This is a genomic window from Mycobacterium sp. 012931, from assembly GCF_000419295.1.
Classification (GTDB): Bacteria; Actinomycetota; Actinomycetes; order Mycobacteriales; family Mycobacteriaceae; genus Mycobacterium; species Mycobacterium marinum.
This window is the reverse complement of sequence record NZ_AOPX01000001.1, coordinates 5,188,501-5,301,756: the sequence shown is the minus strand read 5'-3', so window position 1 is coordinate 5,301,756 and position 113,256 is coordinate 5,188,501. Positions and strand designations below refer to the sequence as shown.

General features: G+C 66.1%; 118 protein-coding genes and 5 pseudogenes (2 of these 123 cut by a window edge). 86 read left to right on the top strand and 37 right to left on the bottom strand.

The genetic code is table 11. The features are described 5' to 3' along the window. Together MMSP_RS23270 and MMSP_RS23265 are read right to left on the bottom strand one after the other, a co-directional pair. Window positions 1-499 carry the 5' portion of an RND family transporter gene (locus MMSP_RS23270; protein ID WP_020788581.1) on the bottom strand. It extends 2,390 nt beyond the left edge of the window, so only the first 499 of its 2,889 coding nucleotides appear in the window; the start codon lies at window positions 497-499; its stop codon lies off the left edge, out of view. Next, window positions 496-924, bottom strand: a complete 429-nt coding sequence (locus MMSP_RS23265; RefSeq protein WP_011739028.1) for an MmpS family protein — start codon at window positions 922-924, stop codon at window positions 496-498. The genes MMSP_RS23270 and MMSP_RS23265 overlap by 4 nt, the downstream gene beginning before the upstream one ends. Before the next feature lie 183 nt (window positions 925-1,107). Here MMSP_RS23265 and MMSP_RS23260 point away from each other — a divergent pair, with 183 nt between their 5' ends. After that, window positions 1,108-1,608, top strand: a complete 501-nt coding sequence (locus tag MMSP_RS23260) for a GbsR/MarR family transcriptional regulator (RefSeq protein WP_012392918.1) — start codon at window positions 1,108-1,110, stop codon at window positions 1,606-1,608. A gap of 49 nt (window positions 1,609-1,657) precedes the next feature. Here the strand turns inward: MMSP_RS23260 and MMSP_RS23255 are convergent, their stop codons facing one another. Then, window positions 1,658-2,134: a DUF3060 domain-containing protein gene (locus MMSP_RS23255; protein ID WP_012392919.1), complete on the bottom strand. Its 477-nt coding sequence runs from the start codon at window positions 2,132-2,134 to the stop codon at window positions 1,658-1,660. A gap of 49 nt (window positions 2,135-2,183) precedes the next feature. Further along, window positions 2,184-2,561 (bottom strand): DUF3060 domain-containing protein, encoded by a 378-nt coding sequence (locus MMSP_RS23250; protein WP_012392920.1) that lies wholly within the window; start codon window positions 2,559-2,561, stop codon window positions 2,184-2,186. Between the two features lie 263 nt (window positions 2,562-2,824). Here MMSP_RS23250 and MMSP_RS23245 point away from each other — a divergent pair, with 263 nt between their 5' ends. From MMSP_RS23245 to MMSP_RS23210, 8 genes are all read left to right on the top strand, one after another. Beyond that, entirely contained in the window at window positions 2,825-3,472 is a 648-nt protein-coding gene (locus MMSP_RS23245; protein WP_020788579.1) for a TetR/AcrR family transcriptional regulator, read from the top strand. Between the two features lie 375 nt (window positions 3,473-3,847). Then, complete coding sequence (rpsL, locus tag MMSP_RS23240; RefSeq protein ID WP_003879423.1) at window positions 3,848-4,222, top strand: 30S ribosomal protein S12; 375 nt, start codon at window positions 3,848-3,850, stop codon at window positions 4,220-4,222. Next, window positions 4,222-4,692 (top strand): 30S ribosomal protein S7, encoded by a 471-nt coding sequence (gene rpsG / locus MMSP_RS23235; RefSeq protein ID WP_012392921.1) that lies wholly within the window; start codon window positions 4,222-4,224, stop codon window positions 4,690-4,692. The genes rpsL and rpsG overlap by 1 nt, the downstream gene beginning before the upstream one ends. Before the next feature lie 80 nt (window positions 4,693-4,772). Continuing rightward, window positions 4,773-6,878 (top strand): elongation factor G, encoded by a 2,106-nt coding sequence (fusA, locus tag MMSP_RS23230; RefSeq protein ID WP_012392922.1) that lies wholly within the window; start codon window positions 4,773-4,775, stop codon window positions 6,876-6,878. A gap of 186 nt (window positions 6,879-7,064) precedes the next feature. Continuing rightward, window positions 7,065-8,255 (top strand): elongation factor Tu, encoded by a 1,191-nt coding sequence (gene tuf, locus MMSP_RS23225; RefSeq protein WP_011739036.1) that lies wholly within the window; start codon window positions 7,065-7,067, stop codon window positions 8,253-8,255. A gap of 249 nt (window positions 8,256-8,504) precedes the next feature. After that, on the top strand, window positions 8,505-9,314 hold the full coding sequence (locus MMSP_RS23220; protein WP_020788578.1) for an SHOCT domain-containing protein: 810 nt from the start codon (window positions 8,505-8,507) through the stop codon (window positions 9,312-9,314). A gap of 133 nt (window positions 9,315-9,447) precedes the next feature. Then, window positions 9,448-10,275, top strand: a complete 828-nt coding sequence (locus MMSP_RS23215) for a mycofactocin-coupled SDR family oxidoreductase (RefSeq protein WP_036427506.1) — start codon at window positions 9,448-9,450, stop codon at window positions 10,273-10,275. 9 nt (window positions 10,276-10,284) lie between these two features. Further along, a complete protein-coding gene (locus MMSP_RS23210; RefSeq protein ID WP_020788576.1) occupies window positions 10,285-11,523 on the top strand; it encodes an NAD(P)/FAD-dependent oxidoreductase in 1,239 nt (412 codons plus the stop codon). A 97-nt stretch (window positions 11,524-11,620) separates the two neighbouring features. Here the strand turns inward: MMSP_RS23210 and MMSP_RS23205 are convergent, their stop codons facing one another. The 3 genes from MMSP_RS23205 to MMSP_RS27680 are packed head-to-tail and all read right to left on the bottom strand — an operon-like array spanning window position 11,621 to window position 13,438. After that, window positions 11,621-12,682, bottom strand: a complete 1,062-nt coding sequence (locus MMSP_RS23205; RefSeq protein ID WP_020788575.1) for a DUF2332 domain-containing protein — start codon at window positions 12,680-12,682, stop codon at window positions 11,621-11,623. Then, window positions 12,682-13,275: a mycofactocin system transcriptional regulator gene (gene mftR / locus MMSP_RS23200; RefSeq protein ID WP_020788574.1), complete on the bottom strand. Its 594-nt coding sequence runs from the start codon at window positions 13,273-13,275 to the stop codon at window positions 12,682-12,684. The genes MMSP_RS23205 and mftR overlap by 1 nt, the downstream gene beginning before the upstream one ends. Next, on the bottom strand, window positions 13,265-13,438 hold the full coding sequence (locus tag MMSP_RS27680) for a hypothetical protein (RefSeq protein ID WP_200861957.1): 174 nt from the start codon (window positions 13,436-13,438) through the stop codon (window positions 13,265-13,267). The genes mftR and MMSP_RS27680 overlap by 11 nt, the downstream gene beginning before the upstream one ends. A 48-nt stretch (window positions 13,439-13,486) precedes the next feature. Here MMSP_RS27680 and mftA point away from each other — a divergent pair, with 48 nt between their 5' ends. From mftA to mftG, 7 genes are all read left to right on the top strand, one after another. Further along, entirely contained in the window at window positions 13,487-13,579 is a 93-nt protein-coding gene (gene mftA, locus MMSP_RS26445; RefSeq protein ID WP_071498352.1) for a mycofactocin precursor MftA, read from the top strand. Further along, complete coding sequence (mftB, locus tag MMSP_RS23190; RefSeq protein WP_011739042.1) at window positions 13,564-13,893, top strand: mycofactocin biosynthesis chaperone MftB; 330 nt, start codon at window positions 13,564-13,566, stop codon at window positions 13,891-13,893. Before mftA ends, mftB begins: the two co-directional genes overlap by 16 nt. Then, window positions 13,890-15,065: a mycofactocin radical SAM maturase gene (gene mftC, locus MMSP_RS23185; protein ID WP_020788572.1), complete on the top strand. Its 1,176-nt coding sequence runs from the start codon at window positions 13,890-13,892 to the stop codon at window positions 15,063-15,065. Before mftB ends, mftC begins: the two co-directional genes overlap by 4 nt. 2 nt (window positions 15,066-15,067) lie before the next feature. Further along, window positions 15,068-16,240: a pre-mycofactocin synthase MftD gene (mftD, locus tag MMSP_RS23180; RefSeq protein WP_012392929.1), complete on the top strand. Its 1,173-nt coding sequence runs from the start codon at window positions 15,068-15,070 to the stop codon at window positions 16,238-16,240. Window positions 16,241-16,394: 154 nt separating this feature from the next. Beyond that, a complete protein-coding gene (mftE, locus tag MMSP_RS23175; protein ID WP_015354674.1) occupies window positions 16,395-17,147 on the top strand; it encodes a mycofactocin biosynthesis peptidyl-dipeptidase MftE in 753 nt (250 codons plus the stop codon). After that, on the top strand, window positions 17,144-18,556 hold the full coding sequence (gene mftF / locus MMSP_RS23170; RefSeq protein ID WP_020788571.1) for a mycofactocin biosynthesis glycosyltransferase MftF: 1,413 nt from the start codon (window positions 17,144-17,146) through the stop codon (window positions 18,554-18,556). Before mftE ends, mftF begins: the two co-directional genes overlap by 4 nt. An 8-nt stretch (window positions 18,557-18,564) precedes the next feature. Then, window positions 18,565-20,001, top strand: a complete 1,437-nt coding sequence (gene mftG / locus MMSP_RS23165; RefSeq protein WP_020788570.1) for a mycofactocin system GMC family oxidoreductase MftG — start codon at window positions 18,565-18,567, stop codon at window positions 19,999-20,001. Here mftG and MMSP_RS23160 read toward each other — a convergent pair. Next, window positions 19,991-20,626: a TetR/AcrR family transcriptional regulator gene (locus tag MMSP_RS23160; RefSeq protein WP_020788569.1), complete on the bottom strand. Its 636-nt coding sequence runs from the start codon at window positions 20,624-20,626 to the stop codon at window positions 19,991-19,993. The two genes, mftG and MMSP_RS23160, sit on opposite strands and share 11 nt — an antisense overlap. Before the next feature lie 134 nt (window positions 20,627-20,760). After that, a pseudogene (locus MMSP_RS23155) lies at window positions 20,761-22,741 on the bottom strand (PPE family protein). Window positions 22,742-23,483: 742 nt separating this feature from the next. Here MMSP_RS23155 and MMSP_RS29060 point away from each other — a divergent pair. From MMSP_RS29060 to rplO, 28 genes and pseudogenes are all read left to right on the top strand, one after another. Beyond that, window positions 23,484-25,934 (top strand): annotated as a pseudogene (locus tag MMSP_RS29060) (PPE domain-containing protein). A 419-nt stretch (window positions 25,935-26,353) separates the two neighbouring features. Beyond that, complete coding sequence (locus tag MMSP_RS23140; protein ID WP_051153725.1) at window positions 26,354-27,685, top strand: lipase family protein; 1,332 nt, start codon at window positions 26,354-26,356, stop codon at window positions 27,683-27,685. Further along, window positions 27,672-27,938: a hypothetical protein gene (locus MMSP_RS23135; RefSeq protein ID WP_020788564.1), complete on the top strand. Its 267-nt coding sequence runs from the start codon at window positions 27,672-27,674 to the stop codon at window positions 27,936-27,938. The genes MMSP_RS23140 and MMSP_RS23135 overlap by 14 nt, the downstream gene beginning before the upstream one ends. A gap of 290 nt (window positions 27,939-28,228) precedes the next feature. Next, window positions 28,229-28,534 carry a 30S ribosomal protein S10 gene (gene rpsJ / locus MMSP_RS23130; protein WP_003403578.1) on the top strand — a complete coding sequence of 102 codons (306 nt, stop codon included), beginning with the start codon at window positions 28,229-28,231 and terminating at the stop codon, window positions 28,532-28,534. Between the two features lie 14 nt (window positions 28,535-28,548). Beyond that, window positions 28,549-29,202 (top strand): 50S ribosomal protein L3, encoded by a 654-nt coding sequence (gene rplC, locus MMSP_RS23125; protein ID WP_015354684.1) that lies wholly within the window; start codon window positions 28,549-28,551, stop codon window positions 29,200-29,202. After that, window positions 29,202-29,876, top strand: coding sequence for a 50S ribosomal protein L4 (gene rplD / locus MMSP_RS23120; protein ID WP_015354685.1), 675 nt, complete (start codon window positions 29,202-29,204; stop codon window positions 29,874-29,876). Before rplC ends, rplD begins: the two co-directional genes overlap by 1 nt. Then, window positions 29,876-30,178 (top strand): 50S ribosomal protein L23, encoded by a 303-nt coding sequence (rplW, locus tag MMSP_RS23115; protein ID WP_020788563.1) that lies wholly within the window; start codon window positions 29,876-29,878, stop codon window positions 30,176-30,178. The genes rplD and rplW overlap by 1 nt, the downstream gene beginning before the upstream one ends. Window positions 30,179-30,207: 29 nt before the next feature. Beyond that, window positions 30,208-31,050, top strand: coding sequence for a 50S ribosomal protein L2 (rplB, locus tag MMSP_RS23110; protein WP_012392941.1), 843 nt, complete (start codon window positions 30,208-30,210; stop codon window positions 31,048-31,050). Window positions 31,051-31,071: 21 nt separating this feature from the next. Next, window positions 31,072-31,353 carry a 30S ribosomal protein S19 gene (rpsS, locus tag MMSP_RS23105; protein ID WP_011739061.1) on the top strand — a complete coding sequence of 94 codons (282 nt, stop codon included), beginning with the start codon at window positions 31,072-31,074 and terminating at the stop codon, window positions 31,351-31,353. A gap of 28 nt (window positions 31,354-31,381) precedes the next feature. Further along, on the top strand, window positions 31,382-31,921 hold the full coding sequence (gene rplV, locus MMSP_RS23100; RefSeq protein WP_020788562.1) for a 50S ribosomal protein L22: 540 nt from the start codon (window positions 31,382-31,384) through the stop codon (window positions 31,919-31,921). Continuing rightward, window positions 31,921-32,748 carry a 30S ribosomal protein S3 gene (rpsC, locus tag MMSP_RS23095; protein ID WP_020788561.1) on the top strand — a complete coding sequence of 276 codons (828 nt, stop codon included), beginning with the start codon at window positions 31,921-31,923 and terminating at the stop codon, window positions 32,746-32,748. The genes rplV and rpsC overlap by 1 nt, the downstream gene beginning before the upstream one ends. Window positions 32,749-32,751: 3 nt before the next feature. Continuing rightward, window positions 32,752-33,168 (top strand): 50S ribosomal protein L16, encoded by a 417-nt coding sequence (gene rplP, locus MMSP_RS23090; RefSeq protein WP_011739064.1) that lies wholly within the window; start codon window positions 32,752-32,754, stop codon window positions 33,166-33,168. Beyond that, window positions 33,168-33,410 carry a 50S ribosomal protein L29 gene (rpmC, locus tag MMSP_RS23085; RefSeq protein WP_020788560.1) on the top strand — a complete coding sequence of 81 codons (243 nt, stop codon included), beginning with the start codon at window positions 33,168-33,170 and terminating at the stop codon, window positions 33,408-33,410. The genes rplP and rpmC overlap by 1 nt, the downstream gene beginning before the upstream one ends. Continuing rightward, window positions 33,407-33,769, top strand: coding sequence for a 30S ribosomal protein S17 (gene rpsQ / locus MMSP_RS23080; protein ID WP_369797336.1), 363 nt, complete (start codon window positions 33,407-33,409; stop codon window positions 33,767-33,769). The genes rpmC and rpsQ overlap by 4 nt, the downstream gene beginning before the upstream one ends. 143 nt (window positions 33,770-33,912) lie before the next feature. Further along, window positions 33,913-36,282, top strand: a complete 2,370-nt coding sequence (locus MMSP_RS23075; RefSeq protein ID WP_020788559.1) for a sulfatase-like hydrolase/transferase — start codon at window positions 33,913-33,915, stop codon at window positions 36,280-36,282. After that, the gene (locus MMSP_RS29055; protein ID WP_232022764.1) at window positions 36,263-36,940 is read left to right on the top strand and encodes a hypothetical protein; all 678 of its coding nucleotides are present in this window, start codon (window positions 36,263-36,265) and stop codon (window positions 36,938-36,940) included. Before MMSP_RS23075 ends, MMSP_RS29055 begins: the two co-directional genes overlap by 20 nt. Before the next feature lie 4 nt (window positions 36,941-36,944). Beyond that, window positions 36,945-37,826: a formylglycine-generating enzyme family protein gene (locus MMSP_RS23065; RefSeq protein WP_020788557.1), complete on the top strand. Its 882-nt coding sequence runs from the start codon at window positions 36,945-36,947 to the stop codon at window positions 37,824-37,826. A gap of 129 nt (window positions 37,827-37,955) precedes the next feature. After that, a complete protein-coding gene (locus MMSP_RS23060) occupies window positions 37,956-38,894 on the top strand; it encodes a DUF4436 domain-containing protein (RefSeq protein ID WP_020788556.1) in 939 nt (312 codons plus the stop codon). A gap of 250 nt (window positions 38,895-39,144) precedes the next feature. Next, the gene (gene rplN, locus MMSP_RS23055; RefSeq protein WP_020788555.1) at window positions 39,145-39,513 is read left to right on the top strand and encodes a 50S ribosomal protein L14; all 369 of its coding nucleotides are present in this window, start codon (window positions 39,145-39,147) and stop codon (window positions 39,511-39,513) included. After that, the gene (gene rplX, locus MMSP_RS23050) at window positions 39,514-39,837 is read left to right on the top strand and encodes a 50S ribosomal protein L24 (protein WP_011739070.1); all 324 of its coding nucleotides are present in this window, start codon (window positions 39,514-39,516) and stop codon (window positions 39,835-39,837) included. Next, window positions 39,834-40,406: a 50S ribosomal protein L5 gene (gene rplE / locus MMSP_RS23045; protein WP_012392949.1), complete on the top strand. Its 573-nt coding sequence runs from the start codon at window positions 39,834-39,836 to the stop codon at window positions 40,404-40,406. Before rplX ends, rplE begins: the two co-directional genes overlap by 4 nt. Window positions 40,407-40,410: 4 nt before the next feature. Then, the gene (locus tag MMSP_RS23040; protein ID WP_011739072.1) at window positions 40,411-40,596 is read left to right on the top strand and encodes a type Z 30S ribosomal protein S14; all 186 of its coding nucleotides are present in this window, start codon (window positions 40,411-40,413) and stop codon (window positions 40,594-40,596) included. Window positions 40,597-40,672: 76 nt separating this feature from the next. Further along, entirely contained in the window at window positions 40,673-41,071 is a 399-nt protein-coding gene (gene rpsH, locus MMSP_RS23035; protein WP_020788554.1) for a 30S ribosomal protein S8, read from the top strand. A gap of 10 nt (window positions 41,072-41,081) precedes the next feature. Continuing rightward, window positions 41,082-41,621, top strand: coding sequence for a 50S ribosomal protein L6 (gene rplF / locus MMSP_RS23030; protein ID WP_015354695.1), 540 nt, complete (start codon window positions 41,082-41,084; stop codon window positions 41,619-41,621). A 41-nt stretch (window positions 41,622-41,662) separates the two neighbouring features. Further along, on the top strand, window positions 41,663-42,031 hold the full coding sequence (gene rplR, locus MMSP_RS23025) for a 50S ribosomal protein L18 (RefSeq protein ID WP_020788552.1): 369 nt from the start codon (window positions 41,663-41,665) through the stop codon (window positions 42,029-42,031). Between the two features lie 37 nt (window positions 42,032-42,068). Beyond that, window positions 42,069-42,743, top strand: coding sequence for a 30S ribosomal protein S5 (gene rpsE, locus MMSP_RS23020; RefSeq protein ID WP_012392951.1), 675 nt, complete (start codon window positions 42,069-42,071; stop codon window positions 42,741-42,743). Continuing rightward, window positions 42,740-42,958 carry a 50S ribosomal protein L30 gene (gene rpmD / locus MMSP_RS23015; protein ID WP_011739077.1) on the top strand — a complete coding sequence of 73 codons (219 nt, stop codon included), beginning with the start codon at window positions 42,740-42,742 and terminating at the stop codon, window positions 42,956-42,958. Before rpsE ends, rpmD begins: the two co-directional genes overlap by 4 nt. Beyond that, complete coding sequence (gene rplO, locus MMSP_RS23010) at window positions 42,955-43,395, top strand: 50S ribosomal protein L15 (RefSeq protein WP_011739078.1); 441 nt, start codon at window positions 42,955-42,957, stop codon at window positions 43,393-43,395. The genes rpmD and rplO overlap by 4 nt, the downstream gene beginning before the upstream one ends. Before the next feature lie 122 nt (window positions 43,396-43,517). Here rplO and MMSP_RS23005 read toward each other — a convergent pair whose 3' ends face one another. After that, window positions 43,518-44,444 (bottom strand): LLM class flavin-dependent oxidoreductase, encoded by a 927-nt coding sequence (locus MMSP_RS23005; protein ID WP_012392953.1) that lies wholly within the window; start codon window positions 44,442-44,444, stop codon window positions 43,518-43,520. Between the two features lie 86 nt (window positions 44,445-44,530). On the opposite strand from MMSP_RS23005, the pseudogene sppA reads away from it, so the two are divergent. Then, window positions 44,531-46,332, top strand: a pseudogene (gene sppA, locus MMSP_RS23000) (signal peptide peptidase SppA). On the opposite strand, the gene MMSP_RS22995 reads toward sppA, so the two are convergent. The 3 genes from MMSP_RS22995 to MMSP_RS22985 are packed head-to-tail and all read right to left on the bottom strand — an operon-like array spanning window position 46,329 to window position 49,136. Beyond that, window positions 46,329-47,243, bottom strand: a complete 915-nt coding sequence (locus tag MMSP_RS22995) for a class I SAM-dependent methyltransferase (protein WP_020788549.1) — start codon at window positions 47,241-47,243, stop codon at window positions 46,329-46,331. The pseudogene sppA and the gene MMSP_RS22995 sit on opposite strands and share 4 nt — an antisense overlap. A gap of 19 nt (window positions 47,244-47,262) precedes the next feature. Beyond that, a complete protein-coding gene (locus MMSP_RS22990; protein WP_036426892.1) occupies window positions 47,263-48,165 on the bottom strand; it encodes a class I SAM-dependent methyltransferase in 903 nt (300 codons plus the stop codon). Continuing rightward, window positions 48,162-49,136 (bottom strand): class I SAM-dependent methyltransferase, encoded by a 975-nt coding sequence (locus tag MMSP_RS22985; protein WP_020788547.1) that lies wholly within the window; start codon window positions 49,134-49,136, stop codon window positions 48,162-48,164. Before MMSP_RS22985 ends, MMSP_RS22990 begins: the two co-directional genes overlap by 4 nt. A 228-nt stretch (window positions 49,137-49,364) precedes the next feature. Between MMSP_RS22985 and MMSP_RS22980 the strand changes: the two genes are divergently transcribed. After that, complete coding sequence (locus tag MMSP_RS22980; protein ID WP_020788546.1) at window positions 49,365-50,138, top strand: SDR family oxidoreductase; 774 nt, start codon at window positions 49,365-49,367, stop codon at window positions 50,136-50,138. After that, window positions 50,135-51,367, top strand: coding sequence for a zinc-binding dehydrogenase (locus MMSP_RS22975; protein ID WP_020788545.1), 1,233 nt, complete (start codon window positions 50,135-50,137; stop codon window positions 51,365-51,367). The genes MMSP_RS22980 and MMSP_RS22975 overlap by 4 nt, the downstream gene beginning before the upstream one ends. Before the next feature lie 8 nt (window positions 51,368-51,375). Here the strand turns inward: MMSP_RS22975 and MMSP_RS22970 are convergent, their stop codons facing one another. Then, a complete protein-coding gene (locus tag MMSP_RS22970; protein ID WP_012392958.1) occupies window positions 51,376-52,056 on the bottom strand; it encodes a class I SAM-dependent methyltransferase in 681 nt (226 codons plus the stop codon). 73 nt (window positions 52,057-52,129) lie between these two features. On the opposite strand from MMSP_RS22970, the gene MMSP_RS22965 reads away from it, so the two are divergent. Then, entirely contained in the window at window positions 52,130-52,990 is an 861-nt protein-coding gene (locus MMSP_RS22965) for a helix-turn-helix transcriptional regulator (RefSeq protein ID WP_020788544.1), read from the top strand. A 23-nt stretch (window positions 52,991-53,013) separates the two neighbouring features. Here MMSP_RS22965 and MMSP_RS22960 read toward each other — a convergent pair whose 3' ends face one another. Further along, entirely contained in the window at window positions 53,014-53,670 is a 657-nt protein-coding gene (locus tag MMSP_RS22960) for an L-fuculose-phosphate aldolase (protein WP_020788543.1), read from the bottom strand. Then, window positions 53,667-54,656, bottom strand: a complete 990-nt coding sequence (locus MMSP_RS22955; RefSeq protein ID WP_036426890.1) for an NAD(P)-dependent oxidoreductase — start codon at window positions 54,654-54,656, stop codon at window positions 53,667-53,669. Before MMSP_RS22955 ends, MMSP_RS22960 begins: the two co-directional genes overlap by 4 nt. Before the next feature lie 30 nt (window positions 54,657-54,686). On the opposite strand from MMSP_RS22955, the gene MMSP_RS22950 reads away from it, so the two are divergent. Both MMSP_RS22950 and MMSP_RS22945 read left to right on the top strand, forming a co-directional pair. Continuing rightward, a complete protein-coding gene (locus MMSP_RS22950; protein ID WP_020788541.1) occupies window positions 54,687-56,045 on the top strand; it encodes an FGGY-family carbohydrate kinase in 1,359 nt (452 codons plus the stop codon). Between the two features lie 147 nt (window positions 56,046-56,192). Continuing rightward, a complete protein-coding gene (locus MMSP_RS22945) occupies window positions 56,193-56,858 on the top strand; it encodes a GNAT family N-acetyltransferase (RefSeq protein ID WP_036427504.1) in 666 nt (221 codons plus the stop codon). Window positions 56,859-56,908: 50 nt separating this feature from the next. Here the strand turns inward: MMSP_RS22945 and MMSP_RS22940 are convergent, their stop codons facing one another. Together MMSP_RS22940 and MMSP_RS22935 are read right to left on the bottom strand one after the other, a co-directional pair. Further along, window positions 56,909-57,817 (bottom strand): SAM-dependent methyltransferase, encoded by a 909-nt coding sequence (locus MMSP_RS22940; RefSeq protein ID WP_020788539.1) that lies wholly within the window; start codon window positions 57,815-57,817, stop codon window positions 56,909-56,911. A 16-nt stretch (window positions 57,818-57,833) separates the two neighbouring features. After that, entirely contained in the window at window positions 57,834-58,784 is a 951-nt protein-coding gene (locus tag MMSP_RS22935) for an SAM-dependent methyltransferase (protein WP_020727397.1), read from the bottom strand. Between the two features lie 266 nt (window positions 58,785-59,050). Here MMSP_RS22935 and secY point away from each other — a divergent pair, with 266 nt between their 5' ends. The 7 genes from secY (at window position 59,051) to MMSP_RS22900 (ending at window position 64,288) form a co-directional block, all read left to right on the top strand. Continuing rightward, a complete protein-coding gene (gene secY / locus MMSP_RS22930; RefSeq protein ID WP_011739091.1) occupies window positions 59,051-60,376 on the top strand; it encodes a preprotein translocase subunit SecY in 1,326 nt (441 codons plus the stop codon). Next, window positions 60,373-60,918, top strand: coding sequence for an adenylate kinase (locus tag MMSP_RS22925; RefSeq protein WP_011739092.1), 546 nt, complete (start codon window positions 60,373-60,375; stop codon window positions 60,916-60,918). Before secY ends, MMSP_RS22925 begins: the two co-directional genes overlap by 4 nt. 2 nt (window positions 60,919-60,920) lie before the next feature. After that, window positions 60,921-61,721, top strand: a complete 801-nt coding sequence (gene map, locus MMSP_RS22920) for a type I methionyl aminopeptidase (protein ID WP_020788538.1) — start codon at window positions 60,921-60,923, stop codon at window positions 61,719-61,721. A gap of 52 nt (window positions 61,722-61,773) precedes the next feature. Beyond that, window positions 61,774-62,307: a sigma-70 family RNA polymerase sigma factor gene (locus MMSP_RS22915; RefSeq protein WP_012392967.1), complete on the top strand. Its 534-nt coding sequence runs from the start codon at window positions 61,774-61,776 to the stop codon at window positions 62,305-62,307. Window positions 62,308-62,385: 78 nt separating this feature from the next. Further along, complete coding sequence (locus tag MMSP_RS22910; protein ID WP_036426888.1) at window positions 62,386-63,132, top strand: anti-sigma factor; 747 nt, start codon at window positions 62,386-62,388, stop codon at window positions 63,130-63,132. Between the two features lie 86 nt (window positions 63,133-63,218). Further along, entirely contained in the window at window positions 63,219-63,719 is a 501-nt protein-coding gene (locus MMSP_RS22905) for a MarR family transcriptional regulator (protein ID WP_011739096.1), read from the top strand. A 23-nt stretch (window positions 63,720-63,742) separates the two neighbouring features. Then, on the top strand, window positions 63,743-64,288 hold the full coding sequence (locus tag MMSP_RS22900; RefSeq protein ID WP_020788536.1) for a TIGR03086 family metal-binding protein: 546 nt from the start codon (window positions 63,743-63,745) through the stop codon (window positions 64,286-64,288). 12 nt (window positions 64,289-64,300) lie between these two features. On the opposite strand, the gene mmsB is transcribed toward MMSP_RS22900, so the two are convergent. The 8 genes from mmsB to MMSP_RS22860 form a co-directional block, all read right to left on the bottom strand. Beyond that, window positions 64,301-65,185, bottom strand: a complete 885-nt coding sequence (mmsB, locus tag MMSP_RS22895) for a 3-hydroxyisobutyrate dehydrogenase (protein ID WP_012392970.1) — start codon at window positions 65,183-65,185, stop codon at window positions 64,301-64,303. Between the two features lie 12 nt (window positions 65,186-65,197). Beyond that, on the bottom strand, window positions 65,198-66,370 hold the full coding sequence (locus MMSP_RS22890; protein WP_012392971.1) for an acyl-CoA dehydrogenase family protein: 1,173 nt from the start codon (window positions 66,368-66,370) through the stop codon (window positions 65,198-65,200). A gap of 5 nt (window positions 66,371-66,375) precedes the next feature. Then, window positions 66,376-67,896 carry a CoA-acylating methylmalonate-semialdehyde dehydrogenase gene (locus tag MMSP_RS22885; RefSeq protein ID WP_020788535.1) on the bottom strand — a complete coding sequence of 507 codons (1,521 nt, stop codon included), beginning with the start codon at window positions 67,894-67,896 and terminating at the stop codon, window positions 66,376-66,378. Between the two features lie 179 nt (window positions 67,897-68,075). Beyond that, a complete protein-coding gene (locus MMSP_RS22880; RefSeq protein WP_020788534.1) occupies window positions 68,076-69,632 on the bottom strand; it encodes an MFS transporter in 1,557 nt (518 codons plus the stop codon). 163 nt (window positions 69,633-69,795) lie between these two features. Beyond that, a complete protein-coding gene (rfbC, locus tag MMSP_RS22875; protein WP_012392974.1) occupies window positions 69,796-70,401 on the bottom strand; it encodes a dTDP-4-dehydrorhamnose 3,5-epimerase in 606 nt (201 codons plus the stop codon). 1 nt (window position 70,402) lies between these two features. Then, window positions 70,403-71,398 (bottom strand): dTDP-glucose 4,6-dehydratase, encoded by a 996-nt coding sequence (gene rfbB / locus MMSP_RS22870; RefSeq protein ID WP_011739103.1) that lies wholly within the window; start codon window positions 71,396-71,398, stop codon window positions 70,403-70,405. 9 nt (window positions 71,399-71,407) lie between these two features. Then, on the bottom strand, window positions 71,408-72,268 hold the full coding sequence (locus MMSP_RS22865; RefSeq protein WP_015354709.1) for an LLM class F420-dependent oxidoreductase: 861 nt from the start codon (window positions 72,266-72,268) through the stop codon (window positions 71,408-71,410). Between the two features lie 26 nt (window positions 72,269-72,294). After that, complete coding sequence (locus MMSP_RS22860; RefSeq protein WP_020788533.1) at window positions 72,295-73,191, bottom strand: LLM class F420-dependent oxidoreductase; 897 nt, start codon at window positions 73,189-73,191, stop codon at window positions 72,295-72,297. Between the two features lie 247 nt (window positions 73,192-73,438). Between MMSP_RS22860 and infA the strand changes: the two genes are divergently transcribed. The 8 genes from infA (at window position 73,439) to truA (ending at window position 78,019) form a co-directional block, all read left to right on the top strand. Continuing rightward, window positions 73,439-73,660, top strand: coding sequence for a translation initiation factor IF-1 (infA, locus tag MMSP_RS22855; protein ID WP_003418601.1), 222 nt, complete (start codon window positions 73,439-73,441; stop codon window positions 73,658-73,660). Window positions 73,661-73,693: 33 nt separating this feature from the next. Next, the gene (gene rpmJ / locus MMSP_RS26435; RefSeq protein ID WP_003879483.1) at window positions 73,694-73,807 is read left to right on the top strand and encodes a 50S ribosomal protein L36; all 114 of its coding nucleotides are present in this window, start codon (window positions 73,694-73,696) and stop codon (window positions 73,805-73,807) included. 190 nt (window positions 73,808-73,997) lie between these two features. Then, window positions 73,998-74,372: a 30S ribosomal protein S13 gene (gene rpsM / locus MMSP_RS22850; protein ID WP_011739106.1), complete on the top strand. Its 375-nt coding sequence runs from the start codon at window positions 73,998-74,000 to the stop codon at window positions 74,370-74,372. Window positions 74,373-74,375: 3 nt separating this feature from the next. Continuing rightward, on the top strand, window positions 74,376-74,792 hold the full coding sequence (rpsK, locus tag MMSP_RS22845) for a 30S ribosomal protein S11 (RefSeq protein WP_020788532.1): 417 nt from the start codon (window positions 74,376-74,378) through the stop codon (window positions 74,790-74,792). An 18-nt stretch (window positions 74,793-74,810) separates the two neighbouring features. Further along, window positions 74,811-75,416: a 30S ribosomal protein S4 gene (rpsD, locus tag MMSP_RS22840; RefSeq protein WP_020788531.1), complete on the top strand. Its 606-nt coding sequence runs from the start codon at window positions 74,811-74,813 to the stop codon at window positions 75,414-75,416. Window positions 75,417-75,501: 85 nt separating this feature from the next. Beyond that, a complete protein-coding gene (locus MMSP_RS22835) occupies window positions 75,502-76,545 on the top strand; it encodes a DNA-directed RNA polymerase subunit alpha (protein ID WP_020788530.1) in 1,044 nt (347 codons plus the stop codon). Window positions 76,546-76,605: 60 nt separating this feature from the next. Then, window positions 76,606-77,175, top strand: a complete 570-nt coding sequence (gene rplQ, locus MMSP_RS22830; protein ID WP_011739110.1) for a 50S ribosomal protein L17 — start codon at window positions 76,606-76,608, stop codon at window positions 77,173-77,175. After that, the gene (gene truA / locus MMSP_RS22825; protein ID WP_369797364.1) at window positions 77,102-78,019 is read left to right on the top strand and encodes a tRNA pseudouridine(38-40) synthase TruA; all 918 of its coding nucleotides are present in this window, start codon (window positions 77,102-77,104) and stop codon (window positions 78,017-78,019) included. Before rplQ ends, truA begins: the two co-directional genes overlap by 74 nt. 15 nt (window positions 78,020-78,034) lie before the next feature. On the opposite strand, the gene MMSP_RS22820 is transcribed toward truA, so the two are convergent. From MMSP_RS22820 to MMSP_RS22795, 6 genes and pseudogenes are all read right to left on the bottom strand, one after another. Then, entirely contained in the window at window positions 78,035-79,510 is a 1,476-nt protein-coding gene (locus MMSP_RS22820; protein WP_020788528.1) for an amino acid permease, read from the bottom strand. Window positions 79,511-79,780: 270 nt separating this feature from the next. Then, window positions 79,781-80,923, bottom strand: a complete 1,143-nt coding sequence (locus MMSP_RS22815; protein ID WP_020788527.1) for a PPE family protein — start codon at window positions 80,921-80,923, stop codon at window positions 79,781-79,783. Window positions 80,924-80,988: 65 nt separating this feature from the next. Further along, window positions 80,989-82,143, bottom strand: coding sequence for a PPE family protein (locus tag MMSP_RS22810; protein ID WP_020788526.1), 1,155 nt, complete (start codon window positions 82,141-82,143; stop codon window positions 80,989-80,991). Between the two features lie 170 nt (window positions 82,144-82,313). Next, window positions 82,314-83,972, bottom strand: coding sequence for a cytosine permease (locus tag MMSP_RS22805; RefSeq protein ID WP_020788525.1), 1,659 nt, complete (start codon window positions 83,970-83,972; stop codon window positions 82,314-82,316). A gap of 259 nt (window positions 83,973-84,231) precedes the next feature. Then, window positions 84,232-84,927, bottom strand: a complete 696-nt coding sequence (locus MMSP_RS22800; RefSeq protein ID WP_036426885.1) for a cutinase family protein — start codon at window positions 84,925-84,927, stop codon at window positions 84,232-84,234. Window positions 84,928-84,958: 31 nt separating this feature from the next. Continuing rightward, window positions 84,959-85,763 (bottom strand): annotated as a pseudogene (locus MMSP_RS22795) (cutinase family protein). A gap of 112 nt (window positions 85,764-85,875) precedes the next feature. Between MMSP_RS22795 and eccB the strand changes: the two are divergent. Next, window positions 85,876-87,384 (top strand): type VII secretion protein EccB, encoded by a 1,509-nt coding sequence (gene eccB / locus MMSP_RS22790; RefSeq protein ID WP_036426883.1) that lies wholly within the window; start codon window positions 85,876-85,878, stop codon window positions 87,382-87,384. Here eccB and mycP4 read toward each other — a convergent pair. Both mycP4 and eccD read right to left on the bottom strand, forming a co-directional pair. Beyond that, entirely contained in the window at window positions 87,274-88,647 is a 1,374-nt protein-coding gene (gene mycP4 / locus MMSP_RS22785) for a type VII secretion system ESX-4 serine protease mycosin MycP4 (RefSeq protein ID WP_036426882.1), read from the bottom strand. The two genes, eccB and mycP4, sit on opposite strands and share 111 nt — an antisense overlap. After that, entirely contained in the window at window positions 88,644-90,026 is a 1,383-nt protein-coding gene (gene eccD / locus MMSP_RS22780; RefSeq protein WP_051153723.1) for a type VII secretion integral membrane protein EccD, read from the bottom strand. Before eccD ends, mycP4 begins: the two co-directional genes overlap by 4 nt. Window positions 90,027-90,140: 114 nt before the next feature. Between eccD and MMSP_RS22775 the strand changes: the two genes are divergently transcribed. From MMSP_RS22775 to MMSP_RS22735, 9 genes are all read left to right on the top strand, one after another. Continuing rightward, the gene (locus tag MMSP_RS22775; protein WP_020788520.1) at window positions 90,141-93,821 is read left to right on the top strand and encodes a type VII secretion protein EccC; all 3,681 of its coding nucleotides are present in this window, start codon (window positions 90,141-90,143) and stop codon (window positions 93,819-93,821) included. Then, the gene (locus MMSP_RS22770) at window positions 93,818-95,062 is read left to right on the top strand and encodes a type VII secretion-associated protein (protein WP_020788519.1); all 1,245 of its coding nucleotides are present in this window, start codon (window positions 93,818-93,820) and stop codon (window positions 95,060-95,062) included. The genes MMSP_RS22775 and MMSP_RS22770 overlap by 4 nt, the downstream gene beginning before the upstream one ends. 62 nt (window positions 95,063-95,124) lie before the next feature. Continuing rightward, window positions 95,125-95,478 (top strand): WXG100 family type VII secretion target, encoded by a 354-nt coding sequence (locus tag MMSP_RS22765; protein ID WP_012392991.1) that lies wholly within the window; start codon window positions 95,125-95,127, stop codon window positions 95,476-95,478. A 15-nt stretch (window positions 95,479-95,493) separates the two neighbouring features. Beyond that, entirely contained in the window at window positions 95,494-95,790 is a 297-nt protein-coding gene (locus tag MMSP_RS22760) for a WXG100 family type VII secretion target (protein WP_020788518.1), read from the top strand. A gap of 238 nt (window positions 95,791-96,028) precedes the next feature. Beyond that, window positions 96,029-96,472 (top strand): 50S ribosomal protein L13, encoded by a 444-nt coding sequence (rplM, locus tag MMSP_RS22755; RefSeq protein WP_012392993.1) that lies wholly within the window; start codon window positions 96,029-96,031, stop codon window positions 96,470-96,472. Continuing rightward, window positions 96,469-96,927 (top strand): 30S ribosomal protein S9, encoded by a 459-nt coding sequence (gene rpsI, locus MMSP_RS22750; protein WP_012392994.1) that lies wholly within the window; start codon window positions 96,469-96,471, stop codon window positions 96,925-96,927. The genes rplM and rpsI overlap by 4 nt, the downstream gene beginning before the upstream one ends. A 150-nt stretch (window positions 96,928-97,077) precedes the next feature. Continuing rightward, the gene (glmM, locus tag MMSP_RS22745; RefSeq protein WP_015354723.1) at window positions 97,078-98,415 is read left to right on the top strand and encodes a phosphoglucosamine mutase; all 1,338 of its coding nucleotides are present in this window, start codon (window positions 97,078-97,080) and stop codon (window positions 98,413-98,415) included. A gap of 104 nt (window positions 98,416-98,519) precedes the next feature. Further along, the gene (locus MMSP_RS22740; protein ID WP_011739126.1) at window positions 98,520-98,831 is read left to right on the top strand and encodes a type VII secretion target; all 312 of its coding nucleotides are present in this window, start codon (window positions 98,520-98,522) and stop codon (window positions 98,829-98,831) included. Window positions 98,832-98,833: 2 nt separating this feature from the next. Then, on the top strand, window positions 98,834-100,231 hold the full coding sequence (locus tag MMSP_RS22735) for a hypothetical protein (protein WP_020788517.1): 1,398 nt from the start codon (window positions 98,834-98,836) through the stop codon (window positions 100,229-100,231). Between the two features lie 26 nt (window positions 100,232-100,257). Here the strand turns inward: MMSP_RS22735 and MMSP_RS22730 are convergent, their stop codons facing one another. From MMSP_RS22730 to MMSP_RS22720, 3 genes are read right to left on the bottom strand one after another with little or no spacing between them, the layout of a single operon-like run. Then, complete coding sequence (locus MMSP_RS22730) at window positions 100,258-101,301, bottom strand: LLM class F420-dependent oxidoreductase (RefSeq protein ID WP_036427502.1); 1,044 nt, start codon at window positions 101,299-101,301, stop codon at window positions 100,258-100,260. A 15-nt stretch (window positions 101,302-101,316) separates the two neighbouring features. Further along, complete coding sequence (locus MMSP_RS22725) at window positions 101,317-102,156, bottom strand: dienelactone hydrolase family protein (RefSeq protein WP_012392999.1); 840 nt, start codon at window positions 102,154-102,156, stop codon at window positions 101,317-101,319. Between the two features lie 9 nt (window positions 102,157-102,165). Then, entirely contained in the window at window positions 102,166-102,636 is a 471-nt protein-coding gene (locus MMSP_RS22720) for a DUF2510 domain-containing protein (RefSeq protein ID WP_020788515.1), read from the bottom strand. A gap of 112 nt (window positions 102,637-102,748) precedes the next feature. On the opposite strand from MMSP_RS22720, the gene glmS reads away from it, so the two are divergent. The 11 genes and pseudogenes from glmS to tsaD all read left to right on the top strand — a co-directional run. Continuing rightward, complete coding sequence (gene glmS, locus MMSP_RS22715) at window positions 102,749-104,626, top strand: glutamine--fructose-6-phosphate transaminase (isomerizing) (protein ID WP_036426881.1); 1,878 nt, start codon at window positions 102,749-102,751, stop codon at window positions 104,624-104,626. Between the two features lie 64 nt (window positions 104,627-104,690). After that, window positions 104,691-105,532 (top strand): annotated as a pseudogene (locus MMSP_RS22710) (DUF4436 domain-containing protein). Window positions 105,533-105,594: 62 nt separating this feature from the next. After that, window positions 105,595-106,308 (top strand): rhomboid-like protein, encoded by a 714-nt coding sequence (locus MMSP_RS22705; protein WP_012393003.1) that lies wholly within the window; start codon window positions 105,595-105,597, stop codon window positions 106,306-106,308. A 30-nt stretch (window positions 106,309-106,338) separates the two neighbouring features. Next, a complete protein-coding gene (locus tag MMSP_RS22700) occupies window positions 106,339-107,760 on the top strand; it encodes a bifunctional ADP-dependent NAD(P)H-hydrate dehydratase/NAD(P)H-hydrate epimerase (RefSeq protein WP_036427501.1) in 1,422 nt (473 codons plus the stop codon). Window positions 107,761-107,796: 36 nt separating this feature from the next. Continuing rightward, complete coding sequence (locus tag MMSP_RS22695) at window positions 107,797-109,182, top strand: glutamate decarboxylase (protein WP_012393005.1); 1,386 nt, start codon at window positions 107,797-107,799, stop codon at window positions 109,180-109,182. An 86-nt stretch (window positions 109,183-109,268) separates the two neighbouring features. Then, window positions 109,269-110,435: an alanine racemase gene (gene alr, locus MMSP_RS22690; RefSeq protein ID WP_020727371.1), complete on the top strand. Its 1,167-nt coding sequence runs from the start codon at window positions 109,269-109,271 to the stop codon at window positions 110,433-110,435. After that, on the top strand, window positions 110,425-111,546 hold the full coding sequence (locus MMSP_RS22685; RefSeq protein ID WP_020788509.1) for an alpha/beta fold hydrolase: 1,122 nt from the start codon (window positions 110,425-110,427) through the stop codon (window positions 111,544-111,546). The genes alr and MMSP_RS22685 overlap by 11 nt, the downstream gene beginning before the upstream one ends. Next, the gene (gene tsaE / locus MMSP_RS22680; RefSeq protein WP_012393008.1) at window positions 111,539-112,009 is read left to right on the top strand and encodes a tRNA (adenosine(37)-N6)-threonylcarbamoyltransferase complex ATPase subunit type 1 TsaE; all 471 of its coding nucleotides are present in this window, start codon (window positions 111,539-111,541) and stop codon (window positions 112,007-112,009) included. The genes MMSP_RS22685 and tsaE overlap by 8 nt, the downstream gene beginning before the upstream one ends. Then, the gene (gene tsaB, locus MMSP_RS22675; protein ID WP_036427500.1) at window positions 112,006-112,632 is read left to right on the top strand and encodes a tRNA (adenosine(37)-N6)-threonylcarbamoyltransferase complex dimerization subunit type 1 TsaB; all 627 of its coding nucleotides are present in this window, start codon (window positions 112,006-112,008) and stop codon (window positions 112,630-112,632) included. The genes tsaE and tsaB overlap by 4 nt, the downstream gene beginning before the upstream one ends. Beyond that, on the top strand, window positions 112,629-113,105 hold the full coding sequence (rimI, locus tag MMSP_RS22670; RefSeq protein ID WP_011739138.1) for a ribosomal protein S18-alanine N-acetyltransferase: 477 nt from the start codon (window positions 112,629-112,631) through the stop codon (window positions 113,103-113,105). Before tsaB ends, rimI begins: the two co-directional genes overlap by 4 nt. Then, on the top strand, window positions 113,106-113,256 hold the 5' portion of the coding sequence (gene tsaD, locus MMSP_RS22665; protein ID WP_036426877.1) for a tRNA (adenosine(37)-N6)-threonylcarbamoyltransferase complex transferase subunit TsaD. Its footprint extends 881 nt past the window's final position; only the first 151 of its 1,032 coding nucleotides appear in the window; the start codon lies at window positions 113,106-113,108; its stop codon lies beyond the right edge, outside the window.

The following is a 113,256-nucleotide window of genomic DNA, read 5'->3' as shown; positions in this document are numbered from 1 at the left end:
CCACCGACTCGTTGGCCAGGGATTCGCCTTGGTTGCCGGCGAGCTTCACCTGCACATAGGCGGCCTTGCCGTCGCCGCTCTGTGCACCTGTCGCGGTCAGCGGATCGCCCCAGAAGTCCTGCACCGACTGGACGTGCTTGGTGTCGGCGCGAAGCTTGGTGATCATCTTGTCGTAGAACTTGTGGGCGGCGGCGCCGAGCGGCTCCTGGCCTTCCAACACGATCATCGCCGCGCTGTCGGAGTCGCCCTCGCGGAACACTTTGCCGATGTGTTTCATCGAGATCATCGACGGCGCGGCGTCGGGGCTCATCGACACCGCCTGCATCTGCCCGACTACTTCCAGTTGCGGCACAACGCTATTGAGGACGGCGATGAGCAACACCCAGCCAAGGATGAGCGGCACTGCGAAGGTGCGGATCATCCTCGGGATGAACGGTCGGGGCGGGTGTTCGGCCGGTGGGACCACGTCGGTCGGCGTGTCGGTCGTGGTCGCGGTCATGCGGACTTCACAAAGCAGTAGGTCAGGGCGTCCACGCCGGTTGCGGTCCTCTCGTCCTTCACCACGTCATCGACGATGATCCGGCAGCTGATCGAACTGCCATTGCCTTGGGCCAGGATGTTGGGGGCGGCCGACGGTGCCGTGGTCTGTAAGGTGAGCGACCACGGCAGCGAGGCGCCGTCGATGCGCTGCGGCTTCGCGTCCAGATCCAGGTAGTTGATGTTGGCGTAGCTACCGGAGCCCGAGATCTCGTACTTCACCACCTTGGGGTCGTACGGTTCGGGGTCGTTGGCGAAGACCTTCGGCGTCACCAAGATGCCATCGGCCCCAAAGAAGGTCCGGATTCGCTGGACCGTGAAACCGGCGATCGCGACCACAACCAGAATGAGCAGCGGTATCCACGCACGCTTGAGAATGCCAATCATCGTCTTCCCCGAGGAATCTTGCAGATGGGCTTGCCGACCCGAAGCGGTCCGCTTCGATCGCCTTGCCCGGTGGTGAAGCCTGGAGCGCTCATCGGTGGCTTCCCCTCCTGCGCATGAAGTTGTTGTAGACCTACCGGGCAGTCTAGATGAAATCTACTAAGGTTTCAGAGTACAGTGAAATTTGTGAGCGTCAACGAGGGTGTCGATCGTGCCGGCACCGAGGCTGACATTATGGAATTCGTCGAGCAGATGGGCGGATATTTCGAGTCCAGCGGTCTGACTCGGTTGGCGGGCCGATTGCTGGGCTGGCTATTGGTGTGTGATCCCGAGCGCCAATCCTCAGAGGAACTGGCGACTGCGTTGGCGGCCAGTAGTGGTGGGATCAGCACCACTGCCCGGATGCTGATCCAATTCGGGTTCATCGAGCGACTCGCGGTCGCCGGGGATCGGCGCACCTTTTATCGGTTGCGGCCCAACGCCTTCGCGGCAGGCGAGCGTGAGCGTCTGCGAACCATGGCCGACCTGCAGAACCTGGCGGACACCGGCCTCAAGGCACTGGGTGGTGCCCCGCCGGAGCGAAGCCGACGCCTGCATGAAATGCGGGACCTGTTGGCGTACATGGAGAAAGTCCTCGCCGGTGCCCTGGGGCGTTACGGCCAGTGCGGCGAAGAGGGGGACGCCTGAGCGCCAACTTCGGCCCTGCTCGGGCCGCTCGTCGCGCGGTGGGCCCGCGTCAGCCCTTCTCGATGTTGTTGCCCGACCCGATGTTGTCGACTTTGGGTTCGCCCGCCTTGTAGGTGATCGTGTTGTCGATGCCCAAGACGGTGAGTCGCTGATCGATCTTGTCGAAGGTGATCTTGTTGTTGGTCCCGCCGATGGTCACCGTCGCGCAGGTGCCGGTCACGGTCAGGTTGTTCTCCGAGCCGGCGACATTCAACGACTTGCCGTCGGCGCAGTCGAGGGTGGCCGTGGTCCCGATCGATCCGTAGTTGAGCATGTTGCCGATTTCGATCGACGCGGTCGTGGTCGGGCCGCCGGAGGTGGTCGGCGCCGCGGTTGGGCCGCTCGTCGGCGTGGCTGACCCGGAGGTGCTGGAGGGCCCGGGGGGACTGGCGGTCTCACTGCAGCCGGCCAGCCCGAGAACTGTTGGGACGGCGATCGCCGTCAGCGCGATCGCGGCCAGTCGGGGCATCGGTAGGTGGGCGCGCATGGGCTCCTCAATTCCTAGGCGGGGGAGGGGACGATTACTTGGTGTGGCCTCAGGGGCCTACTCGCTGAAGCCGGTTTACCATGCCCAGCTCACGGCCACGATCCCAGATGAACGGATCGCCGTTGTGGAAGAACACCGTTTCGTCCCAGCCGTAGGCGGTGATGTCGTTGACCACGGTGTCGGCCACGACCGTGTTGGACGAACCCATAACCGTGACCGCCCAACAGGTTCCCTTCGCGGTGATGATGTTCCCCGTGCCGTTGACGAACAACGTGGAGTCGTTGCAGTCCAGCGTGCGCACGATGCCTTCCCCCGTGACATGGGTGTCACCGTTTTTGGCATTCGCGACCGGCGGCGGGGCAGTTGACAGGACAGCCACGGCGAGCGCGCTGGTCGCCAGCGATCCGGCGGCGGTTGTCCATTTCACTGCGGGCCCCCTTCGTCGGGCGCGTCTTCGCACTTGATTGAGCCGTGTACTCAGCCTAGGTGTACCGGCCGGCACGGCGACAGCCCTTCAACGGATTTTGCACCGGCTTCAACCGGTGCGGCCTCGGCTTTGCCCGGGCGACCTCCGACACCGCCTCATCGGGCCCGGTCGTTGTGGGTCCGGTCAACTAGAGTCATTAGTTCAACTGCAGTTCGCCGCGCAGCGGCGGCGACCAGCTCCAGTGCAATTGAAGGGCGATAGTCATGGCAGCTTCGGCGGAAGGGCCGTCTGCGGCTGGGTGCCCGCGGGCCGCGAAATCTACGTCGCGCCCCGCCAAGCTGAGCCGCGATGCCATTGTCGACGGTGCCCTGACCTTCCTGGATCGAGAGGGCTGGGATTCGCTGACCATCAATGCGCTCGCGACTCAGTTGGGGACCAAGGGGCCATCGCTGTACAACCACGTGGTCAGCCTCGAGGACCTGCGTGGTGCGGTGCGGGTCCGGGTGATCGACGACATCATCATGATGCTGAACAGGGTCGGCGAGGGGCGTTCGCGCGATGACGCGGTGCTGGTCATGGCCGGTGCATATCGCAGCTATGCCCACCACCACCCCGGTCGGTACTCGGCATTCACCCGGATGCCTCCGGGCGGCGAAGACCCCGAGTACGCCGCCGCGACCAGGGCCGCCGCCGCGCCGGTGATCGCCGTGTTGTCCTCATATGGCCTCGAAGGCGAGCAGGCTTTCCACGCTGCGCTGGAGTTCTGGTCGGCACTGCACGGGTTCGTGCTGCTCGAAATGACCGGTTTGATGGAAGAGATCGACACCGACGCGGTCTTCTCCGACATGGTGCTGCGCCTGGCGGCGGGGATGGAAAAGCGCATCTCGCATACCGGCGCGGAATCGCTCTGACGTCGCCCGATGATCTTGGGTGCCGGCCCGCGGCTCGAGTGTCTCGCGGGTGGGGTGGGGCCGGGCCGAGGGCGCTTGATTGGCTGTTCTATGGTCAGTTCAGCCGCCGCTTTGACCTGCCTAACCGCAGGCGGGTATTGTGGTTGTTCGTGCCTGGCGGCCTACAGCGCCTGACGTGAGGGCGTGGATGCCGGGCCAATTCGCATGTCCATGTTTTTGGCGGCCAAGCGGATTGAGTTCGGGGCCATCGTATGCAACACACCCGGCCGCGGGGTGCAACTGCGGGGCATAACTGCAGTACAGGAACTTCAAAATAGCGCGGGCAGTGTTACGGGGCCCGCAGCAAACGTGAACAGCGAGAAAGAAAGCCGGTAGATGCCAACCATTCAGCAGCTGGTCCGCAAGGGTCGTCGGGACAAGATCGGCAAGGTCAAGACCGCGGCTCTGAAGGGCAGCCCGCAGCGCCGTGGCGTATGCACTCGCGTGTACACCACCACCCCGAAGAAGCCGAACTCGGCGCTTCGGAAGGTTGCCCGTGTGAAGCTGACGAGTCAGGTTGAGGTCACGGCCTACATCCCGGGCGAGGGCCACAACCTGCAGGAGCACTCGATGGTGCTCGTTCGTGGTGGCCGGGTGAAGGACCTTCCCGGTGTGCGTTACAAGATCATCCGCGGTTCGCTGGACACCCAGGGAGTCAAGAACCGCAAGCAGGCTCGCAGTCGCTACGGCGCCAAGAAGGAGAAGAGCTAATGCCGCGCAAAGGGCCCGCGCCCAAGCGTCCGCTGGTCAACGACCCCGTCTACGGGTCCCAGCTGGTCACGCAACTGGTGAACAAAGTCCTGTTGCAGGGGAAGAAATCGCTCGCTGAGCGCATTGTTTATGGTGCGCTCGAGCAGGCGCGCGACAAGACCGGCACCGATCCGGTCATCACCCTCAAGCGGGCTCTCGACAACGTCAAGCCCGCGCTGGAAGTTCGTAGCCGCCGCGTCGGTGGTGCGACCTACCAGGTGCCCGTCGAGGTGCGGCCGGACCGGTCGACCACGCTGGCGCTGCGCTGGCTGGTCGGCTACTCGCGGCAACGCCGGGAGAAGACCATGATCGAGCGCCTGGCGAACGAGATCCTGGATGCCAGCAATGGCCTGGGTGCCTCCGTCAAGCGGCGTGAGGACACGCACAAGATGGCCGAGGCGAACCGCGCCTTTGCGCACTACCGCTGGTAAGAGTCCTGGGGCGAGCTGTCGGAGCAAACCCGGCGGCAACTGATAGCTAACTAAGCAACCGAAAGAGTGGGAAGACTTCTGTGGCACAGAAGGACGTGCTGACCGACCTGACCAAGGTCCGCAACATCGGCATCATGGCGCACATCGACGCTGGCAAGACCACGACGACCGAGCGCATCCTCTACTACACCGGTATCAGCTACAAGATCGGTGAGGTGCACGACGGCGCCGCCACCATGGACTGGATGGAACAGGAGCAGGAACGCGGGATCACCATCACCTCCGCGGCCACCACCTGTTTCTGGAACGACAACCAGATCAACATCATCGACACCCCGGGCCACGTCGACTTCACCGTTGAGGTGGAGCGCAGCCTGCGTGTGCTCGATGGTGCCGTGGCCGTGTTCGACGGCAAGGAAGGTGTCGAGCCGCAGTCCGAGCAGGTGTGGCGCCAAGCCGACAAGTACGACGTCCCGCGCATCTGCTTCGTCAACAAGATGGACAAGATCGGCGCCGACTTCTACTTCTCCGTGCGCACCATGGAGGAGCGGCTGGGCGCCAACGTCATCCCGATCCAGCTGCCGGTCGGTTCCGAGGGCGACTTCGAAGGCGTCGTGGACCTGGTCGAGATGAAGGCCAAGGTGTGGAGCGCCGACGCCAAGCTCGGCGAGAAGTACGACGTCGTCGACATCCCCGCGGACTTGCAGGAGAAGGCCGACGAGTACCGCACCAAGCTGCTCGAGGCCGTCGCCGAAACCGACGAAGCGCTGCTGGAGAAGTACCTCGGCGGCGAAGAGCTCACCGAAGCCGAGATCAAGGGCGCGATCCGCAAGCTGACCATCACCTCGGAGGCCTATCCGGTGTTGTGTGGCAGCGCGTTCAAGAACAAGGGTGTGCAGCCGATGCTGGACGCCGTCATCGACTACCTGCCCTCCCCGCTGGACGTGCCGGCCGCCATCGGCCACGTGCCGGGCAAAGAGGACGAGGAGGTCGTGCGCAAGCCCTCGACCGACGAGCCATTCTCGGCGCTGGCATTCAAGGTCGCCACGCACCCCTTCTTCGGCAAGCTCACCTACGTCCGGGTGTACTCGGGCAAGGTTGACTCTGGCAGCCAGGTCATCAACTCCACCAAGGGCAAGAAGGAACGTCTGGGCAAGCTCTTCCAGATGCACTCCAACAAGGAGAACCCGGTGGAGACCGCGTCGGCGGGTCACATCTACGCGGTGATCGGCCTCAAAGACACCACCACCGGTGACACGCTGAGCGATCCGAACAACCAGATCGTGCTCGAGTCGATGACCTTCCCCGATCCCGTTATCGAGGTCGCGATCGAGCCCAAGACCAAGAGCGACCAGGAGAAGCTCAGTCTGTCGATCCAGAAGCTCGCCGAGGAGGACCCCACCTTCAAGGTGCACCTGGATCAAGAGACCGGCCAAACCGTCATCGGCGGTATGGGCGAGTTGCACCTGGACATCCTGGTGGACCGCATGCGCCGGGAATTCAAGGTCGAGGCCAACGTCGGCAAGCCGCAGGTCGCCTACAAGGAGACCATCAAGCGGCTGGTGGAAAAGGTCGAGTTCACCCACAAGAAGCAGACGGGTGGCTCCGGTCAGTTCGCCAAGGTGCTGATCAGTATCGAGCCGTTCACCGGCGAAGACGGTGCAACTTACGAATTCGAGAGCAAGGTCACCGGTGGTCGTATCCCGCGGGAGTACATTCCGTCGGTCGACGCCGGTGCGCAGGATGCGATGCAGTACGGCGTCCTGGCCGGCTACCCGCTGGTGAACCTGAAGGTCACCCTGCTTGACGGCGCCTTCCACGAGGTCGACTCCTCGGAAATGGCATTCAAGATCGCTGGTTCACAGGTGCTCAAGAAGGCCGCGGCAGCGGCGCACCCGGTGATCCTGGAACCGATCATGGCCGTCGAGGTCACCACGCCCGAGGACTACATGGGCGATGTGATCGGCGACCTGAACTCCCGCCGTGGTCAGATTCAGGCCATGGAGGAGCGGAGTGGTGCTCGCGTCGTCAAGGCGCACGTGCCGCTGTCGGAGATGTTCGGCTATGTCGGCGACCTGCGGTCCAAGACTCAAGGCCGTGCGAACTACTCCATGGTGTTCGACTCGTACGCCGAAGTTCCGGCGAACGTGTCGAAGGAGATCATCGCGAAGGCGACGGGCGAGTGAGCCACGAGCACGGAGCCCAGCAGTAGGTAAAGGCCGGCAAGCCGGGAGCCTGGCGGTATGAGTTGGGAACCCGAGCAAGGCACCAGGGTGGCAGGGAGTAACCTGGCTCGGTTACTCCGCGGCATAAGTGAAAACATCAACAACACACTGCTTTTTTAAGCACCAACAGTCCAGGAGGACACAGAAGTGGCGAAGGCGAAGTTCCAGCGGACCAAGCCCCACGTCAACATCGGGACCATCGGTCACGTTGACCACGGCAAGACCACGCTGACCGCGGCTATCACCAAGGTGTTGCACGACAAGTACCCGGAGCTGAACGAGTCGCGCGCGTTCGATCAGATCGACAACGCGCCCGAAGAGCGTCAGCGTGGTATCACCATCAACATCTCCCACGTGGAGTACCAGACGGAGAAGCGGCACTACGCCCACGTCGATGCTCCGGGTCACGCCGACTACATCAAGAACATGATCACCGGTGCGGCTCAGATGGACGGCGCGATTCTGGTGGTTGCGGCCACCGATGGTCCGATGCCGCAGACCCGTGAGCACGTGCTGCTCGCTCGCCAGGTGGGTGTGCCCTACATCCTGGTCGCGCTCAACAAGTCTGACGCGGTCGACGATGAGGAGCTGCTCGAGCTGGTCGAGATGGAGGTCCGCGAGTTGCTGGCCGCCCAGGAGTTCGACGAGGACGCACCGGTGGTGCGGGTATCGGCGCTCAAGGCGCTCGAGGGCGACCCGAAGTGGGTCGAGTCCGTCGAGCAGCTGATGGACGCGGTGGACGAGTCGATCCCGGACCCGGTCCGCGAGACCGACCGCCCGTTCCTGATGCCCGTCGAGGACGTCTTCACCATCACCGGCCGCGGCACCGTGGTTACCGGTCGTGTGGAGCGCGGCATCATCAACGTGAACGAGGAAGTCGAGATCGTCGGCATCCGTCCGACCAGCACCAAGACCACGGTCACCGGTGTGGAGATGTTCCGCAAGCTGCTGGACCAGGGCCAGGCCGGTGACAACGTCGGTCTGCTGCTGCGTGGTATCAAGCGTGAGGACGTCGAGCGCGGTCAGGTCGTCGTCAAGCCCGGCACCACCACACCGCACACCGAGTTCGAGGGCCAGGTCTACATCCTGTCCAAGGACGAGGGCGGTCGGCACACGCCGTTCTTCAACAACTACCGTCCGCAGTTCTACTTCCGCACCACCGACGTGACCGGTGTGGTGACGCTGCCGGAGGGCACCGAAATGGTGATGCCCGGTGACAACACCAACATCTCGGTGAAGCTGATCCAGCCCGTCGCCATGGACGACGGTCTGCGCTTCGCGATCCGTGAAGGTGGCCGCACCGTCGGCGCCGGCCGGGTCGTCAAGATCATCAAGTAGATCCAACCGGATCCAGCACCAGTCAAAACCAGGCCCGGATAGCCGAGATCGGCTATCCGGGCCTGGTGTTTGTCTGCCCGCCGCCGAATTGCCTGCACCAGAACCGGATCACCTTTGCCGCCGTGCAACGTGCGCGGTCGGCGGCCATCGATCGCGGCACCGGCGCCACCCGACGGTCGTGTTTGGTCTTCGCCCAGTTCAAAGGGCGCTAATCTGGCATCAATTTCCCGGCGACCCGAGGAGAACAAGATGCTGGCGCGCTACCTGAAGATGCAGTTGCTGGTGCTGCTTTGCGGCGGTCTGGTCGGGCCGATTTTCCTGATCGTCTACTTTGCCCTCGACGTGGGCAGCCTGTTGTCGTGGATGTTGTATGTGGGCCTGCTCATCACCGTGGCCGATGTGTTGATTGCGCTGGCGCTGACCAGTTTCGGCGCGAAATCGGCGGCCAAGTCCGCTGAGCTCGAGCAGAGCGGAGTGTTGGCGCTGGCCCAAATCACCGGCCTGACCGAGACCGGCACCCGGATCAACGACCGCCCCCTGGTGAAGGTCCACCTGCATATCTCGGGTCCTGGGATCGCGGCGTTCGACAGCGAAGACCGGGTCATCGCCAGCGTGACCCGCCTCGGCAACCTCACCGCGCGCAAACTCGTCGTGCTGGTCAACCCCGCCACTCGGGAATACCTGATCGACTGGGAGCGCAGTGCGCTGGTCAACGGCCTGGTCCCGGCACAGTTCACCGTCGCAGAAGACAACAGGACATACGACCTCAGCGGACAGGCCGGTCCGTTGATGGAGATTCTGCAGATCCTCAAGGCCAACGGGATTCCGCTAAACCGGATGGTGGACATCCGATCGAATCCGGTCCTGCGCCAACAGATCCAAGCGGTGGTGCGCCGTGCGGCCCAGCAGCAGATGCCCGCGGGTGCGGCCCAGCCGAGTGCGACCCCACAAGCCTCCATCGCCGAGCGCCTCCAAGAGCTGGAATCGCTGCATGCCAGTGGGGCGCTGAACGCGCAGGAGTACGCCAGCAGGCGTGCCCAGATCATCTCCGAGATCTGAGCCGAATCCTGGCGCCCCGCCAGGCGCGTCGGGCCGGTGGCGTGCCGGGCGCCACGACATGCCAGCGCCGGCGGGCGCGTTAGAACACGTTTCAGTTTCGCTGCTAGCCTGACATTCGGCGAGAGGGGTGTACGTGGCTGCACAGACTGGATCACTGGATGGACGGGTGGCCTTAGTCACCGGGGCCGCGCGCGCGCAGGGGCGATCGCATGCGGTGCGGTTGGCGCGCGAGGGTGCCGACATCATCGCCATGGACATCTGCGGACCGGTATCCGAGAGCATCACCTACGCACCGGCCACCGCGGCAGACCTCAGCGAGACGATCCGCGCGGTGGAGAGCGAAGGTCGCAAGGTACTAGCGCGCCAGGCGGATGTCCGCGACAGTGCGGCGTTGCAGCAACTGGTCGCCGATTGGGTCGAGGAATTCGGTCGGCTTGACGTGGTGGTAGCCAATGCCGGGGTGTTGGGCTGGGGCAGGCTCTGGGAACTCACCGATGAGCAGTGGGACACCGTGATCGGCGTCAACCTCAGCGGCACCTGGCGAACGCTGCGCGCGGCGGTGCCCGCGATGATCGAGGCTGGCAATGGCGGGTCGATCATCGTCGTCAGCTCGTCGGCAGGTTTGAAGGCCACACCGGGCAACGGTCACTATGCGGCGAGCAAGCACGGGCTCGTGGCGCTGACGAACACCCTGGCCATCGAACTCGGCGAGTACGACATCCGGGTCAACTCCATTCATCCGTACTCGGTCGAGACGCCGATGATCGAGCCGGACGTGATGATGCAGGTATTCGGCGAGCATCCCCGCTTCTTGCATAGCTTCCCGCCAATGCCATTGCAGTACAAAGGTTTAATGACCTCCGAGGAGGTCTCCGATGTCGTGGTCTGGCTGGCCGGCGACGGCTCTGGCACGCTGAGCGGGGCACAGATCCCCGTTGACAAGGGCGCCTTGAAGTACTGACACGCCATCGTGTATGAACACCACGTGACCAGTAGTGAAGGCGTGACCCAGGATCCCGGCGCCACGGCGGCCAACGGGATTGTGATCATCGGCGGCGGGCTGGCGGCCGCCCGCACCGCCGAGCAGCTGCGTCGGGCCGGCTATGAGGGTCAGCTCACGATCGTCAGCGACGAGGTGCACCTGCCCTATGACCGACCGCCGCTGTCCAAAGAGGTGCTGCGCAGTGAGGTCGACGACGTGTCGCTCAAGCCACGCGAGTGGTACGACGAGAAGGGCATCACCCTGCGGCTGGGCTCGGCGGCAACCGGCTTGGACACCGCCGCGCAAACCGTGACGCTGGCCGACGGGACGGTGCTCGGCTACGACGAGCTGGTTATCGCAACCGGATTGGTGCCCCGGCGCATTCCGGCCTTCCCCGAACTCGAGGGCATTCGGGTGCTGCGCTCGTTTGACGAATGTATGGCGCTGCGCAGCCACGCCTCGGCCGCCAAGCGCGCGGTCGTGATTGGTGCCGGTTTCATCGGGTGTGAGGTGGCGGCCAGTCTGCGTGGTCTCGGGGTGGAGGTGGTGCTGGTCGAACCACAGCCAACGCCGCTGGCGGCGGTGCTCGGCGAGCAGATCGGCGAGCTGGTGGCGCGGCTGCATCGTAGTGAGGGCGTCGATGTTCGCACCGGGGTTGGGGTGGCTGAGGTCCGCGGCGACGGCCATGTCGACACCGTGGTGCTGGCCGACGGCACGCAACTCGACGCCGATCTGGTGGTTGTCGGCATCGGTTCGCACCCGGCGACCGGGTGGCTCGACGGTAGCGGCATCGCGGTCGATAACGGCGTGGTTTGTGACGCCGCCGGACGTACCAGCGCGCCCAACGTGTGGGCGCTCGGTGATGTTGCATCCTGGCGGGATCAAATGGGACACCAAGTCCGCGTGGAACATTGGAGCAATGTAGCCGATCAGGCACGGGTAGTGGTGCCGGCGATGTTGGGGCGCGAAGTGTCCTCGAACGTGGTGGTGCCCTACTTCTGGAGTGACCAGTACGACGTCAAGATCCAATGCCTTGGTGAGCCGCATTCGACCGATGTGGTGCACCTGGTCGAGGACGACGGACGAAAGTTCCTTGCCTACTACGAGCGTGATGGTGTGCTCGTTGGCGTGGTCGGTGGCGGGGTGCCGGGCAAGGTCATGAAGGTACGTGCCAAAATCGCCGCCGCCGTGCCCATCTCCGAGATGCTGGACGAATCGCAGGGCTAGACATCCGCGCGGATACCGGCGCCTGGCGCCGGCCCGGGTGGCCCGCTTGTGCGGTGGCCGACGCTAACGAAATCTGGGCGATGGCGCGCCGAGAAAGCTACTGCCAGTTCACCGGTGGCCCGTGCGGATGGCATTGGCCTAGAACCCGGGCCTCGCCGGACGGCCAGCTGGCCAGACGTACCAGGAACTTGAGCCGACCGCCCTCGTCGCGTGCGGGCTCGAGGGTGAGGTGGGCGAAGGGTGAGCGGGGGCCGGCCTGTGCGCCCAGCTCCGCGACTCGGTCGCGGATCGCGGCACGCTCCTGGGCGGCCAGGTATTGCCAGGTGATCGAATGCCACAACACCGTCAGCGTTTCGTCTTGCAGCGTCAGCCCGGCGGCGCCGTCGGCGGCGGTCTTGCGTTCGAGCTGTGCCGGGACGTCCCGCGCGACGGCGATCGCGCCGCGCAGCCGCTTCATCCGGGCGTGCTGGTCGGGCCAGACATAGCTCAACACGGTCATTTCGCCGTCAGTGCCGCAGATATCGATGGGTGCGATGTCGTAGCCGTGACGTTGGACGATCTGTAGTGCCAGCGCGGGCGGCAACTCACCGCGCCAAGCATCTTCGATAATCACCGGGGAGTCGATCGGGCCCCACGTCATTCCGGCGTAGCGGTAGTGGTAGCGGTCAGCCCGCAGGTTCAGTCCGGCACTGGCCCCAATCTCGAAAAGTCTTACCGGAAAGTTGAATTCGTGGCGAATGTGCAGCAGGCCGCCGATCAGTGCCGCCGACCGGCCGACTTCGTTGGTCTGTGGGGGCTGGTCAAGAGCGCCGCGCAAGGCTTCGGTGTGGTTGGCCGCGACGAGTTCGATTTCGGGCCAGGCGCTCTTGGCGTCCCAGCTGCCGTCAGTGCTGGGATACCAGCGGCGCAACGTGGGTGCCCGGCCGTCGAGCACCATTCGGTGCAGGCCGCCGAGCAGCCGCAGCGGGGTGGCATACCGGGACGGGTCGTCCTCGTGGCCGGCCAGGATGGGGGCGAATACGCCGCCCGCTTCGACATCGGCGGCGACCAATTCAAACAACTCGCCATACATCGGCGATCCGGATCGGGCGCAGAACCGGCCCTGTGACCGCAGGGTGTGCAGCAGATGCTCGATACCCCCACTCTTTGCCTCCTGCATCAGTCCGGCTTCTCCAAGCCGGCGCCAACGACGTCGAAGGCATTCCCGAGCGCTTCCGGTAACGAGACGGATTCGTCGCTGAGCCAGTGTTCGTAGGCGCTCAACGCGACGCCGAGCATCGTCCAGGCAACCGTCTGGGGCACCAGGTCGGTGGGTTTGACACTGAGTCGTCGGGCCACGAAACCGGCGATCACCGCACGCCAGCCGGCATACATCGTCATCGAATACGCCTGCAGCTCAGCGGTTTGCAGAATGATGCGCATCCGCTGGCGATGCCGAATGGTCTCGGATTCGTCGTAGGTGTTGAACGCCAACAGCGCCTCCCGCAGCGCTTTGCCCAACCGAACGTGCCCGTCGATGCGCTCGAGCAGATCCTGCAGCTGGGCAAGGTGGGTGTCGAAGTCGCCCCAGGGGATCGCGTTCTTCGAGGCGTAGTAGCGGAACAGGGTGCGTCGGGCGATGCCGGCGGCTTGGGCAACGTCGTCGACGCTGACCTCGGCGAAGGTGCGGGCGGCGAACAAGTCGATGGCAACGTCGGCGATGTGGCGCTTGGTCGTCGAGGGGCGCCGACCGGCCCGCGACTCATGCGCCATCGGTTCCACCCTTCCATTTCGGCACTCGATGCCATATTCTGGCATCGCTGACGCTGACGCTGACGCTGACGCTGACGCTGACGCTGACGCTGACGCTGACGCTGACGCTGACGCTGACGCTGACGCTGACGCTGACGCTGACTGTGACTGTGACTAGCGCCACCGCTCATTGTCACCTCATTGTTAACGCCCATGACGAAAGGCAACTCACATGGACCGCGAAACTGAAGCCGAGACTGCCGAGCTGGTCACCGAGTCGCTGGTCGAAGAGGTGTCCATCGACGGCATGTGCGGGGTCTACTGACCGTGCCCGCGCCGGCGCAGGCGGCGGCCGGGGCCGGGGCTTTCGACCCTGATCGGGGCTGGCGGCTGCACGCGCAAGTGGCGGTGCGGCCGGAGCCGTTTGGAGCGCTGCTTTATCACTTCGGCACCCGCAAGCTGTCATTTCTGAAAAATCGCACCATCTTGGCGGTCGTTCGGTCACTGGCCGACCATCCCGATGTTCGCTCGGCCTGCCGCGCCGCGGGGGTTGATGACTCCGAACACGCTCCCTACTTGCACGCGTTGTCGGTTCTGGCCGGCTCTCACATGCTGGTTCCCCAGGAGGCTGATCAATGACGACCGCAGTACCGCGGCTGATCGAGCAGTTCGAGCATGGGCTCGACGCGCCGATTTGTCTGACGTGGGAACTGACCTACGCCTGCAATCTGGCCTGCGTGCATTGCCTTTCGTCCTCAGGCAAGAGGGATCCGGGTGAGTTGTCCACCCGGCAATGCCAGGACATCATCGACGAGTTGGAACGCATGCAGGTGTTCTACGTGAACATCGGTGGTGGCGAACCCACGGTGCGTCCGGACTTTTGGGAGCTGGTGGACTACGCCACCGCACACCACGTCGGAGTGAAGTTCTCTACCAACGGGGTTCGGATCAACCCGGAGGTCGCCGCGCGGCTAGCTGCCAGCGACTACGTCGATGTCCAGATCTCGCTCGACGGCGCGACCGCCGAAGTCAATGACGCCGTCCGGGGTGCCGGATCGTTCGCCATGGCGGTGCGCGCGCTCGAGAACCTGGCGGCCGCGGGTTTCGCCGACGCGAAGATCTCCGTGGTGGTGACCCGGCACAACGTCGGCCAACTCGATGATTTCGCCGCGCTGGCGGACCGCTACGGTGCCACGCTGCGGATCACCCGGCTACGGCCGTCGGGGCGCGGTGCGGACGTCTGGGAGGAATTGCACCCCACCGCGGCCCAGCAGGTCGCGCTCTACGACTGGTTGGTCGCCAAGGGCGAACGGGGACTGACCGGTGATTCGTTCTTTCACCTGGCGCCCCTGGGGTCCTCGGGCGCGCTGGCCGGTCTGAACATGTGTGGAGCCGGGCGGGTGGTGTGCCTGATCGATCCGGTGGGTGACGTATACGCCTGCCCGTTCGCCATCCACGACCGCTTCCTAGCTGGAAACGTCCTGACCGACGGCGGTTTTGACCAGGTCTGGAAGAACGCGCCGTTGTTCCGGCAGCTGCGGGAGCCGCAGTCGGCGGGCGCCTGCGGCAGTTGTGAGCACTACGACAGCTGCCGCGGCGGTTGCATGGCAGCCAAGTTCTTTACCGGTCTTCCGCTCGATGGGCCCGACCCCGAGTGCGTCCAGGGGTACGGTGCGCCGGCACTGGCGCAGGAGCGCCATGCGCCGCGTCCGCGGGTGGATCACTCGCGGGGCAGCCGAGTGAGCGCGCCGGTGCCCCTGACGCTGACGACGCGCCCGCCCGCGCGCCTGTGCAACGAAAGTCCCGTGTAGTCATGGCCGATGAGTGGTTTGAAACGGTCGCCATCGCCCAGCAGAGGGCGAAACGGCGTCTCCCGAAATCTGTTTACTCATCCCTGATTTCGGCCAGCGAAAAGGGAATAACGGTGGCCGACAATGTGGCGGCGTTTAGCGAACTCGGCTTCGCACCGCATGTCATCGGCGCAGCTGAAAAGCGCGATATGTCGACCACCGTTATGGGACAGGATATTTCGATGCCTGTTCTCATCTCGCCCACCGGCGTTCAAGCGGTGCATCCCGACGGTGAGGTGGCCGTTGCCCGCGCAGCGGCCGCACGTGGCACGGCGATGGGCCTGTCGTCGTTTGCCAGCAAGACGATCGAAGATGTCATCGCCGCCAACCCCAAAATCTTCTTTCAGATCTACTGGCTCGGCGGGCGCGACGCGATTGCCGAGCGTGTCGAGCGGGCCCGTCAGGCCGGAGCGGTGGGCCTGATCGTCACCACGGACTGGACGTTCTCCCACGGGCGTGACTGGGGCAGCCCCAAGATCCCCGAACAGATGAACCTGCGGACCATCCTGCGCCTGTCGCCGGAGGCGATTGTTCGCCCCAGGTGGCTGTGGAAGTTCGGTAAAACATTGCGGCCACCGGATCTGCGGGTGCCAAATCAGGGGCGGCGCGGCGAACCCGGTCCCGCGTTTTTCGCCGCGTACGGAGAATGGATGGGCACCCCGCCACCGACCTGGGATGACATTGCCTGGTTGCGTGAGCTATGGGGTGGACCTTTCATGCTCAAGGGGGTCATGCGGGTCGACGACGCCAAACGGGCTGTTGACGCTGGAGTTTCGGCGATTTCGGTGTCCAACCACGGTGGAAACAACCTCGATGGGACGCCGGCGTCGATTCGGGCCCTGCCCGCCGTGGCGGCAGCGGTCGGCGACCAGGTCGAGGTGCTGCTGGATGGCGGCATCCGGCGGGGGAGCGACGTGGTCAAGGCGGTTGCGCTGGGTGCCCGGGCGGTGCTGGTTGGCCGCGCCTACCTGTGGGGACTGGCCGCCAACGGTCAGGCCGGCGTCGAGAACGTCCTTGACATTCTGCGCGGCGGCATCGACTCGGCGCTGATGGGTCTGGGCCATAGTTCGATCCATGACCTGCGGTCAGACGACATTCTGATCCCCGCCGATTTCGTCCGGCGCCTGGGCGGGTAGGAATCCGGGCCTGCCTTACCACAAAGTTGAGCGGCCGTATCAAGAATCTGTGAGGTCGGGCGCCGCCGCCGGTCCGGCGAGTTGAGTTCGGGCCGGTCAGGCGTCGACCCGAAGAAAAAAATCCGTAGAAAAGGTAACAATCGGTGCACGCCAGGTGAATTCGTCCTACCATCGGCGAGTGCCCGTACTCGGCGAATTGGGGACTTCGACGTCGAGCCAGCTACCAAGCACCTCGCCGTCAATATTGATCCCGCTGGGGTCAACTGAACAGCACGGACCGCACCTGCCGTTGGATACCGACACCCGGATCGCGACCGCGGTCGGCCGGGCGGTTGCCACGCGCATGCACGGCCGCCTGACTCAGTGTCAACCCGGTTGGCTGTTGGCGCCCCCGATCGCATACGGTGCCAGCGGTGAGCATCAGAGTTTTGCCGGAACGATCTCGATCGGCGCCGAGGCTCTGAGGGTGCTGCTGCTCGAGTACGGGAGGTCGGCCGCCTGCTGGGCTGATCGGCTGGTTTTCGTCAACGGGCACGGTGGCAATGTCGAGGCCTTGCGTGGTGCGGTTCGGCAGCTGCGCGCCGAAGGTCGCGACGCCGGATGGTCTGCCTGTGGCTCGGCGGGCGGTGACGCTCATGCCGGCCATACTGAAACATCAGTGTTGCTGCATATTTCACCGGAGGTGGTGCTGACCGACCGGCTGAGTGCGGGGAACGCGGCGCCGCTGGCCGAATTGCTGCCGTCGTTGCGCCGCGGTGGCGTCGCGGCGGTCAGCCCGATAGGTGTGCTGGGCGATCCGACCACGGCGACCGCAGTAGAGGGAAGGCGAATCTTCGCAGAGATGGTCGATGATTGCGTGTCTCGAATTGCCCGGTGGACCCCCGGGCCCGACGGGATGCTGACATGACGCAACCCCGACTACCTGACGGGTTCGCGGTTCAGGTTGACCGTCGCGTGCGGGTGCTCGGCGGCGGGTCGGCCCTGCTCGGTGGGTCGCCGACCCGATTGCTACGTCTGGCGCCTGCCGCCCAGGACATGCTCTGTGACGGCCGTCTGAAGGTTCGCGACGACATCAGCGCTGAGCTGGCCCGCACGCTGTTGGACGCGACGGTAGCGCATCCCCGGCCGGCGAGCGGGCCATCGCATCGCGATGTCACTGTCGTGATACCGGTGCGAGACAATGCATCCGGCGTGCGCCGGCTGGTTGCCTCACTGCGTGGCCTGCGCGTGATCGTGGTGGATGACGGGTCGTCGAGCCCGGTCGAGCTGGAGGACTTCGCGGGGGCGCACTGCGATATCGAAGTGCTGCACCACCGGCGCAGCAAGGGGCCGGCCGCCGCTCGCAACACCGGGTTGGCAGCCTGCACGACCGAGTTCGTGGCATTTCTGGATTCCGACGTGGCGCCACGCCGCGGCTGGCTCGAGGCCCTGCTCGGGCACTTCTGCGATCCCACCGTGGCGTTGGTCGCGCCTCGCATTGTGGGCCTGGCGCCGAGTGAGAATCTGGTGGCCCGCTATGAGGCCGTGCGTTCATCGCTGGACCTTGGTCAGCGGGAAGCGCCGATATTGCCGCACAGCCCGGTGTCCTACGTTCCCAGCGCCGCGATCATCTGCCGTTGCTCCGCCATCCGTCAGGTCGGCGGGTTCGACGAAACCATGCACTCCGGTGAGGACGTCGATCTGTGCTGGCGCCTTATCGAGTCCGGTGCCCGGCTGCGCTACGAGCCGATTGCACTGGTTGGTCATGAGCATCGGACCCAATTGCGTGCCTGGATCGCGCGCAAGGCGTTCTACGGGGGGTCGGCGGCGCCGCTGTCGGTGCGCCACCCGGACAAGACCGCGCCGTTGGTGATTTCCGGCTGGGCCCTGACTGCCTGGGTGCTGATGTCGCTGGGTACCCGAGCAACGCAGCTGGCCTCGCTGATCATCGCGGTGTTGACGGGCCGGCGAATTGCCACGGCACTGCGTAGTGCCCAAACCTCATCGTGGGATGTGGTGGTGGTCGCGGCGCGCGGATTATGGTCGGCCGCACTGCAGTTGGCGTCGGCCATTTGCCGGCATTACTGGCCGGTGACATTGATCGCAGTCATTGTGTCCCGGCACTGTAGGCGGGTCGTGCTGGTGGCTGCGGTCATCGACGGTGTGGTCGACTGGCTGCGCCGCAGAGAGGACCCCGACGGCGACTCCGAACCGATTGGGTTGCTGACCTACCTACTGCTCAAGCGCATTGACGACCTCGCCTACGGGCTCGGCCTGTGGTACGGGGTGATGCGTGAACGCAACGCGGGCGCGCTCAAGCCGCAGATCCGACGGTAACGGCGGCCTTGACCGCGGCGCTGCGCCACAGTGATGTCCTGATCGTCGGCGCCGGAAGCGCCGGATCGGTCCTGGCCGCGCGTCTTTCCGCCGATCCGAGTTGCGCGGTGACGTTGGTCGAGGCGGGGCCCGGCCTTGCTGATCCACGGTTGCTGGCTCAAACTGCCAACGGGCTGCAGCTACCGATCAGTGCTGACAGTCCGTTGGTTCAGCGCTATCAGAGCCAGCTCACGGATCATCCAGTTCGTCGAACTCCGATCCTGCGCGGGGCGACACTTGGCGGCTCTGGGGCGGTCAACGGCGGGTACTTCTGCCGCGGGCTGGCGCGGGATTTCGATGGTGCCGCGATACCGGGCTGGTCATGGTCGCAGGTGCTCCCACACTTCCGGGCGATCGAGACCGACCTGGACTTCGACACGCCCGTGCATGGCCGCACGGGTCCCATTCCGGTGCGCCGGACCCGCGATCAGACCGGAGTCACGCAGCGATTCGTCACGGCCGCTCAGCGTGCCGGGTTCGGCTGGATCGCCGATCTCAACGATGTTGGTCCGGATATCGCCGCGGGCGTGGGCGCGGTCCCGCTGAACATCGTTGACGGGGTACGGACCGGGTCGGGGGTCGCATATCTGCTGCCGGCGCTGGGCCGCCCCAACCTGACCCTGCTGGAAGAAACCCGGGCCCAGCAAGTGCGCTTTTCCGCCGCGACCGCGGTGGGCGTCGATGCCGTCGGTCCGAGGGGGCCGATGACTCTGTGGGCGGATCGAATTGTGCTTTGTGCCGGAGCAATTGGATCCGCACACCTGCTGATGCTCTCGGGTATCGGCGACCATGCGATGCTGCGGGCCGCCGGGGTCCCGGTGGTGCAGGCGTTGCCCGTCGGGATGAATTGCAGCGACCATCCTGAATGGGCGTTGCCGACCACATGGACCGTCGCCGCCGGACGGCCGGTGTTGGAGGCGGTACTCAATACCGCTGACGGCATCGAAATTAGGCCATACACAACAGGATTCGAAGCAATGGCGGGCGCAGCTGCTAAGGGGCATCGGGACTGGCCGCACCTCGGAGTGGCGCTGATGCGACCGCGGTCTCGCGCCCGGGTCACCTTGGCATCGCCCGACCCTTCAGTGCCTCCCCGGATCGGACACCACTACGACAGTGAGCCGGCCGATGTCGCGGCTCTGCAGCGGGGGACCGAGTTGGCGCGCGAGTTAGCGGGGTCGGCAGTGGCGGGGGAGCCGGGATGGTCGACATCGCAGCATCTGTGCGGTAGCGCACCGATGGGTGTCGATGCCGACCCGACGGCCGTCGTCGATCCCGAGTGCCGGGTGCGTGGTATCGAAAACCTTTGGGTGGTTGACGGATCCATCCTGCCGCTGATTCCCAGCCGTGGTCCGCACGCAACAATCGTGATGCTGGGTCACCGGGCGGCGGAATTCATCGGGTAGCCCGCGAGTTGATCATCGGCCGCATCGGCTCGCTACCGAGCCGGCGGCGCTCCGGGGCGTGGTGATTGTTGGTGCTCGGCTGACCGGAGTGGCTCACGCCGTGCAGCAGGAGTTCGGTAATCATGGGCGCAAAGTCGCGCGGGGCCGCCCGTCCGGTGTTTATCGACCAGCCCGCGCCGGAGACCAGGCTGTAGAACGCTTCGGTCAGCCACCCGGCCGCCAGGTCGGGCCGGAACTCGCCCTGGCGCTGACCGCGGAGGAACAGCTCCTTGATCTCGCTGTCGATTTCCAGCCAGCCCTGCTTGAGCTCATTGGTGTCGGAATCCTGACTGTAGGCGTAGAGCAACGTCAGGTACTCGGATACCGATTCGCATGCCGCCACCAGCCTCCGCAGCGCCTCGGTAGCCGATCCCTCTTGCCAGCGAGCGCTTTTCAGCGCTTCGCGCATCTGGCCGAACGCGAGCTGCTCTAGCGCATCGATCAGCGCGGCGCGGCCGGCGAAGTAGCGATGCAATGTCGCACGGCTGACGCCGATTGCCGCGGCGATCTCGTCTTGGGTTGCGCTAGGCCTCCGGCCGAGGAACTCTGCGGCGGCTCGAAGAAGGCGTTCGTGATCCAGTGCCATGAGACGATAGTGCATCATCTGAGACAAAATTGTCTCAGCGAATGCAATTTTGTCTCAATCTGCTGGGTTCGTGCGGGTGGCGGACTCCGGGCGCTGGGTGGGCGGCGTGGTCCCCGATCTGCGTCCGTAACTGATCAGCCGATGGGCGTGGTGATCGCATGTGCGATTGCCTGGCCCGCGTTTACCAGGACGAAGGCTTGCAGGAGGCCGGCCACGGTAATCAGGGCTACGTCCGCCGCCAGGGGGTATCCGACGGCGTTGACGAAACCCATCGGATCGCCGTTGGCGACTTGTTGGATGCCGTCGAGGAAGAGGTTGATGTTATAGGACGGCACGCTGGTGATGGCGGCATTGGCGATGTCGGCAGTGGGCAGCAGGGCTGCGTAGCTGGCGGCACCCACCTCGGTGATGGTGTTGGCAACCTGGCTATTGGCCGCCTGTAGGTCGTCGATGATGGTGTTGATCGAGACCATCGGCGCGGCGGGTCCGGTGGTGGGAGCGGCCTGCGGATTGCCCACCGGTGAACTGGACCCGTTGGTGATCTGCGGTAGATCCAGATGGCTGATGTGGTAGCCGAAGTCGTGAATTCCTTTCTGGGTGCCGGCGGCGAGTGCGTCGGCGATGGTCAGCGGGCTCACCTCGGGCCAGAGCCCGAAGGGGGTAGCGACGTTGGGCGGTGAGGTCGAGTATCCGTAGGCGGGGTCGCCGTAGCCCAGATTGACGATGACCTTGAGGTTGGGCTGGACCAGGTCGGCGAGCGGGTCTCCGAGTACGGGCAGTGCTCGTAGTGGTTCGAGCAGCGGGAGGTCTTCGGTGCGGATCACGTAGTAGTCGGTCATGGTCGGGCCCACCGTGTTGGTCAGGTGCACGGCCGCATCGATCTGGGCGGGAGTTAGGAATAAGTAGTCGGTGTGCACGTAGTAGGCACCCGCTAGCGCGTTGAGGGTGGATACCAGGTTGAGCGGGTAGCGCGGGAAGTCGGCGACGCCGTCGTACTCGAGGGTGTAAATCCTGGTCGGGTAGAGATTGTCCGGTGTGGCGCCGCTGGCGGTGATCCCCAGACTCGGCAGCGACAGTCCCGGGAACCGGGTGGCCACTCCGCCATTGGGATTGTTGGGGTCACCCACCAGCGTGAACGAGAGTTGATCTGGCGTGGGCGGGTTGATCGATGCGGCGAGCTTGGTCATCGTCAGCGACGAGATGGTAGCGCTCTGGGAGTAGCCGAACACGGTGACGTTGTTGCCGGCGGTGATCTGCTCGCGGATCGCGCTCTCCAGGATGACCACCCCCCCGGGCCACCGAGGTGTCAAACGTCAGGTTCTTGACCCCGGTCACCGGGTAGAGGCCTTCGGGGGTGAACAACGCCTGCGCGACCGCGCCCCCGACACTGCGGCCGATATAGAGGGAGTTGGCGAGTTGCACGTAGCGTCGCGAGGGCATCGGAATGCCACTGCCGCCCATCACTTCCGCAATCGTTTGTGCGGCAGCAACATTCGTGCCGATGGAACTGTTGTTCGCGGCGGTTGCGCTGAGGCCGGAGGCCCGGGAAAGCCCGGCGCCGGCACTGCCGCCCACAGCGCCTACGATCGTGCCCAATTGCTGGCTCCAGGGTGCCAACTGAGCGGCCACCGCCGCGGCGCCGCCGTAATAGCCGGCCATGGCCGAGACATCCTGGGCCCACATCTGCTCGTATGAGGATTCGGCGGCCGCGATCGCCGGCGCGTTCTGGCCGAACAGGTTGGTCATCACCAGCGACGCCAGCTGTGCACGATTGGCCGCGACCGCGACCGGATGCACCGTGGCCGCCAGGGCGGCTTCGAATTCGGCCGCCGCTGCGCGCGCGGCGGCGGCCGCCCCCGCGGCATGTAGGGCCGAGGTGCGTAACCAGCCGACATAGTGGCCGGCCGCCACCGTCATGGCCGCCGACGCCGGACCCTGCCACACCCCGGCTGCTAACCCCGACGTGACCGACCCGAAGGAGCCAGCCGCACCGGATAACTCGGCAGAAAGCCCGTCCCAGGCCGTCGCGGCGGCCAGCATCGGCGCCGATCCCGCGCCACCAAACAACCGAGCCGAATTGATCTCCGGGGGCAACACCGAAAAACTCGCCAACATCAGCACGGCCCTTCCTTGGTCCAGCGGTCAGCACCCCATAGCCCGCCAACCGGATCAAAACGCAACTCTCATCCGATGCGTCTGAGAAACAACGCATCGGATGAGAGTGCGAACGACCTCGAGTTAGCCCGCAGCTACCCCGCGTTAATCAGGTCCGCGGAACTCGCGGCGCCCTGTATCGTCGGAGCCTGGATGCCTGGATCCCCTGAGCTGCTGCAACTTGACAACGCCGCAGCGGCGATCGTGGCGGCTACCACGGCGCCCAGCGCGCGGAGTGTGAACAGTCGCCTATTTCGCGTAACGTCCATCAGTTATTCCTCCTTTTGTCGGTACGGCGAATTGGTGTACACCTGCCGGAAAGCTAACTCCGAAACAATGCGACGAGGCGTCGTTATTTGAGATTCCAGCCGCAATTGGAGACCGCGATGTCACGTTTGCAACACTGGCGTCTCGCAATGGACGGGGCTGGTTCATAACGCGCCCTATCAGCCGAAACGCTTGCGGCCCAACGTGAGCTGCCGCTATATTTCGATCTGCAGTCGGGGGAATGAATTTTTGGTACACCAAATTTTGTGGCGGCCCCGCGCCAGGATTGAATCACGCTTTCAAGCGGGAATTCATGCAGCGAAAGTGTGCTGAAGGCGACCATTGTCATTTCGCTGCTGCTTCGGAAGTCGATTCGATAAGCAAGGCGGTACTCGGCGCGAGTGCTGGCCCGCGGCCAGACCGGGAGGGTTGGGCGATGAACTTTTCAGTGTTGCCACCGGAGGTCAACTCCGCGCTGATATTCACGGGGCCCGGGGCGGAGCCGATGCGCACGGCTGCGACGGCCTGGGGCGGGATGGCCGTGGAATTGGAGTCCGCGGCAGACTCTTTCGCTTCGGTGACCTCGGGGCTGGTCGGTGGCGCGTGGCAGGGAGCATCGTCGGTAGCGATGGGGACCGCTGCGGCTTTCCTACCTCGGGTGGCTGAACGCGGCGGCGGCCCATGCCGAACAGGCCGCCGCCCAGGCTGAGGCGTTGGTGGCCGAGTTCGCCGCTGCGCAGTCAGCGATGGTGCAGCCCTTCCTGCTCGCGGCTAACCGTTCCAGCCTGGTGTCGCTGGTGCTGTCGAACCTGTTCGGCCAAAACGCGCCGGCGATCGCGGCCGTCGAAGCCGAGTATGAGCAGATGTGGGCGCTGGATGTGTCAACGATGGCGACCTACCATGCCGGTGCTTCAGCGGCGGCAGCATCGCTGACACCGCTGGCACAGCCTCTACAGAATCTGTCGGACCTGCCGGGCAGGGTGATCGCGGCATTCGGAAATGGTGCGCCCGGCAACCACGGTCACCGCTGCGGTCACGGCGCTGCGGCTACCGGAAGACGCCAGCACTGTCAACTTCGGGCTCGCCAATATCGGTAGCGGCAACGTCGGTAACGCGAACAACGGCATCGGCAACCTCGGCAGCGGCAACCTCGGCAACTTCAATCTCGGATCCGGAAATCTCGGCAGCTCCAATGCCGGCTGGGCGAACCTGGGTAGCAACAACATTGGTGGCGCAAACAGTGGTGGTAATAACCTGGGCTGGGGGAACCTGGGCGGTCTCAACACTGGGTTTGCCAACGCGGGTTCCGGCAACTTTGGATTTGCCAATACCGGAAACAACAACATCGGCATCGGGCTGACCGGCGACAATCAGGTTGGTATCGGCGGGTTGAACTCCGGCGTCGGCAACTTCGGCCTGTTCAACTCGGGCACCGGAAACGTCGGCCTGTTCAATTCAGGTACCGGGAACTTCGGCATCGGAAACTCTGGTGCCTACGGCACCGGACTCTTCAACTCCGGGCAGGCCAACACGGGCTTGCTCAATGCGGGATCGTTCAACACCGGCCTGCTTGACGTCGGCAACGCGAACACCGGCAGCCTCAACACCGGTAGCTTCAACATGGGTTCCTTCAACCCCGGCCCATCGAACACGGGTGCCCTCAACACGGGCACCGCCAACACGGGCTGGTTCAACACGGGCAGCCTCAATACCGGCGCATTCAACATCGGCGACATGAACAACGGCCTGTTCAACACGGGCGAGATGAACAACGGTATCTTCTATCGTGGCGTTGGCCAGGGCAATTTCTACTTCTCCATCACTACGCCCGACCTGACCCTGCCGCCTCTTGAAATCCCCGGAATTACCATCCCCAATCTGAGCCTGCCGCCGATTACGGTGCCCGCGTTGACGATTCCGGCGGCGACGACGCCGGCGAATGTTGTGGTGGGTGGGTTTGATTTGCCGGGGGTGACGTTGCCGGCGTTGACGATTCCGGCGGCGACGACGCCGGCGAATGTTGTGGTGGGTGGGTTTGATTTGCCGGGGGTGACGTTGCCAGCGTTGACGATTCCGGCGGCGACGACGCCGGCGAATGTTGTGGTGGGTGGGTTTGATTTGCCGGGGGTGACGTTGCCAGCGTTGACTGACGTTGCCAGCGTTGACGATTCCGGCGGCGACGACGCCGGCGAATGTTGTGGTGGGTGGGTTTGATTTGCCGGGGGTGACGTTGCCAGCGTTGACGATTCCGGCGGCGACGACGCCGGCGAATGTTGTGGTGGGTGGGTTTGATTTGCCGGGGGTGACGTTGCCGGCGTTGACGATTCCGGCGGCGACGACGCCGGCCAATGTTGTGGTGGGTGGGTTCGATCTGCCGCAGTTGGGTATTCCGTCGTTGACGATTCCGCCTTTGACGTTGGCGGAGGGTACGACGGTGGGTGCGTTTAGTCTGCCGGAGTTGGGTATTCCGTCGTTGACGATTCCGCCTTTGACGTTGGCGGAGGGTACGACGGTGGGTGCGTTTAGTCTGCCGCAGTTGGGCATTCCGTCGTTGACGATACCGTCCTTGACGGTGCCTGCTGGGACCACGGTCGGCGGCTTTGACCTTCCTGCCCTACAGGCGCGATCGATCACCGTCGGTGGAATAGACGCGGTCGGATTTAGGACCCCCGCCATCAGCACCGTGTCCAGCACCGGCTACCTGGAGTTGCCGACGGTGACAATTCCTGGAGTCAGGGTGAACAACTTTGTTGCCTTCATTCCCAACAACATAGAATTCCTGCAAACGGGTCAACCCGGAGTCATCCCCCAGGGCTCCGGCGTTCCCTGGGGTAGAAATGAAAGCGGTAATCGACAGACCGCAGATAGCCCCCGCGTCGAGGTTTGATATGGGACTGGCGGCGCAATCGGTGCGGCTGTTTTGTGGTCGTCGACTGTAATCTCCGGACGGCGAAAACAGCGGTTGTGAGTGCATTGAATGACGGTCCCTGCGCTGATCCGGGACCGGACAAGCGGGGGTGTGACGGCGGTCGGCCAGCCTGCGCGGGTAGTGCTGAAAGTACGTCTAGATAGCCGAATATGGGCGTTCTGTCGGCGCTGCTGTGCTCCGTGCGGTGACCGGAGACGCCGTAGTCGTATCGGCTGCCCACGGGCGAGCCGGCCTTGTCCGATTCGTCTGAATTACCTGGTCGCGATCGATCGCTGATGCATTTTTCTCAAGTGAGCGTCGTCCGTATGTCTTTTGTTGCTCACAAAATTGATCGGCCAAATATGATAATTGAGAAACGCGATTTATTCGTTCGTGGTATGCGTGCTGCGAGGGGTCGCCTTCAATCGCGGCTGCAGGTCGTGGTGGTGGCCATGTTGTCCTGCGCGACAATCACCGTTGTTGCGCCGGACTCGGCGCGCGCCGACGGCGGCTTCGAATCCGAAGGCGATCAAAGCCAATACGACCAGTTCTATACTCCGCCAGACCCGCTGCCGCCCGGCGAGCCGGGCGACGTGATCCGCACCGAGCCATCGCGACTGGTGCTGGAACCATCCGGTCAGCTGGGCGCGATCATGGCAACCGGAACTCGCATCATGTACCGCAGCACCGACACCCGGGGAAACCCGATCGCAGTCACCGGCACGTATTTCGAGCCCGATAACCCCTGGCCGGGAAGCGGGCCGAGGCCGCTGCTCAGCTACGCGCCAGGCGCCGTCGGGCAGGGGGATCAGTGCGCGCTGTCGCGGGTCTTCAACCAAGGCATCCACTGGTCGCCGTGGCTGGACCTGATGGTCAACTACGAAGAGACGTTCGTCGCGACCATGGTGGCCCGCGGGTTTGCCATCGTGATGACCGACTACGAGGGGCTGGGGACTCCCGGAACGCATACCTATGTCAATCGGCTGGCCGAGGGGCACGCGGTGCTCGACGCCGCGCGCGCCGCCCAGCGACTGCCGGGAACATCCTTGGACCCACACGGCCCCGTTGCCTTCTGGGGGTATTCGCAAGGCGGTGGGGCCGCGGCCTCGGCGGCAGAACTCGTGTCGAGCTACGCGCCCGAACTCGATGTGGTGGGCACGTATGCGGGTGCGCCGCCCGCCGATCTCGTCGAGATGCTGCCCTATATGGATGGCAACGTACTGGTAGGCGCCGCCGGCTACCTGATCAACGGATTCATCTACGCCTATCCGGAACTGGCGGATGCGATTCACGAACGGATGACCCCGCGCGGGGAGGACCTGCTCGCCAAGACGCGTCACCAGTGCGTCCAGGAGACGTCGTTCAAGTTCATGTTCCGCCATCTTCGGGGCTACTTCACCAAGGACTTGGACCAACTGGTCCGTGAGGAGCCGTTCAAGACGCTGTTCGAAGCCCAGCGACTCGGACGGCACCAGCCGTCGGCGCCGGTCCTGATCGTCAACAACCGCTACGACCCGTTGGCGCCCTGGACCCAAGCCAGCCAACTCGGGCGCGATTGGTGTGCGCAGGGTGCACAGGTCGAGTTCTGGACCAACGAGGAGCCGCCGTTTCTCAACAAGGCCTCGGTCAACCATGCGCTGACTTTCTGGGTGGACGGCGAGCGTGCTCTACAGTGGGTCGCCGACCGATTCAACGGCCTTCCCGCCGCGCCCAACTGTGGCCAGTTCTGAGCAGACGGCCACGGCGGCCGCGCCGGCCCTGGACAACGGGCGGGTGGCGTTGGGCAGGCGGGGCCCGACCGGTGCGGGGCGTTGCACCGCGCTGCCGTTGGTGAGCGCACCCGGTCGGTCGTCTTGGCATGATCGATGGTCATCCGGTCCGGTCCGGGCGCTGGCCAAACGGCCGCCCGAGGAGGGTCGCGCTGCGCCGATGATCCAGTTCGTCGGTGACGTCACCTGGGATTTGGCCGAACCGCTGATCTGAGGCATACTGTTCAGGTTGTCTTGAGCCGGGTTCACGCCTGGCCGGGCATCCGACCGGCGTCCACACGGGCGCGTCCGGTCCCATCCTTGGAGTGCGACCAGATTTTGGCGCCTACAAGGCTGCGTGCGGGTGACACGCCCGACCGCGGGGGCCGGTGTACCACGACAGGTAAACAGCGGCGCAGTATCCAGCGCGCGCAGTTCGACCCGGCAGAGACCGGGCCGATCGGCGGGCTGGGGGCACCAGGTCCGAACACGGGCCTCAAGTTTTTAGAGTGAGGTAGGAGAAGCGTGGCGGGACAGAAGATCCGCATCAGGCTCAAGGCCTACGACCACGAGGCTATTGACGCTTCGGCGCGCAAGATCGTCGAGACGGTGGTCCGTACCGGCGCCAGCGTGGTTGGTCCGGTGCCGTTGCCGACCGAGAAGAACGTGTACTGCGTCATTCGCTCACCGCACAAGTACAAGGACTCGCGGGAGCACTTCGAGATGCGTACGCACAAGCGGTTGATCGACATCATCGATCCGACGCCGAAGACGGTTGACGCACTCATGCGCATCGACCTTCCGGCCAGTGTCGACGTCAACATCCAGTAGGAGGTTCTGAGAGCATGGCACGAAAGGGCATTCTCGGTACCAAGCTGGGCATGACGCAGGTCTTCGACGAGAACAACAAAGTCGTACCTGTGACGGTGGTCAAGGCGGGGCCGAACGTTGTAACGCGTATCCGCACACCGGAGCGCGACGGGTACAGCGCAGTGCAGCTGGCCTACGGCGAAATCAGTCCGCGCAAGGTCAACAAGCCGGTCACCGGCCAGTACACCGCCGCGGGCGTCAACCCCCGGCGTCACCTGGCTGAGCTGCGGCTCGACGATGCCGAGGCGGTCACCGAGTACGAAGTCGGCCAGGAGCTGACGGCGGAGATCTTCGCCGACGGCAGCTACGTCGATGTCACCGGTACCTCCAAGGGCAAGGGCTTCGCCGGCACCATGAAGCGTCACGGCTTCAGCGGCCAGGGCGCCAGCCACGGTGCCCAGGCGGTGCACCGCCGGCCGGGTTCCATCGGTGGCTGTGCCACTCCCGCGCGCGTCTTCAAGGGCACGCGGATGGCCGGCCGGATGGGTAACGACCGGGTGACCGTGCAGAACCTGTTGGTGCACAAGGTCGATGCCGAGCAAGGTGTGTTGTTGATCAAGGGCGCGGTTCCCGGCCGCACCGGTGGGCTCGTAATAGTCCGCAGCGCGATCAAACGAGGTGAGAAGTAATGGCTGCGCAAAACCAAAGCGCCCAGAAAGACTTGGAAATTCAGGTCAAGGCGCCGGACGGCAAGGTCGACGGTTCCGTCGTGCTGCCGGCCGAGCTGTTCGATGTTCCGGCGAACATCGCCCTGATGCACCAGGTGGTGACCGCTCAGCGTGCAGCGGCCCGTCAGGGTACGCACTCGACCAAGACACGCGGCGACGTCAGTGGCGGTGGCCGTAAGCCATACCGGCAGAAGGGCACCGGCCGCGCCCGTCAAGGTTCGACGCGGGCCCCGCAGTTCACCGGCGGTGGTGTGGTGCACGGTCCGAAACCGCGCGACTACAGCCAGCGCACCCCCAAGAAGATGATCGCGGCCGCGTTGCGCGGGGCGTTGTCGGACCGGGCGCGCAACGGGCGTATCCACGCCGTCACCGAGTTGGTCGCCGGCCAGACTCCGTCCACCAAGAGCGCCAAGACATTCCTGGCCACCATCACCGACCGCAAGCAGGTGCTGGTGGTCATCGGACGCGATGACCAGACCGGCGTCAAGAGCGTGCGCAACCTGCCCGGTGTGCACATTCTGTCCCCGGACCAGCTCAACACCTACGATGTGCTGCGCGCCGACGACGTGGTCTTCAGTGTTGAGGCGCTCAACGCCTATATCGCCGCCAACACGTCCGAGGAGGTTTCGGCCTAATGGCGACCATCGTTGACCCGCGCGACATCATTCTGGCGCCGGTGATTTCGGAGAAGTCCTACGCGCTGCTCGATGACAACGTGTACACATTCGTGGTGCACCCCGATTCGAACAAGACCCAGATCAAGATCGCTATCGAGAAGATCTTTGCGGTCAAGGTCGCATCGGTGAACACCGCCAACCGGCAGGGTAAGAGCAAGCGCACCCGGACTGGGTACGGCAAGCGCAAGAGCACCAAGCGCGCCATCGTCACCCTGGAGCCGGGCAGCAAGCCGATCGATCTGTTCGGAGCGCCGGCCTAGCCGGGCGCGAGACAAGGACCTGATTAGACATGGCAATTCGCAAGTACAAGCCCACGACCCCGGGTCGGCGCGGCGCGAGCGTGTCGGACTTCGCCGAAATCACTCGCTCGACTCCGGAGAAGTCGCTGGTTCGCCCGCTGCACGGTCATGGCGGGCGTAACGCACACGGCCGCATCACCACTCGCCACAAGGGTGGTGGCCACAAGCGTGCCTACCGGGTGATCGACTTCCGTCGTAACGACAAGGACGGGGTCAACGCCAAGGTCGCGCACATCGAGTACGACCCCAACCGCACCGCCCGCATCGCACTGCTTCATTACCTCGACGGCGAGAAGCGCTACATCATTGCGCCCAACGGTCTTTCCCAGGGCGACGTCGTCGAGTCGGGTGCCAACGCCGACATCAAGCCCGGCAACAACCTGCCGCTGCGCAACATCCCGGCCGGCACCTTGGTGCACGCCGTGGAGTTGCGGCCCGGCGGTGGCGCCAAGCTTGCCCGCTCGGCGGGATCGAGCATCCAGTTGCTCGGTAAGGAAGCCAGCTACGCCTCGCTGCGTATGCCCAGCGGTGAGATCCGTCGGGTCGACGTTCGCTGCCGCGCCACGGTCGGTGAGGTGGGCAACGCCGAGCAGGCAAACATCAACTGGGGTAAGGCCGGTCGTATGCGGTGGAAGGGCAAGCGCCCGTCCGTCCGTGGTGTGGTGATGAACCCGGTCGACCACCCGCACGGCGGTGGTGAGGGTAAGACCTCCGGTGGCCGTCACCCGGTGAGCCCGTGGGGCAAGCCAGAAGGCCGTACCCGCAACCCGAACAAAGCGAGCAACAAGCTCATCGTCCGACGCCGGCGCACCGGCAAGAAGCACGGGCGCTAGGAAGTCGAGGAGTAGCGAACTATGCCACGCAGCCTGAAGAAGGGCCCGTTCGTCGACGACCACCTGCTGAAGAAGGTCGACGTGCAGAACGAGAAGAACACCAAGCAGGTCATCAAGACCTGGTCGCGGCGTTCGACCATCATCCCGGACTTCATCGGCCACACCTTCGCGGTGCACGACGGCCGCAAGCATGTCCCGGTGTTCGTCACCGAGTCGATGGTCGGTCACAAGCTCGGTGAATTCGCCCCCACGCGCACGTTCAAGGGGCACATCAAGGACGACCGAAAGAGCAAGCGGCGATGAGCGTTCGCGCTAAGAGCAGAGGGTATCGATGACAACCACCACTGAATTCCCGTCGGCGACCGCCAAGGCGCGGTTCGTGCGGGTGTCGCCGAGAAAGGCGCGCCGGGTAATTGACCTGGTGCGTGGCAGGTCGGTTTCAGACGCGCTCGACATCCTGCGTTGGGCGCCGCAGGCCGCCAGCGAGCCGGTCGCCAAGGTGATCGCCAGTGCGGCCGCCAACGCGCAGAACAACAACGGCTTGGACCCGGCGACCTTGATCGTGGCCACGGTCTACGCCGACGAGGGCCCGACCGCCAAGCGCATCCGCCCGCGGGCGCAGGGACGCGCGTTCCGGATTCGCAAGCGGACCAGCCACATCACCGTGGTGGTGGAGAGCCGGCCGAGCAAGGACCAGCGGTCTTCGAAGTCGTCGCGGGCTCGCCGCGCCGAGGGCAGCAAGGCCGCCGCAACGGCGCCCGCGAAGAAGTCCTCGGCCAGCAAGGCGCCGGCGAAGAAGGCCGCCACCAAAGCCGAGTCCAAGACTTCCAAGACTTCTGAGACTTCTGAAGCGAAGGGAGGCTCAGACTAGTGGGCCAGAAGATCAACCCGCACGGCTTCCGCTTGGGCATCACCACCGACTGGAAGTCGCGTTGGTATGCCGACAAGCAGTACGCCGACTACGTCAAGGAAGACGTCGCCATCCGTCGGCTGCTGTCCAGCGGCCTGGAGCGCGCCGGAATCGCCGACGTGGAGATCGAGCGCACCCGTGACCGGGTCCGGGTCGACATCCACACCGCGCGTCCGGGCATCGTCATTGGCCGCCGTGGCACCGAGGCCGACCGCATCCGTGCGGATCTGGAGAAGCTGACCGGCAAGCAGGTTCAGCTCAACATCCTCGAAGTCAAAAACCCTGAGTCGCAAGCGCAACTGGTGGCCCAAGGGGTCGCTGAGCAGCTGAGCAACCGGGTGGCGTTCCGCCGGGCGATGCGTAAAGCCATCCAGTCCGCGATGCGCCAACCCAACGTCAAGGGCATCCGGGTGCAGTGCTCGGGTCGTCTTGGTGGCGCGGAGATGAGCCGGTCGGAGTTCTACCGCGAGGGCCGGGTTCCGCTGCACACGCTGCGCGCGGACATCGACTACGGCCTGTATGAGGCCAAGACCACCTTCGGCCGGATCGGTGTGAAGGTGTGGATCTACAAGGGCGACATCGTCGGCGGCAAGCGCGAATTGGCCGCCGCCGTTCCCGCGGGCGCCGACCGTCCGCGCCGCGAGCGGCAGGCGGGCAGCCGTCCGCGCCGCAGCGGTGCTTCCGGCACCACGGCCACCGGCGCCGAAGCCGGACGTGCCGTGGGTAGCGAAGAGCCCGCCGCCGCAGAAAGCGCTACCACCCCCGAAGCGCAGAGCACGGAGAGCTAAATCATGTTGATTCCCCGTAAGGTTAAGCACCGCAAGCAACACCACCCCCGCCAGCGTGGCATCGCCAGCGGCGGGACGTCGGTGAACTTCGGCGACTATGGGATCCAGGCCCTCGAGCACGCCTACGTCACCAACCGGCAGATCGAGTCCGCTCGTATCGCCATCAACCGGCACATCAAGCGTGGCGGTAAGGTGTGGATCAACATCTTCCCGGACCGTCCCCTGACCAAGAAGCCGGCCGAAACCCGGATGGGTTCGGGTAAGGGCTCCCCGGAGTGGTGGGTGGCCAACGTCAAGCCGGGCCGGGTGCTGTTCGAACTCAGCTACCCCAACGAAGCGATCGCACGAGCGGCGCTGACCCGCGCGATCCACAAGCTGCCGATCAAGGCACGCATCATCACCCGAGAGGAGCAGTTCTGATGGCAGTGGGAATTTCCCCTGGCGAACTGCGCGAGCTCACCGAAGAAGAGCTGACCGAGCGTCTGCGCGAATCCAAGGAAGAGCTGTTCAACCTGCGTTTCCAGATGGCGACCGGACAGCTCAACAACAACCGCCGGCTGCGCACGGTGCGTCAGGAAATCGCACGCGTCTACACCGTGTTGCGCGAACGAGAATTGGGTCTGGCGGCTGGACCCGGCGAACCCTATGGTAAGGAATCGTGATGGCAGAGGCGAAGACTGGCGCGAAGGCCACCAAGTCCGCAGCGGCGGGCGCGGCCGATGGCGCTTCCAAGGAAAAGGGTCCCAAGCACACGCCGAGCACTCCTAAGCCGCGCGGTCGTCGCAAGACGCGCATCGGCTACGTCGTGAGCGACAAGATGCAGAAGACCATCGTGGTCGAGCTCGAAGACCGCGTGCGTCACCCGCTCTACGGCAAGATCATTCGCACCACCAAGAAGGTCAAGGTGCACGACGAGCACAGCGCCGCCGGCATCGGCGACCGGGTTTCCCTGATGGAGACGCGTCCGCTGTCGGCCACCAAGCGCTGGCGGCTCGTCGAAATCCTCGAGAAGGCCAAGTGACGGTCTCATAACCGTTGCGCCGGCGACATCGCCCGAGACTTGCAGTCTCGGGCGATTTTGCATTTGGCTGGCTACCCTGGCAGCGGGTGCACTCTGCACACGAGATAGGGCAAGCAGGTCCACAACGGGAGTGAGGCTGGCCAGTGGTGACTGGGACAACGGGGTCGACCGAATTCAAGGGCAAGATCGAGTTGGATATCCGCGACTCGGAAGCGGATTGGGGTCCGTACGCGGCGCCCACCGCGCCCGAGAATGCGCCCAACATCTTGTACCTGGTCTGGGATGACACCGGAATTGCCACCTGGGACTGCTTTGGCGGGCTGGTGCAGATGCCGACCATGTCACGAATCGCCGAACGCGGCGTGCGACTGACCCAGTTCCACACCACCGCGCTGTGCTCGCCGACGCGCGCGTCGCTGCTGACCGGGCGCAACGCGACCACCGTGGGGATGGCGACCATCGAGGAGTTCACCGACGGGTTCCCCAACTGCAGTGGCCGCATCCCCGCCGATACGGCGCTGCTGTCCGAGGTACTGGCCGAACGTGGTTACAACACCTACTGCATCGGGAAGTGGCATCTGACGCCGATGGAAGAGTCCAGCATGGCGGCGACGCGACGGCATTGGCCGGTCTCGCGCGGCTTCGAGCGGTTTTACGGGTTCATGGGTGGGGAGACCGACCAGTGGTACCCCGACCTGGTGTACGACAACCATCCGGTCAACCCGCCCGCCACCCCCGAGGATGGCTACCACCTGTCGAAGGACCTTGCCGACAAGACGATTCAGTTCATGCGTGACGCCAAGGTGGTCGCGCCTGACAAGCCCTGGTTCAGCTACGTGTGCCCGGGTGCCGGGCACGCGCCCCATCACGTCTTCAAGGAATGGGCCGACAAGTACGCCGGCAAGTTCGACATGGGCTATGAGCGTTACCGCGAGATCGTGCTGGAAAACCAGAAGGCGATGGGCATTGTGCCGCCCGACACCGAGCTGTCGCCGATCAACCCCTATCTCGACGTCAAAGGCCCCTCGGGCGAGTCGTGGCCGATGCAGGACACGGTGCGGCCCTGGGGCTCGCTGAACGAGGAAGAGAAAAAGCTGTTCAGCCGGATGGTCGAGGTGTTCGCCGGTTTCCTGAGCTATACCGATGCGCAGATCGGGCGGATCCTGGACTATCTCGAGGAATCCGGCGAGCTGGACAACACGATCATCGTGGTGATCTCCGACAATGGCGCCAGCGGCGAGGGCGGTCCCAACGGATCGGTGAACGAAGGCAAGTTCTTCAACGGCTACATCGACACCGTCGAAGAGAGCATGAAACTGTTCGACCACCTCGGCGGGCCCCAGACCTACAACCACTATCCGATCGGGTGGGCGATGGCTTTCAACACGCCCTACAAGCTGTTCAAGCGCTACGCCTCGCATGAGGGCGGTATCGCCGACACGGCGACCATCTCCTGGCCCGACGGGATCGCGGCGCACGGTGAAGTCCGGGACCACTACATCAACGTCTGCGATGTCACGCCGACCGTCTACGACCTGTTGGACATGACGCCGCCGGAGGTCGTCAAGGGCATCGCGCAAAAGCCGCTGGACGGTGTGAGTTTCAACGCGGCCCTTACCGATCCCGCCGCCGATACCGGCAAGAAGACCCAGTTCTACGCCATGCTGGGGACCCGCGGCATCTGGCATGAGGGCTGGTTCGCCAACACCGTGCACGCCGCGGCCCCGGCGGGATGGTCGCATTTCGACGCCGACCGCTGGGAACTGTTCCACATCGCCCAAGACCGCAGCCAGTGCCATGATCTGGCCGCCGAGCACCCCGACAAGCTGGAGGAACTCAAGGCACTGTGGTTCTCCGAGGCCGCCAAGTACAACGGGCTGCCGCTGGGTGATCTGAACATCATGGAGACGATGATGCGGTCGCGCCCGTATCTGGTCGGCGAACGCACGAGCTACATCTACTACCCCGACTGTGCTGAGGTCGGCATCGGTGCCGGGGCCGAGATTCGCGGCCGCTCGTTCGCCTTGGTGGCCGAGGTCACCGTCAATACCACCGGCGCCGAGGGCGTGCTGTTCAAGCAGGGTGGCGCGCACGGCGGTCACGTGTTGTTCATCGCCGACGGTCGCCTGCACTACGTCTACAACTTCCTCGGTGAACGCCAGCAGTTGCTGTCCTCGGTGGGGCCGATTCCGCTGGGCCATCACTTGTTCGGGGTGCGCTATGCGCGGACGGGCACGCTGGCCAACAGCCATACGCCGCTGGGCGACCTTACGATGTACTTCGACCACAACGAGGTGGGCTCGCTTGCAGATGTGACGACCCACCCCGGAACGTTTGGACTTGCCGGTGCGGGCATCACCGTCGGCCGCAATGGCGGTTCTGCAGTGTCGAGTCGCTACAAGGCGCCCTTTGCCTTCACTGGCGGAAGCATCGCCCGAGTGACCATTGACCTATCCGGACGACCATATGAAGACGTGGAAAAAGAACTTGCACTTGCCTTTTCAAGGGACTGACCGGCTGGCCCGATCGTTGTCCGCGGCTCTGGGTGTGGTGAGCCTGGTGTGCCTGTCCGGCGTCTTGTCCGCCTGCGCGGAGCGCGGCGGGTCGGGTTCACCCGGCGTGCATCCCGACCCCGCTAGACCAGTACCGGGAGTCGTAGCGACCCAGCCGGAACAAATACCGCCCCACACAGTCGGCTGCGCTCCGTCGCTGACGGGGGAGGGCCGGGCCACCACGGCCGCGGCGGCGGACCAGGACGCCCCCAGAGTCACACTCAGCGTGCCCAACGGCTGGACCGCGCGTGGTGGAAGCGGTGACACGGCGCTGAACCTGACCGGCCCCGATGGGATGGCGGCGACGGTGACCATCACCGCAACCGACGCGCTGCCAGAGCGTGCCTTCCAGGAGTACACCGCACATCTGGGAGGTTCGATGCGCCGGCTCAACTTCGCCGTCGCGGGGGCACCCTTCTGTGGGTACAGCAGCGAGTTGCTGACCGGCGCTCTGCAGGGTCCGTCGGGCGCAATCCAGTTCGCTGACCGCATCACCCACATCTGGACCAACACCAAGATGTACCTGGTGGCCGTGCATCTGGAGGGCCCGGCCGGGGTGGCTGGCTTCACTGCGGCGAAATCCGCATTGATGCAAAACTTTGCCGTCCTCATACCCTGAAGTTGTGCTGACCGAATTGGTTGACCTGCCGGGCGGATCGTTTCGCATGGGGTCGACGAGCTTTTACCCGGAGGAAGCGCCGATCCATAGCGTGTCCGTGCACGCATTCGCGATCGAGCGCTACCCGGTGACCAACGCCCAGTTCGCGGAGTTCGTGGCGGCGACGGGCTATGTGACGGTTGCAGAGCAGCCCCTTGACCCCGCGTTGTATCCGGGGGTCAATCAGGATGACCTACGTCCGGGTGCGATGGTGTTTCGTCCCACCGCGGGACCGGTCGACCTACGTGACTGGCGTCAGTGGTGGGATTGGGCGCCCGGCGCGAGCTGGCGTCATCCGTGGGGGCCGGACAGCGACGTCGACGACCGGGCCGATCACCCGGTGGTGAAGGTGGCCTATCCGGACGCCGCGGCCTACGCGCGGTGGGCGGGTCGTCGGCTACCGACCGAGGCCGAGTGGGAGTACGCGGCCCGCGGTGCCACCACCACCACCTACGCATGGGGCGACGAAGAGAAGCCCGCCGGACAACTGATGGCCAACACCTGGCAGGGCAAGTTCCCCTACCGCAACGACGGAGCACTCGGCTGGTTCGGGACCTCGCCGGTGGGAACCTTTCCGGCCAATGGGTTCGGCCTGTTCGACATGATCGGCAATGTCTGGGAGTGGACCACAACCCCGTTTTCAGCGCATCACCGCATCGATCAGCCGCCCAAGGCGTGCTGCGCACCGGCCGGGCCCGCCGATCCGACCATCAGCCAGACCCTCAAGGGTGGTTCGCACCTGTGCGCGCCCGAGTATTGCCACCGCTACCGGCCGGCGGCCCGTTCGCCGCAGTCCCGGGACACCGCGACCACCCATATCGGATTCCGCTGCGTGGCAGATCGCTAGCCGGCAACCGGACCGGTCGCGAACTGATTTGGAAACGCCGCCGCAAGGCACCCCGGTTGCTACGATCTGCCACCGTGTCTCGTGACGGGGGCTCGGCCGCATCAGTGCGATCTCCGGCGGTAACCGCGGATGGCAGATAACAACGCTGCGCCGGGTGCGGCCGCCGCCCCGGATCCACCGGCGAATGCCCGGCCCAAACCCAAGCACATGTCGCGGCGCAAGCACCTCGTGCTCGACACCACAATCATTGTGGGCGTCATCGTCGTCTACATCTTTTCGCTGGTCGGTTACCACTGGCTGGCCAGCACGCCGGGGCCGCTGCCCAAACCCGACGTCGGCACCACCGACGACACGGTGGTCCTGGTCCGCTTCGAGGCGCTGCATACCGTTGCAAATCGCCTCGATGTGAAAGTTCTGGTGATGCCCGACGATTCGATGATCGACCATCGGCTCAACGTGCTCACCGTGGACACCTCGGTGCGCTTCTACCCGGAAAATGAACTGGGCGACCTGCAGTACCCGGTGGGCAAGTCACCCGCACAGGTAGCCACCACCATCGAAGCGCACGGCGACCCCGGTAACTGGCCATTCGACCGGTACACCACCGACACCATCCAAGCCGATGTCCTGGTGGGAACCGGTGAGAACCGTCAGTACAAGGCCACCCGGGTGGAAGTGACCGGATCGCTGGAGGGCTGGGACATCAGCGTCGAGCGGGTAGGGGACGCCAGTCAGACCTCCGACCGCCCCGACAACGTCATCGTGACCTTCCAGCGGGCCAAGGGGTCGCTGGTCTTCGACCTGGGCATCTGCCTGGTCCTGATCACCCTGCCGACGTTGGCCTTGTTCGTCGCGATCCAGATGATCACCCGCCGGAGAAAGTTTCAGCCACCGTTCGGCACCTGGTATGCGGCGATGCTGTTCGCCGTGGTGCCGTTGCGCAACATCCTTCCGGGTTCTCCGCCCGCGGGTGCGTGGATCGACCAAGCCATCGTCATCTGGGTGCTAATTGCGCTGGCCACGGCCATGGTGGTGTACGTTGTCGCCTGGTATCGCGTGTCTGAATGAGCCGCTGCAAAGCCGGCCACAGTGCAAATTTGGCTCTGAGCAGCTCGTCCCCTAGACTCTAGGGGTTGCCTTGGGCAGACCTCGGCCGGTGCGTACAAGCCCCAAAGCTTGTCGGCTGGCCCAGCGTGCCCTTCGGTAACGAAAGACCGCGCATGTCAGGTTTGTGGTGGGCCTTGTCCGTTGAGGCTCGCTTAGGCCCATTTGGGCTGCATTCCTGCTGTGCACACGTCCACCCGAGTCAGGAGATCTAGTGATTCAGCAGGAATCGCGGCTGAAGGTCGCCGACAACACCGGCGCCAAGGAGATCTTGTGCATCCGCGTGCTCGGCGGATCGTCGCGACGCTACGCCGGGATTGGTGACATCATCGTCGCCACCGTCAAAGACGCCATCCCGGGCGGCAACGTCAAGCGCGGCGATGTCGTCAAAGCCGTTGTGGTGCGCACCGTCAAGGAGGGCCGGCGTCCCGACGGCAGCTACATCAAGTTCGACGAGAATGCCGCCGTCATCATCAAGCCGGACAACGACCCGCGCGGTTCCCGCATCTTCGGCCCGGTGGGTCGCGAGCTGCGCGAGAAGCGGTTCATGAAGATCATTTCGCTCGCCCCGGAGGTGTTGTAGATGAAGGTCCACAAGGGCGACACCGTGCTGGTTGTTTCCGGCAAAGACAAAGGCGCCAAGGGCAAAGTCCTGCAGGCCTACCCGGAACGCAACCGGGTGTTGGTCGAGGGTGTCAACCGAATCAAGAAGCACACCGCGATTTCGACCAACCAGCGTGGTGCAAAGTCGGGCGGGATCGTTACCCAGGAAGCGCCGATCCACGTCTCCAACGTGATGGTCGTCGACTCCGATGGCAAGCCCACCCGGATCGGCTACCGGGTCGACGAGGAGACCGGCAAGCGGGTCCGTATCTCCAAGCGCAATGGCAAGGACATTCAGGCATGAGCACTACTGATAGCGCAGTGAAGATTCCGCCGCGGCTCAAGGAGCGCTACCGCAGCGAGATCCGCGATGTGCTGCACAAGCAGTTCGGCTACGGCAACGTCATGCAGATCCCGACTGTCACCAAGGTCGTGGTGAACATGGGAGTCGGCGAGGCCGCGCGGGACGCCAAGCTGATCAACGGCGCGGTGAGCGACCTGGCACTGATCACCGGTCAGCGCCCGGAGATCCGCAAGGCCCGCAAGTCCATTGCGCAGTTCAAACTGCGTGAGGGCATGCCCGTGGGCGTGCGGGCGACGCTGCGAGGCGACCGGATGTGGGAGTTCCTCGACCGGCTCACCTCGATCGCGTTGCCGCGTATTCGTGACTTCCGCGGTTTGTCGCCCAAGCAATTCGACGGTGTCGGCAACTACACCTTCGGGCTGGCTGAGCAGTCGGTGTTCCACGAGATCGATGTGGACAAGATCGACCGTGTCCGCGGTATGGACATCAACGTTGTCACCTCGGCGACGACCGACGAGGAAGGACGAGCGCTGTTGCGGGCCCTCGGCTTTCCGTTCAAGGAGAACTGAGCAGATGGCGAAGAAGGCACTGGTCAACAAGGCCGCACGCAAGCCCAAGTTCGCGGTGCGCGGCTACACACGATGCAGCAAGTGCGGCCGCCCCCGTGCGGTGTTTCGCAAGTTCGGACTATGCAGGATCTGCCTGCGCGAGATGGCTCATGCAGGTGAGCTGCCCGGCGTGCAGAAGAGCAGCTGGTAAAAAGACCAACCCCCAGATACAGGTGCGCGGTAGGCCCTGACCGGGAACCGCCGCGAGGAAGGGTACAGACGCTGTCATGACCATGACGGACCCGATCGCAGACTTCTTGACTCGTCTGCGTAACGCCAATTCGGCGTACCACGACGAGGTGAGTTTGCCGCACTCCAAGATCAAGGCCAACATCGCCCAGATCCTCAAGAACGAGGGCTACATCAGCGACTTCCATACCAAAGACGCGCGAGTTGGCAAATCGTTGATCGTTCAACTCAAGTACGGGCCGAGCCGGGAACGCAGCATCGCCGGTTTGCGGCGGGTGTCCAAGCCCGGGCTGCGGGTCTACGCCAAGTCCACCAACCTGCCGCGGGTACTCGGCGGCCTGGGTGTGGCGATCATTTCGACCTCCTCAGGCTTGCTGACCGACCGCCAGGCAGCCAGACAGGGCGTGGGCGGCGAAGTCCTCGCGTACGTGTGGTGAGGGAGTAACCATGTCGCGTATTGGTAAGCAGCCGGTTCCGGTTCCCACCGGAGTCGACGTAATGATCGAGGGACAGAAGGTCTCGGTGAAGGGGCCCAAGGGCGCCCTGGACCTGACGGTCGCCGAGCCGATCACGGTGTCGCGCAACGATGATGGCGCGATCGTGATCTCCCGCCCCAACGACGAGCGGCGCAACCGTTCGTTGCACGGGTTGTCACGCACCCTGGTCTCCAACCTGGTGACCGGCGTGACTGAGGGATACACCACCAAAATGGAGATCCACGGCGTGGGTTACCGCGTGCAGCTCAAGGGCGCCAACCTGGAGTTCGCACTCGGATACAGCCACCCCGTTGTGATCGAGGCGCCCGAAGGCATCACCTTCGCCGTCCAGGCGCCGACGAAATTCACGGTCTCTGGGATCGACAAGCAGAAGGTCGGCCAGATCTTGGCGAACATCCGCCGGTTGCGCCGTCCCGACCCGTACAAGGGCAAGGGCGTGCGTTACGAAGGCGAGCAGATCCGCCGCAAGGTCGGAAAGACAGGTAAGTAGTCATGGCGCAAACACAGGCTGACACCGCCGCGCGGAAGCCGGTGGGGCAGAGCGTATCCGCTACCCGCCGGGTTTCCCGGCTGCGCAGGCACGCACGGCTGCGCAAGAGGATCGCCGGCACCCAACAACGTCCGCGCCTGGTGGTGCACCGGTCCGCTCGGCACATCCACGTGCAGTTGGTGAACGACGCCAACGGCACCACCGTGGCCGCCGCCTCATCGATCGAAACCGATGTGCGTGGCCTGGATGGAGACAAGAAAGCCCGCAGTGTTCGGGTGGGCCAGTTGATCGCCGAGCGCGCCAAGGCCGCCGGTATCGACACCGTGGTATTCGACCGCGGCGGGTACACCTACGGCGGACGGATCGCGGCGCTGGCCGATGCCGCGCGCGAGAATGGATTGAAGTTCTGATGACTGGGAACCTGAACAACACTGGAAGGACCGCATAATGGCGGAGCAGTCGGCCGGTGGGCAAGGAGCCCCTGAAGGCCGCGACAGCCGCGACTCACGCGAAGGCCGCGGCCGGCGCGACGGTGGCCGCGGTGGCCGCGACAGCGACAAGAGCAACTACTTGGAGCGTGTGGTTGCGATCAACCGCGTCTCCAAGGTGGTCAAGGGTGGTCGGCGATTCAGCTTCACCGCCCTGGTCATCGTCGGTGACGGCAACGGGATGGTCGGTGTCGGCTACGGCAAGGCCAAAGAAGTCCCGGCCGCGATCGCCAAGGGCGTCGAGGAGGCTCGCAAGGGCTTCTTCCGGGTGCCGTTGATAGGCGGCACCATCACCCATCCGGTGCAGGGCGAGGCGGCCGCCGGTGTGGTGCTGCTGCGTCCGGCCAGCCCGGGTACCGGTGTGATCGCCGGTGGCGCTGCGCGCGCCGTGCTGGAATGCGCCGGCGTGCACGACATCCTGGCCAAGTCGCTGGGTAGCGACAACGCGATCAACGTGGTGCACGCCACCGTTGCCGCGCTGAAGATGCTGCAGCGTCCCGAGGAAGTGGCGGCCCGACGCGGACTGCCCATCGAGGACGTTGCCCCGGCCGGAATGCTCAAGGCGCGCCGCGAAAGCGAAGCGCTGGCCGCCGCTGCTGTACGCGAGGCCCAAACTTCGGGGGCACAACCATGAGTGAAGCAACCAATCAGCTCAAGATCACCCAGGTGCGTAGCACCATCGGGGCGCGCTGGAAGCAGCGCGAGAGCCTGCGCACCCTGGGCTTGCGCCGGATCCGCCACACGGTGGTCCGCGACGACAACGCGCAGACCCGCGGGCTGATCGCGGTGGTGCGCCACCTCGTCGAGGTGGAGCCCGCCCAGAATGGCACCGGAGGTAAGGCACAGTGACCATCAAGCTGCACGATCTGCGCCCGGCGCCCGGATCGAAAACCCCGCGGACTCGCGTGGGTCGCGGTGAGGGCTCCAAGGGTAAGACCGCGGGCCGCGGCACCAAGGGCACCAAGGCGCGCAAACAGGTTCCGACGACGTTCGAGGGTGGGCAGATGCCCATCCACATGCGGCTGCCCAAACTCAAGGGTTTCCGTAACCGGTTCCGCACCGAGTACGAGATCGTCAATGTCGGCGACATCGCTAGGCTGTTCCCCGAGGGCGGCACCGTCGGTGTCGACGAGCTGGTCGCCAAGGGGGCGGTTCGCAAGAACTCGCTGGTGAAGGTGCTCGGCGACGGCAAGCTGACCGTCAAGGTCGATATCACCGCGCACAAGTTCAGCGGTAGCGCCCGGGAGCAGATCACCGCCGCCGGCGGATCCGTCACCGAACTGTAGTACCGCGAGCAGACGCTCAATCGCCGCCGCCGGCGGATCCGTCACCGAACTGTAGTACCGCGAGCAGACGCTCAATCGCACAACGCCACGGCGATTTGTGCGATTTCGCGTCTGCTCGCGAGCTAGCGCAGCCGCGGAATGACCTCCGCGGCGAGGCGCTCCATCTGCTCGTGGTTCTGCCCGACATCGGGGCCCACGGGATTGAGCAACAGCGTTTGCGCTCCCGCGGCGATCACCTCAGCCAGCCCGCGGGTGACGTCGTCGGGAGTGCCCGCCACCGCCACCGCATCCAGGCCGCCCATCTTTCCGTAGATACTGCGCAAACCCGCCAGCACGCGCTCGCGGGCCCGCTCGGGGTCGTCGTCCACCATCAGATAGACCCGTTTGCCGATAGTGAAGCCGGCGGGATCGCGGCCTTGTTCGGCCAGTTCGTGACGCAGTGTGGTCACCGCCGTGGCGAAGTCGGCCGTCGTCGAGGAGCCCGCGCCCAGGAATGCGTCACCGTGCCGGACCGCCCTGGCCAGGGCCTTGGGCGCGCGCCCGCCGAACCAGATCGGAGGGTGCGGGCGTTGCACCGGCTTGGGCTGGATGGGCAGGTCATCGACATCGCGGAAGCGGCCATGGAACCTCACCCGTGGCTCATCGGACCAGGCCGCCTTCATCAACTGCAGGCCCTCGGTGAAATAGCTGACATGGGTGGCGCGGTCCACCCCGAAAGCCGCGAACTTGCGTGAACCGCCGCCGGCCGCGACGCCGAGGTCGAGGCGGCCGTTGCTGAGACGGTCCACGGCGGTCACAGACGAGGCCAATTGCAGCGGATCGTGCAGGGACGTCACCAACACGGCGACCCCCAGCCGAAGCCGATTGGTGCAGGCAGCGCAGTATGCCAGTAGCTCTAGCGGTGCCAGCAGCGGCGAGCTGCCGATGATCTGCTCGAGTACCCACCCGCCCTCGAACCCGAGTTCCTCGGCGCGGGCGAGATAGGCGCGTAGTCCTGCGGCGTCAAAGCCGTCGGTGTCGAGTTGGGGGATCGCTATCGAAAACCTCACCTCGCCACCGTACGACGTGCCCAGGGGCCCGGTACCCAGGCCGATGGGCCACGATGCCGGGGCCTGGCCATCGGTACGCTAAAAATATGTTCGCCTTTCTGCCCTTCCTGCCCCGCTTGTCGAGTGTGGGGGACGACGTGCGCGCACTGGCCGAACGCGTCGACACCGCCCGTCACCACGGGGTACCCAACGGCTGCATCCTGGAATTCAACCTGCGCACCATGCCGGCGGAGAGCAACGGTTTCGACCCGTTTTTGATCATCTCCGGGGGCGGCCGGCCGATGGCGCTGCGCGATGCTGTTGCGGCGCTGCACCGCGGTGCCGAGGACCCTCGGGTCGGTGGCCTGATTGCCCGGGTGCAGCTTCCACCGGCGCCGATCGGGGCGGTTCAGGCACTTCGCGAGGCGATCGCGGCGTTTAGCGCCGTGAAACCGTCGGTGGCCTGGGCCGAAACGTATCCGGGTACGTTGTCCTACTACCTGGCGACGGCGTTTCGGGAGATCTGGATGCAGCCCTCCGGGGAGGCCGGGCTGATCGGCTTTGCCAGCAACGCGATGTTCCTGCGCGATGCGCTCGACAAGGTGGGCATCGAAGCCCAGTTCGTGGCGCGAGGCGAATACAAGTCGGCGGCAGACCTTTTCACTGAGGACGGTTACACCGACGCCAACCGTGAAGCCGTCACCAGGATGCTGGAAAGCCTGCAAGACCAGGTGTGGCAGGCGGTCGCCCAATCGCGCCAGATCGACGCGGGTGTACTTGATGGACTGGCTGACAAGGCTCCGCTGCTGCGGGATGAGGCGCTGTCCTCCGGTCTGATCGATCGGATCGGATTCCGCGACGAGGCCTATGCCAGGATCGCGGAATTGGCTGGCGTGGAGGGTGTTTCGCCGGAATCGATCGACACCGCAGACAAACTGCCGCGAATGCATCTGGCGCGCTATGCCGGCACCGCCAGGCCGCGTCTGGCGCCGCCCGTGCCGTCGATCCCGGGGCGCCGGGGCAAGCCCACGATCGCCGTTGTCAGCGTCGAGGGGCCGATCGTCAACGGCCGGGGTGGCCCACAGGGGTTGCCGTTGGGTCCGTCCAGCGCCGGTGGCGACACCATCGCATCGGCATTGGGTGAGGCGGCGGCCGACGACGAGGTGTCGGCGATTGTGTTGCGGGTGGACAGTCCCGGCGGCTCGGTCACCGCGTCGGAGACCATCTGGCGTGAGGTGCAGCGGGCCCGCGACCGGGGCAAGCCGGTGGTGGCCTCGATGGGCTCGATCGCGGCCTCCGGCGGCTACTACGTATCGATGGGTGCGGATGCAATCGTCGCGAATCCGGGCACGATCACCGGTTCAATCGGAGTGATCACCGGCAAGCTGGTGGCCCTGATCTGAAGGATCGGCTGGGCGTTGGGTCAGAGACGTTGCGCACCAACGCCAATGCTGACGCCTGGTCGATAGACGCGCCATTTACCGACGAGCAGCGCGCCCGACGTGAGGCCGAGGCAGACATGTTCTACACCGATTTTGTGGAACGCGTAGCCCGGGGCCGCAACCTTCGCACCGAAGACGTGGATGCGGTTGCCCGAGGGCGAGTTTGGACCGGTGCCGATGCCCTGGAGCGGGGCTTGGTCGACGAGCTCGGCGGCTTTCGCACCGCGGTCCGACGCGCCAAGGTGCTGGCCGGCCTGGATGAGGACACCGAGGTCCGCCTGGTCGGCTATCCGGGCTCGTCGCTGCTGGATCTGCTGTGGCCGCGCGGGTCGTCTCGGCCGGTGGCGGCCTCAGTGCCCGAAGCCGTGGGCGCGCTGGTTGTCCGCTCGGTGGCCAGCGCCGTCGGACAGGTGGAGCAGACGTTGACCGGGGCCAACGTGTTGTGGCTGGGGCGGTCGCGGTTCTAGCCGGTCAGGGCGGCGCTGATGAAGATGATTTCGCCGAGCGGGTCGTCGTCGGAGGGGGCGGGAACGGCCATGCCGTTGCGCTCGAAAAGCTCGCTTCGGGTCACGCCCTCGGCGTCCCAGCCCTTGGCGCGCAGATAGTCGACGACGTGATTGCGCGCGCCGGTGTAGACCAGCGACGACATGTCGATGTCCAAACCATGGTCGCGAAACGGACCTGACATCTGCCGCGCCCGGTCGACATCGAAATCCACAATGCCGGGCACGAATTCGGTAGCCACGGTGCTGCCCGGCGCGCTGAGCGCGGTGATGTTGTCGAACAACCGGTCTTGGGCCTCGGGCGGCAAGTAGATCAGCAGGCCTTCGGCCAGCCACGCCGTGGGTGCCGTGGTGTCCAGGCCGGCTGCCCGCAGCGCCACCGGCCAGTCCCCACGCAGATCGATGGGGATTGCGCGCCGGGTTGCCCTGGGTTCGGCGCCGAGGTCGGCCAGAACATTGGTCTTGAATTCGATCACCTGAGGTTGATCGAGTTCGTAGACCACGGTGTCGGCCGGCCACGGCAACCGGTATGCGCGGGCATCCAGCCCCGACGCGAGGATCACCGCCTGCCGGATCCCGCTCTTGATGGCGTCGCCGAAGTAGTCGTCGAAGTACTTGGTGCGTACCGCCATTCCGTCCACCATCGCCTGGGCCTTTGCCGACGAAACATTCTGCAGGACACTCAGATCGAACTCGCCGTCCATCATCTTGATGAAAAAGTCGACACCGACGGCGCGCACCAGCGGTTCGGCGAACGGATCGTCGATCAAACCACGGGGATCCCTCGATGCCATCGCCCGGCCCGCGGCGACCATGGTGGCGGTGGCGCCGATGCTGGAGGCCAGATCCCATTTGTCATCGTGCGTGCGTGCCATGTCGGTCCTATCTCAGGTTCTACTTGCGGATCCCGGTGACGTAGCTCATCCCGCCGAACAGCGCCATCATCTCATCGTCGGGCGGCTCAAACCCATTGTGTGCGTGCATCTCTTCAAACGTTCGGGCCCGCACCCGCCATCCGTGGTCGGCAAGGTAGTCGATGACGGTGTTGCGGTCGCCATGGTAGATCAGCTCGGCCATGTCCAGATCCAGCCCCATCCGGCGCCAGCGTTCGGAAAGCCGCTGTGCGCGCGGCCCGGAGAAGCCGTTGGGGTCGGGGAAGTGCTCGGTGGCGACCTGGCTTCCCGGCGTGCTGAGCTCGGCGATGTTGTCGAACAGCCGATCCTGGGCCTCGGGCGGCAGATAGACCAGCAGGCCCTCGGCGATCCATGCGGTCGGTTGCCCGGCGTCGAAACCGCGCTGCCGCAGCGCGCTCGGCCAATCCTCGCGCAGGTCGATACCGATTGGCCGATGGTCGGGGCAGGGGAGTGCGCCGAACTCGGCCAGCGTGCGCGTCTTGAACTCGATCACTTGCGGTTGGTCAATTTCGTAGACCGTCATGCCCGATGGCCAGTTCAATCGGTAAGCCCTGGTGTCCAGACCTGACGCCAGGATCACCGCCTGGCGGATACCGCGCGCACCGGCAGCAGTGAAGAAGTCATCGAAATACCTGGTGCGCACCGCGATCTGTTCGTTTAGCGACCGGGGGCTTGACGGCGGATCGTCGACCGCGGTGTCACCATCGATCATGCGAACCAACGGCTGCAGCCCCACCGCACGGACGAGCGGCTCGGCGAGCCGGTCGTCGAGCAGCGCATCGGGTCCCCGGGAGGCCCGTGCCCGCGAAGCCGCGACCATCGTCGCCGTCGCTCCCACGCTGGACGCCGGATCCCAGCTGTCCGCGTCCGTCCGCCGGTTCATGGCGCCGGGTCCGGCCGGGGCGTCGTGTAGAGGGTGCCACTGACGTAGAGCATGTCTACCGAGGGGCCGTCGTCGTCGACCGCAGCCGGTGCAAGTCCGTTTGCCGCGCGCAGTTCAGGCAACGGGGTGCTGGTCAAGAGCCAACCGCGGTCCGAGAGGTAGGGCACCGCCTCGTTGCGGTCGCCGAAATAGACGAGTCCGACCATGTCGACGTCGAAACCATGAGCGCGCCAGCGCGCGGAGACCTCTTGCATGCGCTCTTTGATCTGTTCCTCTTCGCCCGGATCCACACTGCTCAGGCATTCGGCGGCCAGCCGGCTGCCGGGGGCGCTGAGTTCGGTGACGGTGTCGAGCAGCCGGTCCTGGGCCTCCGGCGGGAGGTATCCCAGTAGACCTTCGGCGCTCCATGCGGTCGGCTGGTTCGGGTCGAAACCGGCGGCGCGCAACGCCGCGGGCCAGTCTTCCCGCAAATCGACGGCCACCACTCGGCGGTCTGCGGTGGGGGCGGCCCCCAGATCGGCCAGGGTGCGGGATTTGAAATCGATCACCTGCGGCAGATCAATCTCGTAGACCACGGTCTGGGGCGGCCATGGCAACCGGTATGCGCGGGCGTCCAGTCCCGAGGCGAGGATGACGACCTGCTCGAGGCCGGCCCGCGTCGCATCCAGGAAGAAGTCGTCGAAAAATCTGGTGCGTACCGCCATGTTGTCGGCAACGTCGCCGATGGGGCCAAGCGGGCGTTGGGGATCGTCATCGAGGTCGGCAACGTTGAATTCGCCGGTCGCCAGCCGGGTCAAGAGGTCCACTCCGACGGCTCGCACCAATGGTTCGGCGTAGGGATCGTTGATCAGCGGGTTCTCGGTACGGGTAGCCATCGCGCGGGCGGCGGCCACCATGGTCGCGGTCACCCCGACACTTGATGCCAAATCCCAGCTGTCGCCGTCATACCTGGTGGAACCGGTGGAGGTCATATGGTGCCCCGTTCGCAGCTAGTGGTTCAGCCCCGTCAATATTTAGATAGTTTAACAAGCTTTCGGGCGGTCGGCGTTGGCGCTGGACCGGGCAAAGATCCGGTGGCTGGCACCGCGCGGTCCTGCCATCACACCGGTCAACCAGGTGCCGCGATCGGATCCACTTTCCTGCCTAAACCGTCCCCGGGCTGAGTTCGCACGCGGCAACCTGGAGGCATGTCGTACACGATGGCCGGCCGGCGGGTATTGATCACGGGTGCATCGTCCGGGGTCGGCGCGGCCCTGGCCAGAATGCTGGCCGCCCGCGGCACGACGGTCGGGTTGATCGCCCGTCGGCGCGACCGGCTCGAGGAGGTCCTGGCCGATTGCCGCAAGACCTCGCCGCAATCGGTGATGTGGGTGGCTGATCTCTGCGACACCGCCGGGGCCGCCCGGCTGGCTCTGCAAGCCTGGCAGGCGATGGGCGGCATCGACGTGCTGATCAACAACGCCGCGATCCCGAAACGTCGGGAAGTGAGCGCGTTGCGGCCGACCGAGGTGGAGCAGGTCATGGGGGTCAACTTCTTTGCCCCGATGCGGATGACCCTGGCTTTGTTGCCGCGGATGTTGGCGCGCGGATCGGGCACCATCGTCAACGTGTCCAGCGTCGGCGGTCGCCTCGGCATCATTCATGAATCAGCCTATTGCGCAAGTAAGTTCGCGCTGTGCGGCTGGAGTGAGTCGATCGCGGTCGACCTGGCGGGAAGCGGTGTCTCGGTAAGACTGATCCAGCCTGGTCCCGTCGACACCGAAATCTGGGACCGGCCCGACACTGAGGATCCGCTCTACCGCGGGCCCAAGGTTCCGGCCGACTTGGTGGCCGAGGGCATCATCGCGGCCATCGGCAGCGACTGCTTCGAGCACTACCTGCCCGAGATGATGGCTTTGAAGGACATCGTGGATGCCAAGAATGCCGACCTCGATACGTTTCTCACCGCCGCGGCGGCCATGACCTGGCAATGAAAGCCCTGGTTTACGGCGTAGCCCCCGAGCCATTCGAGATCGATGAGCCGGCGAACCCGTTGGCGTGCAACCTGGCCCGCACCCCGACGGCGCTGCGTGAGCTGGCAGATCCACGGCCGCTGCGACCGGATTGGGTGATCACCCGGCCGCGGCTGACGGGCATCTGCGGGTCTGACTCCAAGCAGATCCTGCTCGACTTCGGCGAGCAGGACGCCGACAACGCCTTGGCCGCCTTCTGCTCGTTCCCGCAAGTCATGGGCCACGAGGTGGTCGCCGACGTGGTGGAGCTGGGGCCCGAGGCGGGTGGGCTCGAAGTCGGTCAGCGGGTGGTGCTCAACCCGTGGCTGTCGTGCCGGCCACGGGGGATCGAACCACCGTGCCCGGCCTGCCAAAGCGGTGACTACAGCCTGTGCTGGAGCTTCACCGACGGTGGCATCCAGCCGGGCATCCATACCGGGGTGTCGGCGGACGTAACCGGCGGATACGCCGAACTGATGCCCGCCCACGACAGCATGCTGTTTCCGGTTCCAGGGCCAATTAGCGACGAGGCGGCGGTGTTCGCCGATCCGTTCTCGGTGTCCCTGCATGCGATCACCCGCCATCCGCCGCCGCGATCCGGCCGGGTGCTGGTCTACGGCGCGGGATCACTCGGGTTGTGCGCGATCGCGATCCTGCGGGCGCTGTACCCGGACGTGGCGGTGGCCGTGGTGGCACGGTTTGCCGCCCAGGGCGAGCTGGCCGGCCGCTTTGGCGCCGCCAAAGTCGTGGCTCACGAACCGCGGCTGGCGATCATCGAGGAGTTGGTCGCCTGGGGCGGTGGCCGGCTACGGCAGGCTCTGCTGGGCTTGCCGATGGCGCACCCCGGGGCCGTCGACGTCGTGTACGACACGGTGGGCAGGCCAGAGACGTTCGAGGTAGGAGTGCGGGTCCTCAACTCGCGCGGGACCCTGGTCAAGGCCGGCGTTCACGCGCCGGGGCGGTGGGAGTGGAGTCCGCTGTATTTCAAGGAGATCAGCTGGGTCGGTTCCAACGCGTTCGGCGTCGAGGAGGTCGAGGGGGTGCGCAAGCATGCCATCGCCCACTATTTCGACCTGGTCGCCGACGACCGGCTGGACTTGCGGAGCATGCTCACCCATACCTTCGCGCTACCGCAATGGCGCGACGCCTTCCTGGCGATTGCGAACCAAGGCGAAAGCGGAGCGGTGAAGGTGGCCTTCGATCAACGTTGACCGAGGCCTCAGGCGCACGGGCGGGTGGCGCGGTAGTAGACGAGCCGGCCGAGCAGCGGGTGGCGTTGGGCGCCGACCTCGGCGACGTCGAACCCGGCGGTATCCAGCAGGCGTCGAATCCCATCGCCCAGGTTGCCCGCTACATGGAGGTTGTGCCTGATGAAGCGCGACGCCAGGCCGTCATGGGCGGACATGTCGCCGCCGACATCGACCAGATGCAGCCGGCCACCGGGCCGCAGCACCCGAAATGCTTCCGCCGCCGCAGCGGATTTAGCGTCCTCATCCAGATGGTGCAGCATCATCGAGGACAGCACCCGGTCGAACTCGCCGTCGGCATAGGGCAGCCGCTGAGCGTAGCCCTGGTCGAAACGAACTCCCTCGACATTGCCCGTCTTGCGTTGCGCGCGCTGCAGCGCGCGCGGGTCGGGATCGGATCCGATCACCTCAGCCCGGGGTTGAGCGCGCTTGGCTTTGATGGCGAGGTTCCCAGTGCCGCAGCCGATTTCCAGGATGCGACCACAGTCGGCGAGTTCGGCCTGGGTGATCAGCGTCCGATGGATCTTGTTCATGCCCAGCAGGCGGGACAGCAGGTCATACGCGGGAAGCAGCGCATCATGGCCGGCCGCGGGCAAGTAGTCGCGGGATTCGCCGCTGTGCTGGAGACCGAAACGTGGATGATGATTGGTCATACATCCAATTGTGTAGGCCTGATAGGAAACAAGATTTGGCAATCTTTGTTGAAACTTGGACTATCTTTGGCGCATGGCCCAGGCCGCACGGCTGATCCAGCACCGCAGTGGGGTACCCATCTATGGATATCGCACCGACCCGGATATTCCACGGGTGTCGGTGCTGCGGCCCGGACCTGAGGATCTGGGCGACCGCGCTCGTCACATCCACGACTTCCCTGCGCTGTGGTACGTACCCGAAGCCGGGCTGGTGTACATCGCCGCTGCCGGTCAGGTGCTCGAGCCCACGCAATTCGGGTCCCTCCAGGCTGGGGTTGCGATGTTTTTCGATCCTGCCGCCCTCGGCGGGGACGGAGGGTCGCCCTGGCCGTCGTGGCGGGCGCATCCGTTGTTGTTCCCGTTTCTGCACGGACACTCGGGCGGGATCCTGAGGCTGGAGGTGCCCGCGGCCCGACGATCGACGTGGGATGGTGCGATCGCGGCGATCGAAGCGGAGTTGACCACGCGTCAGCAGGGCTACGGCCAGGCCGTTACGGCGCACCTCACGCTGCTGCTCATCGAACTCGCCCGCCTCGCCCGCGACGTGGTCGGGGACTTGCGGCGCAGCGGCGAACCGCTACTGGCCGAGGTGTTCGAGGTGATCGACCGGCGCCACGCCGAGCCGTTGTCGCTGCGCGACGTGGCGGCCGAGGTCGGCATGACGCCAGGACACCTGACCACGATCGTGCGTCGCCGCACCGGACGCACCGTGCAGGAATGGATTATCGAGCGCCGCATGGCCCAGGCGCGCGAGCTATTGGTCGCCACGGACCTTGCGGTTGGCGAGGTTGCCAGACGGGTGGGGATCTCCGATCCCGGCTATTTCAGCAGACTGTTCAGCAGAGCGCATGGCACCTCACCGCGGCAGTGGCGGGCGCTACCGCCCCGGCACTGATCCCGCCGGCGCCCCACGGCGGGCTACATCGGATTGGCGCGCAGATACGCGTACACGCCGGCGAAGTTACGGTTCACGTCTTCGGGAATGGGTACCGGACCGCCGAGAGCTCTGGCGCCCCAGACGATTTGGGCGGTGCGCTCAACCAGTGCCGTGACGTGCAGCACCTTGTCGGGGCGGGGCCCGACGGCCACCAGTCCGTGGTTGGCGATCAACGCGGCGGCGCGGCCCTGCAACGCTGCAACCGCGTTGCGGCCGACCTCGGGTGTTCCGGATGCGGCGTATTCGGCGCAGCGAACGTCTCCGCCGCAGTAGACCGCGAATTCGTCGATGCAGGCCGGAATCGGTTGGTGCGCGATGGCGAACATGGTCGCCCATACCGGGTGACTGTGGATGACGCTGCCGATGTCGTCGAACGCCTGGTAACACGCCAGGTGCAGGTGCATCTCGGTTGAGGGCGCGCGCCCGGCTTTGGCATGCAGCACCGTGCCGTCGGCGTCGACCTGCACCAGGTCGTCCAGCGTCATGTCCGCATAGTCGACCGAGGAGGGCGTTATCGCCAGGTTGCCGTCCGCGCACCGCGCGGAGATGTTGCCGGCCGTTCCTTCCACCAGGCCGCGGCGCAGCATGTCCTTGGCCGCCGCCAGCACCGCGACCTGGGCGTTGTCAACGAATTTCACCGGGCCAGCACCTCCGGGTTGAGGATATGGGTGGGTCTGGTTCCGGACAGCAATGCTTGCAGACCGTCGGCGACCATCTGCGCCTGTCGCGCCTCGGTGTTCCAGGTGGCCCCGCCGATATGGGGAGTCAGCACGACATTGGGCATGCTGGCCAGTGGGTGATCGGTCGGCAGCCATTCGCCGACGAAATGGTCCAGGCCGGCGGCGGCGACCTTGCCGGCGCGCAGGGCCTGCACCAGTGCGTCGGTGTCGTGCAATTGGGCCCGCGCCGTATTGAGGAAGACGGCGCCGTCGCGCATCGATGCGAATTGTTGCGCGCCGATCATGCCGACGGTGTCGTCGGTGACCGGCGCATGCAGGGAGACGATGTCGGACTCGGCCAGCAGCTCCGCCAGACCGTGTCGCGCGTCCGCGCAGTACGGATCGTGCGCGATGACTCGCAGGCCCAGGCCGGTCAGCCGCCACGCGGTGGCACGGCCTACCGCCCCCAGGCCCACCAGCCCGGCGGTGCGCCCGGCGATTTCCCAGCCGCGGAATCGCCGATAGGGGATGGTTCCGTCACGAAAGATATTGCCGGATCTGACGTCTGCGTCCGCGGTCAGCAGGTGGCGGGTGCTGGCCAGCAGCAGTGCCACCGTCATCTCGGCGACCGCATCGGCGTTGCGGGCCGGCGTGTTGAGCACCGGGATGCCGGCCGCGGTGGCCCCGGCGATGTCGACGTTGTTGGGATCCCCGCGGGTGGAGAAGATGGCGCGCAAACCCAGCTGCAACACCGCTCCGCTGACCGAATCAGCCTCCACCACAACAATGTCGACAGACTCGCTGGTGATCCGCTCGGCCAGTTGCTCGGCGCTGTAGATGCGCAGCGGGCCCCCTTCGAGCCCGCCTATCCATGGGTCATAGACGACGTCCACCAGTTGCCGGAGTTTGTCCAAGCCGGAACCGCGAAGCGGGGCCGTCACCAGTGCGCGCGGTCGAGACCTCACGGGTGTCCATGCTGGCGTACCGTGGCGCCCGTGTCACGTGAAGACGCCACAATCGGCATCGACATCGGCACCATCGCGGTCAAAGCGGTGGTTGCCGACGCCGATGGCAACGTGACCGCTCGGCTGCGGATTCCACACCAGTTGCGGGTTGGTGCGCCCGACCAACTCGAGCACGACGCCGACCAGGCGTGGCGGCGGGGCCCGCTGACGGCGCTGGAGCGGCTGGCCGGGCCCGACATACGGGCGGTGGCCGTGTCGGCGATGGTGCCGTCGATGACCGCGGTCGATTCCGGCGGTGTTCCCATCACGCCCGGACTGCTCTACGGCGACAGCAGGGGCTGGGTACCCGGGGCAGCCAACCAGCGCGCCCAACCGCTGCCGTCGGTGGGCGAAGCCGCGCAGTTTCTGCGTTGGACCGCCGCACAAGCACCCGAGGCGGCGGGATACTGGCCCGCGGCGGCGGTGGCCAACTACGCGATGTCGGGCGAACCGGTGATCGACTTCGCCACCGCGATTACCAGCCTTCCCCTGTTCGACGGGACGGGCTGGAATCCCCAGGCGTGTGCGGACTGTGGTGCCAGCGCCGATCGGATGCCGCGGGTCGAGACGTTCGGCACCGCGGTCGGCCAGGTACACGGCACCGATGCGGTGCTGGGGGCCGGCGGCATCGATGCGGTGTGCGAGCAGATCGTGGCCGGAGCCGACCACCACGGCGATGTACTGGTGCTCTGCGGCACCACCCTGATCGTGTGGACGACCATCTCCGGGTCCCGTCAGGTGCCGGGCCTGTGGACCATTCCCCACACCGCCCCCGGGAAAAGTCAGATCGGCGGCGCCAGCAACGCCGGGGGCCTGTTCTTGAGTTGGGTCGACCGCGTTACCGGCTCCGCCGATCGCGACGGCGAGCAGGACCGGGTCGATCCGCGGCGGGTGCCGATCTGGTTGCCCTACATACGTGGTGAGCGCACACCGTTCCACGATCCCGATCGGCGGGCGAGTCTCGAGGGGCTCGACCTCACGCAAGGCGCCGCGGCAGTGCGGCGGGCGGCCTACGAGGCGTCGGGCTTCGTCGTCCGGCATCTGGTCGAGCTCAGTGGCGCGCCGGTGTTGCGCATCGTGGCATCCGGTGGCGGTACGTGTGTGCGGCCCTGGATGCAGGCCATCGCCGATGTCACCGGGCGGCCGGTACACGTCTCGGCCGTGGCCGAGGGGGCCGCGCTGGGGGCGGCCTTCCTCGCGCGGATGGCGGCCGGTCTGGAATCGTCAATCGCCGACGCCGATCGCTGGGCCCGCACCGATCGCATCGTGGAACCGCGCCCCGACTGGGTGGGCCCCACCAAGGACCGCTATCGCCGATTTCTCGAGCTCAGTGGATCACCACTGGCCTGAGTCGGCCCGCTAAAGCCAGTGCCCGCCAAGGTGGTTGGTGACGGGGCGGGGGTGGCCCCGGGGTCGGGGCGAGTCGCGCCGCGGGTGGGCCGGCCGGATGGGTATGCGGGTAGCGCAATTCCCACGGCGTCGTTCTACGCTTATGCCATGACAGACCACGGCCACACCGCAGCCCGTCGCGAAATCGCAGATGCCCTGCTCGCCGCACTCGAACGTCGGCATGAGGTTGCCGACGCCATCGTGGAAGCCGAGAACAAGGCCGCTGCGGTTGAGGCGATTGTGACACTGCTGGCTACGTCCCACCTGGCCGCCGAAGCGGTGATGAGCATGTCCTTCGAGCAACTCACCCAGGACGCGCGCAAGAAGATCATCGCCGAGCTCGACGACCTCAACAAGCAACTGAGCTTCACGTTGACCGAACGTCCGGCCAGTTCCGGTGAGAGCTTGGAGCTGCGCCCCTTCTCCGCCGCCGAGGACCGCGACATCTTTGCTGCGCGGACCGAGGAAATGGGCGCGGCGGGCGACGGATCCGGGGGGCCGGCCGGCACTGTCGACGATGAGATCAAGGCGGCGTTGGCTCGCGTCGATGATGAAGAAGCTGCCTGGTTTGTCGCCATCGATGCCGGGGAGAAGGTCGGCATGGTGTTCGGCGAGCTGGTCCACGGTGAGGTCGACGTCCGCATCTGGATCCACCCCGAGCACCGTAAGAAGGGCTACGGCACCGCGGCGCTGCGCAAGTCGCGGTCCGAGATGGCATGGGCATTTCCGGCGGTGCCGATGGTCGTGCGCGCACCCGCTGCCAACCCGGCCTGATCCGGGCCCACGGCACCCGGCGGGGTGCGGGGGAGCGCCGGCAGTGCGGTCTAGCCGGCCTCCCCGAACGTGGCGGTGACGGCGACGATGCTGCGCAGTTGCGACGTGTCGGCGTCCGGGAAAACGCGGCCGTAGTCGGTAAACAGGTCCTGGCGGGGCCGCGCGGCCACGTGCCAGCCGTGTTCGGTCAGGTAGTCGACGACGTTGCTGCGCTCACCCTCGTAGAACAGTCCCGACAGGTCGATGTCGCACCCCAATCTGACCCAGCGCTGGTTGAACTGTTGGGCGCGCTCGGCCATGGTTGAGCCAGGGTCGGGATGGTATTCGGTGGCCAGCCGGCTCCCGGGGGCACTCAGCCCGGAGATGGCATCGAACAGCCGGTCCTGTGCGTCGGGCGGCAGGTACATCAGCAATCCCTCGGCGCTCCACGCGGTGGGTTGCGTCGTGTCGAATCCGTTGTGGCGCAAGGCTGCCGGCCAGTCGTCGCGCAAGTCGACCCGGACGGTTCGCCGCGTTGCGGTGGGGACCGCGCCCAACGCCGACATGGTGGTGTCTTTGAAGTCGATGACGTCGGGCTGATCGACTTCATAGACCACGCTGCCGCTGGGCCAGGCCAAGCGGTAGGCGCGCGCGTCCAGTCCGGCGGCCAGAATCACCGACTGGCGCACCCCGCGGCGGGCCGCATCGAGGAAGAAGTCGTCGAAGAACCGGGTGCGTACGGCGATCGAATCGGCCACCAGCTGGCGATCGCGCTGGGCCTGTCCGTCGTGGTCGATCTCGCCTTCGGCCAGGCGGGTGAAGAAGTCCAGGCCGACTGCCCGCACCAACGGTGCCGCGAACGGGTCGTCGATGATGGGATTGGCCTCGGCGCTGGCCAGCGCGCGGGCGGCCGCGACCATGGTGGCGGTGGCCCCGACGCTGGATGCCAGATCCCAGCTGTCTTGATCGGTGCGTGTCATGTGCGTAGTCCCTCCCTTATGCCGCCGCTGCGGTGTCTTTTACCGCGCTGAGGTACAGCACCTCGCCGAACGGCGCGTCATCGCCGTTGAGCGGCTGCAAACCGTGTTGAGTGAACAGCTCGGAGTTACTGGCGCTGGTGACCTGCCAGCCCTGGGCCGCCAGATAGGTCCCCGCGTCGGTGCGGTCGTCGAAATACACCAGAGCCGCCATGTCGAGATCGAAACCATGCCGATTCCATCGCTCGTTCTGGCGCTGCATCCGTCGCCGCAGTTCTTCCTGTTTGACGTCGTTGACGTCCGGGAGGCCCTCGGTGGCAAACCGGCTGCCCGCAGCGCTTTGGGCGGCGATCTGATCGAGCAGTCGGTCCTGCGCCTCGGCGGGTAGGTAACCCAGCAGGCCCTCGGCGATCCACGCGGTGCGCTCGGTGGGGTCGAACCCGGCCTGGCGCAGGGCCGCCGGCCAGTCCTCACGGAGGTCGACCGCCACCGCGCGCCGATCTGCCGTCGGCTGGGCCCCCAACTCGGACAGGGTCGCGATCTTGAAGTCGATCACCTGTGGCTGATCGACTTCGAACAACGTGGTGCCCGCCGGCCAGGGCAGCCGGTACGCGCGCGAGTCCAGGCCGGAAGCCAAGATGACGGCCTGACGAATGCCCGACGCGGTGGCGTCGAGAAAGAAGTCGTCGAAGAACCGGGTACGGATCGCCATCGCGGCGCCGAAGTGGCGCATGCCGATTGCCGTTTCCTCGTCGAGTTCGGCGGCATCCAACTCGCCGGTGGCCATCCGGGTGAAGAAGTCGACACCGACCGCGCGCACCAGCGGCTCGGCGAAGCGGTCGGTGGCTACCGCACCGGCCCCCTCGGGGTCCCTGGCTGCCACCGCCCGTGCCGCCGCGACCATGGTGGCCGTCAGCCCGACGCTCGAGGCCAGATCCCAGGTGTCACCGTCGAAACGTGCGCTGCTCATCTTCGTCTGCACCGCCCCTCGCTTGATACTTAGCCAATGTAATTACCATTCGAGACTGTACGCTTCACTGTGCGGTTCTGCGCCGCCGCGGCCACCCTGGAAAGACCTGCCCGCACCAGCTGTTAGTCTCGTACACGGTTTGACGCGCGACGCCGTACGTCCTGGCCTGCGGGTGTGGGCGCGTAAACGCACGATTTAGCAAATGCCGGCCAGACCAAGCCCGGTTGGCATTACGGGACCAAGAGTTCGGCCGCGCAGGAGGAAGAGTGCTTTCGGCTTTCATCTCATCGCTGCGTACAGTCGATTTGAGACGGAAGATCCTTTTCACGCTGGGCATCGTCGTTCTGTACCGCCTCGGTGCAGCGCTTCCGTCGCCCGGCGTTGATTTCCCCAACGTCCAGCAGTGCATCAAGGAAGCCAGCAGTGGCGAAGCCGGACAGATCTACTCGCTGATTAACCTGTTCTCCGGCGGCGCGCTGCTCAAGCTCACCGTGTTCGCGGTCGGGGTGATGCCCTACATCACCGCCAGCATCATCGTGCAGCTGCTGACGGTCGTCATTCCTCGGTTCGAAGAGCTGCGCAAAGAAGGCCAGTCGGGCCAGGCGAAGATGACGCAGTACACGCGTTATCTGGCGATCGCGCTGGCGGTCTTGCAGGCGACCAGCATCGTGGCGCTGGCTGCCAACGGAGGCTTGCTGCAGGGCTGCTCGCTCGAGATCATCGCCGACCAGAGCATCTTCACTCTCGTGGTCATCGTGATGGTGATGACCGCCGGCGCCGCGCTGGTGATGTGGATGGGTGAGCTGATCACGGAACGTGGCATCGGCAACGGCATGTCGCTGTTGATCTTCGTCGGCATCGCGGCCCGCATCCCCGCCGAGGGAAACCAGATCATGGAGAGCCGTGGCGGGGTCATCTTCGCGGCGGTCTGCGCGGCCACGCTGATCATCATCGTCGGGGTGGTCTTCGTCGAGCAGGGGCAGCGCCGGATCCCGGTTCAATACGCCAAGCGCATGGTGGGCCGCCGGATGTACGGCGGAACGTCGACCTACCTGCCGCTCAAGGTCAACCAGGCCGGCGTCATCCCGGTGATCTTCGCCTCGTCATTGATCTACATCCCGCATCTGATCACCCAGCTGGTCCGCAGCGGCAGCGGCGGTGTCGGACACAGTTGGTGGGACAAGTTTGTCGGTACCTACCTGTCGGACCCGAGCAACCTTGGTTACATCGCGATCTACTTCGGGCTGATCATCTTTTTCACGTACTTCTACGTGTCGATCACCTTCAACCCCGACGAGCGTGCCGACGAGATGAAGAAGTTCGGCGGCTTCATCCCCGGTATTCGTCCGGGGCGCCCGACCGCCGACTATCTGCGCTATGTGCTGAGCCGGATCACCTTGCCGGGGTCGATTTACCTTGGTGTGATCGCGGTACTGCCCAACTTATTCCTCCAGATCGGTAACAGCGGGGGAGTCCAGAACCTACCCTTCGGGGGTACCGCGGTCCTGATCATGATCGGTGTCGGTTTGGATACGGTCAAACAAATCGAGAGTCAGCTCATGCAGCGCAACTACGAAGGGTTCCTCAAGTGAGAGTCGTTTTACTGGGGCCGCCTGGGGCGGGCAAGGGTACGCAGGCTCAGAAGCTGGCCGAGAAGCTTGGGATTCCGCAAATCTCCACCGGCGAGCTGTTCCGGAAAAACATCCAGGACGGGACCAAACTCGGCGTCGAGGCCAAACGGTATCTGGACGCCGGTGACCTGGTGCCCTCCGACCTGACCAACCAGCTCGTCGACGATCGGTTGGATCAGCCGGACACGGCTGCCGGTTTCATCCTGGACGGGTACCCCCGCTCGGTCGAGCAGGCCAAGGCCCTGCACGAAATGCTGCGGCGCCGCGACACCGACATCGACGCGGTGCTCGAGTTCCGGGTATCGCAGGACGAGTTGTTGCAGCGGCTGAAGGGCCGTGGCCGCGCTGATGACACCGACGAGGTCATCCTCAACCGGATGAAGGTCTACCGGGACGAGACCGCGCCGCTGCTGGAGTTCTACGACACCGAGGTGAAAACCGTCGACGCCATCGGCACCCTGGATGAGGTTTTCGCTCGCGCCCTGCAAGCACTGGGGAAGTAGTCATGCGGGCCCTGGCCCGGCTGCGGGGTCGCAGAGTGGTGCCACAGCGCACCGCCGGTGAGTTGGATGCAATGGCTACGGCGGGCGCCGTCGTGGCTGCCGCGCACCAGGCCGTCCGCTCGGCCGCGGTGGCCGGTGTATCCACCCTGCAGCTGGACGAGATTGCGGAATCGGTTATCCGGGAGGCCGGCGCCACGCCCTCATTCCTGGGCTATCACGGCTTTCCGGCCTCGATCTGCGCTTCGGTCAACGATCGCGTGGTGCACGGCATCCCGTCGGCGACCGAGATCCTCGGGCCAGGTGACCTGGTATCGATCGACTGCGGCGCGGTGCTGGACGGTTGGCACGGCGACGCGGCGATAACCTTTGGGATCGGCACGCTCATTCCCGTCGACGAAGCGCTATCGGAGGCGACCAGGGAGTCGCTGGAGGCCGGAATTGCGGCGATGGTGATCGGTAACCGGTTGACCGACGTCGCGCATGCCATCGAGACGGAAACCCGCGCCGCCGAGGCCCGTTACCAGCGTTCCTTCGGAATCGTCGACGGATACGGCGGTCATGGCATCGGCCGTGAGATGCACATGGATCCGTTTCTGCCCAACGAGGGCGCCCCGGGGCGGGGGCCGACGTTGGTCGCCGGTTCGGTGCTGGCCATCGAACCCATGTTGACTCTGGGCACCCGCAAGACGGTGGTGCTCGATGACCAATGGACGGTCATCACCGCCGACGGGTCACGTGCTGCACACTGGGAACACACGGTGGCGGTCACCGAGAACGGGCCACGCATCCTGACCCTCGGCTAGCCGGCTGAACCAAACACCTACTCGGCTCGTGTCAGAAGCGGGAGGTGATCGAGTGGCTCGCGTTGCTGGCGGTGGAGCGGCTGAAGCCGCCTTGATGCAGGCGCTCTACGACGAGCATGCGGCGGTGTTGTGGCGCTACGCAATGCGCCTGACCAGCGATGCCAGCTATGCCGACGACATCGTCCAGGAGACGCTATTGCGCGCCTGGCAGCATCCGGAAGTCATCGACGAGCGCGGGAGGTCTGCACGCGCATGGCTGTTCACAGTGGCCCGCAACATGATCATCGATGACCGGCGCAGCGCGCGGTACCGCTACGTTGTCAGCTCCACCGACGCGGACGGTGCGCCGGAGCAATCCACGCCCGACGAAGTGGGTGCCGCGCTGGACCGGCTGCTGATCGCCGACGCGCTGGCACAGCTCTCCGGCGAGCATCGCGCGGTTATCGAGCGGTCCTACTACCGCGGCTGGACCACCGCACAGATCGCGAAGGACCTGGAGATCGCCGAAGGAACGGTGAAGTCGCGCCTACACTATGCCGTGCGGGCATTGCGGCTCACTCTGCAGGAACTTGGAGTTACACGATGACGGCCGTGCTCATGGCGGGGTTTTTCGGGGGATCCATGCGCACAGCTGTTGGCTTGGAATGCTTGAGGGTGACCGGAAATGGATGACATCAGGACGCCAGTCACAGGACTGGGCGCACCCACCGAGGGGGAACACCCCTACTTGATGTGGGACGCCGCCTACGTGCTGGGGTCGCTATCGGCGGCCGACCGCCGCGAATTCGAGGCGCACCTGGCCGGCTGCGCGTCGTGCCGCGCGGCCGTGGCTGAACTCTGTGGTGTGCCGGCGCTGCTGTCGCAGCTGGGCGCCGACGAGGTGGCGGCTATCGGTGAGCCCGGTGTGGCGGCGGGGACCACATCGGGCTCACCGCAGATGTCGTCGCAGCTGCTGCCGACGTTGCTGGCGACGGTGCGGTGGCGCCGCCGCCGTACCCGGTTGGCGATCTGGGTGGCCTCATCTGCGGCCGCGGTGTTTTTGGGGATCGGTGTGCTGGTTGGTGTGGTGGGCCATTCTGCTTCTGCGCCGGTGCAAACCGCGTCCGCCCAGCCGATGGCTCAGGTCGGGACGCACCTGCTGGAGTCGACGGTTTCGGTCGACGGCATGCACTGGGGGGCGTTCATCAATCTGCGATGCGTCTGCCTGGCGCCACCGGATGCCCACCATGACACGCTGGCCATGGTCGTGGTCGGACGTGACGGCAGCCAAACCCGGCTGGCGACCTGGGTCGCCGAGCCGGGGCACACCGCCACCCCCGCCGGCAGCATCTCGATGCCGGTCGACCAGATCGCGGCCGTGCAGGTGGTCTCCGCCGATAGCGGCGAGGTTCTGCTGCAGCGTTCGCTCTGAGGCCGGCGACCCGCGCCCGACGGCGGTGCTCGCGCCAATATCGCAAGCAATAACCGGACCCGGGGGATTGTGCGGTAAGAAAGGGTGTGGCCCCGGACAACAAACGTGACCCGATCGCCGCGGCGCGGGCCAACTGGGAAGCCGGCGGTTGGGGTGACGTGGCGCAGGGCATGGTTGCGGTGACATCGGTCATGCGGGCGCATCAGATTCTGCTGGCCCGAGTCGAGGCCGCGCTGCGCCCCTATGACCTGAGTTTCTCCCGCTACGAACTGCTCCGGCTATTGGCGTTCAGCCGCACCGGCGCATTGCCGATCACCAAGGCCTCCGACCGGTTGCAGGTCCACGTCACCAGCGTCACCCACGCGATCCGCCGGCTGGAAGCCGACGGGCTGGTGCGGCGGGTTCCCCATCCCACCGACGGCCGGACCACCCTGGTGCAGATCACCGATCTGGGGCGCTCCACCGTCGAGGATGCGACCGTCACGCTCAATGAGCACGTGTTCGCCAACATCGGGATGTCCACCGGGGAATCGGAGGCACTGGTGTCATCGATCGAAACGTTGCGGCGCAGCGCCGGCGATTTCTGAGAAGAACACAGAGAGGCAGGACGATGGATCCACTAACTGCTCACCAGCGTGCCCAGGACGCGTTCGGGAGTGTCCTTGCCAATGTCAGCGCGGATCAGCTTGGGGCCGCGACCCCGTGCTCGGAATGGACGGTCAGCGATCTGATCGAGCACGTCATCGGCGGCAACGAGCATGTCGGGATATGGTCGGGCGGCGCCGATAGGCCCGCCGCCCGGCCCGACGACATGGTCGCGGCGCACCGGGCCACCGCCGCCGCCCAACAGGTCTTCGCCGCACCGGACGGGATGGCGACGGTGTTCAAGCTGCCGTTCGGTGAGATCCCCGGACAGGTCTTCATCGGGATGCGCACCAGCGATGTGCTGACCCATGCCTGGGACCTGGCGGTGGCAACCGGTCAGCCCAGCGATCTTGATCCCGACTTGGCCACCCAGCAGCTCGCCGCGGTGCGCGCGTTCGTCGGACCCCAGTTCCGTGGGCCGGGCAAGCCCTTTGGGCAGGAGCAGCCCTGCTCGGCGGAGCTTTCACCGGCCGATCAGCTGGCGGCATTCCTGGGCCGAAAGGTGCAGTGACGCCGCGGTGAACTAGCTGCCGCGCAGCATCTCGATCACCGCGCTGAAGTCCTGGTCGGCGTGGTCGGCGGCGAACTTGGCGTAGATCTCGGCGGCGTGGCTGCCCAGCGGTGCCGCCGAACCGGTCGAGGTCACCGCGTCCATGGCCAGACCGAGGTCCTTGTTCATCAGCGCGGTGGCAAATCCCGGCTTGAAGTCGTTGTTGGCCGGCGATGTCGGCACCGGGCCGGGAACCGGGCAGTTGGTGTGCACGGCCCAGCAATTTCCGGTCGCGCCGGTGATGACGTCGAACAGCGACTGCGCATCCAGCCCGAGGTTCTCGGCCAGGACGAACGCCTCACCGATGGCGATCTGCTGCACTGCCAGCACCATGTTGTTGCATACCTTGGCGGCCTGTCCCGCGCCGGCCGCGCCGCAGTGAATGATCTTGCCCGCCATCGGCTCCAGCACCGGCCGGGCCTGCGCCAGCGCGCTCTGGTCGCCACCGACCATGAACGCCAGTGTTCCGGCCACCGCGCCTTTGACCCCACCGGAGACCGGTGCATCGAGTTGAGCCATGCCGTGCGATTCGGCCAGGGCGTGTACCTCGCGCGCATCGTTGACCGAAATCGTTGAGCTGTCGATGAACAGCGCACCCGATCGGGCCGCGGGCAGCACCTCGGCGTAGCAGCGCTTGACCACCGCGCCATTGGGCAGCATGGTGATGACCACGTCGGCCCCGGCCACCGCCTCGGCGGCGCTGTCAAACATCGTCGCGCCCTTGGCGGCCGCGGCGGATGCGGCCGCGGGCACCGGGTCGAACCCGCGTACGGTGTGGCCGGCGCCGATGAGATTCGCCGACATCGGCGCACCCATGTGGCCGAGCCCCAAGAACGCGATCTGGCAGGACTTGGTCATGAGGCCCCTTTCCTATGCGCTAGCGCGAAACCGTGCGGCCTCGGCCCGGCCGACGACCACCCGCATGATCTCGTTGGTCCCCTCCAGGATCCGGTGCACGCGCAGATCACGGACGATCTTCTCCAGACCGTACTCGCGCAAGTAGCCGTAGCCGCCGTGCAGTTGCAGAGCCTTGTCGGCGACGTCGAAGCAGGTGTCGGTGACAAAACGCTTGGCCATCGCGCACAGCTCCACCTTGTCCGCGTCGTCCTCGTCGAGTGCGTTTGCCGCCCGCCACAACAGCATTCGCGACGCCTCCAGACCGGTAGCCATATCGGCCAGGGTGAACCGGACGGTGGGCTCGTCGAGCAGGCTGGCGCCGAACGCCTGGCGCTCGCGCACGTAGGCACCCGCCTTGGCGAAGGCGGACTGGGCGCCACCGAGCGAACACGCCGCGATGTTGAGCCGGCCACCGTTGAGGCCGTTCATCGCGATGCCGAATCCGGCGCCCGTTCCGTCAACGCCGCCCAGCATCGCGTCGGCAGGCACCCGAACTCCTTCGAGCACCACCTGTGCGGTGGGCTGTGCGTGCCAGCCCATCTTCTCTTCGAGCGCCCCGAAACTCAGCCCCGGCGTGCCCTTTTCGACAATGAACGCCGAGATGCCGCGCGGCCCCTCGGCTCCGGTGCGCGCCATCACCACGTAGACGTCCGAGGCGCCCGCGCCGGAGATGAACTGCTTGACGCCGTCGAGCACATAGTCCGACCCCGGGGCCGAACCCTGCCGCACCGCCCGGGCGCTCAACGCGCTGGCGTCGGAGCCGGCACCCGGCTCGGTCAGGCAGTAGCTGGCGATGGCGTCCATCGTGGCCAGCCGCGGAATCCAGTCCTTGCGTTGCTCGTCGGTGCCGAAGCTGTCGATCATCCAGGCGCACATGTTGTGGATGGACAGAAACGCGGCGGTGACCGGGTCGGCGATGGCCAGCTGTTCGAAGATGCGCACGCCGTCGAGCCGGCGCAGCCCGCTACCGCCCACGTCTTCTCGGCAGTAGATCGCCGCCATTCCCAGTTCGGCGGCTTCGCGCAGCACGTCGACCGGGAAGTGCTTGGTGGCATCCCATTCCAGCGCGTAGGGGGCCAGCCGCTTATCGGCGAAGGCGGCGGCGGTCTGGGTGATCACCCGCTCGTCGTCGTTGAGGGTAAACATGGCGGCTACTTCATCGTGGGGATGACGAACTCGGCGCCATCTTTGATGCCCGACGGCCACCGGGAGGTGACGGTCTTGACCTTGGTGTAAAACTGGATCGACGTCGGGCCGTGTTGGTTGAGGTCGCCGAATCCGGAACGCTTCCAACCGCCGAAGGTGTGGTAGGCGACCGGAACCGGGATCGGGACGTTGACCCCGACCATGCCCACCTGCACCCGGGACACGAAGTCGCGCGCGGTGTCGCCCTCGCGGGTGAAGACCGCCACGCCGTTGCCGTACTCGTGCTCGGAGGGCAACCGCAGCGCCTCTTCGTAGTCGTGGGCGCGGACCATGCACAGCACCGGTCCAAAGATCTCGTCGGTGTAGATGGACATGTCGGTGGTGACGTGGTCGAACAGGGTCGGCCCGATGAAGTAGCCGCCTTCCAGGTTCGCGTCGCCGAAGGCCAGATCGTCACTGGCCCGCTCGCGGCCGTCGACGACCAATTCGGCGCCGGAGGCGACGCCCTGGCCGATGTAGTCGCGCACCCGCGTGAGTGCGGCTTCGGTGACCAATGGGCCGTAGTCGGCTTTCGGGTCCAGGCTGTGTCCGACTCGCAGGTTGTTGATGCGTTCAACCAGCTTGGCGCGCAGCCGATCCGCGGTTTGTTCGCCCACCGGCACCGCGACGCTGATCGCCATGCAGCGTTCGCCCGCACTGCCGTATCCGGCGCCGATCAGCGCGTCGACGGCTTGGTCGAGGTCGGCGTCAGGCATCACGATCATGTGGTTCTTGGCGCCGCCGAAGCACTGCGAACGCTTGCCGGTGGCCGCCGCCCCGGAGTAGATGTACTGGGCAATGTCGGAGCTGCCGACGAAGCCGACCGCCTTGATCTCGGGGTGATTGAGGATGGCGTCGACGGCCTCCTTGTCGCCGTGGACGACCTGGAAGACGCCGGGGGGTAGGCCGGCCTCGACGAACAGTTCGGCCAGTCGCAACGGAACCGACGGGTCGCGCTCACTGGGCTTGAGCACAAAGGCGTTTCCGCATGCCAGGGCGGGGCCGGCCTTCCACAGCGGGATCATCGCGGGGAAGTTGAACGGGGTGATGCCGGCGACCACGCCGAGCGGCTGCCGCAGCGAGTAGACGTCAATGCCCGGGCCGGCGCCCTCGGTGTACTCGCCCTTGAGCAGGTGGGGGATGCCGAGACAGAACTCGATCACCTCGATGCCCCGCTGGATGTCACCGCGGGCGTCGGGCACTGTCTTGCCGTGCTCGCGTGATAGCAGCTCGGCCAACTCGTCGGTGTTCTGGTTGACCAACTCGATGAAGCGCATCAACACCCGCGCCCGCCGCTGAGGATTCCAGGCGGCCCAACCTATTTGCGCTTCGGCGGCGCCTGCGACCGCGGCGTCGATGTCGGCCTGCGCGGCCATCGGTACCGTCGTCTGGACCTGGCCGGTATTGGGGTCGAGGACATCGGCGGTGCGGGTGGATTGCCCGGGAGTGCGGCGTCCATCGATGAAATGCGGAATTTGTGTGGTCATAGCGTGTTCCATAACGGTCGTGTGCGGCGGGGAGACCCGATACTTGGACATCCTAGTAAATCTCGTCGGTGGTACGCAACGGACTCTTGACGAACATGGCCCCAATCATCGTGGCAAGCGTGCCGATGCTGGTCCCGAAGGTGTGGTACCGACGCGGTAGCGGGCCGGTCGGCCCGGCGCTATGCGCTCGGATCGGGGGCATCTTGACCGGCCGGTTCGGGCAAGGTCTTGGTCGAGAGCAGGGCGCCGGCGGCCACGGCGGCTGCGGCGAGGATCGCTATCGCGACCACGATGGTGGTGTGAAAGCCGGCCAGAAAAGCGGTGTGCGCCTCAATACGGATCTGGGACGCCAGCGCCGGCGCGGAGGTCGCGTCGGCGAGATCATTGGCGGTTCGGATGGACTCCTGAGCGGTTGCCAACTGCGAGTCGGTCAGCCCCGAAATTGGGTCGAAAGCTGCGGTATAGGTGGCCGTGAGGACGGAGCCCAGCACCGCAATGCCCAGCCCACCCCCGAGGTCGTAGGCGACTTCTTCGACACCGGCGGCTTGGCCGACGTAATCCTCGGAGACCGCGGAGATGATCGCGTCGTTTGCCGAAACCAGCACCACATCGAGGGCGAACCCGACCAGCGAACCCACGAACACCAGAAGCTGCCCATTGTGGCCCAGGGTCAGCAGCGGGAGCAATGCGCTTGCGGTAAGGCCGAGGCCGGCGCCGATCGCGACACGGGTGCCGCAGCGACCCACGATCAGATGCGCGGACAGAGAACCGACGACCGTCGCGGCCGCCATCGGCGTGAGCAGGAGCGCAGCCTTGATCGGCGTGAAGCCGAGAAAATTCTGCAGATACTGCGCGAACACCAGGTCTAGGCCGACGATGGAAAACACCGCCAGTAGCACGGCCAGGACCGCAATGGTAAACGGCGCTCGGGTGAACAAGTGCACGTTGAGCAGCGGTTCGATCCCGCGGCGCTGCCTGCTGATCTGGCGGCGGATGAACCACCACAACCCGACGCTGGCGATGACGACGTAACCAACTGCCGCAGGATCGATCCCGTGGTGAGTCGCCTGCTTGATCGCCAGCACCGACGTGAGCACTGCGACGATCGACAGGCTGACGCTGAGACCGTCCAACACCAGCCGGGCCTGCGAGCGTGACTCCGGGACAAGCCGCCACACCAGCAGCAGAACCAGCAGCGCGAGGGGGACGTTGATCAGGAATATTGCGCCCCACCAGAAGTACTCGACCAGCAACCCGCCCATCAACGGGCCGATCGCCGCCCCCACCGCCGACACCGCAGACCAGATCCCCACCGCGCGCATCCGTTCGGCGCGGTCCGGGAACGCGACCCGCAACAGCGATACCGTGGCGGGAAGGATCATCGCCGCGCCCACTGCCATCACCGAACGGGCCAGGATCAGCATCAACGGTGTAGCCGCGAAGGCCGCCCGAATCGAGACCAGCCCGAAGATCACCAGACCAGTCATCAGCAGGCGCTTGCGGCCAAACCGGTCTGAAGCGGCTCCCGCCATCAGCATCAATGAGGCCATGATCAGCGGGTAGATGTCGACGATCCACAGGAATTCGGTGGGTGAGGGACTCAGCTCCTCGGCGATTCTTGGTGCGGCCACGTGCAGCACGGTGACATCCACCACAACCAAGAACAGGGCGGCGCACACGGTGAACAGCACCGCACCGGGACGCCCGACTACCGGCCTGCCCTCAGTCTCATTCACCTGCGGGCTCGCCGTCATCGACGCCGTCCCAGGCGATCTGTGTGGTTGGCATGCCTGGAAGGCTAGCGATAGCCACCCGGGCATTCGGCGCGGCCATGCTGTCGGTACCGCCGGCCACGGCGACAATTGGGCTCCGGCGGGGCGGTTCGCACGCGGAGGCTGGCTAGGTACCCCGCAGGCCGTCGATGAACCTCTGGGTCTCTTCCCAAGTGGGCAGGACCCCCGAAGCGCGCACTTCATCGAGGCTGCCGGCCGCCGCATCGCGTTCAGACAGGCTGGGAGGGGCGCCGTCGACCAGGGGCCAGTCGATCGCCAGTTCGGGGTCGGTCGCGCAGATCGTGTGCTCGCGCTGCGGGTTGTACTCGGCCGAACACATGTACATCACCGTTGATTTGTCTTGCAGCGCAAGGAAACCGTGCGCAAGTCCTTCCGAGATGTAAATCGATCGGTGGCGATCGTCGAGCAGTACCGAGTCCCACTGGCCGAATGTCGGTGAACCCAAACGGATGTCAACGACGACATCGAACACCGCGCCTGATACGCAGGTGACGTACTTGGCCTGGCTGGGGGGCAGCTCGGCGAAGTGCAGACCCCGCAGCACGCCGGCTGACGACACCGAGCAGTTGGCTTGGCGGACGTCGAAGCGATGACCGCAGAAGGCGGTGAACCCGCTGTCGGTGAGCCATTCGAAAAACATGCCGCGGGAATCACCGTGGATGGTCGGGGTGATCTCCCACGCGCCTGGAACTTTGAGTTCGCGTGCCTGCATGTCACTGACCGCGTTCTTGGTAACGGGCTTCTGCGGCGTCTTTCAACGGACGCCACCATGATTCGTTGGCCCGGTACCAGTCGATGGTGGTGCGCAAGCCTTCCTCGAAATCGGTGTGCTTGGGCGCCCACGCCAACTCGTTGTAGAGCAAAGATGGGTCGATGGCATAGCGCAGATCGTGGCCGACGCGGTCGACGACGTGATCGAAGTCGTCGGGGTCGCGATCCATCATCCGCAGCAGCGTGCGCAGCACGCTCAGGTTGTCGCGCTCGCCTTCGGAGCTGATCAGATAGGTCTTGCCGATCTGCCCCTTCTCCAGGATCCGCCGCACCGCGCTGTTGTGGTCGTCGACGTGGATCCAGTCCCGGACATTGGCGCCGGTGCCATACAGCTTGGGGCGCCGCCCGGTCAGCACGTTGGTGATCTGCCGAGGAATGAACTTCTCGATGTGCTGATACGGGCCGTAGTTGTTGGAGCAGTTGGAGATGGTGGCCGCCACGCCATAGGACCGAACCCAGGCCCGGACCAACATGTCCGCGCCGGCCTTGGTTGCCGAATACGGACTCGACGGGTTGTACGGGGTCGCCTCGGTGAATCGCGCGGGGTCGTGCAGTTCGAGGTCCCCGTACACCTCGTCGGTGGAGATGTGGTGCAGCCGTACGCCGTGCCGCCGCACCGCCTCCAGGATGGTGAAGGTCCCGAGCACGTTGGTGTGCACGAATGGTTCCGGGTTGTCCAGCGCATTGTCGACGTGGGATTCGGCGGCGAAATGCACCACCGCGTCGGACTCGGCCACCAGCTGGGAAACCAGCTCGGCATCGGTGATGTCGCCCTCGACCAGCCTGATGGCGTCTTCGAGATCGGCCAACGATTCGCGCCGGCCGGCATAGGTCAGGGCGTCGAGCACGGTCACCGCGTCGTCGGGGTACTCGCGCACGCTGCTGTGCACAAAGTTCGCGCCGATGAAGCCCGCTCCACCGGTGACTAGCAGTCGCATGGTCAAACCCTAACGGGTGAGCCCGAGCGCCCCTGACAGTTCGGTCAGCGCCGCCATCGGCTTGTCCTCCCGGGACGGGCGCAGCACCTGAATCGCCACATGGTCGGCGCCGGCTTCGTGGTGTTCGCCGAGCCGCCGGGCGATCTGATCAGGGGTGCCGTAGGCCACCAGGGCGTCGATCAATCTGTCGCTACCGGGCTTGCGCACGTCGTCTTCGGTGAAGCCCAGCTTCAGCCAGTTGTTCACGTAGTTGCTCAGTCCCAGGTAGAAATCGATGAACTTGCGGCCCACCGCGCGGGCTTGCGCCGCATCGGTGGTGAGCACGACTTTGTGTTCGGGCGCCAGGAACACGGTGTTGCCGACCAACTGGCGGGCGGTGCCGGTGTGCTCGGGCGTGGTCAGATACGGATGGGCGCCGGCGCTACGCTGCGCGGCCAGGCGCAACATTCTGGGGCCCAGCGCCGCCAATACCCGCCTGCTGTCCGGCACCATCGCCTTGTCCAGGTCGTCGAGATAGGCCACCAGCGCGTCATAGGGTTTCTGATACTCCTGGGTGTGCTCGGGATGGCCTACCCCGACACCCAGCAGAAACCGGCCCGGGTGGGCGCTCTCGATCCGCTGATACGACGCCGCCACCTCATCGGCCGGCGCCGACCAGATATTGACGATTCCGGTCGCCAGCTGCAGTGATGTGGTCTGCTCCAAGGCGGGCTCGACCCAAGCCAGATCGGCGTCCGGTGATGCGCCGATCCAGGCCGCGCCGTAGCCGAGTGATTCGATCTGCCCGGCGAGTTCGGGGGTGATGGAGCGGCTACCCAGCCATACGCCGAACCGGCCCAGCTCGGGTTTGAGTGAAACTGCGTTGGTCATCTGGTTCCCCCGTGCCTGCTTGAAGCTCAGGCGCCGGCCAGCCCGAGCGGCCCGGCCAACTCGGCGAGCGCTGGTACCAGGTTCTCACTTTTGGTCAGGACTTGTACGGGGACGTGGTCGGCGCCGGCTTGCAGGTGTTCGTTGAGGCGCGCCGCGATGGCCGCGGGAGTGCCGTAGGCGACCACGGCGTCAACCAGGCGGTCACTGCCCGGGCGGGCGATGTCGCGCTCGCTGAAGCCCAGCCGCTTCCAGCTGTTCAGGTAGTTCGCCAGGTTGAGATAGATGTCGAGGGCCTTGCGCCCGACGGCACGCGCCCGTTGCGCGTCGGTGGTCAGCACCACTTTGTGTTCGGGAGCCAGAAACGCCGACGGGCCGATGAGTTCGCGGGCCGCGCCGGTGTGCTCCGGTGTGGTCAGGTAGGGGTGCGCGCCGGCACTGCGTCGCGCCGCGAGCCGCAGCACCCGCGGGCCCAGCGCCGCCACCACCCGTCGGTTGGCCGGCACCCCGTAGTCGTCGAGCCTGTTGAGGTACTCGATGAGGGCGTCCACCGCGTTGCCGGTGCTGTGGTACTCGGTGATCGCTTCCGGGTGGCCCACGCCGATTCCCAGCAGGAAACGGCCGGGGTAGGCGGCCTCGATGCGATGAAACGACTCGGCTACCGGCTTGGCGGGCGCCGACCAGATGTTGACGATGCCGGTGGCTACCTGCAGCGTGGTGGTGGCCGCCAGGATCGGTTCCACCCAGGCCAGTTCCGCCGGCGGTGACCCGCCGACCCAGACCGCGCCGTAGCCCAGCGCTTCGATGTCTCTGGCCTGGGCCGGGGTGACACCGCGGCCGAAGGATCCGAACCGGCCGAGGTTGGGCTTACCGGCAGCTGGATTCGCGGAAGATCTGGCGTCAGAGTCGGTCTCAGGGGCGGGCATGCTAGGTCCAACCGGCTGGGTCGGGGCGGCTATTCCGGCCCGGCTTTGTGGCGTTTTGCGCCGAGCGCGGCAGTGCGGGTATCGTGGGACGACGGTGCGACGTCTCGTGCCGACTCCTGGCGTGCCCAGTCCCGAAATTTCTCGGATCGTTTCGCGGAATTTCCACCACCGGCTCACGTTTTGCGGTCAGGACGGGTGCTGCGCCAAACCAGGTGCACGAACAAGAAGTGAGGATCGCCGGAAAGTAATGGCCAAGAAGGACGGTGCCATAGAGGTCGAGGGTCGCGTGGTCGAGCCCCTGCCTAATGCCATGTTTCGCATTGAGCTGGAGAACGGCCACAAGGTGCTCGCCCACATCAGCGGCAAGATGCGGCAGCACTACATCCGTATCCTGCCCGAGGATCGCGTGGTGGTGGAGTTGTCTCCCTACGACCTGTCCAGGGGCCGCATCGTGTACCGGTACAAATAGCCAAACCACCCAGAGAACAGGACCGAGACTGCCGTGAAGGTGAACCCGAGCGTCAAGCCGATCTGTGACAAGTGCAGGGTGATCCGTCGGCATGGGCGGGTCATGGTGATCTGCTCCGATCCGCGCCACAAGCAGCGGCAGGGGTAGACCAGGGCTAGCAGCAGCTAGCTAGCGCGAAGCGCAGACAACTGAATGCAGACCTCCCAGCACCAATGAGCGGCTGGCATCAATAGTGATGGGCCAGCTCATCCGCGCCCGGACGGAGGCTGGGCCCCGCAAACCTTGCGGGAACGGACTGGGATAAGACCTCCGCTGAGAAAAAGAGGAAACGCCACCTATGGCTCGACTAGTCGGCGTCGATCTACCGCGCGACAAGCGGATGGAGATCGCCCTGACCTACATCTACGGCGTCGGCCGTACCCGGTCGAACGAGATCTTGGCAGCTACGGGCATTGACCGTAACCTGCGCACTCGCGATCTCACTGACGACCAGCTGACGCACCTGCGTGACTACATCGAAGCGAACTTGAAGATCGAGGGTGACCTGCGCCGCGAGGTGCAGGCCGACATTCGTCGCAAGATCGAGATCGGCTGCTACCAGGGCCTGCGGCACCGCCGTGGTTTGCCGGTACGTGGCCAGCGCACCAAGACCAACGCGCGGACCCGTAAGGGCCCCAAGCGCACCATCGCAGGCAAGAAGAAGGCCAGGTAACCGATGCCACCGAAGAAAGCCAGCGGCACGGGCTCCAAGAAGGGCCAGAAGACCCGCCGCCGGGAAAAGAAGAACGTCCCGCACGGTGCCGCGCACATCAAGAGCACGTTCAACAACACGATCGTGACGATCACCGACCCGCAGGGCAACGTCATCGCCTGGGCGTCGTCGGGTCACGTCGGCTTCAAGGGATCCCGCAAGTCGACACCGTTCGCAGCGCAGCTGGCCGCCGAGAACGCCGCGCGCAAGGCCCAGGAGCACGGTGTCCGCAAGGTCGACGTGTTCGTGAAGGGGCCGGGTTCGGGCCGCGAGACCGCGATCCGGTCGCTGCAGGCCGCTGGCCTGGAGGTCGGTGCGATCTCCGATGTCACCCCGCAGCCGCACAACGGTGTCCGCCCGCCCAAGCGTCGGCGCGTCTAGGTCTAGGAGGACATACCAATGGCTCGTTACACCGGACCCGTCACCCGCAAGTCGCGCCGGCTGGGCACCGACCTCGTTGGTGGCGACCAGTCATTCGAAAAGCGTCCCTACCCGCCCGGCCAGCACGGCCGCGCCCGGATCAAGGACAGTGAATACCGCCAGCAGTTGCAGGAAAAGCAGAAGGCCCGCTTCACCTACGGCGTGATGGAAAAGCAGTTCCGCCGCTACTACGAAGAGGCCGTTCGCCACTCCGGCAAGACCGGTGAGGAGCTGCTGAAGATCCTGGAGAGCCGGCTCGACAACGTCGTATACCGGGCCGGGTTGGCACGTACCCGCCGGATGGCTCGTCAGCTGGTCAGCCACGGGCACTTCAGCGTCAACGGCGTGCACGTCAATGTGCCCAGCTACCGGGTTTCGCAGTACGACATCATCGATGTGCGGGACAACTCGCTCAACACGGCGCCGTTCCAGATTGCGCGCGAAACGGCGGGTGACCGTCCGATCCCGAGCTGGTTGCAGGTCGTGGGGGAGCGTCAGCGCATCCTGATCCACCAGCTGCCCGAGCGGGCACAGATCGAGGTCCCGCTCACCGAGCAGCTGATCGTCGAGTACTACTCGAAGTAAGCCCCGTCTTCCGTCGCTGCGGCCGCAGCGACGGATCACCTAACGGCATCAAATAGCGGGTGCCGAGAAGGAGAACAAGAACACCATGCTGATCTCTCAGCGGCCGACTCTGTCCGAGGAAGTCCTCACCGACAGCCGGTCCCAGTTCGTCATCGAACCGCTGGAACCCGGATTCGGCTACACCCTTGGCAACTCGCTGCGTCGTACGCTGCTGTCCTCGATTCCCGGGGCAGCCGTCACCAGCATCCGCATCGACGGCGTGCTGCACGAGTTCACCACGGTGCCCGGAGTCAAGGAAGATGTCACCGACATCATCCTGAACCTCAAGGCCCTGGTCGTTTCTTCGGAGGAAGACGAGCCGGTCACCATGTACCTGCGCAAGCAGGGGCCCGGTGAGGTCACCGCGGGCGACATCGTGCCGCCGGCCGGTGTCACGGTGCACAACCCCAACATGCGCATCGCCACCCTCAACGACAAGGGCAAGCTGGAGGTCGAGCTCGTCGTCGAGCGCGGCCGCGGTTACGTCCCGGCAGTGCAGAACCGGGCTTCGGGCGCCGAAATCGGCCGCATCCCGGTCGATTCCATCTACTCGCCGGTGCTCAAGGTCACCTACAAGGTGGACGCGACTCGTGTCGAGCAGCGCACCGACTTCGACAAGCTGATCCTCGATGTCGAGGCCAAGAATTCGATCACCCCGCGCGACGCGCTGGCATCTGCGGGCAAGACGCTCGTCGAATTGTTCGGTCTGGCACGTGAACTCAACGTCGAGGCCGAAGGTATCGAGATTGGGCCGTCGCCGGCCGAGGCCGACCACATCGCCTCGTTCGCACTGCCGATCGACGACCTGGATCTGACCGTGCGCTCGTACAACTGCCTCAAGCGCGAGGGCGTGCACACCGTCGGCGAACTGGTGTCGCGCACCGAGTCGGACTTACTCGACATCCGCAACTTCGGTCAGAAGTCGATCGATGAGGTCAAGGTCAAGCTGCACCAGCTGGGCCTGTCGCTCAAGGACAGCCCGCCGAGCTTCGACCCGTCTGAGGTCGCAGGCTACGACGTGGCCACCGGTACCTGGTCGACCGAGGGCGCCTACGACGACCAGGACTACGCCGAAACCGAACAGCTCTAACCAAGATCCGTCCCGGTCCTACCTGATACGGGGACCGGCCCCGAATAGGAGATAGCCGCAATGCCCAAGCCCACCAAAGGCCCTCGCCTCGGCGGGTCGTCCTCGCACCAGAAGGCGCTACTGGCCAACCTGGCCACCTCGCTGTTCGAGCACGGCCGAATCAAGACCACCGAGCCCAAGGCGCGGGCGTTGCGGCCGTACGCGGAGAAGCTGATCACCCACGCGAAGAAGGGTGCACTGCACAATCGGCGCGAGGTGCTCAAGAAGATCCGCGACAAGGACGTGGTGCACACCCTGTTCGCTGAGATCGGGCCGTTCTTTGCCGATCGTGAGGGCGGCTACACCCGCATCATCAAGGTCGAACCGCGCAAGGGCGACAACGCCCCGATGGCGGTGATCGAGTTGGTGCGGGAGAAGACGGTGACGTCTGAGGCCGACCGGGCACGACGGGTGAAAGCCTCCCAGGCCGCATCGCAGGACGCGCCTTCGGAGCCGCAGGCAGCCGAGGAGCCGGCGGCCGAGGAGGCGGTGGCCGCTACCGAAGCCGAGGCAGCGCCTGCCGACGCCGAGGCCACCGACGCCGAGGCCGGCTCCGCTGACACCGACGCTGACGAGGCACCGCAGAATTAGTGACGCAGTTCGTCTGCGCTTCGACATTGCCTACGACGGTACGGATTTCGCAGGCTGGGCGACGCAGACGGGGCAGCGTACGGTCGCTGGCGTCCTTGATGAGGCGCTGACGACGGTCCTGCGCACACCGGTGCGCCTGCGTGCCGCCGGGCGTACCGATGCGGGGGTCCACGCCACCGGCCAGGTGGCCCACGCCGATGTTCCAGTCGACGCGTTGCCGAACGCCTATTCGCGTTCGGCGCGCGCGGGCGATCCGGAATTCCTGCCGTTGGTGCGACGTTTGGCCCGCTTCTTGCCGGCTGATCTGCGTGTCCTCGATATCGCGCGTGCGCCAACGGCTTTCGATGCCCGATTTTCGGCACTTCGCCGCCATTATGTCTACCGCTTGTCGACGGCCCCCTACGGTGTCGAGCCGCAGCAGGCTCGCTATGTGACCGTATGGCCGCGGGAGCTGGACATCGATGCGATGACGGTGGCATCCCGAGAGTTATTGGGACTGCACAATTTTGCCGCGTTCTGCCGCCGTCGCGAGGGGGCTACCACCATCCGTGACCTGCAACGGCTGGACTGGTCGCGCAACGGGCACCTGGTCACCGCGCAGGTCAGCGCCGACGCGTTCTGCTGGTCGATGGTGCGTTCATTGGTGGGCGCGCTGCTGGCCGTGGGCGAACACCGGCGTACGCCAGATTGGTGTCGCGAGTTGCTCACCACTACCGCGCGTTCCAGTGACTTCGCGGCCGCACCGGCGCACGGTCTGGTCCTGGCCAAGGTGGACTATCCGCCCGATGACCAGCTCGCATCGCGGGTCTTGATTACCCGCGATCTGCGCTCGCGTACCGACTGACTTATTACGTATCGACTAGGTCCGGGCTGAGGCATCGGGCGGGAGTACCCCCTCGGCGGTGCCGTTCATTTCGGCCTGGAACCGGTGGTATTGCTCGAGGTGGCCGGGGCGGCGCCGGACGAGCGCCCAGCCGATCCCGAGGATCACGAACCACAGCGGGAACCACACCAATGCGGTCGCGGTTTCGGTTTCGGTGGTGAGCGTCCAGATCACGAATACGAAGAAGCCGAGTATGGCCCAGCACATCACCACGCCACCGGGCACCTTGTAAGCCGAATCGGCGTGGCGTTGTGCGTGTCGGCGCCGATAGACGAGGTAGCTGATCACGATCATCGTCCAGACGAACATGAACAGCAGCGACGAGATGGTGGTGATCAGGGTGAAGGCACCGATCACCGAACCGCCGGCGTAGAGCAGCGGGATGGCGGACAACAACAGCGCCGCGGTGAGGATCAGGGCCGGTGCCGGCACTCCGCGGCTATTGAGTCGACCGAAGATTCCCGGCGCGCTGCCCTCGTCGGCCAGGCCATAGAGCATGCGGCCGGTGGAGAACACGCCGGAGTTCGCCGAGGACGCGGCCGAGGTGATGACGACAAAGTTGACGACGGATGCGGCCGCGGCGAGTCCGGCCAAGGCGAACATGGTCACGAACGGCGACTCGCCACTGGCGAACCGTCGCCACGGGACGACGGAGAGAATCGCCAGCAGGGCCCCGATATAAAAGATCGCCACCCGCAGCGGGATGGCGTTGATCGCACGGGGGAGAGTGTGGCTGGGATCGGCGGCTTCCGCCGCGGCCGCACCCACCAGTTCCACTCCGATATAGGCGAAAAAGGCGATCTGAAACCCGCTCGCCAAACCGACGAACCCGGTTGGGAAGAACCCGCCGTCGTTCCAGAGATTCGCCAGGGCCGCCCGGTCGCCGTCGGGCGAGGTGAAGCCGGTGATGACCAAGATCGCGCCCACGGTGATGAGGCAGAGGATCGCCGCAACCTTGATCAGGGCGAACCAAAATTCCGTCTCGCCGAACTTGCTGACACCGAACATGTTAATCGAGAGCATGACGGCGATAGTGACCAGTGCCGGTGCCCAGGTGGGTACGTCCGGCCACCAGAACTTGCTACAGCCGGTGATGGCGACGAGATCGGCGATGCCCGCGACGATCCAGGCGAACCAGTACGACCAGCCCATGAAGTAGCCGGCCGCCGGGCCCAGAAGGTCGGCGGCACAGTCGACGAACGACTTGTAGTTCAAGTTCGACAACAGCAGCTCGCCCATCGCGCGCAGCACGAAGAAGACGAAAAACCCGATGACCGCGTAGACGACTATCACCGCCGGGCCGGCCAGCGAGATGGTGCGGCCGGACCCCATGAACAGGCCGGTGCCGATCGCCCCGCCAATGGCGATCAACTGAATGTGTCGGTTGGAAAGACCCCGATGAAGATGCGGCATTGATTCGGTGGGTTGGCAGGTAGCAACATCTTCAGGCATCAATGAGCGTCCTCAGCAGATCGGGGCGGAGCGGTCGGGTTTATAGGCACCAGCCCCGTTGCGGTGCTGCACTGAGGCGTTATCCCCCGAATGGTGGACACGGCATCAGCCGACTGCGGGACGTCGAGGCGTGCTGGATGGGTGGGCGAGGGCCGGATCGGCGGCGGCGCCCGGAATCCGCGGGTGCTCAGTGATGTGGAATGGCCGGGGCAACCACCCAGACCCGGCGCTCGGGTGGCGGCTGCCCCATGCCCGAGATGTGTGCTCAACTCAGCCCGCCGACGGTGGGTGAGGCATGACGGTGAGGCGTACCCCGTAGCGGGGACCCGCACCCGCCGAACCTTCGCCTGGACCGGGCATCGGCACTCCGCCGATGACGTTGCCGCCCGCCTCCACGCTTTCCGGTTCGATCACGTCGCTGATGAATTTCGATGCGGTGGTGGGGCTTGTCGCCGGGGTGGCCCCTTCCCAGGTGTGGGGTACCGACAGCTTGCCGACCGTGCTGGCCTGAGCCAGACTCGCCGAAACCGGCCCAGCGCCCACCGCTTCGGCCGCACCCGTGGCGGCGACGGTGGCCGCTGGTGCGGCGGCCGCGGGGCCAATCGCCCCCGCCGTCTTGGCCGTTGCCGCGAAGAAACTGGTGATGCCGGCGCCAAAGAACGGCAGGCCGAGGGTGTCGTAGAAGAAATTTGCGAACGGCGCGTACCACTCCAAGAACCGCTCGATGGGGCCGGCCGTCGATGATGCGGCCGAGGCCAACGGCGACGTAAGGGCTTGCAGCACACCCGGTACCTCCGAGATCAGCCGTGACAAGGTGCTCTGTGCGGTACCGGCGGTGGTGGCGGCGGCCCGGGCGAGGGTGCCGGCTTGTGTCGCCGCCGCGGTCGGGCTGGTGGTTTGCGGCGGCGACACAAACGGTGTCACGGACGTGGCGGTTGCGCAGCTGGCGGCATAGGCATACATGGTCGCGGCATCCTGGGACCACATCTCGCCGTATTGGGCTTCCGCAGCGGCTATCGCGGCACTGTTTTGGCCCACCACGTTGGTTGAGATCAACCCGGTGAGTTCGGCGCGATTGGCGGCGATCTGTGGCGGCGGCACCGTTGCGGCGAAGGCGGCTTCGTACGCGCTGGCCGCTATGCGAGCCTTGCTTGCCGACTGCTCGGTCGCGGCGGCAGTGGCGCGCAGCCACGCGACATAGGGCCAGATGGAGTTGGCCATCGCTTCCGACGAAGGCCCGACCCAACCCTGGCTTTGCAGCCCGGAGATCACGGTCTCGTAGTCGTTGGCGGTAGCGCTCAACTCGGCGGCCAGGCCGCTCCACGCCGAGGCCACCGTCAACAAGGGTGACGAGCCGGGGCCGGAGTACATGCGAGCGGAGTTGATCTCTGGCGGCAGTATCCCAAAGTCCATTGCTATCAACTCCCTACCTGTGTGGCTGCCTGTGCCATCTGCTCTTCTCCTCGAAGCTTGGGTGCCTATCCGGCTTCCGGTGGGCGCAACATCACCGTCAGGCGGATGTCGTATCGGCGCCGAGCGAAGGTCGTTGCTCGGCTGTTGTCGCGCAGATTGGGAAGCAGGGCGTTGGGTGCTTGGGGGCGCCCGGGCGCGACGTCGATGCCAGAGATCGCGGCGCCCCCGGCGGTGGGTGCCGGTGCGGCGGTGGTCCAACTTGGCGGTACCGACATCGATCCGATGGTGTCCGCCCGCGCGAATACGGCCGAAACCGGCGTGGCGGCAACGGGTGCTGCCAGTTGTGCGGCCACGGCGGTCGATGCCGCGGCCGCGGCCGCGGACGGCGCCGCCGCAGCATCTGGCAAGAGTTGTTGGGCAAACAGGGTGCCCAACTGGAAGATTCCCGCGCCGAAATAGGCCAGGCCCCAGGTGTTGACCAAGGTGTTCCACTCCGCGGTCGAGAGGATGGGCAGCCAATGCCCGGCCGCGGCTAGCGACGACGAGACTTGGGTAAGCGCCTGGATTGCCGATGAGGAGGTCGCCGACGCCGCGGATTGGCTGGTCGCGGCGGCCTGTCCGGCCAATCCTGCCGGGTCGGTCGTGCGTGGTGGCCCGGGGAAGGCGGGTAGTGCCAGAAACGACGTCGAGGTGCTGGCGTAGCAGTACATCGCGGTGGCGTCATGCGCCCAGAACTCGGCGTACTCGGCTTCGGTAGCCGCGATCGACGGCGTGTTCTGCCCGAAGAAATTGGTTGCGATCAGCGCCAGCAACCGGACTCGGTTGACTGCAATCGCCGGCGGGGGCACGGTCATCGCGAAGGCCGCCTCATAGGCCGCCGCGGCGGCCCTGGCCTGCATGGCGGTCTGTTCGGCGCGCGTGGCCATCGTGGTCAACCAGGAGACGTACGGCGTGACCGCGGTAAGCATGGCCGCGGCGGCGGGCCCCGACCACGGCAAGCTCGTCAATTGGGTGATCACGCAGCTGTATCCGCATGCGGTGGCGCCCAACTCGGTGGCCAGCGCATCCCAGGCTCCCGCCGCGGCCAGCACTGGTCCAGATCCCGGACCGGCGTAGATGCGCCCGGAGTTGATCTCCGGCGACAGCGAGCCGAAATCAGAGAGGAGCACGGGGACGGACACGTAGCCGCCGGCGTCGACCGGCGAGGTGTCAACGACCACGAGATCCTCCTCAACAGCGGTGAGTGCAGCCTCCTGCGACATCGCCGTCGTCGGATCAACGGGAACTATTGATCACCCACAAGCAACAAGGCCCCGATTATATGACCAATAGAAACAATCGCCAAAGGCAAAAGTTCGGCACGATTTACTTGTGGCTCCACATCGTCGGGTTAGGGATGGGCTGACAAGACGTGTTCGGCCTGTTTGTCGGTGGACAGGCACAGCGAACAAACGTGAGCATCGTGGGTCTGGCAGGCCGCCATATCGGGTCGCTCGAAGTTCTGCCGGCAGACATGGCAATTCAGGTGCTCGGCGGACGGGTTGCCGTGCTCGTCGTACATGGGCAGCTCGATGCCGTCGTGGGTGCGTCGCAGGTAGTACTTGCCCTTGGTGGCAATGGCCAGAATCGGTGGCATCACCAAGGCGACGCTGATCGCCACCAACGGCGAGTACGGGCGCAGCGTCTCACCGAGGCCGCCGAAGAACGCGACGATCGAAAGGCCCGCTGCCAACAGCATCGACCCGAAGCCAACCGGGTTGATGGCATACAACATGCCGCGACGGAACTCCGGTGTCTTCGGCGACAGGCCGAGCAGGAACTTGTTGAAGACGAACTCAGATGCCACCGTCACCACCCAGGCCATGCCGCAGTTGGCGTAGAAGCCGAGGATTGTGTTGAGGAAGTCAAACATGTTGGCTTCCATCAGGATCAGGGCAATCGTGAGATTCACGCCGAGGAACATCACTCGCCCGGGGTAGTGCTTGGTGACGCGGGTGAATGAATTCGTCCAGGCCAGCGAACCCGAATACGCGTTCGTCGCGTTGATCTTGACCTGGCTGAGCACCACCAAGATCACCGCCAATGTCAGCGCCAGCCAACCCGGCATGAAGTTGCGGTAGATCTGCATGAATTGGCGGACCGGTTGATTGGCGAAATCGGCCGCACCGGCGACGTTGGAGAGCAGATAGACCGCCAGGAACAGGCCGATGATCTGTTTGGCCGCGCCGAAGATGACCCAGCCGGGCCCGGCCAGCAGCATCCAGGCCCACCACCGACGTGAGTTCTTGGGCGTCCGTGGCGGCATGAACCGCAAATAGTCGATCTGCTCCGCGATTTGAGCGATCAGCGCCAGGCATACGCCCGCCGCCATCAGTGCGGAGCCGATGCTGGCCGTGGCGCGACCGTCCTTGCCTGCGTAGGCGAAGAACTGCGCGACCGACTCGGGATGGCTGATCAAGAGGTAGCCGAACGGGGCCATCATCAGGATCAGCCACAGCGGCGTGGTCCAAAGTTGCAGCTGTGAAAGAACTTTCATGCCGTATATCACCAGCGGAAAGATCAGCAGCGTCGAGAAGGCATACCCCAGCCACAACGGAATGTGCAGACCCAGGTTCAGTCCCTGGGCCATGATCGAACCTTCGAGTGCAAAGAAGATGAAGGTGAACGTGGCAAAGATGACGTTGGTCACCACCGACCCGTAGTAGCCGAAACCGCTGCCACGGGTGATCAGATCCAAATCGATGTTGTAGCGGGCCGCGTAGTAGGCCAGGGGCAATCCGGTGGTGAAGACCACCGCGGCGAAGATGGCTATGCCCCAGAGGGCATTGGTGGTTCCCCACGTGATCCCGATATTGGCGCCGATCGCGAAGTCGGCCAGGTAGGCGATACCGCCCAGGGCGGAGATCCCGACGACCGCCGGCGACCACCGGCGGTAGCTGCGCGGCGCAAACCGCAGCGTGTAGTCCTCGAGGGTTTCCTTGGCCGCCGTGATTTCAGCAAGATCCGCAGGGGCTGAGGGTGATACCTGCGATACGTCGGTATCCTGCATCGATCCTCCTGGGCGCAATCGCCGGACAATGGCGCATCAGAATCGCCACGGCGCGCATCGCGCACTTGCCTTCGTGTACAGCGGCAAAGAGAACCTTCGTTGGCGCGTTCGGTACGCCTCGTTGAGGTTCAGCGTGATCGTAACCCTGGTCGCAGGGGTCTGCCACCGGAAGCGTTCCGGTACAGGCAAGCCCAAGGGCTTGCCCAGTCGCCTCACAAGCGCGCTGAATCGGCTCGGCCGATTCGCGAGTGGGGCTGATTCAGATCCGGCCTGCGACGAAACTGGCGGCTTTGTTGGTCAGGCCCGGAACGTAGCCGGTGTGGGCCTTCCACTGGTCGCCGTCCGAGCAGATCGGGTCGCCGGTGTTGCACAGGTTGAGGATCTTGCCGCCGAAGTGCGGGCTCAGCGCCGTCATCAATCCACCCGCTCGGCCCGATGGGTTCCCGAACAGGGTGACCGCGGCCACGTGCTGGGCGGCTTGGGCCGGCAGCGGCTGGGTGAAGCCAAGGCCGGGAAGGGGTGCGGCGGTAACGATGTTGATGACCGCGGCACCCTGGGAATAACCACCGGGCACCAGTTTGGTGTTGGGGCATTCATTCGTCATCTGCTGGACGTGGTCGCTGGCGTCGTTGGCGCCGTCGGCGGCCGCCAGGAAGTCCTTGTTGGCGGGGTAGTTCACCGCGTACGCGCCGATGCTCTGGTCGGTCTTCTGCCGTAGCGAGGCCACCATGGCGTTGCCCACCCGGCCGAGACCGGGTGGTTCGCCGGTGCCCCTGGCGAAAACCACCTGGACATCGGGGCAGGCCGCGGCTGCCTTAGGCGCCAATGGAAACGCGAGCAATACCGCGCACGCCGCAATCGTGGTGGCCACCAACCCGGCACAGCGCCGTGCGAGTCGTGTTCGGCCGCGACCCGAGCGCGCCCACTTCTGTGCGTCCAGGGGAAATAGCCACATGGCGCAATTTTACGGGCTTGCTGACAGTGGGTCAGTGAGCGCCGACGAGGGTGCCTGTCGCCCCGACTGGGGTTCCGGGCGATGCCGTAGCGGGTCCGGGGGCCTGCGGAGCGGGGCCGGGCGCCCGCGGCACGGGCCCAGGCAACTGGACCACCGGTGCCATCGACGATGCGGCCAGCTTGGCCGCAACGAAACTCGCCGCTTGGGTGGTGTAGGTGGGGACGTAACCGTCGGTGTGCCCGTTCCAATCGTTGCCGGGGCCGGAGTGACAGATCGGGTCACTGGGGTTGCACAGGTCGATGGACTTGGAACCCAGCAACGAACTCTGGGTGGTCAATGATCCGCCGGAGCGGTTGGCCACGTTGCCGAACACCGCGACCGCCGCGATGTTGTCCGCGTACTGGGCGGGCAGCTCGTTGCCAAAGCTGATGCCGGCCAACGGGACTCCGGCCACGATGTCGATCACGTCGGCGCCCTGTGAATAGTCGCCCAGCACGATCTTGGTGTTGGGGCAGGAGGAGGCCATCGATTTGACGTGTGAAATCACGTCATTGGCTCCGTCGCCGCCGTGCAGCTGCAAACGGCTGGCGGGGTAGTTCACCGCGTACACACCGATGTTCTTGCCGGTCTGCTGGCGCAACGAGTCCACGAAGGCCTCACCCACCCGGCCGATGCCGGGTGGCTCGCTGGTTCCGCGTGCGAACACGACTTCGGCGTCGGGGCAGTCCGCTGCGGACGCCGACGGGATGGCGGTTCCAGTGATGCTGGGGGGCGGCCAACAGGCCGGTCGCGGTGACCAGAGCGCCGGCCAGCACGGCCAATGGGTGCTTGTTCACGCCGAAATTTTACCCGCAATCGGACTTCGTAAAACCTCGAACGAATCGGGCCCCGGCCCGGGCCTGTGGATGAACGCAAAGAATGTCGCGTTCACCTGCCTAGCGTGGCGGTGTGGATGCGGGGGATTCTCGGGGCTGGCCGCCTGGCCGGCCGACGACGTGGCTGCAGGTCAGCGCCTACCGCTTTCTGGTCCGGCGCCTCGAGTGCGCGTTGCTGCGCGGGGGTCTGGACCCGGCCGACGGGCGCCCGCGGGCGTCCGCGGTGTCATTGGCGGCGGGCTGCGTGCTTTCGGTCGTCGTCCTCGTGGGCTGTGTGATCAGCGCTTTGCTGCGGCCGCAGGTCGGGCTGGGCGATGCCCAGATCGTGGTGGGCCGCGAATCCGGCGCGCTGTATGTGCGCGTGGGCGATACCTGGCATCCGGTGCTCAACCTGGCCTCGGCCCGTTTGATCGCCGGGACCGGCGCCAACCCAAAACCGGTGCGCGAGGCGGAGGTGATCCGCGCCAAACGTGGCCCGCTGCTGGGCATCCCGGGGGCACCTCAGTTCGTTGGCCAGTCGCTGCCGGTGCAGGAGTCGGCGTGGACGATCTGCGACACCGACCGTGGTGCGGCGACCACCCTGTTGGTGGGGCGTCCGGCCCAGCAGTCGGTTCGTCGCCTTGTCGCCGAGCAGACCATTCTGGTGGCGACCGAGTCGGGTTCGCCGGCGTATCTGCTCTACGACGGGCATCGGGCCGTGGTCGATCTGGCCGATCCCGCGGTTCGGCGGGCGCTGCGGCTGGAAGGCCGGACCCCCTACCGCGTCTCGCGGTCGTTGCTGAGCGCGGTGCCGGAAGTTCCGCCGATCAGCGTGTTGCGGATCGGCCATGCGGGCGAACCGGCGCTGGCCGGGAAACTCGGTTTCTCGGTCGGCACTGTGCTGAGTATCACAGCGGGGGGTGGCGCTGCGTACTACGTGGTGTTGGCGCAGGGCGTGCAGCGGATCGGCCAGGTCGCCGCTGACTTGCTGCGTTTCAGCGACTCGCAGGGGGCGGCCAACGCGATCGCGGTGGCCCCCGACGTGATCCGTGCCGCGCCCATCGTTGAGACGTTGCCGGTCACCGGGTATCCCGACACGGTGTCCGAACCGCTGGACGCCGGCGTCACCACGTTGTGCCTGAGTTGGGTGAGCAGGCACGCAAGTCGCCCCGACGTCGCGTTTCTGGCCGGCGACGGTCTGCCCGTGCCCGCTGGGGCGAGGGCGCTGCCCCTGGTCCAGGCCGACGGGCGCGGCCCCGCGCTGGACGCCGTCTACCTGCCGCCGGGCCGCAGCGCCTATGTGACATCGCGCGGGCTCTCCGGTTCGGGTGCCCCCCTGGGCCGGCGCTACCTCGTCACCGATGCCGGAGTGCGGTATCTGATTCACGACGAGGACACGGCGCGTCACCTAGGGCTGTTGACTCCGACGGCGGCGCCGTGGCCGATGTTGGCGACATTGCCGGAGGGGCCGGAACTGAGCGGGGCGAGCGCGTCAGTCGCCTACGACGTCGTCGCGGTGGATCCGCCGGTGCCGGCTCCCGGACCGGCCACCGAATGCCCGGGAGGCCAATGCCGCCAGCAACCCCATCAAGCAGATCGCTGATCCGCTCAATGCGGTAATCCGGGCCCGGCGATCCGGTTGGGTGGGCGGCGTGGTGACCGGCGCGGCTGGGGTCGGCGAACCTGGCTGGGCCGGAGCCGGCTGCACGGCGGGGTCGCTGCTCACCGCCGCCAGCACATCGACGGTGCCGTTGCCGACGAAGGGATCCCAGCCATGGGGCGGATGATGGGCGGTCGAGATGATCCGCGCCATGACTTGGCGCGCGGTCAACGCTGGAAACCGAGCGCGAATCAGCGCGGCCAGTCCGCTGACCACGGGAGCGGCGTAGCTGGTGCCCGACAGCGGTCGGAAGCCACCGTGGTCGTCAAGGCCGTTCACGGTTCCGTCGCCGACGGGGTTGAGCGAGGTCACGTTCTCGCCGCCGGCGGCGACGTCGACCCAGGGTGAGGGCAGGGTGAACGCCGAGGGCTCCCCGTTGGCATTGACCGAACCGACGGTCAGCACGTAGTTGTCGTACCAGGCGGGGCTGACGACGACGGTCGCGGTATCCCGGGATGTCTCGGGGCGCTGGGATGGGCACTGGGCGGCACCGCCGGTGTTTCCGGCCGCGGCCACGATGACGGCATTCTTCACATCGACGGCGTACGCCAAAGCCGCGCCGAGGGCTCGGTCATCGGGTGGGCTCTCGGCCGCAACACAGGCAATCGTCGAAATGTTGATGACCGATGCGCCCAGATCGGCAGCCGTGCGAACGGCTCGGGCCATGGTGTCGACGTCGCCGACTCCGGTGCTGGAGCGGTTGCCGACGGGGGAGAACTTGGCGCTGGACTGGCGGATGCCGATCACCGTGGCATCGGGAGCCACACCGCTGAATTGGTCTGTCGCGGAGTCAGGTGCGGCGGCGATGATGCCGGCGACGATGGTGCCGTGCGCATCGCAATCCTGGGTGCCGTCTCCGGTGAAGACATAGTCGCCTCCCGCCACCAGGTGTGCCAGCCGTCGGTGGTGTGCCACCCCGGTGTCGATCACGGCCACCCGCTGACCGGATCCGCGAGTGAGCCGCCACGCTTCGGGTAGGTCGAGGCCGGCGAGTTGGGCGGCGGCCTCGGGTCGCTCGGGTGCCCAGGTAGCCGCCGCACACACCTCGCGCTGCTGGGTGCGGCTGGGCGGGCCCGGCGGCGCGGGTTGCGGCAACCATCTTTCGTCCACCGGGGGTGGTGTCACCGCGTGCGCCGCCGGCATGGCGCACCAGCACGGTGCGGCGAGCGCACACGCCGCCAGCAGGTGTCCGAATCGCGAGGTCATGTCCACGTCAGTCCCAGGCCACCAACGGCGCTGAAGACACCGCAGGTCCAGCAGGCCAGCGGCAGCAGGCTGGCCGATGCGCTGAACTCCAGCGCATCGATGAGTCGACAAGCGATGGGCGAAGGCGGCCGGGTGGGCGCGATGAACCCCAGATGCAGCGCCAGGGCGGTCAATGCCGCGGTCAGGATGGCGATCCACGGCCCGTGCTGGGCGAGGCCGGGGGCCGCGACAGCGAATGCGGCTGTGCCCGCGACATATCCGGCGATCAAAAACATCAACCGGGACCTCCCGTCGACCTGCGCGCGCGCACGTAGCAACAACACCGCGCCGGTGACCGCGGTGAGTCCGATGGCGCGCTGACTGCCAAGCACGGCGACGACGGCGCCCAGGGCCGCAGCCGATGAGAATCCGCCATGCAGGCCGTTCAACCAGCGATCGGCCCGGATGGCCCTGGTCGCCAACAGATCCGGGGCCGCCAACTCGGGTGCTTCTTCGGGCCCGGGCGCTGCGGGAAGCTTTGGGGACAAACCTGCCACGACCATCGACACGCGGGCCGACACTTCCAGCGCAACCAGGGCGGCCAACGTGGTCAATGAACCGACGACATACAACGCGGCGCCAGTGATCACACCGCATAGCGCGGCCGCGGCGATGACGATCGCGCAGCACATGACGGCGGTGAAGGTGACCCCACCACAACCGGTCAGCCGGATCGCCAGCGCCGCGGCGACCGACGCTCCCATCGCGGCGAGCATCAGATTCGGCACACCCAGCCGACCGGGAACCGCCAGCAGTGCGCCGACCGCCACGAACGTCGTGGCGATGACGTTCAGCGTGAACACCGCCGTAGGCTCCCGGCCGGTCCGTCGCGTCATGCCGGCGACGAGCAAGGCCAGGACGCCGGACGTGATCGCCACGACCGCGGTTGCCGCGCCGTGGCGGTCGGTGTTGCCCAGCGCGTCGCGAACCAGCAGCACGGCGCCGACCCCGCCAACCCCACCCGCGGTCAGCGCGCCGGTGAGTTCCTTGGCGCGCCGCGACGGCGGCCGGGTGCTACCGCGAAGCGTTGCCAGTACCGCCTCAGCGTCGTCATCATGCGGCCCGGGTGCCGGCTCGGCGCTGCAACGGCTCAACGACAAGACGGTGCCGTCTCGAATGCCGCTTTGCGCCAAAGACTTTGACGGCGGGAGCGCCCCCGCGCCCAGTGGACACAACTGATAGCGCGTGGGCGCCGCGCCGATATCGCGGCCGCCCAGACTCTCGACGATGGCGGGGATCAACTCGGCGACGGGGAGTGCCGCCGGTAGCGAAAGATCGACGACAGCAGTCCCGGAATGCACGGCGACACGGCACAATCCCGGTTCGGATCCAGACAACATCGGGCCCCCTGACAGGTGGATCACTGGCACGCTAGTTCGCCTCCGGCGCCGTCGTATCCGGTTGTGCACAGGCGACTTGCCGGCGCTCGGGCCGCTGCCTAGCGTCGTCGCACTGTGACCGAGGACCTCGTGGTTGCCGCACCACCGGAGCTGGCCCAGACAACGTCGACCGGTCCGCTGCTGCGCCTGGTGCCCCTGGCCATGTCGATCGCCACCTTGATTGCCATGGCAGCGACCTATGTCTCGGGCGCCCCGAGCGCGCGCAACCCAACGATGTTGATCCTCCCGGCGACGATGTCGCTGTCGCTGATGGTGATGGCGGTCAGCGCACGCGGTCGGCGCCGGGGTGCCGGGCTCGACCAAGACCGGGTGGGGTATCTGCAATATCTGAGCGAGCTTCGGCAACGCGTCACCGAAATCGCGGCAGCCCAGCGAATATCGTCGAACCGAACCCATCCCGAACCCGACACCGTGTGGACGTTGATTGGCGGCTCCCGGATGTGGGAGCGCCGGCCCGCGGATGCCGATTTCTGCCGAATCCGCATTGGCCTTGGAACCCAGCCGCTGGCCACTCGCCTGGTGGCCGCGCCGCTGCCACCCCCGCACCGATCGGATCCGGTCACCGTCAGCGCGCTGCGCCGCTTCCTCGAGGCCCACGCGCGGGTTACCGATGTCCCGATCGCCATCGCGTTACACGGCGCCGGTGTGGTGACCATCGGCGGCGACCCGGCGCGGGTACGGGCGCTGCTTCGGGCGATGGTGTGCCAAATGGCTGTGTTGCACGGTCCAGATCAGCTGCTGGTCGCCGCGGTGGTCAGCGACCGCAACCGGCCGGGGTGGGAGTGGCTGAAATGGTTGCCGCACAACCAGCATCCGAGTCACCACGACGAGGTGGGGGCCGAAAGAATGGTGTACCCCAACATCACGCAAGCCAGCGCCGCCTTCGATGCCGTGGCGCTGCCGGTCATGGTGATCGTCGACACCGACGAACACGGCAAGCAGTTGCCGGCCGGTGTCACCGTCCTCGAGGTGGGGCGCGGACCCGACGGCACGCAGGTGGTGGTCAAGCGGGCCGGAGAAACGACGACGTTGACGCGGCCCGACGAGTTGGATCAGGTCAGCGCATTGGTATGTGCCCGCCTATTGGCGCCGCACCGTTGCGGTGACCGCGCCGGCGGTCACCCCGGCGACTGGGCGAGGATGCTGGGCATCGGCGAAATCGCCACCTATCACCCGGTAAGCCACTGGCACAAGCGGAATCAACGCGAACGGCTTTGCGTGCCGATCGGCGCGACCGCGGACGGATCACCCGTGCTGCTGGACATCAAGGAGCCCGCGGCGCGGGGGATGGGGCCACATGGGCTCTGCATCGGGGCCACCGGATCGGGAAAGTCCGAGCTGCTGCGCACCGTCGCGCCGGGCATGATGGTGCGCAACTCGCCAGAGGTACTGAATCTACTGCTGATCGACTTCAAGGGCGGCGCTACATTTCTCGACCTGGAAAAGGCGCCGCACGTGGCCGCGGTCATCACCAATCTCGCCGACCAAGCGCTGCTGGTCGCGAGGATGGGGGAGGCGCTGGCCGGCGAGATGAACCGGCGCCAACACCTGTTGCGGACGGCCGGAAATTTCGTCAGCGTCGCGGCCTACGAGGATGCCCGCCGCCGTGGCGCCGGCCTGGCCGCGCTGCCGACGCTTTTCATCATCGTCGACGAGTTCGCCGAACTGCTCAGTCAGCATCCCGATTTCGCCGAGGTCTTCGTCGCCATCGGTCGGCTGGGCCGATCACTGGGGATGCACCTGTTACTGGCCAGCCAGCGGCTCGAGGAGGGGCGATTGCGTGGACTCGAAGCCCACCTGTCCTATCGCGTGTGCCTCAAGACCCTGTCCGCCATCGAGTCACGGACCGCCCTGGGAACGCTGGACGCCTTTGAGCTGCCCAACACCCCCGGCTCCGGCCTGTTGTCTTCTCCCACCGCAGAGCTGACCCGGTTCGAAACGGCGTTTGTATCGGGACCGGTTCCGGCGGGCCCGCCCGATGCCGATTCTCTGGCGCTACCTGCCGCGGTGCGGCCGTTCACCTCCGAAGCCACCGGAGACGTCAGGACGGGCGGCGCTGACGGCGCGGATACCGCAACCGGGCCAACCGTTCTGCAGACCGTGCTGGACCGGATCGCTGGCCACGGGCCGCGCGCGCATCAGGTCTGGCTGCCACCGTTGGACCGGGCGCCCGCGCTGGCGTCGCTGTTGAGCGACGGTGCGGCAGAGCACGCTGAACTGGCCGTGCCGATCGGGGTGGTGGACCGGCCGTTCGATCAGTCCCGCACACCCCTGACCATCGACCTCACCGCGGCCGCGGGCAATGTCGCGGTCGTGGGCGCGCCGCAGTCGGGAAAGTCCACCACGCTGAGCACGCTGATAACCGCATTGGCGGCCACCCACGACCCGGACCTGGTGCAGTTCTACTGTCTGAACTTCGGTGGCGGCGCCCTGGCCGCGGTCCGCGACCTGCCCCACGTCGGTGCGGTCGCCGGCCGGGGTGAACCGGACCTGATCCGGGGCATCGTCGCCGAACTCGAGTCTTGCCTGAGGACCCGCGAGTCGCTCTTTGGTGAGCAGGGCATCGACTCGATCGCCGCGTATCGCCGGCTCCGGGCCGATTCAGGCGCCCAGCGGCTCGCCGACCTGTTTGTGGTGATCGATGGTTGGGCCACGCTGTGCCATGAGTTCGAAGAGCTGCAGGAACCGATCACTGCGCTGGCGGGGCAAGGACTTTCCTACGGCCTGCACGTGGTGGTCTCCGCGACGCGCTGGGCTCACCTCAGGGGGTCACTGAAGGATCAGCTGGGCACCCGGATCGAGCTGCGCCTGGGGGATCCCGCTGATTCCGAGGTGGATCGCCGAGGCGCGCGCCAGGTACCCCGGGACCGGCCGGGCCGCGGCCTGTGCGACGACGGGATGCACATGATGATCGCATTGCCCAATGTCGCTGAAGTCGTTGTGAGTCAACAACATGCCGGCTCGGGGGCGCCTGCGGTCCCGCTGTTGCCGCAGCGGGTTGAGCATCGCGACGTGGTCGAGGCCGCGGGTGCGGCCCTATCCGGGCGGATCCTCCTGGGTCTGCAGCAGCGCCGGCTACAACCGGTCGCGGTCGATTTCGAACACCACGCCCATCTGCTGATACTCGGTGACAATGCGTGCGGAAAATCCAGCGCGTTGCGCACCCTGTGCCGCGAGATCACCCGGACCAAGACCGCTGCGCAGGCACGGCTTTTCCTGGTGGACTTCCGGCGGGAACTGCTCGGTCTCAGCGAGTCCGAGTACCTGGGCGGCCATGCGATAGCTGCGGGGGGATTGGGTGCATTCCTGCCGGGGCTGGTCGAATTGCTGCGGGCCCGGATGCCGGCCCCGCACCTGAGCCAGGTTCGGTTGCGCGACCGGTCGTGGTGGTCTGGGCCGGAGATCTACCTGATGGTCGACGACTACGACCTGGTATGCACATCGTCCAGCAATCCACTGCTGGCGCTGCTCGAATACCTGCCTTACGCAACCGATCTCGGATTGCATCTGATCGTGGCCAGGCGCAGCGGGGGAGCCACACGGGCCCTGTTCGAGCCGCTGCTCGCCGCGCTGCGAGATTTCGGCTGCATGGCGCTGATGATGAGCGGACGTTGCGATGAGGGACCATTGTTCGGCTCCGGTCGGCCGATGCCCTTGCCGCCCGGCCGCGCCGTCCTGGTCACCCGGGCCGGTGACGAGCGGCTGGTCCAAGTGGCCTGGACTGAGCCCGGATGAACGCGCACCGCGCCATGATCGAGGCGGGCCCGCAGGCAATCCGCCGACTGTGTTGTGGCACCGAGACTGTCGCTGACATCGAGGTGTGCGCGGCCGCGCTGGCTGCCATCGACGACCCGGTGGCGTTGGTGGGTGACCGGCCGGTCCAGGTGTGGTCCCTTTGGTCGACCACCCTGCGTCGCCTGGCCGAAGGCCATCGCGCCGGCATGATCGTTGTGCATCCGTCGTGGTGGTCGGCGGCGCGCGTCGCCGTGGTTACCCGCGCCGCCCGGGCCGCGGGCGACGAAGCCGATGACACACACGTTGACCGCGCAGCCCAGGTCTGGCTGCGACCGCGGTCCTGGCTGTTGCGGCGGGCCACAACCGAGGCCACCGTCGTGGTCGAGATCGCCGATCGGTTGGTTGCGGTCGTCGGCGAGCATCGAACCGCGGTGCCGCGTCGCGCCGAGCCCGAACGCACCGCCGAAGAGGTCGCCGCCGCCGTTGACGCGATGACGCCGGGCATCCGGACAGCGGTGGTCATCGACGCGCCGGGCGCGGTTGCCGGGGCATCCGAGCTTGGGGCATCGATCTGCGCCGCCCTGGTCGGCGGCCAGCGCATCGCGCAGGTCAACGATCCGCGACTGATCGGATTGGCGAGGTCGGCGACCACGGAGCCGGTGTTGGGGTCCGCTCCAGCACCGCCGCACCGGAGCATCACGAGATTGGCGGGCCCAGCGGTGGCCGGCATCGGCGCGACCGTTGTGGCCGTCCTCATGGTGGCGGGTCTTGCCCGGCCGGACCGGCGCGCGGTGTCCGCGGTTGCGGCAACGCCGACGACGGTTTTGGTGGAGGGCCACGTCGCGGTCGCGATTCCCACGGGCTGGCCGACGCAGCGTGTGATTGGGGGACCCGGGTCAATGCGGGTACAGATCACCTCGCCGGCAGATCCCGAGGTAGCCCTGCACGTGACCCAATCGCCGGTGCCGGGGGAGACGCTTGCGGGCACCGCGGAGCGGCTGAAACGGGCGATCGACGCCGAACCCGCCGGTGTGTTCGTCGACTTCGATCCCTCCGGTGTCAGCGCCGGCCGGCCTGCGGTGACCTACCGGGAGGTGCGTACCGGGCACGACGTGCGATGGACGGTGGTGCTGGACGCGGCGGTACGGATCAGCATTGGATGCCAAAGCCGAACCGGCGCGGCCGAGGCCATTCGCGAGGTGTGTGAACGGGCCGTGCGATCCGCGCACGCGGTCCACTGATCCGGGCACGGTGGGCGGCATCCGGGTGGAACCAAATCGGCCTGCCGCCGGTCTTAAGGGGTATGAGTAGTCCGGCAGGTGCCAATCCGTTCACTACGTCTACTGCGTCGAACACGTTGAGTGCCGACTTCGACCTGATGCGCACGGTCGCCGCCACCACCGACGCCCGCAACGAAGAAATCCGGGCGCTGCTGCAGGCGTTCATCGGCCGCATGAACGATGTGCCCGCCTCAGTGTGGGGTGGTGTGGCGGCGGTGCGATTCAAACACGCGATGGATCGATGGGGTGCAGAGTCGACACGGCTCTACCACGCCCTGCACACGATCGCTGAGACCATTCGGCACAACGAGGCCCTGCTGCGTGAGGCCGGCCAGAACCACGCACACCACATCGGCGCCGCCGGCGCGGACCTGTGATCGGAGGGATTCGCCGTGGACCCTGTCCTGTCGTACAACTTTGACGCGATCGAGCACACGGTTCGCCAAGAGATTCACATCACTTCGATGCGTTTCAACGCCGCACTCGAGCAGCTGCGGTCACAGATCGCACCGCTGCAGCAGCTGTGGTCCCGAGAGGCGGCGGCCGCGTATCAAACCGAGCAGTTCAAATGGCATCAAGCGGCCGCTGCGCTCAACCAGATCCTGGTCGAGCTGGGTAACGCCGTCCGTGACGGCGCCGACGAGGTCGCCGGCGCCGGCCGCCGCGCGGCCGGCGGATGGGCCCGCTAGCCACGCCATCTGACCCCGCGGCACCCGACAGACCCTGTGTGGTCCCCACGGAGGAGAGCCGTGGGGGCCACACAGTCATTTTGACCTGCGGGGATGCGCGTCGGTAAGCTGCTCGGTTGGCGTGCGGGTACGCCGGGGCCTCGGGTCAATGCCGGTCGCCGAGACAGCCCCTCCGTGAACGCCTGACCGGCACCCGGGTCACACCGGGATCCACCCGAGAGAAGAGAAGGTAAGCGCTGTGCCTACATACGCGCCCAAGGCGGGTGACACCACGAGATCGTGGTACGTCATCGACGCCACGGACGTGGTGCTTGGCCGCCTTGCCGTCGCAGCAGCCAACCTGCTGCGTGGCAAGCACAAGCCGACGTTCGCGCCCAATGTCGACGGCGGTGACTTCGTCATCGTCATCAATGCCGACAAAGTCGCCATCAGCAACGAGAAGCTGCGTAACAAGATGGCCTACAGCCACTCGGGGTATCCCGGCGGTCTGCGCAAACGTTCGATCGGCGAGCTGATGGAAAAGCACCCCGACCGCGTCGTGGAAAAGGCGATCGTCGGCATGCTGCCCAAGAACAAGCTCAGTCGGCAGATTCAGAGCAAGCTTCGCGTCTATGCCGGTCCGGAGCACCCACACACCGCGCAGCAGCCGGTTCCGTTCGAGATCAAGCAGGTGGCGCAATGACCGAAACCACCCCAGAAGTGGAAGTCGCTGTCGAGGCTGAAGTGACTTACAGCGAATCGTTCGTGTTCGAGCGGCCCATCCAGACCGTCGGGCGTCGCAAGGAAGCCGTGGTGCGGGTGCGCCTGGTGCCCGGAAGCGGCAAGTTCGACCTCAACGGGCGCAGCCTCGAGGCTTACTTCCCGAACAAGGTCCACCAGCAGCTCATCAAGGCTCCGCTGGTCACCGTCGACCGGCTGGAGAGCTACGACATCTTTGCGCTGCTGCACGGCGGCGGCCCCTCGGGTCAAGCCGGCGCGCTGCGGCTGGGTATCGCCCGGGCATTGATCGTGGCAAACCCGGAGGACCGGCCCGCGCTGAAGAAGGCTGGCTTCCTCACCCGTGACCCGCGTGCTACCGAGCGCAAGAAGTACGGCCTGAAGAAGGCCCGCAAGGCGCCTCAGTACAGCAAGCGCTGATCAACGATCACTTTCTGGCCGCGACCGTGCAACGTTGTGCGTTGTTTTCGGTGTGCCTTCGGCGTGTCGTCGCGTCAACGCGCACGGTTGCGGGCAGAAAGGGAAGCGCACGTTAGGCGCGAGAACGTCAACTGTGAGAGGTTTGTCCGCATGGGTCGACTATTCGGCACCGACGGAGTGCGCGGGGTCGCGAATCGCGAATTGACCGCCGAGTTGGCCCTGGCCCTTGGCGCCGCTACCGCGCAGCACCTGGCCAGTTCGACCGGACCGGGCAGGCGAGTAGCCGTGGTTGGCCGCGATCCGCGAGCCAGTGGCGAAATGCTCGAGGCCGCCGTCATCGCGGGCTTGACCAGTCAAGGTGTCGACGCCCTGCGCGTCGGGGTGCTTCCCACTCCCGCCGTGGCCTACCTGACCGGTGCCTATGACGCCGATTTCGGGGTGATGATCTCGGCGTCGCACAACCCGATGCCCGACAACGGCATCAAGATCTTCGGTCCGGGCGGACACAAACTCGACGACGCTACCGAGGACCGGATCGAAAGTCTGGTTGCGGCCGGACCCGGGTTGCGACCGGTTGGCTCGGAGATCGGCCGCGTGATCGACGCCGAGGACGCCGCCGACCGCTATCTGCGGCATGTGAGCAAGGCCTGCACCACGCGACTCGATGGGTTGACCGTCGTGGTCGATTGCGCCCACGGCGCCGCCTCGGAAGTGGGGCCGCGCGCCTATCGGGCCGCCGGAGCCCGGGTCATCGAGATCAACGCCGACCCCAACGGGTTGAACATCAACGACGACTGCGGATCGACCCACCTGGAGGCGATTCGCGCGGCGGTGCTTGCCCACGGCGCCGACCTGGGTGTGGCCCACGACGGAGATGCCGACCGCTGCCTGGCCGTCGACGCCAACGGTGACCTCGTTGACGGGGACGCCATCATGGTGGTCCTTGCTTTGGCGATGCAGGAGGCGGGCGAATTGGCCTCCGACACGTTGGTGACCACGGTGATGAGCAACCTCGGTCTGCACCTGGCCATGCGCGAGGCCGGCGTGAACATGCGCACCACCGGCGTCGGGGACCGCTATGTGCTCGAGGAATTGCGCGCCGGGGACTACAGCCTCGGTGGTGAGCAGTCCGGCCACATCGTGATGCCGGGACTCGGTTCGACCGGTGACGGCATCGTCACCGGATTGCGTTTGATGACGCGCATGGTGGCGACCGGCGCCTCGCTGGCCGCTCTGGCATCGCGGATGCAAACGTTGCCGCAGGTGCTGATCAACGTCCAGGTCACCGACAAGGCGGCCGCGGCTGCGGCACCTTCGGTTCAGGCGGCGGTAGACCGGGCCGAAACCGAGCTGGGTGACACCGGCCGCATCTTGCTTCGGCCCTCTGGAACCGAGCCGCTGATCCGGGTGATGGTCGAGGCGGCCGACGAGGAAGCCGCGCATCGGTTGGCCACCAGCGTCGCCGACGCGGTCAGTGCCGCGGGCTAGCCACCAGGCGTCTGAATTTCGTTGCTCGCTGCCGTCACCGCCATCGAGGTGACCAATCCCGGCTCAGCGGGAACCTCGACGCCCCGGCCGGCGTCGGACTATCCATGAGACCCGAACTCGCTAGAAACTCACGCATCGATGTTGCGGCGGTGCAGGTAGTGGCCGAGCGACTGTGCGCCGCGGCGGAGCTGATCGATAACGCCATCGCCGACCATTGGGCAAGGCTCACTTTTGATGGGGCCGCGGCAGGCCGGGACTACCCTTCGCACGGTGATGCACTGCGCGCCGGATTGGAGCGCTTGGGTGCGCAGCTATCCCAATGGTCCAGCGCCACAGTCGATATAGCGGTCGCCATGCGCGCCGCCGCGAACCACTACGTTGATGCCGATCGTGGCGCCGCGGCACGGATCGCCTGATCGTGACCAACGGGCTAGCGGTGGCACAGCGCCTCGACGAAGGGCGGCCCGCCGTGGACCACACGCGGCGGCACCTACGCGCCTGCCAACAGCTCGGCTACCAAGATCCCTTTCTGGCCAAGGGCTTTGATCCGATCGGCGACCGCTACGACAGCGAAGACGGCCTCGATCTCTACCTACTCGACGGTGACTGCGCGCGACTGCGCGCCGCCGGCGCCACGATCGCTGAGGCGCTTGGGATGCAGCGCGGCCAGGTCGGCGCGCTGGCGATGGCCTGGACGGGGCCTGGAGCCGACGCCGCGGTCAACTTTCTGCAACGCCATGTTGAGGCGGGGCAGCGCATTGTTGCCGAAGTTCGGGCGGCGGCTTTGGGCTGCGAATCGTTGCGCGAGGACCTATGGCGTCTGGTCGACATGAAGGTGGAAAGCGTGATCGCCATCGACGATCGCACACTGGCGCGGCGGCCGGCGTGGTTGGCCGCCTGCGCTGAGGTCGGTGCCGGAGCAGCGCCCGGCAGTGCGGCCGCCGAGCTGGTTCGCCATCAGATAAATCCCTATCTGGACAACGATATTCGTGACGACTGGCTGGGCGCGATGCGCGCAGCGACGGCCGGCATCGGCGCGGCCTACACGACGTTGGCCGATCGACTGACCTCGTCGGTGCCGGTGTCTTTCGACCACCCAGACGACCTCGGATCCGGACGCCAATCGCCGCCGGTCCCATCGGCGCTGGCGGCGATCGCACCTGCGGCCGCCACCTCCGCGCCTGCGCCGGATCCGGAACCGGCCTTCGCCGCGTCGCCGGCGGTGCCGGCTGGCATCGCGCCGGCGCCGGGAGCTGGCCTCGAACTACCCACAGATGCCGGCGATTTCGGAGCGCTCGGTGATTTCGGCGGCCCCGGCGGCTTGGGTGCCGCCGGAACCGGCGGGCTCGGTGGGCTAGCGGGGCTTGCCGGGCGCATTGTCGACGCGCTGGCAGAACTACTCGGTACGGCGGCGGTACCGATCGCCGATCCGCTCGGGTCGGTGGACCCGGCGGATGGGGGAGATCGGTCCGGTGCGGACGCGGTCGACGACGTCGGCGATGAGAACCCTAGCGAGCCGCGAAAGCCCGACGCGGCAACCGAAACCGGCGCGAGTGACGAGAAGTCCGATGACGGCGAGGCACCGGAAGCCGCCGACGGTTCACCGCCGGGGGCGCCGGCGGGCGATGGCGCCGAGCGGTCCGCGATGCCGATTGGCGAACAAGCCAGGACGCCGGTGCCCGAGGAGGCCGCCACGCCGGTCGCCCAGCCGCCGCGAGTTCCCGAGGCGCCGCCGCACGACGGTTCGGCGCCGGCCGGCGAGGCATCGAGTCCCTGCGAGATAGCCGCAGACGAGCTGCCCAAGGCCGGGCCGTAACAACTCGAGACAGCTCGCAGACCAACTCAGGCGCGACGCAGCCCCAGCAGCTGCTCGACGTGGCGCACGTATTCGCGGCGATCGGTGCTCAACGGGCTCACCAGCATGGTCGTCACACCCGCTTCGGCAAAGGCGGCCAGCCGTTCGGCGACGAACCCGCGTGGGCCGATCAGCGAGATTCCCCGCGCCAGCTCGTCCGGCACCGCGGCTATGGCCTCGTGCTTGCGCCCAGCCAGGTACAGCTCCTGGATTCGGTCTGCGACATCGCCGTACCCGTAACGAGTGGCCAGGTTGTGGTAAAAATTGCGGCCCTTGGCGCCCATGCCGCCCAGATACAGGGCAAGTTGAGGCTTCACCCGGGCCAGCCGCTGCTCGACGTCGTCCCCGATCGCCAACGAGGCGTGCACCGTGACATCCAACGGGCCCAGCGCGGGATCGCGTTTCGCGGTGCCCGACGCCAGCGCCTCGCTCCAGGCCGACGCGGCCTTCTCCGGATAAAAAAAGACCGGCTGCCAGCCCTCGGCGATCTCGGCGGTCAGCTCGACGTTGCGGGGGCCCAGCGCCGCAATGGATATCGGAATGCGTTCCCGTAGTGGGTGATTGATGAGTTTGAGGGCCTTGCCAAAACCCGTGCCGCGATTCGCGGGCAACGGGATCTGGTAGTGGGCGCCCGCATAACGCAGCGTCTCCCGCCGCCAGACGTGCCGGCAGACTTCCACCACCTCGCGGGTGCGGCCGATGGGCGCATCGAATTCGACGCCGTGGAATCCCTCGATCACCTGCGGTCCGGACGTACCGATTCCGAGATTGAACCGGCCGCCCGACACATAATCGAGGCCCGCAGCCGTCATCGCCAACAGCGAGGGTGTGCGGATATAGATGGGCAGCACCCCGGAGGCCAGCTGAACGCGGGTTGTTTTGGCCGCCAGATAGCCGAGTTGGATGACGGCGTCGAAGGCATATGCCTCTGCCACCACGGCGACGTCGATTCCGGATTTCTCGAGTTCCACGACGCGGTCGAGGCCCTCATGGAAGCCGCCCGAGTAGTCCAGGGCGATACCGATTCGCATCATGGGCCGCGCTCGTCACTTCAGTAGCGCGACAAGCTTCTCTTCGGGCGTAACCGGCGGGGCGTGCGGATCCACCGGGTCGGTCTTGGGCAGGTGCACGTCCGGATCGGCGAAGTCGCGATAGGTCTTGTCGCCACCGAGGGTGTGCAGCAGGTAGCCGGTCACCAGCGCCCTGACCGAACGCTGGGTTTTGCGGTCGGAGCCGGCCAGCCCCACCACCTTGGTCAATCGCCGACCCTCGATCAGACCGCCCGGATTGGCCTTGCTGACAACGCGCAGCGTGGCGGCGTCCCAGGCGTGCGACAGCTCGAGTGCGTTGGAATTGAGCGTCTTGGGATCCTCGGGTGCGCTCAGGATCAAACCCTTCGCCTTCAGGCCCGCGGCCGGCTGCTGCGCCGGGGGCGCGGTGACGGTCGGGAAGATCGCGACCACCCCGGCGGGCTTGGCCGGCATGCCGGCCGCCGCGAAGACCGCGGCCGAGCCGCCGAAACCGTGGCCCACCAGCCCGAGCTTGGCGGGGTGCACGCTGATATCGCCGGGCCCAAGGCGCACTCCGGCCACGATGTCGAGGGCAACGCCCATGTCGAAGGCCAGGTTGAGCACTGACGGCGCCACGCCGCGTTGGGTGTCGGGCGCACCGGCAACGATGCCCCAGGACGCCAGGTGCTCGAGCAGCCCCGAATAGCGGGCTACCCCGGTGAGCCAGTCATGCCCGAAGGCGACCGCCGGCAGGTTCATACCGGCTTCAGGGGTGTACACCACCCCGGGCAGTCCGGCAAAGGCCAGGTCACCGCGCAAAACGCGGTGTGGGCCTCGGCGGCTGAGGGCGGCAACGAGGTTGCGGATGCGGGCCACCCGTCGACGTTAGCGGTGGCGCGGGGGATGGGTCCAGTTCGTCCACGTTGTGCCGTCCCAATAGCGCTGTCCGGCCCCATGAGGATCGGGGTACCAGCCCGCCGGCATCGATACCGGCGTCGATACCGGCGCCGATGCGGGCCGCGAGGCAGGCACGGGCGCCGCCGGTGCCTGGCCACCCGAATTGACCGCGTTGCGCAGCTGGCGCATCGCGTTGGCATTGGAAATCAAGGCGATCCAGTTGAACAGCAGCAGCGACAGCAGGCTCCACCAACCGGCGAGCAGGTTGTAGGTCTGGGCCGAACGGTAGGCCACCTCACACTCCGGCAGCGTCCCGTAGACCGAATAACTGCGCTGCTGCCAGAAGATCAGGGCGCCGGTGTGCTTGATCAGCTTGAGGTAGTACCGATCCGCCTGGACAGGGGGTTGGTAAGGGTGGGACAAATCGGGCCTTTCGCGCCGTAGGGCCATTTCGACCATACCGCCGGATTCATCCGGGGGCTCGCGAGCCGCCCCGGTCAGTCGCTGGTCAGCTAGCGGTCAGCGTTATGCGGACGTCCGGATGGGGGTGGCTGCACTACCCTGGTCTGCTATGTGCGGAATTGTCGGCTACGTAGGCCAGCGTCCTGCCTGCGAAGTCGTCCTGGATGCGCTGCGCCGGATGGAGTACCGAGGCTACGACTCCTCGGGGATCGCATTGGTCGACGGCAGCGGCAAGCTCACGGTGCGTCGCCGCGCCGGCCGGCTCGCCAATCTCGAGACGGCGGTGGCCGAAATGCCGGCGGAGTCGCTGACCGGTACCACCGGCCTGGGGCATACCCGGTGGGCCACCCACGGGCGCCCCACCGACCGTAATGCCCACCCCCATCGTGATGCCGCCGGGAAAATCGCGGTCGTCCACAACGGCATCATCGAGAACTTCGCCGTCCTGCGCCAGGAGCTGGAGGCCGCCGGCGTGGAGTTCGCCAGCGACACCGACACCGAAGTTGCGGTGCACCTGGTAGCGCAGGCGTTTCACCACGGCGAGACGGCCGGCGACTTCCCGGCCTCGGTGTTGTCGGTGCTGCGGCGGTTGGAGGGCCACTTCACCTTGGTTTTCGCCAACGCCGATGACCCCGGCACCATCGTGGCGGCCCGCCGCTCCACGCCACTTGTGCTCGGCATAGGTGACGGCGAGATGTTCGTCGGCTCCGACGTCGCCGCGTTCATCACGCACACCCGGCACGCCGTTGAGCTGGGGCAGGACCAGGCGGTGGTGATCACCGCCGATGGCTACCGGATCAGCGACTTCGATGGCAACGACGACCTGCTTGCCGGTACCGACTACCGGGAGTTTCACATCGATTGGGACCTCGCGGCCGCCGAAAAGGGCGGCTACGAGTACTTCATGCTCAAAGAGATCGCCGAGCAGCCGACCGCGGTCGCCGAGACTCTGCTCGGCCACTTCGTGGGCAACCGCATCGTCCTCGACGAACAGCGGCTATCGGACCAGGAGCTGCGGGAGATCGACAAGGTCTTCGTGGTCGCCTGCGGCACCGCCTATCACTCGGGTCTGCTCGCCAAGTACGCGATCGAGCATTGGACCCGCCTTCCTGTGGAGGTGGAGCTCGCCAGCGAGTTCCGCTACCGCGACCCGGTGCTGGACCGCAGCACCCTGGTGGTGGCCATCTCTCAGTCCGGTGAAACCGCGGACACCCTCGAGGCCGTCCGCCACGCCAAGGAGCAGAAGGCCAAGGTGTTGGCGATCTGCAACACCAACGGCTCGCAGATCCCGCGCGAATGCGACGCGGTGCTCTACACCCGCGCCGGCCCGGAGATCGGGGTGGCCTCCACCAAGACCTTCCTGGCCCAGGTGGCCGCCAACTATCTGCTGGGCTTGGCGCTGGCCCAGGCGCGCGGCACCAAATATCCCGACGAGGTCGAGCGGGAGTACCGCGAGCTGGAAGCGATGCCCGATCTGGTGGCCCGGGTCATTTCGGCGATCAAGCCGGTGGCCCACCTGGCTTACCGGTTCGCGCAGTCCTCGACCGTGTTGTTCCTGGGGCGCCACGTCGGCTACCCGGTGGCCCTGGAGGGCGCGCTCAAGCTCAAAGAACTGGCGTACATGCACGCCGAGGGCTTCGCCGCCGGTGAGCTCAAGCATGGTCCGATCGCGCTGGTCGAAGACGAGCTGCCGGTCATCGTCATCATGCCCTCTCCCAAAGGCTCGGCCACACTGCACGCCAAGTTGTTGTCGAACATTCGTGAGATCCAGACCCGCGGCGCGGTCACCATCGTGATCGCCGAAGAGGGCGACGACACCGTGCGTCCTTTCGCTGATCACCTGATCGAGATTCCGGCGGTGTCGACCCTGTTGCAGCCGCTGTTGTCGACGATCCCACTGCAGGTGTTCGCCGCGGCCGTCGCACAGGCACGCGGGTACGACGTCGACAAGCCGCGAAATCTAGCCAAGTCGGTCACGGTCGAATAGTCCGGAGCAGGCAATGAGGGGGACCCTTGTCGGCGGTTGAGCGCGGTAGGTCAGGACCTGGCCGATGAAGCTGGGATTTGTCGGACTGGTGCTTTTCGTCGTGGCCTATGTCGGCTCGACACTGCTGTACGGCAACGCCGGCAAGGGGCCGCACGACCTGACCCAAGGCCGTCCGACCGCCGATGGGACCACGGTCACCATCAGCCTGGAAGAGGTTCAGTCGAGCAACACCGTGCTGTCGGCCAATCTCGCCGTCACGCCGGGGCCGGGGCTGCTGGATCCGCGAACCGAGGGTCTGTCCGACGACCTCAGCGTCGTGGTCACCTCCTCGGTGACGCCGACCAAGCGCACCTGGTCCAAGGGCATGCTGCCCGGTGTCTTCCCGTTCCGCTGGCCATCACCGGCAACGTGGCGGACTGGCCCTTCGATCACTACCGTTCCGGGCCGATCACGGTCGAGCTGTTCAGCGGTGCGGCGAAGGTGCCCCAGCGGGCGAAGGTGAGATTCGTCGACAGCCTCGCCGGCTGGCAGATCGACATTCCGACCGCAGGAGACGGCACCGGGGTTACGCCCTACCGGTTGGCGTTGCAGCGATCACCGAGCACCGCCGCGTTTGCCCTGCTCATCATCGGTGTCCTGGTCACGATCGCCGGGCTGGCTCTCTTTGTTGCGGTGCAGACCGCACGTGATCGACGACCATTCCAGCCGCCCATGACCACGTGGTACGCGGCGATGCTGTTTGCGGTGGTGCCGCTGCGCAATGCGCTGCCCAACGCGCCTCCCTTCGGGGCCTGGATCGATGTCCGGGTCGTGGTCTGGGCGATAGTCGTGTTGGTCATTTCGATGGCGATCTACATTTCCTGCTGGTGGCGGCACCTGAAACCCGCCTCCGACAAGCCGGCCTGAGACCACTGCCGATGTCGCATGGGCAACGGCGGGCGTGTAAGAGGCGTGTAAGAGTTGACGCCGTGGCGAGCGCATCGGTATCCGCACGAGTGCGAAGCATGGCGCTCGCGGTGTGGCATTTCGTCAGCAGCGCGCCCCTGACCTATACCTGGCTGGTCGTCTTGGCGATCACCACGATCATTCAAAACAGCCTGGCCGGACGCCAGCTGCACTCGGTGATCCTGCATCGGTCCACCAACATCAGCCACCTGGGGCGCGATCCGCTGGAAGTCCTGTTTTCCAGTCTGCTGTGGATCGACGGCCGGAATCTGGAACCGTATCTGGTGCTGTTCACGCTGTTCCTGGCGCCGGCCGAGCATTGGCTTGGCCACTTGCGCTGGCTGACGGTGGGATTGACTTCCCACATCGGCGCCACCTATATCAGCGAAGGCCTGCTCTACTACGCGATCCAGACGCGTGAGGCCGCCGAACGGCTGGTGTACTCGCGTGACATCGGGGTCAGCTACTTCTTGGTCGGGGTGATGGCGGTGCTCACCTATCACATCGTCAAACCGTGGCGATGGGGATACCTGGCGGTGTTGCTCGTCATCTTCGGCTTTCCGCTGCTCACAATGGACAAGACCGAGCTCGACTTCACCGCCATCGGCCATTTCACCGCGATACTGATCGGTTTGGCCTTCTATCCGATGGCCCGCGAACGCGGGAGCCCGACGTGGGGTCCCGCGAAAATCAGAGAAGTTCTGCGAAAACTCCGTTCCCGTGAGGCACCGGCCTGAGCCCGTCCCAAACATGCAATGCTGGCAGTGATGCGGCATTACTACTCTGTAGACGCGATCCGCGACGCCGAAGCGCCGCTGTTGGCCAGCTTGCCCGACGGGGTGCTGATGAGACGGGCGGCCTTTGGCCTGGCCACCGAAATCGGGCGTGAACTGACCCGCCGTAGCGGCGGAATTTTCGGTCGCCGGGTGTGCGCGGTGGTCGGATCGGGCGACAACGGTGGTGACGCGCTATGGGCGGCGACCTTCCTGCGCCGCCGCGGCGCCGCGGCGGACGCGGTACTGCTCAATCCGCAACACGCCCATCCCAAGGCGCTGGCGGCATTCACCAAGGCTGGTGGCCGCGTTGTACAAAACGTCTCGGCGGCAACCGATCTCGTTATCGATGGGGTGGTGGGCATCTCCGGCTCCGGGCCGCTGCGGCCCGCGGCGGCCGAGGTGTTCGCCGCGGTGGACGCCGCCGGCATCCCGGTGGTGGCCGTGGACATCCCCAGCGGCATCGACGTGGCGACCGGGGCGATTACCGGCCCCGCGGTGCGCGCCGCGCTGACGGTTACCTTCGGCGGACTCAAACCCGTCCACGCGCTGGCCGATTGCGGTCGTGTCGTGCTGATCGACATCGGACTGGACCTGTCCGACACCGAGGTGCTGGGGTTGCAGGCCGCCGACGTGGCCGCGCACTGGCCGGTGCCCGGCCCTCGCGATGACAAGTACACCCAGGGCGTGACCGGTGTGCTGGCGGGTTCTTCGACGTATCCGGGTGCGGCGGTGTTGTGTAGTGGCGCCGCGGTGGCAGCCACCTCGGGCATGGTCCGCTACGCCGGCAGCGCGGCGGGCGAGGTGCTCGCGCGCTGGCCGGAGGTCATCGCCTCGCCCACCCCCTCCACGACCGGACGGGTACAGGCCTGGGTGGTAGGGCCGGGCCTGGGCACCGATGAACCCGGGGCGGCCGCACTATGGTTCGCGCTGGAAACCAATCTCCCGGTGATCGTGGATGCCGATGGGCTGACGATGCTGGCGGCGCATCCCGAATTGGTGGTCGATCGCAGCGCCCCGACGGTGCTGACGCCGCACGCCGGTGAATTCGCTCGGTTGGCGGGCTCGGGGCCGGGGGACGACCGGGTCGGCGCAACCCGAAAGCTGGCCGATGCGTTCGGCGCCACCGTGCTGCTCAAGGGCAATGTCACCGTCATCGCCGATCCCGGCGGCCGGGTGTACCTGAGTCCGGCCGGGCAGTCCTGGGCGGCCACCGCTGGATCGGGTGATGTGTTGTCCGGAATGATCGGGGCCCTGCTGGCGGCGGGGCTGGCACCGGCCGAGGCCGCCGCGGCCGCGGCGTTCGTCCACGCCCGTGCCGCCGAGCTATCGGCCCTCGATCCGGGGCCCGATGGCGCACCGACGTCCGCGTCGCGAATTCTCCACCACATCCGGGCCGCCCTGGCGGCTCTGTGAAGTCAGTAGCTCGACTCGGCAATGAAAGGATCCACCGTGTCCCGTAGCCACCCGTCGGTACCCGCACATTCGATCGCTCCGGCCTACACCGGCCGGCTGTTCACCGCTCCGGTACCGGCGTTGCGGCTGCCCGAGGAGTCGATGGATCCCGAAGCCGCCTACCGGTTCATCCACGACGAGCTGATGCTCGACGGTAGCTCGCGGCTGAACCTGGCCACCTTCGTCACCACCTGGATGGATCCCGAGGCCGGCAAGCTGATGGCCGAGACGTTCGACAAGAACATGATCGACAAAGACGAATACCCGGCGACCGCGGCGATCGAGACCCGCTGCGTGTCGATGGTCGCCGACCTCTTTCACGCCGAGGGACTGCGCGACGACGACCCGTCCAGCGCCACCGGGGTGTCTACCATCGGCTCCAGCGAGGCGGTGATGCTCGGCGGCCTGGCCATGAAGTGGCGGTGGCGGCAGAAGGTCGGCAAGGACTGGAAAGGCCGCACACCGAATCTGGTGATGGGCTCCAACGTCCAGGTGGTGTGGGAGAAGTTCTGTCGCTACTTCGACGTCGAGCCGCGCTACCTGCCGATGGAGAAGGGGCGCTACGTCATCACCCCCGAACAGGTCGTCGACGCCGTCGACGAGGACACCATCGGTGTGGTCGCGATCCTGGGCACCACCTACACCGGCGAGCTGGAACCGGTTGCCGAGATCTGCGCGGCGCTGGACAGATTGGCGGCCGGCGGCGGCGTTGATGTGCCCGTGCACGTGGACGCCGCCAGCGGGGGCTTCGTGGTGCCGTTCCTGCATCCAGACCTCAAGTGGGACTTCCGGCTGCCGCGGGTGGTCTCGATCAATGTCAGCGGTCACAAATACGGGCTGACCTATCCCGGCGTCGGATTCGTCGTGTGGCGCAGCCCCGAATACCTGCCGGAGGATCTGGTCTTCCGGGTCAACTACCTGGGCGGGGATATGCCCACATTCACACTCAACTTCTCCCGGCCCGGTAACCAAGTCGTCGGCCAGTACTACAACTTCCTGCGGCTGGGCCGGGAGGGCTACATCAACGTCATGCAGGCCCTGTCGGAGACCGCGCGCTGGCTCTCCGCGCAGCTGCGTGAGGTAGATCACTGCGAGCTGATAGCGGACGGTTCGGCGATCCCGGTGGTCGCCTTCCGGCTGGCCGGCGACCGCGGCTACACCGAGTTCGACCTCTCCCACGAGCTGCGAACCTTCGGGTGGCAGGTGCCCGCCTACACCATGCCGGACAACGCCACCGACGTATCGGTGCTGCGCATCGTGGTGCGCGAAGGTCTGTCCGCCGACATGGCACGCGCTCTGCACGATGATGCCGTCACCTCACTGCGCACGCTGGACAAGGTCAAGCCGGGCGGCAACTACGACGGACAGCACTTCGCGCACTAAGCGGGGAGGTTGGTCGCCGGCCCGGCCGCCGGGGGTCAACGCGGACTGGGCGAGCACCTTCGCGCGGCTCTGGGACAATCGAGTCGATGACTACCACCCCGATATCTCTGACGCCCGGGGTCCTCGCCGAGGCGGTGGTGGACCTGGGCGCTATCGCCCACAACGTGCGGCTGCTGCGCGAACGTGCCGGCAGCGCACAAGTCATGGCGGTCGTCAAGGCCGACGGCTATGGTCACGGCGCCACCGCGGTCGCCCGCACCGCGCTGGCAGCCGGTGCGGTCGAACTCGGAGTCGCGTCGGTGGACGAGGCGCTGACGTTGCGCGCGGACGGCATCACCGCCCCGGTGCTGGCCTGGTTGCACGCACCCGGCATGGATTTCGGGCCCGCGCTGGCCGCCGACGTCCAGATCGCCATTTCTTCGATCCGCCAACTCGACGAAGTGCTCGATGCCGCGCGCCGGACCGGAACGACGGCGACCGTCACGGTCAAGATCGACACCGGCCTCAACCGCAACGGCGTGGCGCCGGCGCTCTACCCGGAGATGGTGACCAGGCTGCGCCAGGCCGTCGCCGAAGACGCGATTCGGCTACGCGGGCTGATGACGCACATGGTGCACGCCGACGCACCGGAAAAGCCGATCAACGACATCCAGTCCCAGCGGTTCAAGCAGATGCTCGACCACGCCCGCGACCAGGGAGTGCGATTCGAGGTGGCACACCTGTCGAACTCCTCGGCAACCATGGCTCGTCCCGATCTGACGCTGGATCTGGTGCGGCCCGGCATCGCGGTGTACGGGCTGAGCCCGGTGCCCAGGTTGGGCGACATGGGACTGGTTCCGGCGATGACCGTGAAATGCGCAGTCGCGCTGGTGAAATCGGTGAGCGCGGGCGAAGGCGTGTCGTACGGGCACACCTGGATTGCGCCCCACGACACGAATGTGGCGCTGTTGCCGATCGGCTACGCCGACGGGGTTTTCCGGTCGCTGGGCGGGCGCCTGGAGGTCTTGATCAACGGCAAACGCCGGCCGGGCGTCGGCCGGGTCTGCATGGACCAGTTCCTCGTCGATCTGGGCCCCGGACCGCTCGATGTGGCCGAAGGCGACGAGGCGATTCTGTTCGGGCCGGGTACCCGCGGTGAACCCACCGCGCAGGACTGGGCCGATCTGGTCGGCACCATCCACTACGAGGTGGTGACCAGCCCGCGCGGGCGTATCACCAGGGTTTACCGCGAGGCCGAAACCGTTGAGCGCTGAGGAAACTCGCCGGCGCCAGCGAGCCTGGCTTGCCGGAGGCGCCGGGCTGACGGCGGTCGCCACCATCGTCGGCGCCTCGTCCCGGCGCTCGTTGGCCGAACGCGGCTCGGTCTGCGACGACCCGTACGCGGGTGAGGATTTCGAGCGGCTGGACAGCGATCGCGCCCGGGTGGTTACCACACCGGACGGCGTGCCGCTGGCCGTGCGCGAGGCGGGGCCGGTGGACGCCCCGCTGACCATGGTGTTCGCCCACGGCTTCTGCCTGCGCATGGGTGCCTTCCACTTTCAGCGCATGCGGCTCGGCGAACAATGGGGCTCGCGGGTGCGGATGGTCTTCTATGACCAGCGCGGGCACGGCCAGTCCGGCGAAGCCGATCCGCAGACCTACACGCTGACCCAACTCGGACAAGACCTGGAAACGGTGCTGCAAGCGACCGCTCCGCGCGGGCCGATAGTGCTGGTCGGGCATTCGATGGGTGGCATGACGGTGTTGTCACACGCCCGTCAGTTCCCGCAGCGTTACGGCCGGCGGATTGTGGGTGCCGCCGTCATCTCTTCGGCGGCCGAAGGGGTGACCCGCTCGCCGTTGGGCGAGTTCCTGAAAAACCCGGCGCTCGAGGCGGTCCGGTTCACCGCCCGGTCCGCGCCGAAACTGATGCACCGCGGCCGCACCGCGTCCCGGTCACTGATCGGCCCGATCCTGCGGGCCGCGTCCTACAGTGACCTGGAGGTGAGCCGCAGCCTGGATGCGTTCTCGCAGCAGATGATGAACGACACGCCCATCGCCACCCTGGTGGGTTTCCTGCACGCGCTGGAAGTGCACGACGAAACCGCCGGGCTGTGGACGCTGCTGCGGATCCCGACCTTGATTGCCTGTGGTGATCACGACCTGATGACCCCCGACGAATACTCTCGAAAGATGGCGGCCTCGTTGCCACAATCCGAACTGGTCATCGTGGGCGGGGCCAGTCATCTGGCCCTGTTGGACAAGCCCGACGCCATCAACGAAGGGCTGGTCCGGCTCGTCGACCGCGCCCTTCCGGGCAAGTTGACGCTGCGGTACCGGCGGGTCGGCGAGCGGTTGCGGGATCGGTGGCGCCGCCATGGCTGAGCAGCACGATTCGGGCACGGCAACGCTGGAACGCGTGGCGGACACCGTGGCGCTGGGAACCCGGCTGGGCGAGCAGCTGCGCGCCGGTGACGTGGTGGTGCTCTCGGGCCCATTGGGTGCTGGAAAAACGGTGTTGGCCAAGGGCATTGCCGCGGCGATGGACGTCGATGGCCCGGTCACCTCGCCGACCTACGTGTTGGCGCGGGTGCATCCGGCGCGTGGGCCGGGCCGCCCGGCGATGATTCACGTTGATGTCTATCGGCTGTTGGATCACGGGAGCGCCGACCTGCTCGGTGAGCTCGATTCGCTGGATCTGGACACCGATCTGACGGACTCGGTCGTGGTGGTGGAGTGGGGGGAGGGCCTGGCCGAGCGACTCTCCGAGCGCCATCTCGACATTCGGCTGGAGCGGGTCAGTCACTCCGACGTGCGGATCGCGACCTGGGCGTGGGCCGGCCGATGACCATCATTCTCGCTTTGGATACCTCTACCCCCGCGGTGACCGCGGGGGTGGCGCAGCTGACGGGGTCCGAGTGCGTCGCGTTGGCCGAGCGGGTCACCGTCGACGCCCGGGCGCACGCCGAACGGCTGACCCCCAACGTGCTGGCGGCGCTGGCCGGTGCGGCGCTGACGATGGCCGACCTGAATGCGGTGGTCGTGGGCTGCGGTCCCGGCCCGTTCACCGGACTGCGGGCCGGAATGGCCACCGGCGCCGCCTACGGGCATGCGCTGGACATCCCGGTGTATGGGGTGTGCAGCCTCGATGCCATCGGTGGACTCACCACCGGTGACACGCTGGTAGTCACCGACGCCCGTCGCCGCGAGGTCTACTGGGCGCGCTACCGCGATGGCGTGCGCACTCACGGCCCGGCGGTCAACGCCCCGGGCGACGTCGATCCCGGCACCGCGCACGCGGTAGCGGGATCACCCGAGCACGCCGGGTTGTTCGACCTGCCCCGGTGCGAGCCCAGCTACCCGACCGTGGCGGGCCTGGCCGCCGCGGTGAACTGGGCGCAGGACCCGGCGCCCCTGGTGCCGTTGTATCTGCGCCGGCCCGATGCCAAGCCGCTGGCGGCGCGCCCATGACCGCCGATCTCGGGCCCGTCACCATCGGCGCGCTGACCCGCGCCGATGCCCGGCGCTGCGCCGAGCTGGAGGCGCAACTTTTCGATGGCGACGACCCGTGGCCGGAGGTGGCCTTCGAGCGCGAGCTGGCCAGCGGGCGCAATCACTACGTGGGCGCCCGGTGCGCGGATAACCTGGTCGGCTATGCCGGTGTCTCGCGGCTGGGCCGTGTTGCGCCTTTCGAATACGAGATACACACCATCGGTGTCGACCCGGCCTATCAGGGGCGGGGCATCGGCCGCCGGCTGCTTGACGAACTGTTGGCCTTCGCCGACGGCGGCGTGGTTTTCCTCGAGGTCCGCACCGATAATGAGCCGGCGATAGCGCTGTATCGCAGCGTTGGTTTCGAGCAGGTCGGACTGCGCCGGCGCTACTACCGGGTCAGCGGTGCCGACGCATACACGATGCGCAGGGATCCAGGGGGTGCGCGGTAAATGCCGGGGACAGTCATCTTGGCCATCGAGACCTCCTGCGATGAGACCGGCGTCGGTATCACGCGACTGGAGGCCGACGGCACCTTGACCCTGTTGGCCGACGAGGTGGCCTCCAGCGTCGATGAGCATGTGCGGTTCGGCGGCGTGGTCC

Coding starts and splice junctions, on each gene's coding strand:
- MMSP_RS23220 (WP_020788578.1), top strand. CDS start 8,505: ATGCTGGCGCGCTACCTGAAGATGCAGTTGCTGGTGCTGCTTTGCGGC.
- MMSP_RS23160 (WP_020788569.1), bottom strand. CDS start 20,626: ATGGCACTGGATCACGAACGCCTTCTTCGAGCCGCCGCAGAGTTCCTC.
- rpsD (WP_020788531.1), top strand. CDS start 74,811: ATGGCTCGTTACACCGGACCCGTCACCCGCAAGTCGCGCCGGCTGGGC.
- MMSP_RS22885 (WP_020788535.1), bottom strand. CDS start 67,896: ATGACCACACAAATTCCGCATTTCATCGATGGACGCCGCACTCCCGGG.
- rplC (WP_015354684.1), top strand. CDS start 28,549: ATGGCACGAAAGGGCATTCTCGGTACCAAGCTGGGCATGACGCAGGTC.
- MMSP_RS22820 (WP_020788528.1), bottom strand. CDS start 79,510: ATGCCTGAAGATGTTGCTACCTGCCAACCCACCGAATCAATGCCGCAT.
- rpmC (WP_020788560.1), top strand. CDS start 33,168: ATGGCAGTGGGAATTTCCCCTGGCGAACTGCGCGAGCTCACCGAAGAA.
- MMSP_RS22835 (WP_020788530.1), top strand. CDS start 75,502: ATGCTGATCTCTCAGCGGCCGACTCTGTCCGAGGAAGTCCTCACCGAC.
- MMSP_RS22900 (WP_020788536.1), top strand. CDS start 63,743: ATGGATCCACTAACTGCTCACCAGCGTGCCCAGGACGCGTTCGGGAGT.
- MMSP_RS23265 (WP_011739028.1), bottom strand. CDS start 924: ATGATTGGCATTCTCAAGCGTGCGTGGATACCGCTGCTCATTCTGGTT.
- rplB (WP_012392941.1), top strand. CDS start 30,208: ATGGCAATTCGCAAGTACAAGCCCACGACCCCGGGTCGGCGCGGCGCG.
- MMSP_RS22865 (WP_015354709.1), bottom strand. CDS start 72,268: ATGACCAACGCAGTTTCACTCAAACCCGAGCTGGGCCGGTTCGGCGTA.
- eccD (WP_051153723.1), bottom strand. CDS start 90,026: ATGTTGTCTGGATCCGAACCGGGATTGTGCCGTGTCGCCGTGCATTCC.
- MMSP_RS22910 (WP_036426888.1), top strand. CDS start 62,386: ATGGATGACATCAGGACGCCAGTCACAGGACTGGGCGCACCCACCGAG.
- mmsB (WP_012392970.1), bottom strand. CDS start 65,185: ATGACCAAGTCCTGCCAGATCGCGTTCTTGGGGCTCGGCCACATGGGT.
- MMSP_RS22965 (WP_020788544.1), top strand. CDS start 52,130: ATGGCCCAGGCCGCACGGCTGATCCAGCACCGCAGTGGGGTACCCATC.
- MMSP_RS22975 (WP_020788545.1), top strand. CDS start 50,135: ATGAAAGCCCTGGTTTACGGCGTAGCCCCCGAGCCATTCGAGATCGAT.
- glmM (WP_015354723.1), top strand. CDS start 97,078: ATGGGTCGACTATTCGGCACCGACGGAGTGCGCGGGGTCGCGAATCGC.
- rpmD (WP_011739077.1), top strand. CDS start 42,740: ATGAGTGAAGCAACCAATCAGCTCAAGATCACCCAGGTGCGTAGCACC.
- MMSP_RS23245 (WP_020788579.1), top strand. CDS start 2,825: ATGGCAGCTTCGGCGGAAGGGCCGTCTGCGGCTGGGTGCCCGCGGGCC.
- rpsK (WP_020788532.1), top strand. CDS start 74,376: ATGCCACCGAAGAAAGCCAGCGGCACGGGCTCCAAGAAGGGCCAGAAG.
- rplX (WP_011739070.1), top strand. CDS start 39,514: ATGAAGGTCCACAAGGGCGACACCGTGCTGGTTGTTTCCGGCAAAGAC.
- mftA (WP_071498352.1), top strand. CDS start 13,487: ATGGACCGCGAAACTGAAGCCGAGACTGCCGAGCTGGTCACCGAGTCG.
- rplP (WP_011739064.1), top strand. CDS start 32,752: ATGTTGATTCCCCGTAAGGTTAAGCACCGCAAGCAACACCACCCCCGC.
- MMSP_RS22980 (WP_020788546.1), top strand. CDS start 49,365: ATGGCCGGCCGGCGGGTATTGATCACGGGTGCATCGTCCGGGGTCGGC.
- MMSP_RS22945 (WP_036427504.1), top strand. CDS start 56,193: ATGACAGACCACGGCCACACCGCAGCCCGTCGCGAAATCGCAGATGCC.
- MMSP_RS22805 (WP_020788525.1), bottom strand. CDS start 83,972: ATGCAGGATACCGACGTATCGCAGGTATCACCCTCAGCCCCTGCGGAT.
- rplF (WP_015354695.1), top strand. CDS start 41,082: ATGTCGCGTATTGGTAAGCAGCCGGTTCCGGTTCCCACCGGAGTCGAC.
- MMSP_RS22740 (WP_011739126.1), top strand. CDS start 98,520: ATGAGACCCGAACTCGCTAGAAACTCACGCATCGATGTTGCGGCGGTG.
- MMSP_RS22970 (WP_012392958.1), bottom strand. CDS start 52,056: ATGACCAATCATCATCCACGTTTCGGTCTCCAGCACAGCGGCGAATCC.
- MMSP_RS22765 (WP_012392991.1), top strand. CDS start 95,125: ATGAGTAGTCCGGCAGGTGCCAATCCGTTCACTACGTCTACTGCGTCG.
- MMSP_RS22985 (WP_020788547.1), bottom strand. CDS start 49,136: ATGACCTCCACCGGTTCCACCAGGTATGACGGCGACAGCTGGGATTTG.
- MMSP_RS22815 (WP_020788527.1), bottom strand. CDS start 80,923: ATGGACTTTGGGATACTGCCGCCAGAGATCAACTCCGCTCGCATGTAC.
- rpsE (WP_012392951.1), top strand. CDS start 42,069: ATGGCGGAGCAGTCGGCCGGTGGGCAAGGAGCCCCTGAAGGCCGCGAC.
- rplQ (WP_011739110.1), top strand. CDS start 76,606: ATGCCCAAGCCCACCAAAGGCCCTCGCCTCGGCGGGTCGTCCTCGCAC.
- rpsH (WP_020788554.1), top strand. CDS start 40,673: ATGACCATGACGGACCCGATCGCAGACTTCTTGACTCGTCTGCGTAAC.
- MMSP_RS22720 (WP_020788515.1), bottom strand. CDS start 102,636: ATGGTCGAAATGGCCCTACGGCGCGAAAGGCCCGATTTGTCCCACCCT.
- rpsS (WP_011739061.1), top strand. CDS start 31,072: ATGCCACGCAGCCTGAAGAAGGGCCCGTTCGTCGACGACCACCTGCTG.
- MMSP_RS22800 (WP_036426885.1), bottom strand. CDS start 84,927: ATGTGGCTATTTCCCCTGGACGCACAGAAGTGGGCGCGCTCGGGTCGC.
- glmS (WP_036426881.1), top strand. CDS start 102,749: ATGTGCGGAATTGTCGGCTACGTAGGCCAGCGTCCTGCCTGCGAAGTC.
- rpsM (WP_011739106.1), top strand. CDS start 73,998: ATGGCTCGACTAGTCGGCGTCGATCTACCGCGCGACAAGCGGATGGAG.
- rpsL (WP_003879423.1), top strand. CDS start 3,848: ATGCCAACCATTCAGCAGCTGGTCCGCAAGGGTCGTCGGGACAAGATC.
- MMSP_RS22990 (WP_036426892.1), bottom strand. CDS start 48,165: ATGAACCGGCGGACGGACGCGGACAGCTGGGATCCGGCGTCCAGCGTG.
- MMSP_RS23060 (WP_020788556.1), top strand. CDS start 37,956: ATGGCAGATAACAACGCTGCGCCGGGTGCGGCCGCCGCCCCGGATCCA.
- rplV (WP_020788562.1), top strand. CDS start 31,382: ATGACAACCACCACTGAATTCCCGTCGGCGACCGCCAAGGCGCGGTTC.
- MMSP_RS22890 (WP_012392971.1), bottom strand. CDS start 66,370: ATGTTTACCCTCAACGACGACGAGCGGGTGATCACCCAGACCGCCGCC.
- MMSP_RS22935 (WP_020727397.1), bottom strand. CDS start 58,784: ATGAGCAGCGCACGTTTCGACGGTGACACCTGGGATCTGGCCTCGAGC.
- MMSP_RS23040 (WP_011739072.1), top strand. CDS start 40,411: ATGGCGAAGAAGGCACTGGTCAACAAGGCCGCACGCAAGCCCAAGTTC.
- mftC (WP_020788572.1), top strand. CDS start 13,890: ATGACGACCGCAGTACCGCGGCTGATCGAGCAGTTCGAGCATGGGCTC.
- tsaB (WP_036427500.1), top strand. CDS start 112,006: ATGACCATCATTCTCGCTTTGGATACCTCTACCCCCGCGGTGACCGCG.
- rfbB (WP_011739103.1), bottom strand. CDS start 71,398: ATGCGACTGCTAGTCACCGGTGGAGCGGGCTTCATCGGCGCGAACTTT.
- rimI (WP_011739138.1), top strand. CDS start 112,629: ATGACCGCCGATCTCGGGCCCGTCACCATCGGCGCGCTGACCCGCGCC.
- MMSP_RS22995 (WP_020788549.1), bottom strand. CDS start 47,243: ATGGCACGCACGCACGATGACAAATGGGATCTGGCCTCCAGCATCGGC.
- MMSP_RS23140 (WP_051153725.1), top strand. CDS start 26,354: ATGCGTGCTGCGAGGGGTCGCCTTCAATCGCGGCTGCAGGTCGTGGTG.
- rpsI (WP_012392994.1), top strand. CDS start 96,469: ATGACCGAAACCACCCCAGAAGTGGAAGTCGCTGTCGAGGCTGAAGTG.
- rfbC (WP_012392974.1), bottom strand. CDS start 70,401: ATGCAGGCACGCGAACTCAAAGTTCCAGGCGCGTGGGAGATCACCCCG.
- mycP4 (WP_036426882.1), bottom strand. CDS start 88,647: ATGACCTCGCGATTCGGACACCTGCTGGCGGCGTGTGCGCTCGCCGCA.
- MMSP_RS22940 (WP_020788539.1), bottom strand. CDS start 57,817: ATGACACGCACCGATCAAGACAGCTGGGATCTGGCATCCAGCGTCGGG.
- mftF (WP_020788571.1), top strand. CDS start 17,144: ATGACGCAACCCCGACTACCTGACGGGTTCGCGGTTCAGGTTGACCGT.
- MMSP_RS22700 (WP_036427501.1), top strand. CDS start 106,339: ATGCGGCATTACTACTCTGTAGACGCGATCCGCGACGCCGAAGCGCCG.
- MMSP_RS22730 (WP_036427502.1), bottom strand. CDS start 101,301: ATGCGAATCGGTATCGCCCTGGACTACTCGGGCGGCTTCCATGAGGGC.
- alr (WP_020727371.1), top strand. CDS start 109,269: ATGACTACCACCCCGATATCTCTGACGCCCGGGGTCCTCGCCGAGGCG.
- MMSP_RS22860 (WP_020788533.1), bottom strand. CDS start 73,191: ATGCCCGCCCCTGAGACCGACTCTGACGCCAGATCTTCCGCGAATCCA.
- rpsG (WP_012392921.1), top strand. CDS start 4,222: ATGCCGCGCAAAGGGCCCGCGCCCAAGCGTCCGCTGGTCAACGACCCC.
- MMSP_RS23255 (WP_012392919.1), bottom strand. CDS start 2,134: ATGCGCGCCCACCTACCGATGCCCCGACTGGCCGCGATCGCGCTGACG.
- MMSP_RS22770 (WP_020788519.1), top strand. CDS start 93,818: ATGAACGCGCACCGCGCCATGATCGAGGCGGGCCCGCAGGCAATCCGC.
- rplW (WP_020788563.1), top strand. CDS start 29,876: ATGGCGACCATCGTTGACCCGCGCGACATCATTCTGGCGCCGGTGATT.
- MMSP_RS23205 (WP_020788575.1), bottom strand. CDS start 12,682: ATGCAGGAGGCAAAGAGTGGGGGTATCGAGCATCTGCTGCACACCCTG.
- mftR (WP_020788574.1), bottom strand. CDS start 13,275: ATGGCGCATGAGTCGCGGGCCGGTCGGCGCCCCTCGACGACCAAGCGC.
- infA (WP_003418601.1), top strand. CDS start 73,439: ATGGCCAAGAAGGACGGTGCCATAGAGGTCGAGGGTCGCGTGGTCGAG.
- map (WP_020788538.1), top strand. CDS start 60,921: ATGCGGGCCCTGGCCCGGCTGCGGGGTCGCAGAGTGGTGCCACAGCGC.
- mftD (WP_012392929.1), top strand. CDS start 15,068: ATGGCCGATGAGTGGTTTGAAACGGTCGCCATCGCCCAGCAGAGGGCG.
- rplD (WP_015354685.1), top strand. CDS start 29,202: ATGGCTGCGCAAAACCAAAGCGCCCAGAAAGACTTGGAAATTCAGGTC.
- tsaE (WP_012393008.1), top strand. CDS start 111,539: ATGGCTGAGCAGCACGATTCGGGCACGGCAACGCTGGAACGCGTGGCG.
- rplE (WP_012392949.1), top strand. CDS start 39,834: ATGAGCACTACTGATAGCGCAGTGAAGATTCCGCCGCGGCTCAAGGAG.